This window comes from Pseudomonas sp. GW460-LB5 (assembly GCF_059423245.1).
On record NZ_JBWKXT010000003.1, the window covers coordinates 56,204 to 170,815 of the forward strand.

Genomic DNA, 114,612 nt, shown 5'->3' on the forward strand with positions numbered 1-114,612 from the left:
TCTGTGCCAATCGCTCGGTCTGCTCACGGCTGGCAGCGGTACTTAGCGGGGCAGTGGTAGCCGGGCGGCGGCCCAGTTGCAGCTCCAGGCTGTGCACGCTGGCCTCAAGGTCTGCCTGCTCGGCCTGCAATTGCTGTTGCAGCAGCACCAGGCCGGCGACCATGGCGCAGCCCAGGGCCAGCAGCGACCAGGCCAGCGGGCCGCTGCGCCGGGGCTGGAAGTCCAGTTCAAGGCGGCGCATGTCAGGCCACCGCCCGCCACATGGCGCACAGGGGGTCGGCTTCGCTGGCCGGCTGGCACAGCTGCACCGCCGCCAGTTGCGGCACGTCGCCCCGGCCCGGGGCATGCAGGTACACCCGCGGCAGGTGCTCGCCATACAGCTCGCAGGTGCGCTCGATCAGTGCTTGCAGGGCCTGGTCGCTGTCGGCGCAACCTTGCGTCAGCACTTGCTGCCAGGCGCCGCCGGCAGCCAGCAACAGCACGCTGCGGCGCGGCTCGGCCAGCACGAACAGGAAGTCGCCCTGCTGCAGCTGTGGCGAGCAGCGGTTGTAGGCGGCCATCAGGTACGGTTGCACCGAGCGCAGGCTCAGGCGGCTTTCCCGGCCCAGCGCCTGCAACCGTTGCAGCAGTGCGTCGGGCAGCGCTGTAGCGATGCGGGCGGCGCCGGCAGGCTCGGGCGACAGCACGATGCGCCAGTCGTCCAGCGGCTGGCCGTAGAGGTTTTCGAAGCAGGCCCGGGCGTAGGCGTCCAGCTCGCGCGGGTGGCCGATGGCATCACTCCATGGCACCAGGCAGAAGCGGCTGTAGCGGGCCGACAGCAGCACCCGCAACTGGGCGCCACGTACGGCGTGCTCGGCCAACAGACCGGCCAGCGCGTCGACGGCGGGTTCCCAGGCGGGCTGGGCGCCATCGCAACTGAACCCGCGGGTGCCCAGCCACTGGTGTTGGTGTTTGTGCCAGCAACCCAAGCCGACACCCTCGGCGCCCAAAACAGCGCAGAAACGATCAGATGAATGTGACACGGTTGATCTCCTCAAGGGTGGTGCGGCCGTCGCGGACCAGGTCCAGGGCCGAGGCCCGCAGCAGGCGCAGGCCGCGCTGGCAGGCGAGTGTCTTGATTTGCGACAGGGGGCGGCGCTCGACAATCATTTGCCGCAGGTCGTCATCCAGGTGCAGCAGCTCCGCGATCGCGCTGCGGCCGCGAAAGCCACTGCCACGGCACTGGCCGCAACCCTGCACGCGAACGAACCTCCAGCCGGCCACGCCCTCACGGCTCAGGCCCGAGCCATACAGGGTGTCGTCATCCACTTCGCAGGGGCTGGAGCAATGCGGGCAAGCCAGGCGGATCAGGCGCTGGGCCAACACTGCGTTCAATGCGGAGACGAAGCTGTAGGGGTCGACCTGCATCTGGCTGAAGCGGCCAATCACGTCGAACACGTTGTTGGCGTGGATGGTGGTGAACACCAGGTGGCCGGTCAGCGCCGACTGCACAGCAATTTGCGCGGTGTCCGGGTCGCGGATCTCACCGACCAGGATCTTGTCCGGGTCGTGACGCAAGATCGAGCGCAGGCCGCGGGCGAAGGTCAGGCCCTTCTTCTCGTTGACCGGGATCTGCAACACGCCGGGCAGCTGGTACTCGACCGGGTCTTCGATGGTGATGATCTTGTCTACGCCATGGTTGATCTCGCTGATCATGGCGTACAGGGTGGTGGTCTTGCCGCTGCCGGTGGGGCCGGTCACCAGGATCATGCCGTAAGGTTCAGCGGCCAGCCGGCGCAGGGCGCGCAGGGTTTCGTCGGCAAAGCCCAGGGCTTGCAACTGCACGCCACTGACCCGGTCGGACAAGTCCTGCTTGTCGAGCACCCGCAGTACGGCATCTTCACCAAAGATGCTAGGCATGATCGATACACGGAAGTCGATCTGCCGGTCGCCCACGGCAACCTTGAAGCGGCCGTCCTGGGGCACGCGTTTTTCGCCGATGTCCAGTTCGGCCATGACCTTGATGCGCGAGATGACCTGGTCGGCAAAGGCACTGCCACTGGCTTTGCCAGCGCCGTTTAGCACACCGTCGATGCGGTACTTGATGGTCAGGCCCTGGCCGGTCATGCCCAGGTGGATGTCGCTGGCGTGCAGCTTGAGGGCGTCGTACAGGGTGGCGTTGACCAGCTTGACCACGCGGCTCTGGTCTTCGCTGATGCTGGCCAGCGACAGGCGCTGCAGCGGGTCGCCTTCGCTGCTGGCCTCGGCGTCATGGTCAAGGGCGTCCACGGCGTGGAAGCTTTCTTCATGGCGGGCCAGGAACGTGGCCAGTTCGGCGGGGTGCGCCAAGTATAACGGCGCACCTTGCAGCACATCGTCGATCCAGGCCAGGCGGGCGGGGTCGAAGGGGTCGGCGAAAACGCCCAACAGCTGGCCGCCCTGCTCGATCAACACGAATTCGCGCTTCAGGCACGCGGCGAGGCTGACCTTGTCAAAGCGCGGGCTGCTGGCCAGCAAGGTGTGGCTGGCCAGTACCGGGTAGTGCAGGGTCAGGCCCAGGCGCTGGATGAAGGTGTCGGGGCTGTCGCAGGCAAGGCGCTCGAGGCAGCTGAGCAAGCGCTCGTCGCTGGCTTGCAGGCGGGCCTGGGCCAGCAGGTCGCGGGGGTAGGCTGAGACTGTTGCATCGAATGCTTCTGGCATGGCCTGCGACTCCGCTCAGGGGGCGCGTCGCAGGCTGGCTCAGCCAGGGATGCGGGCGCCGCTATTCCCCTGTGAGCAGTTGATCGTCGTCGGGCCTCGGGGGCTTGCCGCCATTACACCGGCGCTCAGCCAACACCCAGCTTCCATCGTACAACTGCAGGGGGAACGATTCGTTCCTGTTCTGGCGTCGTTCGACGAACCCGTCAGCCGGGTTGTCCGTGGCCCTGCGCCGGCGCTCGATGCCCATCAGGTCGAAGATCGCACGGGCCAGTTCCACCAGTGGAAACGGCTTGAACAGGACATGGCTCACACCCAGCTCGGCGGCTCGCTCACGCACCTCGACGGTGGGGTGGGCGGTAATCAGCATGAAGTGGCACTGCCTGTTCTTGCGTACAGCCTCCAGAACCTGAAAACCTTCCATGTCGGGCAAGCGGTAATCCAGCACGATGACTTGTGGGACCAGGCGTTCAGCCTGCTCGATACCACTGGCACCGTCGTGGGCAACATGAACTTCCAGGCCTTGCGCCTGCAGGTACGCTTGCAGGTTCTGCGCAAGAGTCTGTTCGTCATCGACTACCAATACTCTGTTCACCAAGGTCGACTCCCAAGAACTGCCCGGTTACCCGGTCTGCGAAGTGCGCCCTTGTAAAGGCTTGAGCAGGCTTCGTGCCAGGCGTGAAAAGTCATGTTGCGCCGTTGTAACTCATTGATTCGCTGAGGGTGCTGGCCAGCATCTGATACGCAGCAGGTAGCCGCACCCGCCCAGTTCCCCACAAGCGGGGAAAATGATGGCACATTGCCAAACCGTAAATCCCCAGCATTGGGGGAAACGCTATAAGGGGCCTCAGTCCGCGATCTCAACTGTAGCCGAAGCACGCAAACGTTGGCGCACAGACTGGCGCGCTTGCGCCTGCCGCTGATCGACAAGCGCAGCCCTGGCCAAGGCCAGGCCCTGTTCACGTATGACTGAAGGCTTATCACTTTGGTTCTGCGCTCCTTGCAGTCTTTCCTGGTTGGCATCATAGAACGCCTGCACTTCAGCCTGGCTCGGTGCTTCGACTGCGCTGAGCTGGGCATTCACCTGCTGGGCCGCCATGTCTCGCCGGGTGTATTCACTGTACTGTGCCCTATCGAAGCCCGCCTGCGCCAGACGCCGTTCGAAAATGGCCGGGCTGCCGAACGCGGCTTCTACCTCGCCGACATGCGCCCACACCTGCTCGTCGCTGATGACGATGCCTTGGCGCCGCGCCTCCTGCCACAGCAGCTCCTTGTCGATCAGTTCGTCCAGGGCCTGATCGCGCAGGCGCTTGTACAGGCCCGGGTTGCGGATGCTGGTCACCGCGCGGCCCTGGGCGTCCAGGTACTCACTGAAATAGCGTTCCAGGCGCGTCAACCCGATCTCCACGCCATTGACCCGAGCCGCCGGTACATCGGCCCAGCTCGGCCCGGCCATTACCAGCAACAGGCACAGCAGCACACTACGCATGGCAACCTCCGCTCAAGGGCTGTCCGGCACCGGCCGGTACGGGGTGACTGCGGTGAAGTGCGGCCCGGGCAGGGCCACCGCCACCACATGGGCACCGGCCATGCCCTGGCGGCGACCGGGGCCAAAGCCCAGCGCCGGGGTCAGGCCGGTAGCCACATCGTGCAGGCCTTCCAGTGCGCCAATCAGTTGCTCGCGGCTGGCATCACGGCCGATCTGCTTGAGCGCTTCGCTCAGCAGGCGCAACGCGCACAGGGTATTGACCTGCAACGACGCCTGGCGTGGGTCCAGACCTTGGCGCTGCTGTAGCCCGGCGAGGGTAGCCAGGCCTTGCTCGGTCCAGTCTTCGGGTACATAGGGATAGGCCAGAAACACCCGTTGCGACCATTGTTCGGGCAAGCGCGCCACGGCGCTGGCCACTTGGCTGGACGCGGCGAACAGGTACGGCTTGCGGCCTGCTGCCTGCAATGCCGTCGCCAGTTCGGCAAATGCCTGGGCGCGGCCCAGGAATACAATTCCCTGCCCCTCCACGGCCTTGCCATCGAAGGCCTCAATGGTGGGGGGCGCCCAGCCTTGCTGCAACAGCCGCTCGCGTACCTGCTCGGCCGCGGCTGCCTGCTCGTTGCCGGCGTACACCACGCGCAAATCGCCCGGTGCCAGGCCCAAGGCTGCTCGGGCGTGGCCAGCCAGGCTCAGCAGTTGCGTAGGCAGGCCAGGCAGTGGGTCGAATATCTGTGCGCTGCCACCACTGCGCGGGGTGCTGCCGATCAGGGGCACATTCTGCGGTGCCAGCAAGGAGGCCAAACGCAGGTCGAGCATCGGTGCCAAGGGCGAAATCAGGGCGAACACGCGCTCCTGCTCCAGCAACTGCTGCAAGGCTTGCTCGGCGCTGGCCGGGTCTTCACCCGGGTCCAGCACGACCAGTTGCAGACGCCGCCCGTGAATGCCGCCTTGCTGATTGAGTTGCGCCAGCCCGTCTTCCAGCACCGCGCGTACCACCAGCCCGACCTCGGCCAGCGGCCCGGAGGCAGGCAGCAAGGTGCCCAGGCGCAGTACGCCCTCCTCTATGCCGGGGTCGCGCTCCTCGGCCAGGCGCTTGAGGTAGGCGGTAAGGTTGCGCTGGTCGGCCATGGTCAGTTCGAAGCGTGGCATGGCCGGGTCCAGGCGGTTGCCAGCCGGGTCTACACCCTGCTGGATGGCCCTGGCCAGGCTGCGGTCGGTATAAGCCGGGTAGCTGCGGCCGTTGGCTTCGCGTGCGCCCTGGCCTTGTGCCAAGCGTTGCCAGTCCAGGTTGGGTGGGCGCACGCCGCCTTCGGCGCGGCCACGGCCGTCGTTGCCGTGGCAGCTGGCGCAGGGCAGCACGCTGGCGGGCACACTGATGTCGCTGGCGCCGACCCGGGCCTGCAATTGTGCATCGCTGCTGGAGACCCCTTCGCGGTAGAGGCGTTTGCCGGCTTGTTCGTTGGCAGTGAGATCAAAGGCCAGGGCTGAACTGCAGAGGCTGACACTGACGAGCAACACCATAAATTTTGCAGTGTTCATGCCGGCCTCTTCGCGGGGCAAGCCCGCTCCCACAGGATCAGCACAAGCCTGAGGGCTATGAAAAAACTGTGGGCGCTAACTTTTGCAGTGTTCATGCCGGCCTCTTCGCGGGGCAAGCCCGCTCCCACAGGATCAGTACACGCCTGAGGTCTATGAAAAAACTGTGGGAGCGGGCTTGCCCCGCGAAGAGGCCGGCACGGCGAGCCCAGGCGCGCATGGCAATCACCGCCCTGCCAGAGGCTGGGTCAGTAACTGCATGCGCTGGGCAATCGCTGCCGGTGGTGCATCCGGGCGGATCTTGCTCCAGCGTTTGCCCGCCACATCACCGGCAATCAGCTGCGTGGAATGCTGCTCTGGGCTGGGCAGGAACTGGCCGATGCGGCCGAGCACCAGGTCGACATTGGCTTTGTCGCCGGTCAGGAACAACCAGTTCGGCCCATCCACCCCCTGTTTCTCGGCAAACGCCTTGAGTGCTTGCGGGGTATCGTTGAGCGGGTCGCTGCTGATCGACACGAAGGTCACCTGGCTGGCCAGTTGCGGCCCCATGGCCTGGCGCACTTCGCGCAGCTTGCGGGTGATCAACGGGCAGGCGTCGGTGCAGTGGGTGAAGATCACGTTGAGCATCACCACCTTGTCTTTGAGCACATCACTGTAGAAACGCAGCTCGCGGCCGTTCTGGTCCTTCAGTACGGTATCGGTGAACCAGGTCTGGGCATCGCGGGTGCCGCCGCCACTGGTCATCGCCCGGGGGGCTGGTTGCGGCTCGGGGGCCTGCTCCACGTGGCCTTCGTGGGCGAACGCCACCGAAGCGAGAATCCACAGGCAGCCGCCCAGCACCAGCCAGTCGAAACCGCGCATGCCGCCGCGGGAGGTTACAGAGCTCATGGTTGCACCTCATGGTGGTCGGCAATGGCCGTGCTTTTGGCGTGCGCCCGACGGGCGCTGAGACGGTTTATTTCTTCGATCAGTACCGTTGGGTCGGTGAAGCCGTAGTAGCGCGTCCAGTGCCCGCTTCGCCCGTCACCCACCAGGATCAGCGGCGGGTGCTGGCTGAGGTCGGCGCTGAAGCTGCCCAGGCCCTTGAGGGTTTCGGTGATGGCGTAGGGGGTGCCGGTCAGCCAGCTCCAGCCCGGCCCCTTCTGGAAAGCCTTGGCGTAATCCTGCAGGCGCTTGGCATCGTCACGGTGCGGGTCGACGCTGATCGAGACCATGCTGATCTCCTCACCTACCCGGCCACCCAGCTGTTGCTGGACCTTGCCCATGATCGACGACACCACCGGGCACACCGTTGTGCAGCTGGTATAGATAAAGCCCATGACCACCACGTGGTCACTGACCAGGTCCTGCTCCAGGCGTACCGGCATGCCGTCCTGGTTCAGCAGGGAAACGTCGGCAAAGCGCACACTGGTCTTTTCCTGGCGAGCCGCCGGTGGCGGCTCGGCGTGGCCTTTGTGATCGTGCCCGGCGTGGGCCATGGCCAGGTTGCTGGCAAGGGCCAGGCTCAGGGCCAGCAGTTGGAAAGAATGCTTGGCGTTCATCGCACACTCCTCATGTCAGTCCGGGAAGCGTTGGTCGCTGCGGCCGGCAGGACGCGCAGGCTGGTGTAATTCTCTTCGGCAAACTTGCGTCCCAACGATGGCGACTGCACATGCAGGTACCAGGCGCCGGCTTCGGGCAGTGTCAGGGCCGCCTGATAGACACCCTGCCCCACCTCCAGCAACGGCAGGTTGCGTGGCATGGACGACGGCGCCAGGAAGTAGCGCAGGCTCAGGTCAGTGAGGCCCAGCCGCGGTTGGCCGTCATCACCGACGATGCGTACCCGAGCGGTAATGGCGCTGTGCTGCGGCAGCGGTTGGTCCAGGCCGATGAACTCTGCGTGCGCGCCCTTGCGCTTGCCGGCATTGGGCGCTTCGGCGACATCGGCGCTGAAGCAGTGGATGATCTGCGGCTGGTTGAGCAGAAAAGCCACGTCAAATTTGCCGGCAGCGGGCAGTTTTACCGTTGAGCCGTACACCCCGGGTGCCACCTCGCGCAGGCTGCGGTCGATGACGATGGCGGCGCGGGCCTGATGACCACGGTTGTTGTAACCGGACATCGGCGCATTCATGCCCTCGGCGTAAAAGTAGGTGGTGTTGTCCACCGGGTTGACCACGAACACCGAGTTGTCATCACGTGACACCGACAACCCCTGGGCCAATGGCAGGTCACCCGCCTGGCGCGGCGCTGCAGGGCCGGCCTCAAAGCCCTGAACGATGGGCGAGCGCCCTTCGCCCAGGCTGGACAGGTTGATCATGGTCACTTTCGGGGACGCCAGGCCGCGCACATAGGCATAGGCCTTGGTGAAGGTCAGTTGGTAGGGTTCGGCCGCCACCGGAATCTGGTGGATCAGCTTGTCGGTACTGGCATCGATCACCAGGGCCTGGTTCTCAAGCGTGTTGAGCACCACACCGTAACGGCCATCGCTGCTGAAACGCATCGGCCCCAGGCCCTGCTCGGCCTTGACCGTGTGGCGCAGCTGGTGGCTGCGCGCATCGAACACCCGCACGCTGCCTTCCTCGCCATCGACCACGTAAACGGCCTGGGACAGCGCCGAGTAGCTGACCGACAGCGGGTGCGGGCCAACCTTGATGGTTTTGGCAAGGCGCATTTGCGGGATATCGATGACGCTGAGGGTACCGCTGTCGCGGTTGCTGACGTAGGCAAAGCGCGAGTCGGCGCTGAAGGCAATTTCGTGATGCCCGGTGCCGGTGTTGAAGCTTTTAAGAGGCGTGCGCCCCGGCACGTCGATGACCGTCACCCCACCTTTGGCCGGGTCACTGCTGTTGTTGCCGACCCACAGCCGGTGCTGGTCGGGTTGCAAGGCCACGCGCAGCGGCTGCTCGCCGGCGTCCAGGTCGGCCACGCGGGTGAAGGTTTCGGTATCGATGACCGCCACCTTGCCGCGCTCGGGGATCGACACGAACACTTGCTTGTCGTCGGCAGTGGCCACCCAGTCCATTGGCCGCCCGGGCAGGTCGATGCGGGCCATGGTGCTGGTCACGCCGCCCACCGAAACGGTCGGATCGATCACCGTCAGGCTGGCGTCGTTGTTCAGCATCAACAGGAAGTAGCTGTTCAGGTCGAGCAGCGGTCGGGCGCCGATGCTGCTCTTGAGAAACAGCGCGACCCGCGCCTTGCAGCTTTGGCTGCGGTCGCCTGTCGGGGCCGACTGCGCCGGGTCGATCCACGCCCCCGGCGCCATGCCCGACAGCGGCTGGCCGCTGGTCTGGTCGCTGACCTTGAAGCGGATGTTGGCGAAGGCGCCTTCCTTCAACTCGCCCCCGGCCAGCGGCCGGGCCTCGAACTCCACGGTCACGCCGTCCCGGCTGAGCCGGTGCAGGGCCTGCGGGTCGGCAGGTTCCTGCAACAGCTCGCGCGGATCGCACCAGAGCTTTTCATACGCCACGCCCAGGCCGATCAGCGCCACTCCCAGCAATACCCCCAAGTAAGCAGGGCGAGTCTTTTTGTTCATGCTCGCGCTCCCCTTCTGTCACTGCGCCGGGGCCGTTGCCGGCGGCGCTTCGTTGGTCACCCGCAAAATCCCCCACAACCCGGACAGGTTGCCGTAGGCGGCGTAGTCGCGGAACAGGTAGTCACCCGCCACCGCGTTGGCACCGCCGGCACTGGGCAGCATGAAGCTGAAGTGCGCCGCCGGCAGTACGCTCTCCTGGGCGCCGATGTACATGGCCATCGGGTTGTAGCCGAAACGCACCGAACCAATGCCTGGCAGGCTCATCGGGTAGCCGTCCAGGTCACTTTTCTCGGCCTGGTAGTTGTGCAATGGCCACAGGTGCCCGTCCAGCTGGTAGACCATGCCGCGGCTGCCGCCACTGGGCATCACGATATGGTTGCGCACCGGTTGCCCAGGCTTGGCGTACAGCACCGGGGTCTGCGGGTCGCCACCCACCAGGGCGTTGGCGTAGGCCATATGGGCGTTGGGTACATCACCAAAACCCAGGCCATTGGCACGGCCGAACGGCGAGTCGGGCGCCATGCCGAAGCGCAGCCACAAGGGTTCGGTCTTGTAGTTGACCGCCATGTTGCCGTTGTCTTGCGGGTCACCGGCAGCACCGTTGCCTTCGGTATTGATGCCTTCTACCGGACGACCATCGGCCCAGCGCATGTTCAGTGCGCGCTGCCACACGGTGACGAAGTCGCGGTAGTCCGGCTGGCCGCTGACCTTCACCGTGGCCTGGGCACGTGAAGCGGCGTCCTCGGTCCAGGTGGCGGTTTGCGGCAGAATGCTCATGGCACCCACCAGGCCTTTCTGCGGCTGTTTGATGAAGTCTGACGGGGTCAGGTTGAGGCCGCCGAACTCGATGGCAGTCGTGTTGATGTTGTCCACTGTGCGGCCTAGCTGCGACACCGGTTTGCCTTCACGCTCCAGGTGGCCGGCGTAGTACTGGTACACCTTGGTCGGGTAGGCGCCACTGGTGCCAGCACGTGGCGGTACGGTCTGCACCGGGTTCAGGCCTATGTTGGCGCCGTCGGACTTGGTGATGTCGTAAGCCAGCAACTGCGCATGCAGGCCCACGTGGCTCGACGGCCGCATCAGGTTGTTGGCAAAGGCTGTGGCACCTTCGCTGTCGAAGCGGTCACGCTTGACCACGTTGTGCATCACTGCCGTGCTCGGCAGGTCTGGCATCACCAGCGGCAGGCGGTTCTCCAGGGTGATGCTGATGCAGTCGCCGGCGTTGGCGCGCAGCACCAGAGGCTCTACCGGCACACCCGCCTTGAGCTTGCCGGTGGTGGCGTCGAGGTCAGCCTTGCGCACGTACAGGATCGCGGTCGGGTCATGCAGCGGTGCACTGTGACCACCGATGGTGAAGGGCTCCCCATCCTCGGGGTCTATACCACTCACCAGCGGGATGGCGGTTCTACGGCTATTGAACACCAAGGTGCCGCCGTTGGCCTTGAGCGCGCCACCGACATGTTGGCCGATACCCTCCACGTCATTGATGCTGACGCCATTACGGTTTTCGAGAATGTCATTGGCCAGCGCCGCAACGATCTCGTAGTTGCGCTTGACCGTGGTGCGGGTGCCGATGCCGTTGGGGTTGGCCGTGGTTTTCGGGCAGATGCCGTCAAAGTTCACGGTGTTGCGCATGGCCACCGGTTGCGGGTTGTTGGGCAGCGGGAACAGGTCGGGACGCTGCGCGGTGTAGTTGCGCATGATGCCCCAGATACCGTTCCAGTAGCCTTCCAGGGCGGCGTCCAGCGAGTACAGATAGTCGCCGTTGGTGGCGGCGGAACTGGAGATCATCGACACCGGTGCCATAAAGCCCATCTGCTCGGAGATACCAATCATCTGCGACGACTTCCAGCCCGAGTTTGAGCTATTACCGAAACCTGTGCCGTTCTGCAGCCACTTCACGCCATGCAGGGTGACGTTGTGCTCCTCCTCATGGCCACCGGCGTGCATCCGCAGGCGCACGTTGTCACCGGAGTAGGTGCGCAGCAGCGGGGTGAAAGGGTCGCCCGGCTCGGCGCCAGCCTTGTTGATGTGCGGCGGGAACAGCGTGGTGCCGCCGGTAGGACCCACGGCCGAAGTTATCGCCGAGGGTGACAGGTTCATCGCCGGGATGGCGCGGTCGGTGCGGGTTTGCATGGCATAGCTGAGGTCGCCGGCCAGGCCGTCGGCCTGCATGCCACGCTTGCCGTCCGGGCCAACCTTGTTCGGGTCGAACACGCGCAGGGCCAGCGGCTCGTTGCGATAGTTGACGACGAACATGCCAGGGTCATCCACCGAGATCGCCTGCGGACATGGCCGGCTTGGGCAGCCAGGGTTGATACCGCCACGTTCCTCGACAATGGCCTCCAGCAGGTTCGATGCCTTGCCGCGCACTGGCGGGTTGATTGCGTAGCGGAAGCTGTCGGCGGTGGCCGGGTACGACTGGGCACTGGGCACGCCGTCCGGCCCTGCGCCTACGTAAACCCCGGCTTCATAGGCATGCTGGAAGTCGCTGTATTCCAGGAAGAACTCTCGGTAGCTGTCGTTCTTGCCATCGCCATCGTGGTCGCCAGTCTGGATTACCGCCTGCCATGACGTCGGGCCTCCGTCCTGGCGGGTGGCCGGGTTGTACAGCTGCTCGCCGGTTTCGGCGTGATACCAGGTGGACCCGGCCGGTTCGGCCAGCACGGTGGCATACAGGCCCAGTTGCTGGTGGGTCGATGGGCCAAGGTGGTCGTGGGTGAAGATGGTGCCCAGGCCACGGTCGATGTTATGCACGTTCACCAGCGGGTCTGCGAACCAGCGCTGCATGGCCGTGCGTGCGCCCAGCCAGTCAGCCCGGCCGAAGCGGCCGAAGTACGGATGCTGTCTGGCTTTCGGACAGGCAGCGGTATCGTCGCGGCTATCGCCCTCGGTGCAGCCGTTGTATGCACGAATAGCCTGCACCCGCTCGACCACGCTGCCGGGCGAAAGAATGCCGTCTTCATAGTTCCAGCCATTGGCCGAGCCGTCGGCAGCGGTCAGGTCCCACTTCGGCAAGTGGATGTGCTGGCCAATCACATCGGTCGGGGTGCGCACCTGGTAGTCGTCCATCTCGTAGATGTTCGGGATCAGGTTGGTGTGCTGGTACATGGTGCAGTCGAAGGTGTTCATGCGCATCACCAGTGGCTCTGGCGGGCGCTGCTTGGTGATCACTGGCCAGGCGTCTTCCCACAAGGCGATGATGCGAGCCTGCGGGAAGTGGTAGCCGACCTTGTTGTACACCGCATCGAACTGGATGTTGGCACCTTTGTAGATACGTGGACGGTCGGCGGTAAAGGCGGAAGCGCCACGGAAGTTGACGCCGGTCAGGCTCTCGCCGCTAACGAACTCACCCGCACCGGAGGATTGAGTGAGGCGCCTGCCGCGGTCATCCATGCACGGTTCGTAGAACGGCGCGCCGGCAGTCGGCAAGGCGCCATTGGTGCGAAACGCTTTGGGCACCGGCTGGCTACCAGGGATCAGGGCATAGCTGGGGTGCTCGGCCATGGCGTGGAATTGCATGGCCGCCTGTTCGACATCGGTGCCCTCTTCTGGCAGGTAGATGGCTTTGGCCTTGTGCACGACCTTGGTGAAGTCCAGCTTGGTGGTGGTGGTTTGTGCTTCGCCACCGGCGGATACACCGTCCAGTGCATGGCGGCCAAGGCCGCCGTTCCAGCCATCGACCTGGTTCGCATCCAGGTTGGCCCACAGGGCTTTGCCGCTGTCTTTCAACTGCCGGGCCAGGGCTGGGTCGAGCATGTCCAGCGGCGGGGTCGGCGGGCGGTTGCCGACGCTGCTTTCAATGCCGCCGATCCAGAACGGGTAGCCTGGGTTTTTCAGGGTGCCGTCGGCGTTGCGGTTGGCCTCGGTACGGTCGACCAGCGCCAGCGAGCCCACAGCCTTGCGTACAGCCCCCTGGCTGGCGTGGTCGTCATCGCTCTCTTCTTCGGCGTCGTCATCCTCGGTGGCGGCAACCAGCGCTTCAGAGAGCTTCGGCACGACCACGACCTTGCCGGGCATCGGCGCCATGGCCTTGCCGGGCAACGGTACGATGGCCGGAATCGGCGTGCCGGCGATGATCTCGCCGTCTGGCAGCGCACGGGCCCCCACGGCCGGCTTGCCGCTGCGCAGGGCGAACGGCGTGCTGTGGAAGCCGTTCTCGCCCTGCCCGCTCACCTCAAGGCGGGTGCCTTCTTCGAACACGTCGTGTACGCGCCACATGGCCCACATGCCTTGGGCGAAGTGCGGGTAGAAGTGGCAATGGTAGATGGCATCACCGGCCACCCGGTTGCGGTTCCCTGATCCGCCATTGGCGATTTCGTAGGTGTAGCCGACGCCAGCGCCGATACCCTGGGCATCGATATAGTCGGAATTGTCGTCATTGGGGTTGAATAGCCACTGGTGGCCATGCAAGTGGAAGATGTGCTGTTCGTGGCCGTTGTGGGTGTTGCGGAACTTGGTGAAGTCACCGATATAGCTATGGTGCACGTTGGCCGGCTCTGAGGGATAAAGGGCCATGCTGGCCTTGACCCCGACAGCGCTGGCCGGGGGGACTTCACCCGGGCGGATGTGCTCCAGGCCGACGTTGGCCGGCACATCCACCAGGGTGCCGATGTCACCGACGGTGTGAGCGCTCAGGAAGAACTCTTCGTAAGCGCACGACAGGCAGTCGTGCATCGGGCCTACCCCCAGGCGGTTGGCAACCACTTCGGCACCCATGCCACCGGAACCGTAGTTGATCATGAATGAATCGCGTGTCGGCTCCAGCACATGGCCCATTACCGGGTCAGCCCAGTAGCCGGGGAACGCCTGGGTACCGGCGACCTCGTCGGCGAACTGCGAGGCGAAATCACGGAACGCCTCCAGCCGGTTGGGCAACGCCGGGTTGCGCTTGCCGATGCTTTCCAGTGGGTAGGTCGACTTGGGGAAGCTGCCGTCAGGGTTGGGGCCCATGACGATGGCATCGGTTTCGCTGTTGATGATCTCGTTGCCATTAACCATGGCAATGATCGGTTTGCCAGCCTTGCCCTCGGTGATCCAAGGCTCTGCCTGGGGGTAGCGGGCTTCATAGTCGATCACTGGCTGGCCGGTGGCAGTGCGGCCGGTCGTGGCCAGGCGCATTTCTTCTTCGGTGAGGGTGTTGCGGTAGGTGCGGCCCAACTTGGGTACCACCACCACCTGACCGAACAGGCCATTGGCAACATTGCCTGCCGTGCCTTCGCCGCCGAACGTGGCGGCCTTGCTGGTAGCGGCAAATGCCCCTTCGCGCTCGGCATACAAGGTATAGCTGCGGGTGCTGCCGGGGCTGGCGAAGAAATTGCCGTTGCGCCCGGTATAGGCGGAGATGTCGGCGATACTGTTGACCGCCTGCATGCCGTTGACCTGGAAGCCGACCATGCGCTCGGCGACCTGTTCGTCGGCTACAACGCCTTCACCGCCTTGGTTTTCAACCTCCGGCCCCTCCTCCTCACCCTCGGGCTCTTCGGCCTCGATGCCGTGCTTGTTGGGGTTGGCCTGGTAAGCCAGCAGGTTGGTCAGGTTGACTGTGAGGCAGTCACCGGCTGCTACCCGCAGCACAATCGGCCGCGGGCGCTTGTCGGGGCGCAGGGTGACCTTGCCCGGCACTGCGGCGCCACCCTTGCTGAGGGGGACCTGTTTGTCGTCCACCACATCTTCGCGCAGGGCGAACATCATGCCGTTGGCGTTTTGTGCGCCAAGGCGGTTGAACATCAGTGGCTGGTCCAGTGCCACCACGTTGGCGACCAAGGTGCGCTGGCACTGCACGGCCGCCTCGCTGGTCGCTTCCCAGCCTAACAGGGCCAGAACGAGTGATGACAGAAGGGGGCCTTTGCGTGGCGTCGACATGCTACACCTCCGGGGCACGGGAACTCTGTGGAGGGGTGGAGCAAGGTGTATGCCAGAAGGATATTTTTATTATTTATCAGGGGCTTGCACGATCAATCGAAACAAATTGGGGAGGATCCCCCGGCGGTTTTCCCCGATTTGGGGGCAACGGGTTGCATGACTTGAAGGCGATGCAATCACTGTGGGAGCGGCCATGGCCACGAACACCGGCGAAGCCGGTGCCATGCACCGAGTCGCCTGCTTCGCGGGCACACCCGCTCCCACAGAAAGGAAGGGTACGACGTCAGCCGACCAGACCACGTACGCAGAAATACAGAATCGACGGCCCCATCAGGCACCCCAACCCGGTATGGAAGGTGGCGGTCAATGCGCCATACGGCACCAGCCGCCGGTCCGTCGCCGCCAGCCCGGCCGTCACCCCCGACACGGTTCCGGCCAACCCGCCGAACACCATCGCCGAGCGCGGGTTGTCGAGCGCCAGCAGGCGCGCCGACACCGGGGTGAACACCATCACCAGGATCGCCTTGATCAGCCCGGTGGCAATCGACAAAGCCATCACGTCCGAGCTGGCACCCAGCGCCGCCCCGGTCACCGGGCCGACGATATAGGTCACGGCACCTGCGCCGATGGTGGTCATGCTCACCGCATCGCGGTAGCCGAAGGCGTAGGCGACTGCCGCGCCAACTATGAATGGCAGCACCGTGCCCAGCAGCAGCGCCACCAAGCCAATCATCCCGGCTTTGCGCGCTTCGGTGGCCTGCACCTCGAAGGCAGTGGCTACAATGGCGAAGTCACGCAGCATGGCCCCGCCCATCAGGCCGATACCGGAGAACAGCGCCATGTCGGCCAGGCCTTTCTGCCCGCCCGTCACGGTGCCGCCTACCCAGGCCAGCACCAGGCCGATGACGATCGCGATAGCCGAGCCGTGCACCCGGCCGAAGGTGAGGTATTTCGACAGCACAACCGACAACCACATGATTGCGCCCACCGCAGCAAAGGCGGTGACCAGGCCGTTGTGTTCCAAGGCATTTTCAATAATCGGCCACATGTTCAACGACCTCCTGCAGGGGTAACCTGCGCGCGGGTTTCAGGGGCGGGTTCAAGCGCGGGCAAAGGCTCACCGCGGTGGCTGCGGCTGATCAGGGCAATAGTCGCGCCGCACACCAGCACCGCGCCCACTGCCGCCAGCAGCGCCACCGGCCCGCCGTGCAGGGCGGTGACCACATTCTGCTGGGCCGCCATGGCCACCACTACCGGGATGTACATGGCACCCCAGAAGCCGACACCGAACTCGCATTCCTTGCTCATGCCGCCATTGCGGTGCATGTACAGCCGCGCGCAGATCAGCAGGATCATGGCGATGCCCACCCCGCCCACATTGGATTTGACGCCCAGCAGCACGCCCAGGAAGTCGCCGACGATAACGCCAGCAAGCGTGCAGACCGCCAGCAGTGCCACACCATAGATGATCATTATTGTTGTCCTCAGGTAGTGTCGAAGTTGCTTGTTGTTGTTCTTCGTAAACACACACTTATGCGGCGTTCGCGGTCTTTGTGGTAGCGGCCTTGTGTGGCGACAGGGGTGCGCAGCGCCCCCAAGGATCTTCGCTTCACTTCAGAATTGCCGGGGCCGCTCTGCGGCCCAATCGCGACGCAAGGCCGCTCCCACAGGGATTGCGTTAGCCAGCCATCATCGCCGGTCAGCCACCTCCTGGCGCAGCAGCGCATTCAGGGTGTCCCAACGGGTGCCTTCCACGGCCACTACCCTGCCCTGTTCGAACACGGCCCGGGCCAGCCCGCTGAGCACGCTGCCGGGCGGTATTTCCAGGTGCAGTCGCACGCCACGCTCAAAGGCGTTGCGCAACGTGGCACGCCAGTCGACCACCCTTGCCATGTTGCCCGCCAGGTCGTCGCGCAGGCGCTGCGGGTCGAACACCGGGCGCGCGCTGCTGCCGCTGAGGTAGGTGATGCGTGGGCGGTGCAACTCGACCGAGGCGAAGGCACTGGCCAGTTCCGCTGCCGGGCCATCAAGCAGCGGGCAATGCGAAGGCACGCTGACCGCAAGGCGCCGGGCGACGCCTTGGCCAAGACGACGCGCACGGGCTGCGACCGCAGCCATCGCCGAATCGCTACCGGCGATGACAATCTGGTTTTCACTGTTGAGGTTTGCGACATGCACCTCACCGCCGGCATCCACCAGCAAACGCTCGACAGTGGCCAAGTCCATGCCATTGAGTGCAGTCATGCCGTAGCCTTGCGGATAGGCACACTGCATCAACCGGCCACGCAGGGCGACCAGGCGCACGGCATCGGCAAAACCCAGGGCGCCCGCCGTGACAGCTGCGGGATAAGCGCCAATCGACAAGCCCGCCACATAATCCGGCGCAGGGCTGCGCTGCATCAGCCAACGTGCCCAGGCCACGCCACTCAGCAGCAGGCACAGCTGAACCGCCCGGGTAGACTGCAGCGCTTGCGGGCTGTCCAGCGCCTGCGCAGCTTCGCCCAGGGTATCGCTGGCCTCCTCCAGCAGCTGCCCGGCGCCCTCTGGCAGATGCTGCAGCATCCCCACCTGCTGAGCCCCCTGGCCAGGGAAGGCGAACAGGCTGCTCATGCGGCACGCTCCATCACTGCCCAAGGCTCGCTGACCAAGCGCGGGCCATGCGGCGACTTGAGCAGCACGCGGCGGGCAAAACCGGCCCATTCGCGCAAGGCAATGGCGCCTGCCGGGGTTTCCAGTTGCACATCGATACGGCACGGCGCGCAGTCGAGGATATCCTGCAGCTCCCGCGCCTGAGCGCGGGCCAGTGGTTGCGGGGTACGCAGCAGCAGGTCCAGGTCACTGTCGGCGTGTACCACTTCAACGCCGGTCGCAATCTGATACCCCACCCCGCCCGTCGGCCCCCATTCCAGGCCGCTGGCCTGCAATACCGGGGCGACCGAGGCCAGTGCCTGTAGCGCAGGCCATGGGCTTTGTACGTTCACACGCAGCACTTCGGGGCCTTGCCGACGCTGGATATCGGCCAGGCGCATCAACACACCCAACCGCTGTGCCCGGCCCACACCACGCACCCCAACCGCCACCCAGCCATCCTCACAGGTGGCGCGGCGCACCACCACCGGCCGGCCGCTTGCCAGCACGTCCTGCGCCCACTGCGGCGCATCGGCGGGCAAGCCCGACACGGGCATCCCCCACAGCAGGTCGTGCGGCCTTGGCGCGCTCATCTCAAGCGCCCTGCCACTGGCGGCGCAGCTGTTCGCGTACCAGGCGCGAAGCGCTGCGGTTTTCCCCCGCCAGCCGTGACGACAGGTCGGTCGAGCTGCCAATATCGTGCACCGCCTCTGCCAGGCAGGCACGCACCTGGGCAATGTCGGCGCGGCTCGGTGCCTCGGCGTTGTCCACTGTCAGGCGGCGCCACAGCAGGCCCAGCGAGGCGTAGCTGGCCAGGTCGTAGGCCATGGGGGGCACTTCGGCGGCCAGAGCCTCAAGTTGCTCGACGCTTCGCAGGGTAATCCGCGCCGCAGCCGCCTTGCCCATGGCATGCACCATGACCCCGGCATCGTCCAGGGCGATCAGGCGCTGGGCTTGGTAACCGTGGGCAAGAAAGGCACCGGACATGGCCTTGCCGACCAGCAGACCGATTACCGGGTGCCCGGCCAACCGCGCCTGGGCGTAGGCCTGCACGGCCCCGGCCAGTGCCTGGTGAATGCCCAACGCCTCCTCGCGGCGGCCGTAGGCCTGGCTGGGCACGTCGACCACCGCGACAATGGCCCGCTTCTGGCCATTGCGGTCAGCTTCCACCGCCTCGCTCACCGCCTTGGCCAGGCCCCAACCTTCCAGCAGGCCGACCTCGCCCGAGCGGGCACGGGGGAATGGGTTGTCGGCATCGGGTACCACGGCGATGAAGCGCGCCAGGCGGTTGTCCAGTTCGCCGTCGATCACCCGCAGCGACGCAGGGTAGCCCGGCAAGGCTTGCCCGCCGGCCAGGCCCGGCAGCCAGTTCAAGGCACGGTTCATTAGGCTTCTCCTTGATAAAGGGCGCGCACGGCGGCGGCATCCAGTTGTGGGCAGTTTTCGCCCAGCCGGGCCAGCCGGTCGAGGAACCAGGCGTGCTGGCTGACGCGGTCTTTGGAGGGTGCGTCGAGCAGTTGCAACAAGCGATCGCGCAGTGCATCGATATCATCGGCCACATAGCCGTCCACCAACCCGCTGGCGTAGCGTTGCTCGCCACCCGTCAGGCTCCAGATGAAGGGGCGGTCCTTGGCATCGTATTCGCCGATGCCGGCTTCCTGCTCGATCACCTGCGGGCCGTTGAGGCCCAGACGCGCTTCGCGGGTCACCAGCAGGTGGCTGCACAGGCCTGCGGCGATGGACATGCCGCCAAAGCAACCTACCGAACCTGCGATCAGGCCGATCACCGGCTGCAAGGCCCGCAGCTCGACAATCGCCGCCTGGATCTCGGCAATCGCCGCCAGGCCCAGGTTGGCCTCTTGCAGGCGAACGCCACCGGTTTCCAGCAGCAACACAGCGCAGGTGGGAGTACCGTTGCGAGTGTCTTCGATGGCCAGCTCCAAGGCGCCGGCGATTTTTGCACCACCCACCTCGCCCATGCTGCCCCCCTGGAAGCCACCTTCAATGGCAGCGACTACGGCATGGCGCCCGTTCAGCCGGCCTTTGGCGATAACCACGCCATCATCGGCCTGAGGCACGATGCCCTGTCGCGGCAGCCACGGCGACATCAGCCGATCGAACGGGCCCAGCAGTTCACGGAAGCTGCCCGGGTCGAGCACGGCGCGGGCGCGCTGTCGGGCGCCCAGTTCGACAAAGCTGCGGCTGCGCAGCAAACGTTCGGTGTCAGTCATGGGCAATCTCCTCGAAGCCTTGCTCAAGGCGCAAGCGCACCACGCCTGGCGTGGCGCCGAAATCGTGGATGTCGATGTTCACGGCCGGCCAGGTACGGCCCTCGAACAGGCGCTGGAACAGTTGCGCCCAGCGGGCACCGCTGCCATTGACCGAGGTCATTACCTGGATGTGCAGGCTGCCGGCAGTGCCGGGCTCGATCAGCACCTCGAGGTCGCCGGAGCTGACGCAGCCCACCAGCGTGCGGCCACGGCCAGGCTCGGCGGCGGGGAATTGAAAATTCAGGGTTTCCATTTCACAGGCTCCCGGCTTTGTCGAGGAACAGGCAGGCGGCCAGCAAATCGGCGGCGCCGCCCGGTGAGGCGTTCAGGTGCAGCAGTTGCTGGTCCAGCCCGCGCAGGTGCCGGCGCCCGGCCAAGGTGGCGCTGCCGCCCTCGGCAAGTACGGCGCGGGCACCTTGCTGGACGGCAGCCAGCCCGGCCGGGCCGCTGCGCCAGAGCACACAGGTGTCGCTGAGCACGGCCATGATTGCCAGTAACGCATCAAGCCGGGCATGCGACTCGCTGGCCCCGGCAGCGCGGCTACGTTGCAGTTGTGGCAGGCCGTACCCGACCACGGCGGGGAAGCCTTGCTGTGCCTGTTCGCGGGCACCGCCGGTGCCGTAGCGGTGGCGTACCTGCGAGCCGTGGCTGTCCTGGCGCGGCATGGCCGGGTCGTCGAACAGCGCGATGCGCCCGGCACGGGCGGCCAGCGTGCAGGCGTCTGCCTGGGTATCGAGGGCCGTGGACGCCACCAGCAGGCCCAGTGCCCAGATGGCGCCGCGGTGGGTGTTTACCCCGTGGGTGGCGGCAAGCATCGCGGCCTCGCCTTCGCGGCCGAGCTGGCCCAGTGCGGCGCGCAGAGGTTGACCAACCTGGCCGATGGACTGGGCGGCTTCGGCCATGTTGCGCAGGCATGGCCACAAGGCCAGGGCCGAAGCGTGCATCAAGGTCAGGGTCATGTCTTTGTGGGCGCCGTTGCTGCGGCGGTCGACCAGCCCGGGTTTGGGGGACAGGTCGGCTTCGTCGATCAGGGCTTCAACGGCCAGGTCGGCGAGGTGGTCGGCCAGGGGAATTTCGGTTGCCTGGGCTGGCCTCTTCGCCGGTGAACCCGCTCCCACAGGAACCTGGGGGAGTGCGAGAATGAGTGCTTTCATCACCAGCTCCTGAACCGTGCAGGCGGGTTGTAGAGGCCGCCGGACCACTCGACCAGCTCGGCAATGCTGCGGGCGGCCAGCAGCTCGCGGCTGGCGTCGGTGCGGCGAATGCCCAAGTCTTCGGGCAAGGCGATCAGGCCTTGCTGGCGCATGCGCAGGGTGTCTTTCGGATCGTGGCGCAGGCCGATGGCGGTAACCCCTGCCACGGCGGCGATCATCTGCTGGCGTTCTTCCAGGCTGCGGGCCTTGTACAGGTAGGCAATGCCCTCCTCGGTCAGCAGGTGGGTGACGTCATCGCCGTAGATCATCACCGGCGCCAACGGCATGCCGGCCTTCTTGGCGACTTCCACGGCATCGAGGGTTTCCACGAAGGTGGGCTTGCCGCCTTCCTGGTAGGTTTCGACCATTTGCACCACCAGCTTGCGGCCGCGCTCCAGCAGGGTTTCCGGCACGGTCATGTCGAGCCAGGCCGGGGTCGCGTGGCGCCGGCCACGCGGGTCGTGGCCCATATTCGGCGCACCGCCAAAACCGGCCAGGCGGCCGCGGGTCACGGTCGAGGAATGGCCATCGCCATCCACTTGCAAAGTGGCGCCAATAAACAGGTCGACAGCGTATTGCCCCGCCAGCTGGCACATCATGCGGTTGGAGCGCAGCGAACCATCGCGGCCGGTGAAGAACACGTCCGGGCGCTGGGCTATGTAGTCCTCCATGCCCAGCTCGGTGCCGAAGCAGTGCACGCTTTGCACCCAGCCGGTCTCGATGGCCGGGATCAGGGTCGGGTGAGGGTTGAGCGTCCAGTTGCGGCAGATCTTGCCCTTCAGGCCCAGAGACTCGCCGTAGGTGGGCAAGATCAGCTCGATGGCGGCGGTATTGAAGCCGATGCCGTGGTTCAGCGACTGCACCTGGTGTTTTTCGTAGATGCCGCGTATGGCCATCATCGCCATGAGCACATGCACCGGCTTGATGTGGCGCGGGTCTCGGGTAAACAGCGGCTCGATGTAGAAAGGCTGGTCGGCCACCACCACAAAGTCGACCCAGGACGCCGGTATGTCGACCCGTGGCAGGTCATCGACGCGGTCCACCAGCTGGTTGACCTGAGCGATGACGATGCCGTCGCTGAAGGCAGCAGGCTCTACCAGTGCGGGGGTATCTTCGGTGCTGGGGCCAGTGTACAGGTTGCCGTCACGGTCGGCCATGAAACCGGCCACCAGGGTGACATTGGGGATCAGGTCGACCAGCAGCCGCGAGTACAGTTCGATATAGGTGTGGATGGCACCGACTTCGAGCAGGCCATCTTCCAGCAACTGGCCGATGCGCAGGCTCTGCGGGCCGGCGAAGGAAAAGTCGAGCTTGCGGGCAATGCCGCGTTCGAACAGGTCAAGGTGCTCGGCGCGGCTGACGCTGGGCATGATCATGTGCAGGTCGTGCAGGCGCCCGGGGTCGACTTTGGCCAGCGAGCGCGACAGGAAGTCGGCCTGCTTCTGGTTGTTGCCTTCCAGCACCACCCGGTCGCCGGGGGCCAGCAACAGTTCGAGGGCTTCGACGATACGTTCGGTGGGCAGCACCACGCCGTCGGCAAGGTGGCGGACCCGATCGAGGCGGCGCTGCTTTTCGGCGCGCCGCCGCGACCATTGCGGCGGTGGATTCTGAGTTATTGTCATGGTGACTCCACAGGTTCGCTGTCGTGGACATCACCTTAGGGCTGTGCTGCCCGGCGGATCAATCAAGCTGCCGGTGTGTTCATTACGGTAAGGTTAATGAACTGCCCTGCTAGAGGACTCACCCACGGCAAAAATGCACGATACCCCTGCATAATTGTCGATTGTGCAGGGCAAATTCGCATGACAGGATCCTGCGATCCTCCAGCGAACTCCAGACTTCACTTGGAAAATCAATAACAAAGCAGGGAGAACGCAATGACTGCGCACGCTCAAACCTTGGCAACCGAGCCTGTACTGGCCGAAGTCCGCAACCAGGTTGGCCACCTGACCCTGAACCGCCCCGCCGGCTTGAATGCCCTCACCCTGGACATGGTTCGTAGCCTGCGCCAGCACCTGGATCAGTGGGCCGAAGACCCGCACGTGCGCGCCGTGGTGCTGCGCGGCGAGGGGCCCAAAGGCTTCTGTGCCGGTGGTGACATCCGCTCGCTGCACGACAGTTTCAAAGCGGGCGACACGCTGCATGAAACCTTCTTTGTCGAGGAATACGCCCTCGACCTGCTCATCCACCGCTACCGCAAGCCCGTGTTGGTACTGATGGACGGCTTCACCCTCGGCGGCGGCATGGGCCTGGCCCAGGGCTGCGACCTGCGCGTGGTCACCGAGCGCAGCCGGCTGGGCATGCCCGAAGTGGGCATCGGCTACTTCCCCGATGTCGGCGGCAGCTACTTCCTGTCGCGCATCCCCGGCGAGCTGGGGATTTACCTGGGCGTCAGCGGCACCCAGATCCAGGCGGCCGACGCCCTTTACTGCGGCTTGGCCGACTGGTACCTGGCCAGTGACCAGCTTGCCGCCCTCGACCAGGGCCTGGAGCAACTGAGCTTTGGCGACAACCCGCTCAAGGACCTGCAGAACCTGCTGGCCAGGCTCGGCACCCAGGTTTTGAGTGATGCCCCCCTGGAAAAACTGCGTCCGGTCATCGATCACTTCTTCTCCCTGCCCACCCTGCAAGCCATCGTCGAGCAACTGCGTGCGGTCAGCATCGGCGACAGCCATGCCTGGGCCGTGGCCGCCGCCGACCAGCTGGAAAGCCGCTCACCGCTGGCCATGGCGGTTACTCTGGAGATGTTGCGCCGCGGTCGCCAGCTAGGGCTGGAAGACTGCTTTGCCATGGAGCTGCACCTGGACCGCCAGTGGTTCCAGCATGGCGACATCATCGAAGGCGTGCGCGCCCTGATCATCGACAAGGACAAACAGCCTCGCTGGAACCCGCCGACCCTGGCCGCGCTGCAGCAGCAGCGGGTGGACCAATTCTTCGAAGGCCTGTGAGCCCGGGAGTACACAGATGCAAGACCTTGAACTGAGCGAAGAACAGATCATGATCCGCGACATGGCCCGGGATTTTGCCCGCGGCGAGATCGCCCCACACGCCCAGGCCTGGGAAAAGGCCGGCTGGATCGATGACGGCGTGGTGCGCAAGATGGGCGACCTGGGCCTGCTGGGCATGGTGGTACCAGAGGACTTCGGCGGCAGCTACACCGACTACGTCGCCTACGCCCTGGCCGTGGAAGAAATCGCCGCAGGCTGCGGCGCCACCGGGGCGATGATGAGCATTCACAACTCGGTAGGCTGCGGCCCTCTGCTGGCCTACGGTACTGCCGAGCAACAACAGCAATGGCTGCCACGCCTGGCCAGCGGCGAGGTGATTGGCTGCTTCTGCCTGACAGAGCCCCAGGCCGGCTCCGAGGCGCACAACCTGCGCACCCGCGCCGAACGGGTCGATGGCGAGTGGGTAATCAATGGTGCCAAACAATTCGTCAGCAATGCACGCCGCGCCGGCTTGGCCATCGTCTTCGCGGTGACCGACCCGGAGCTGGGCAAGAAGGGCCTCTCGGCGTTCCTGGTGCCCACCGACAACCCGGGCTTCAAGGTCGACCGCAGCGAGCACAAGATGGGCATCCGCGCCTCCGACACCTGCGCGGTCACCTTCGACAATTGCCGCATCCCCGCAGCCAACATCCTTGGCGAGCGTGGCAAGGGCCTGGCCATCGCCCTGTCCAACCTTGAAGGCGGCCGTATCGGCATCGCCGCCCAGGCGTTAGGCATTGCCCGTGCAGCCTTCGAGGCGGCGCTGGTCTACTCGCGCGACCGGGTGCAATTTGGCAAACCGATCAACGAACACCAAAGCATCGCCAACCTGCTGGCCGACATGCAGGTACAGGTAAACGCCGCACGTTTGCTGATCCTGCATGCCGCCCGCCTGCGCAGCGCCGGCAAACCGTGCCTGTCGGAGGCATCACAGGCCAAGCTGTTCGCGTCGGAAATGGCCGAGCGGGTGTGTTCGATGGCGATCCAGGTGCATGGCGGGTATGGCTACCTGGAAGATTACCCGGTGGAACGCTATTACCGCGATGCGCGGATTACCCAGATCTATGAGGGGTCGAGCGAGATCCAGCGCATGCTGATTGCACGCGAGCTGAAGCACTACCCCCTGTAGTACGGCGGTCCCCATCTGTGGGAGCGGCCTTGCGGCCCAATCGCGGCACAAGGCCGCTCCCACAAGTAAGCGGATCTGCGTTTCAACGCCAGTACCGCGAATCATCCACCACCTGCGCATGCCCCTCGAACAACGCTGGCAACTGCTCCTTGAGGTAATCGATCCAGGTCCGCACCTTGGCATCCAGATAATGCCGTGACGGGTACATCGCATACAGCGCGCTCTCGCGCAGGCGGTACGGCGCCAGCAGCCTGCACAACCGCCCTTGCTCGATCGCCTGGCTGGCCGTATAGAACGGTAGCAGGCCAATGCCCATGCCCAATTCACTGGCCACCAGCATGGCATCGGCAACGTTGGTGGAGAAGTTGTCACTCGGTGTGATCACACACTGGTCCACACCCTGGGGGAATACCCAGTCACCTTCATACATGGGATACGCCATGCGCAGGCAGCGGTGCCCATGCAGGTCCTCGGGGCGCTCAGGCACCCCATGCCGCTCCAGATAGCTGGGTGCTGCGCAGGGAATACTGAAAATATTGCCGAGCGGGACGGCAATCAGCTGTGAGTCCGGCAGCGCGCCGTCCACGGTGATGACCACGTCATGCCCTTCGGCCAGCGGGTCAGGGTTGCGCTGCGACAGCGTCAGCTCGATCACCACCTCCGGGCACAGTGCGTTGTAGCCGGCCACCAGCGGCATCAGCAGCAGCCCCAGGCCGTGCGGGCAATGCAAACGCAAATGGCCGCGAGGCGTGAGGTGCGCACCGCGGGCCTCACCCACCGCCTCTTCGGTCAGCAGCATGATTTGCCGCGCGCGCTCCAGAAACCGCTCGCCCGCCTCGCTCATGCGCAGCCGCCGGGTGGTGCGGTGCAACAGGCGGGTCTGCAGCTGGTTTTCCAGCTCGGCGACGATACGCGAAACCTGCGCTGCTGAAATATCCAACGCATTGGCGGCTGCAGCGAAGCTGCCACATTCCACCACCCTGGCGAAGGTACGCATGGCATGCAGCATGTCCATGAAAGTGTGCTCCTTGTTCAGTCTTATTCTTGCGTTAAAGGCAGGAATCTATCACGGAACAGCCCATTTATTGTGAATGACCAATGAATACATCATTAGTCATACATTCAAGAAAAGAAACCTGTCATGAAACGTTCGATCGCTGTCCTTGCTGTTGCTGCTGCCTTCGCCTCGTTTGGTGCCCTTGCTGATGCAGGCAGTACAAAGGCAGCCAGCAGCACGTATGAGTACGGCATGCCGCTGGACGTGGCCAAGGTCATCTCCATCACCCCCGCCAGTAACGCCGCCGACTGCCAGGTCGGCACTGCGCACATGGTGTATGTCGACCACCAGGGCCAGAAGCGCGAAATCGACTACCGCGAAATGGGCAACTGCTCGCAGCAGTGAGTCAGGCCAGGACCTGGGTGATCCAGCCCACCTGCTGATTGAAGTCGTCGATTTTCGCCTGAGGCACCGCATCGCGAGCCCGCTGGAAATTGGCCAGGGTCTGCTGCTTTTGCCGCAGCATGCGCCGCCACTTGACCAGAAACGCCTCGCTTTTCTCCTGCATCAACACTGGGCCGAAGTACAGGTGCTCAGGGCTATATTCCACCCTGCCCGGCTCGGCGACGATGATCTCGTAATCGAAGCGGTTTTCCCGCAGCAGCTCTTCGTTGACGATGTGGTAACCGTTATCCGCCAGCCACTGGCGCAGCTCACGCTCACCGCCATTGGGCTGCAGTACCAGCCGCGTGATGCCACCAAGGCGCTGCTTGCCGGCCTCGAGGATCTCGCACATGGTGTCGCCGCCCATGCCGCAGATGCTGACCACCGAGATGCGGTCTTGCGGCTCGACCGCTGCCAGCCCATCCGCCAGGCGCACGGTGACCCGGTCTTGCAGGCCGTTTCTGCGCACGTTGCGTTGGGCCGAGGCGAACGGCGTCTGCGCCACCTCACCCGCTACAGCGGCCTCGAGTACGCCGCGCAGCATCAATGCCACCGGCAGGTAACCGTGGTCCGAGCCGATATCGGCCAGGCGCGCGCCCTGCGGCACATGTGCGGCCACGCGCTCCAGGCGCCTGGACAAAGTCTGTTCGTTCAAAGTGTGCCCCTGGCTTTGCAATGGGCGCGATTCTGACGGCGAACGTCGCGCATTTCAAACACCGGGGTGCCCTCGACCGGGTGCGCCTGCTCGCGTAGGCTTGCCGTTTTCCTTCCGTAGCAAGGCAAAACACACCATGGCACATGCAGACATCATCTACACCCCGGACCCGGACGCCGAGTCGATTTCGTCCGACGTCGCCGAATTCAACGGCGTACTGGTCACCACCCAGATCCCGACCCACGCCGACGGCAGCCTGGAGCTGGGCGGCATCGTCGAGCAAAGCGAATGCACCTTGCAGGCGTTGAAAGTGGCGCTGGAAAAGGCTGGCAGCGGCATGGACCGCGTGCTGCACCTGACCATCTACCTGACCGACATGGCCGACCGTGCCGCGTTCAACGAGGTGTACCAGCGCTTCTTCAGCAAGCCATGGCCGGTACGTGCGGCCGTGGGTGTGGCGTCGCTGGCATTTGACGGCATGCGCGTAGAAGTCACGGCGATGGCTGCCAAGCGCTGAGCTACCTGCAAGGGCCCTATCGCCGGCAAGCCAGCGCCCACCTCGACCGCATCGGCCTCAAGCCCTATGCAACTCCTGTGGGCGCTGGCTTGCCGGCGTTGGGGCCGGTAACAGCACTACACCTCCCGGCACCCCGATGATGCCGTCAGCCCGTTTCACCGCTACAATGCCCGCCTAAACCGTGGCAGCCCGAAAATATAACGATATGTCCCTTCCAAAGAATCACCTGGAACTGCTCAGCCCTGCCCGTGATGTGGCCATCGCCCGTGAAGCGATCCTGCACGGCGCTGACGCCATCTACATCGGCGGCCCAAGCTTTGGCGCGCGCCATAACGCCTGCAACGAGGTCAGCGAGATCGCCGAACTGGTCGAGTTCGCCCGTCGCTACCATGCGCGCGTGTTCACCACCATCAACACCATCCTCCACGACAACGAGCTGGAACCTGCGCGCAAGCTGATCCATCAGCTGTACGACGCCGGCGTCGACGCGCTGATCGTGCAGGACTTGGGTGTAATGGAGCTGGACATCCCGCCGATCGAGCTGCACGCCAGCACCCAGACCGACATCCGCACCCTGGAACGGGCCAAGTTCCTCGACCAGGCCGGTTTCTCCCAGCTGGTACTGGCCCGTGAGCTGAACCTGCAGCAAATCCGCGCCATCGCCGCCGAAACCGACGCTGCCATCGAGTTCTTCATCCACGGTGCGCTGTGCGTGGCATTCTCCGGCCAGTGCAACATCTCCCACGCGCAGACTGGCCGAAGCGCCAACCGTGGCGACTGTTCGCAAGCCTGCCGCCTCCCCTACACCCTGAAGGATGACCAGGGTCGCGTGGTTGCGTTCGAGAAGCACCTGCTGTCAATGAAGGACAACAACCAGACCGCCAACCTGGCCGACCTGGTAGATGCCGGCGTGCGCTCGTTCAAGATCGAGGGCCGCTACAAGGACATGGGCTATGTGAAGAACATCACCGCCCACTACCGCAAAGAGCTCGACGCCATTCTCGAAGGCCGCCCGGAATATGCCCGTGCGTCCAGCGGCCGGACCGAGCACTTCTTCGTGCCCGACCCGGACAAGACCTTCCACCGCGGCAGCACCGACTATTTCGTGACCGACCGCAAAGTCGATATCGGCGCCTTCGACTCGCCCACCTTCACCGGCCTGCCGGTGGGTGTGGTGGAAAAGGTCGGCAAGCGTGACATGCAAGTGGTCACCGAGGTGCCACTGACCAACGGCGACGGCCTGAACGTGCTGGTCAAACGTGAAGTGGTGGGTTTCCGCGCCAACATCGCCGAACCACGTGGCGAATTCGAGGAAGACGGCCAAAAGCGCTACCGCTACCGCGTTGAGCCAAACGAAATGCCCGAAGGCCTGCACAAGCTGCGGCCCAACCACCCGCTGTCGCGCAACCTTGACCACAACTGGCAGCAGGCCCTGCAACGCACCTCTTCCGAGCGCCGGGTTAGCGTGCAATGGCATGCTGTGCTGCGCGAGCAGCGCTTGATGCTCACCCTCAGCAGCGAGGAAGGCGTCAGCGTGCAGGTGGCCCTGGACGGGCCGTTCGGCACGGCCAACAAGCCGCAGCAGGCACTGGACCAGTTGCACGACCTGCTCGGCCAGCTGGGGACCACGATGTACCACGCCAGCAGCATCGAGCTGGACGCGCCGCAGGCCTACTTCATCCCCAACTCGCAGCTCAAGGCCCTGCGCCGTGAAGCCATCGAGGCGCTGACCGAAGCGCGTATCAAGGCGCACCCGCGTGGCGGGCGCAAGGCCGAGACCTCGCCGCCACCGGTGTACCCCGAGTCGCACCTGTCGTTCCTGGCCAACGTGTACAACCAGAAGGCGCGCGACTTCTACCACCGCCACGGCGTGCAGCTGATCGACGCTGCCTACGAGGCCCACGAAGAACACGGTGAAGTGCCGGTGATGATCACCAAGCACTGCCTGCGCTTCTCCTTCAACCTGTGCCCCAAGCAGGCCAAGGGCGTGACCGGTGTGCGCACCAAGGTAGCGCCGATGCAGCTGATTCAGGGTGACGAAGTGCTGACCCTGAAGTTCGACTGCAAACCGTGCGAAATGCATGTGGTCGGCAAGATGAAAAGCCACATCATCGACCTGCCAACCCCGGGCAGTGCGGTGGCTCAGGTAGTGGGGCACATCAGCCCGGAAGACCTGCTGAAGACCATCGTGCGCGCGCCACACTGATTTTCAGGCAGTGGTCAGTGTGGGAGCGGGCTTGTCCCGCGAAGCCAGCGACGCGGTTCATGGCACCGGCGTTGCCGGTGTTCGCGGGGCAAGTCCGCTCCCACGGCGGTGTGTCGCAGACCATTGTTTCGTGGCTCATTCAGCGTATCTGATGCTTGTGCAGCAGGCGGTAGAAGGTCGGCCGGGAGATCCCCAGCACCTTGGCCGCTACGCTCATGTTATCGCTGTGCCGGTTAAGCACATCGCACAAGGCCTGGCGCTCGGCGCGCTGCTTGTATTCCTCTAGCGTGCCCAGCGGCTGCTGCCCTTGGTCCAACGTCTGCAGGCCCAGGTCCTGCGCCTCGATCTGCCGGCCTTCGGCCAGGACCAGGCCGCGTCGCACCCGGTTGGCCAACTCGCGTACATTGCCCGGCCAGTCATGCCGGCCCATGGCCGCTAGGGCATGGTCGCTGAATGAACGCGGCCGGCGCCCGGTTTCCAGGCTGTAGAAATGGGCAAAATGGCTGGCTAGCATCGACAAGTCACCATGCCGGTCACGCAGCGGCGCCGTCACCACCTGCAGCACGTTCAAGCGGTAATACAGGTCTTCGCGAAAACGCCCCTGCTCGATGGCTCTTTCAAGGTCTACGTGGGTGGCGGCCAAGACCCGTGCATCCACCGGAATCGGCTGGCTGCCGCCCACCCGCTCGATGTGCTTTTCTTGCAGAAAACGCAGCAGATTGGCCTGCAACTCCAGCGGCAAGTCACCAATCTCATCCAGGAACAACGTGCCACCGTGGGCTGCTTCAATGCGCCCGGTCTTGCGCTGATGGGCACCCGTGAAAGCGCCCTTCTCATGACCGAACAATTCTGACTGGATGAGGTGCTCGGGGATTGCCCCGCAGTTGATGGCGACGAACGGTTGGTCGCTGCGCTGCGACTGCCGATGCAGGGTGCGCGCCACCAGTTCCTTGCCCGTGCCGCTTTCACCACGGATAAGCACGGGCGACTCGGTGGGCGCCAGCTTGCCCAACAGCTTGCGCAACTCGCGGATCGGCCGGCTTTCGCCGAGCAGTTCGTGGGTCGCCTCGTCCACCCTGGCAGCCCCTTTGCCACGTAGCCGCGCCATGCCGAATGCCCTGCCCAGGGTGACCTGAACCCGGGACTCATCGAATGGCAAGGTATGAAAGTCGAAAAACCATTCGCAAACAAAATCGCCGACGGCCGGCATGCGTAATTGTTCGGCACTGAGCACCGCGATCCACTCGGTGTTACTGCGCTTGATCATGTCCTTGACCGCGTCCGGGTGCCGCAGGTGCGAAGCCTGCAATCGCAATAACCCTACATCACAAGGATGGTCCAGCGCGGCAGCGAGCATGCAACTGTCCACATCCCAGCCTGCGTTACGCAGCCCAGGCAACAGCTGGTGGCAGTCGTCGCACGGGTCGACGATGAGCAAACGACGTTGAGCGGCAAGCTGTTGCATAACCGATCCTTGGCGCCAGTTTTTGGTTTTATGAAGTAAAACAGCAAGTTGTGGCGCTCGCTTAACAGTAGCAACGAAGTTGACAGTGCCCACTACCGTCTGTCTGTTGACGCATTTTTTTACAATGTCCCACGGGAATTTTCGCACTTTAACGACATCCCATGGCGGCGCAGGCAATAACGGATTCAAGCCTGACAAAAAATTTTACACCTAATGTGTGACTTGCCCCCAGAGGACGAGCATCAGTACACATAACCCCGCGCTGCAATTCGCAACCCTTGAGGCGACCTTGAAGCAACGCGGACTCACTTCGATGTTTGGGACCATAGAGAGACCGAACCATGAATGCCCCGCTCCGTGTCAACGAAGCACTGCTGATTGCCGACCACGCCTTCGAACCTTTCCAGTGCGTAGCCTGGGATGCACCCAATGGTACTGGTGAGCTGAGCCTGGCAGTAATCGACCGGACCAGCACCCGCATTGGCAGCAAGCAAGTGTCGTCGCGTATCTACTCCGACCCTGCCCAGTGGGCCAGCCTGATCGAAGAAGTGCGCGCCGAACTGTGCGAAAAAGGTTACGACCTGCAACCGTGGTCGATGCCAAAGTAACAGTGCCCGGCAAACCAAGTGCGTGCAGCGCCACGCACTTGGTCAAATACAAAGTTGCTGTTCTGGCAACTTTCACAGTTGCGACACAGTGTCGCAACCCTGCTGTTCAGTCCACGACTTTGAACTGTTGCAAGTGCTGATAATCGGCCTGCAGTTGTTCGGCCAGCTGTTGCGCACGCCCAACACGCACCGGCGCCAACTCCATGTCCACCACCAACGTTGTACAGGGCATGGGTTGTACGGCGTTCCAGTGCTGAAGGCGGCCATCGGTAAACACCAGGCAGCGTACTGCTTCATCCGGATGGGCGCGCTGGCGCGCCTGTAGCCAATGCCGGGCCTGTTCCAGCGCAGCGATCAGCGGCGTGCCGCCACCAGCGCCCAAAGCCTGCAGCCATGGCTGCAAGGCTGCCGAGGCCTTCAGGCCGTGGCGCTGCCACTGCGGTGTGCGCCCGCTGGCGGTCAGCAAGGCCAGGCGGGCGCGCTGGCGGTAGGCCTGGTCGAACAGTGCCGCCAGCAGCCCTTTGGTGTGTGCCAACGCCTGATGGCGGCGGGTCGAGGCCGACGCGTCGACGATCACCAGCCACAACTCTGCCGGTTTAGCCTGGCGTTGTTGCCAGCACAGGTCCTGGCGTAGCCGTGGCCGCCCTTTGAGCAAGGTCGGCAGCCAGGCCACCCGGCCGCTTGCTGCACTGCGCGCGCGGCCACGGCTGGCGCCGTTCTGCTTGCCTGCGCCCGCTTTGGCATCCGCCCCTTTTGCAGGTGACTGGGGGATGCTCAGGGCTTTTTTGCCCAGTTCGGCACCTCGCGACGTGCGCCGCTGGCCACAGGTTGCGCCGGCAATGCCCCCCAGTCGCCCTGCCCGCCCTGTTCACCCGCGTTGCCAGCGCTTTGCTGGCCTGGCTGCTGGTCAGGCGGCTGCGGCGCCGACGGCGGGTTGGCCTGGGGCGTAACGCGGCGGCGATGGCGCAAGGCGAACTCGGCCACCGCTTCGACATCCACTTCTTCGATGGCCGCACCGCCGCGCCAGGCGCAGTGGGCGCGTGCCGCACGCAACCACACCAGGTCGGCGCGCAACCCGTCTACGCCGGCGGCGTAGCAACGCTCGGTAATCCAGGCCAGCGCCTGGTCATCCAGGGCAATACCGGCCAGGGCATGGCGCGCCGCCTGGCAGCGCTCGCGTAACTGCGCCTGGGCCGCAGCCCATTGTGTGCAGAAAGCCTGCGGGTCACTGTCGAAGGCCAGGCGCCGGCGAATGATCTGCTGACGGGCCTCCGGCGCAGGCAGGCCCTCCAGTACCACGTTCAGGCCAAAACGGTCGAGCAGCTGCGGGCGTAGCTCGCCCTCTTCCGGGTTCATGGTACCGATCAGCACGAAGCGGGCGCTGTGCCGGTGCGAGATACCGTCACGCTCGATGCGGTTGGTGCCACTGGCAGCCACATCGAGCAACAGGTCAACCAGTGTGTCGGGGAGCAGGTTGACCTCATCGACATACAGCACGCCACCGTCGGCCTGAGCCAGCACGCCCGGGGAAAACTGCGCCCGGCCCTGCCCCAGCGCGGCATCCAGGTCGAGGGTCCCGACCAGACGTTCTTCACTGGCGCCCAGTGGCAGGGTGACAAACGGGCCCTCGCCGAGCAGGTCGGCCAGGCCACGGGCCAGCGTGCTCTTGGCCATGCCACGCGGCCCTTCGATCAGCACGCCGCCGATTTTCGGGTCGATGGCGGTCAGGCACAGCGCCAGCTTCAGGTCGTCGGCACCGACCACGGCGGCCAGCGGAAATTGCACGGGTTCACTCATTTCAAGCCTGTTCCTCGCCGTCGAGCAGTTGTTCCTCAAGGGCCTCGCGGTACTCGCCCGGCGCCTGCCACAGCCCGCGCTGCTGGGCCTCCAGCAGGCGCTCGGTAAGGTCGCGCAGGGCCTCGGGGTTGTGCTCGCGCATAAAATCACGGGTCGCCGGGTCGAGCACGTACGCATCGGCCAGCCCCTGGTAATGATGGTCGTCGATCAGGTGCGTTGTGGCATCGAAGGCGAACAGGTTGTCGACCGTCGCCGCCATCTCGAAGGCCCCCTTGTAGCCGTGGCGCTTGACCCCGTCGATCCACTTGGGGTTGAGCGCGCGGGCGCGTATTACCCGGTTCAGCTCTTCCTTCAGGGTACGGATGCGGGGACGGTCTGCCTGGCTGTGGTCGCCGTGGTAGCTGGCCACCGGCGCCCCGGACAAGGTTTCCGACGCTGCCAGCATGCCGCCCTGGAACTGGTAGTAGTCGTTTGAGTCGAGCAGGTCGTGCTCGTGGTTGTCCTGGTTCTGCAGCACCGCCTGCACCTTGGCCAGGCGCTGGGCGAACTGGGCGCGGGCCGGGGTGCCGTCGTCGCTGCCGCCGTAGGCGTAGCCGCCGTGGTTGAGGTAGACCTCCGCCAGGTCGTCGCGGCTGTGCCACAGGCGCCCGTCGATGGCGTTCTGCACCCCGGCGCCATACGCACCAGGTTTGGCGCCGAACACCCGCCAGCCCGCCTGCCGCGCGGCCTGCTCGGCGTCCAGCCCTTGCGCCAGCAGCGCGGCACGCTCGCTGCGTACCCGGGCGGCCAAGGGGTTGAGGTCGTCAGGCTCGTCCAGCGCGGCCACCGCCTGCACGGCGGCATCGAACAGGCGGATAAGGTTGCCGAAGGCGTCGCGGAAAAAGCCGGAAACGCGCAAGGTCACATCCACCCGCGGGCGGTCGAGCAGGCTCAGCGGCAGTATTTCAAAATCGTCAACGCGCTGGCTGCCTGTGGCCCATACCGGCCGCACGCCCATCAGCGCCATGGCCTGGGCGATGTCGTCGCCGCCAGTGCGCATGGTGGCCGTACCCCACACCGAGAGGCCAAGCTGGCGCAGGTGATCGCCGTGGTCCTGCAGGTGGCGTTCAAGGATCAGGCTGGCCGAGGCGAAACCCAGGCGCCAGGCCGTGGTGGTGGGCAGGTTGCGCACGTCCACGGTATAGAAGTTGCGGCCGGTGGGCAGCACGTCGAGGCGGCCACGGCTGGGCGCACCGCTGGGGCCGGCAGGCACGAATCGCCCGGCCAGCGCCGCCAGCAGGCCGTTTATTTCAGCGGCGCCGCAGGCATCCAGGCTGGGCGCCACCGCTTCGCGCAAGGCGTGCACCACGTCACGCACCGGCTGCCATTCGCTCGGTTCAGGCAACTGCAGGGTGCCGCCCAGCGCTTGCTCGATCACCTGCTGCGCCAAAAGCTCCAGGCGCTCGCGGGTATCGCCACAGGTGCGCCAGGGTTCACTGCTCATGGCCAGAAGCTGCTCAGGGCGTTCGCCCTGCCAGGGCAGCCCAAGCTCACAATCGAGCGGGTCAAAGCCTGGCACCAAGGCCTTGGCCAAGGCGCGCAGCAGGCTGGCATTACCACCACGACCGTCGCCGCGCTCAACCCGCAGCAGGGCCAGCAGCGTATCCAGCCGCAGCCGCCCCTCTGGTGACTGGCCAAACACATGCAGGCCATCGCGAATCTGCGATTCCTTCAGGTCGCACAGGTAAGTGTCCAGGCGCGGCAGCCAGACGGCGGCATCATCCAACTGCCCTTCCAACTGCAGCTCGCGGTCGATGTGGTTGACCTTGACCAGTTCGAGGATGTCGCGCTGCAACTCGCGGGCACGCCGCGGATCGAGTAGCTGCGCTTCGTAGAACTCGTCGGCCAGTTGCTCCAGGTGGCGCAACGGGCCGTAGGTTTCGGCACGGGTCAGCGGCGGCATCAAGTGGTCGATGATCACCGCCTGGGTACGGCGCTTGGCCTGGGCGCCCTCGCCCGGGTCGTTGACAATGAACGGGTAGATGTTCGGCAGCGGGCCAAGCAGCGCGTCCGGCCAGCACTGCGCCGACAAGCCGACGCCTTTGCCGGGCAGCCATTCGAGGTTGCCGTGCTTGCCGACATGGATCACCGCGTCGGCGGCGAACGCGTGGCGCAGCCAGAAGTGGAACGCCAGGTAGCCGTGCGGCGGCACCAGGTCGGGGTCGTGATACACCGCGCTGGGGTCTACCTGGTAGCCCCGGGCGGGCTGGATGCCGACGAAGGTCAGCCCAAAGCGCAAGCCGGCCACCATCAGCCGGCCGCTGCGGTACATCGGGTCCTGCTCGGGCGGCCCCCAGCGCTCCAGCACTGCCTGGCGATTGGCCTCGGGCAAGCGCTCGAAGGCGGCCTGGTAGTCGGCCAGGCTCAGGCTCTGGGCGCAAGGGCGCTGGTCCAGGTGGTCAAGGTCGTTGGTCACGCCGCCGAGCAGCTGGTGGATCAGTTGCGTGCCGCTGCCCGGCAAATCGGCCAGCGGATAGCCTTCGGCCTGCAGCGCTTTGAGAATGTTGAGTGCAGCAGCGGGCGTATCCAGGCCGACGCCATTACCGATGCGGCCATCCCGGGTCGGGTAGTTGGCCATCACCAGGGCCACGCGCTTCTCGGCATTGGGCAGGCGCGCCAGCTCGACCCAGCGCCGGGCCAGCTCGGCGACAAAGTCCATACGCTCGGGGTGGGCGCGGTAGCACACCACGTCGGACTGGCTGCGCTCGCTGCGCCAGGCCATGTCCTTGAAACTGACCGGGCGGGTAATGATGCGCCCGTCCAGTTCGGGCAAGGCGATGTGCATGGCCAGGTCGCGTGCACCCAGCCCCTGTTCGCTGGCTTCCCAGCCGGGCTGGTTGTCCTGCGCGCAGATGGCCTGCAGCACCGGAATGTCACGGCGGAACGGGCGCAGGTTGGGCCGTTCGGGGCTGGACAGGGCAAAACCGGTGGTATTGACCAGCACTTCGGCACCGACTTCGTCCAGCCAGGCTTCGACCTGGTCCAGGCAGGCGCTTTCCTTTAGGCTGGCCACGGCAATCGGCAACGGGTTCAAGCCAGCGGCTTGCAGGCGCTGGCAGAACACGTCGATGAACGCGGTGTTGGCCGCCTGCAAATGGGAGCGGTAGAACAGCAGCGGCGCCACCGGGCAATCCGGGTGCCAGTGCGGGTACCAGTCTTCCAGTGCCACACTGCCCTTGGCCGGGTGATACACAGCGGTGCGCGGCAAGGGCTGCGGCTCGTCCCAGGCATAATCGCGGCCCAGCCACTGGTTGGCCAGGCAGTTGTAAAGGTTGATGGCATTGGCCTTGCCACCCTGGCGCAAGTAGTGCCAGAGGCGCTCGGCCTGGTCGCCCGTGACGGTGCCCAAGCGGGTCAGCTCCGGGTCAGGGCGATCATCGCCTGGTACCAGAATCAGTTGCACGCCCCGGGCAGCCAGCTCGACCAGTTGCTCGACGCCATAGCGCCAGTAACCGACGCCGCCGTGCAGCGACACCAGGATGACCTTGGCGTGGCGCAGCACCTGGTCGACATACAGGTCGACCGAAGCGTGGTTCTGCACCTGCATCGGGTTGGCCAGGCGCAGGCTGGGGAAATCCTCAGGCAGTTGCTCGGCCGTATCGGCGAGCAACGCCAGGTGCGAATCGCCGCTGCAGAGAATCACCAGTTCGGCGGGTGTCTGGCCAAGGTCGGCAATACTGTCGTCCGGCACGAAGCCGCCGGGCTGGGTCCGCAGCAGGTGCACGGGTCAGGCGCCCAAGGCCTGGCGCAGGCGCGCTTCCAGCTGGGCAGCGTCGAGTTCCTGGCCGATCAACACCAGGCGGGTGATGCGCGGCTCGTCGGCACGCCAGGCGCGGTCGAAGTGTTTGTCGAAACGGGTCCCCACGCCTTGCACCAGCAGGCGCATCGGTTTGCCCGGGATGGCAGCGAAGCCTTTGGCGCGCAGGATGCCGAACTCCACCACCAGCTGGGTCAAGGCGTCGAGCAACAGGCTTTCGTCAGCCTCCGGCAGGTCGATGGAAATGGAGTCGAAGGCGTCGTGGTCGTGGTCGTCATGATCGTCGCCATCGTGGTGCGAATCGTGGTGGGTACGGCGGCCATCGATGTGCGCCTCGGACTCGGCGCCCACACCCAGCAGCACCTCCAGCGGCAGCTTGCCACTGCTGGCCTCTACCACCTTGACTGCCGGCGGCAGTTCTTCGGCCACTTCGGCGCGCACCTTGGCCAGGCCTTCGGCGTCGATCAGGTCGGCCTTGTTCAATACCACCAGGTCGGCGCTAGCCAGCTGATCGGCGAACAGTTCGTGCAGCGGCGATTCGTGGTCCAGGTTAGGGTCGAGCTTGCGCTGGGCATCGACCTGGTCCGGGTAGGCGGCGAAAGTGCCGGCAGCCACGGCCGGGCTATCGACCACGGTGATGACCGCGTCGACGGTGCAGGCGTTGCGGATTTCCGGCCACTGGAAGGCTTGCACCAGCGGTTTGGGCAGGGCCAGGCCACTGGTTTCGATCAGGATGTGGTCCAGGTCGCCACGGCGTGCCACCAGCTCGCGCATGACCGGGAAGAACTCTTCCTGCACGGTGCAGCACAGGCAGCCGTTGGCCAGTTCATAGACGCGGCCGCTGGCTTCTTCTTCGGTGCAGCCGATGCTGCACTGCTTGAGGATTTCGCCGTCGATACCCAGTTCGCCGAATTCGTTGACGATGACCGCAATGCGACGGCCCTGGGCGTTGTCGAGCATGTGGCGCAGCAAGGTGGTCTTGCCCGAGCCGAGGAAGCCGGTGACGATGGTAACGGGGAGCTTGGCCAGTGTTTTCATGTCGCATTGCCCTTGGCAGAATGGCGCGGGCATGCAGGACGACAGCCGCGGACCAGGCCGGCCGGGCTTGTTCGCCACCGGATCACCCCGCCCGGTTGAAAGTCGAAAACGTTGCGAGGCAGGTCTCCTGGCTTGCACCGTTCCAGCTCCCCGTTCAGTTGAACGGCGGGCTGGCGGGATGACGCCTTCCCGCGCATTGGCGCAGTGGCTGTGTCGATCCGTTGTCAGTGCTTACAGTTGCGGGGGCAGCCGCGGCTTGTACCGCGTTCCCGTCTTAGCTTCGGCCTGGCCGAAGAACCTCGAAGTGGCAAGGCTACGCAGTGGCTGGCGGGTGGTCAACCATTGCTGCGGGGCTTGCCGACAACTCTTGGCGGCACTGCGGTACAGTGGCGACTTTGCCCACTGTCAAGGACGCCCCATGCTCCTCGCCCCCGCCATCCCGGTACTGCGCATCTTCTCGGTCGACAAGGCCAGGGAGTTCTACATGGATTTCCTCGGTTTCAGCCTGGACTGGGAGCACCGCTTCAGCCCGAACCTGCCGTTGTACATGCAGATTCACCGCGATGGCCTGATCCTGCACCTTACCGAGCACCATGGCGATGCCTGCCCCGGCTCTACAGTGTTTGCCCGCCTCGACGACCTGCGGGCGCTGGAGCATGAACTGCAAGGCAAACAGTACGGTTACGCCCGGCCCGAAGCCGAGCGCCTGGACTGGGGCCTGCAGATGCAGGTGTGCGACCCGTTCGGCAACCGCCTGCGCTTCTGCCAGCAGATCGATGACGAGGCCAACCTGTGAAGGCGCTGGGCAAACGCGAAATGGCCCGCCTGGAGCGGGAGCTGGTAGCGTGCCTGACGGACGCCTGTGAAACCGCCAAGACAGAAATCGTCGGGTTCACCTGGCTCACCCATCGCCTGGACCCTGAGAACTTTCCGGCCAGCCTGCGTATTACTTGGGTGTTTGAACAAGAGGCCGAGAAAGTCGCTGCAGTGGCGGGTGAAGCAAAGGCACGCATGCTGGCGCTGACCCGTCAGGCGTTGGACCACGCCGGCATACAACTGGATCACCCGGCCTGGCATGTACGGTTTGACAGCGAAGAGGCCTGCAAACAGAGCCACGGAGGCGACTGGGCCAAGCGCTTGACGGGGCGCTGAGCCCAGGGCCAGACAAGATCGGGCGCCGCTCGCGCGGCGCATCGCCAGTGCAGGAAACCCATACACGGCGGGCGGTACTTTACCCGCCCCCAACGGGCCGTTAGGCTACGCACTCCCCCAGTACGAGGTATTCGTCCAATGCGCCATTAATGCCGCCGTCCATTCGACGGCCAGTCTTCAGCCTCCGGTTTGCTCCGGAGATGTCGCGGCATTTGTGGAGTTGTGCATGACGAACACGTCGATCCTGACGCTGGACAGCGTCTCTTTGGCCTTGCCTGATGGCCGGCTACTGTTTACCGATCTCAACGAAACCTTCGACCAACGGCGTACCGGCCTGGTCGGGCGCAATGGCGTGGGCAAGAGCCTGCTAGGGCAGGTTCTTGCCGGCCAGCGTGCACCGAGCAGCGGCCAGTGCCGGCGCCTTGGGCCTGTCCATCTGCTGAATCAGCAGGTAATCGAGCGCAGCACCACGCTTGCCGACCTGGCCCAGGTGGGGTCGGTGATAGCGGCGTTGGAGCGCATCGAGCAAGGCAGCATCAACCCCCAGGATTTCGACACCGTCGGCGAGCGCTGGGATATCCGCGAGCAACTGCAGATGCACCTGCAACGCAACGGCCTGAGTCACCTTGACTGGCGCCAGCCCGCACGCAGCCTGAGCGGCGGCCAGGCTATGCGCGTGGCGCTGGCAGGCGCATGGCTCAGCGGTGCCGACTACCTGATACTCGACGAACCGAGCAACCACCTGGACAGCGACGCCCGTGCCCAATTGCTGAGCATGATCGAGGCCTGGGACCGAGGTTTGCTGGTGATCAGCCACGACCGCAGCCTGCTGGCGCACATGGCGCGCATTGTCGAACTGTCGAGCCTGGGGTTACAGGCCTATGGCGGCAACTACGGCTTCTATGCAGCACAAAAAGCCAGCCAGGTGGCGCAGGCCCAGCAGCAACTTGCCCGGCTCAAGCAGCAGCAACAACGCCAAGCCCGTGAACTGCAGCGCCAGCGCGAAGACCTGGAACGCCATCAGGCCCGGGCCGGGCGTCAAGCCAGGCATGCCAACCAGGCCAAGATCCTGGTCGACCGCCAGCAGGAGCGCAGCCAGGCCACGGCGGGCAAGCAGCACCGCGACCATCGCGACGCGCGGCAAGCATTGCTGGGCAAAGTGCATGACGCCGCCCGCGAGGTCGAGCAAGCCACTGCGATTACCTTGCATGCTCCCACGCCCCAGCGTCATGCGGGCCGCGAAGTGTTGGCGTTGCAGGCACTTCGCTTGCCCCATGGCACCCGCAAACCGCTTGACCTGCGCTTGTGCCTGGGCCAGCGGATGGGCCTGGTCGGCGCCAACGGCAGTGGCAAGTCCACGCTGCTAAGGCTGCTGAACGGGCAATTACCGGCATCACCACACACTTTGCGCCGCCGTGGCGAAACCGCCCTGCTCGACCAGCACTGCAGTACCTTGGCAGGCCACAGCAGCGTGCTCGAACACCTGCGCAGGGCCAACCCGGTGCTGGCCCAGGGCGAGTTGCGCAGCCGCCTGGCACAACTGGGCCTGGATGCGGCCCGCGTCGAGTTGCCCAGCAGCCTGCTCAGCGGCGGCGAGCGGATGAAGGCAGCACTTGCTGCCGTGCTGTACCGCGAGCGGCCACTCGACCTGCTGTTGCTGGACGAGCCCGGCAACCACCTGGACTTGCCGTCACTGGCAGCCCTGGAGCGCATGCTCGGGCAGTTTCGCGGGGCGCTGATGGTGGCGTCCCATGATGCGGTTTTGCTGGAAAACCTGGCACTGGATGAGTACCTGCGGTTGTAGAAACCGAAAAAAAAGCATCGCAGGCTATCAATTCGTGACTGGCCGTTCCCGATCCGCGACGGATGTATTATGGTGACGTGGTGCGCATATAACAGCAGCCCGAGCGATCGGGCACTTGCAAGACAATGAGGGTGTCATGAGCAACGAAAGCATTAACTGGGACAAGCTGGGTTTCGACTACATCAAAACCGACAAACGCTACCTGTCCGTATGGCGCAATGGCGAGTGGGACAAAGGCACCCTGACCGACGACAACGTGCTGCACATCAGTGAAGGCTCCACGGCCCTGCACTACGGCCAGCAATGCTTCGAAGGCCTGAAGGCCTACCGTTGCAAGGACGGCTCGATCAACCTGTTCCGCCCGGACCAGAACGCCGCCCGCATGCAGCGCAGCTGCGCCCGCCTGCTGATGCCGCATGTGCCGACCGATGTGTTCATCGAAGCGTGCAAGCAAGTGGTCAAGGCCAACGAAAAGTTCGTACCACCGCACGGCAAAGGCGCCCTGTACCTGCGCCCGTTCGTGATCGGCACCGGTGACAACATTGGCGTGCGCACCGCCCCCGAGTTCATCTTCTCGGTCTTCGCCATTCCGGTTGGCTCGTACTTCAAGGGCGGCATGAAGCCGCACAACTTCCAGATTTCCAGCTTTGACCGCGCCGCCCCACAAGGCACCGGCGCCGCCAAGGTCGGCGGCAACTACGCTGCCAGCCTGCAGCCGGGCGCTGAGGCCAAGAAGGCCAACTTCGCCGACGCCATCTACCTCGATCCGTTGACCCATACCAAGATCGAGGAAGTGGGTTCGGCCAACTTCTTCGGCATTACCGCCAACAACGAGTTCGTTACCCCGAAATCGGCCTCGGTACTGCCAGGCATCACCCGCCTGTCGCTGATGGAACTGGCGCAATCGCGTCTGGGCCTGACCGTGATTGAAGGCGACGTCGAAATCAGCAAGCTGGACCGCTTCATCGAAGCCGGCGCTTGCGGTACCGCTGCGGTGATTACCCCGATCGGCGGTATCGAGTACAACGGCAAGCTGCACGTGTTCCACGACCTGGAAAAAGTCGGCCCGGTTACCCAGAAGCTCTACAACGAGCTGACCGGCATCCAGAGCGGCGATGTTGAAGCGCCGGCAGGCTGGATCGTCAAGGTCGCCTGAGCTGTATCAGCTGTATAAGAACGGGGCATGCCAGCAATGGCATGCCCCGTTTTTGTTGGATGACTCACGGTCCCTGTGGGAGAGGGTTTACCCGCGAAGCAGGCACCGCGGTGGTTGGCACCGGCTATGCCGGTGTTCGCGGCTAAAAGCCGCTCCTACAGGGTCTACAGGGAACGCGCGAGGCGGCGCTGCATCAGCAGGTGCCGGGCTTTATCGAACGCCCAGTTGTACAACACGGTGTAGGGCAGAATAATCACGAAAAAGCCCAGCTCTACCATGAACGCCTGCAGCAGCGAGATATCCAGCATCCATGCCGCCACCGGCAGGCACCACACTACCAGCCCAGCCTCGAAGCCCAGGCCGTGCACGAAGCGCCCACTGGCCTTCCAGTTGATGCGTTCGGTCTGCACCCAGCGGTCGATCAGCGCGTTGTAGACCATGTTCCAGAGCATGGCGATAACCGACAGGGTTACCGCCAAGGCACCCGCAGTCGCCAGCGACTTGCCCATCACCCAGGACAACAGTGGTGCACACAGCAGCACCGCGAATGCTTCATAGCCCACGGCGTGCACCAGGCGTTCGGTAAAGGAGACCGTTTTCATTGCAAATTCCATCCATTGCGTGATTCGTGGTTCCCATGTTCTTTGATATAACTGATACTCACGACATAGCTACCATCGGTTTTATCAATACCATGCGCTACTCGCCCGAAGCTCTGGTCGCCTTTGTCGAAGCCGCATCGCTGGGTTCGTTCTCTGCTGCAGCGCGCAAATTGCGCAAAAGCCAATCCACCGTCAGCATCGCCATCGCCAATTTCGAGGCTGACGTAGGCTGCCCCCTGTTCGACCGTGGCGGCCGCCACCCCACGCTGAACGAAGCGGGCCGGCAGGTGCTGAGCCATGTCGAAGCGATCCTGGACGCCAGCGCCCAGCTTGATGCCCTGGCGGTCAGGTTGGCGCAGAACGTCGAGGCGCTGGTCTCGGTGGTGATGTCGGACAGCTATAGCGTCACCTTCCAGGGTGCGGTGATGGCACGCTTCGCCCAGCACTACCCGTACACAGAACTGCGCTGCGGCCCGGCCGAAGACGCCGATGTGATCGAAATGATCCAGCAGGGCCTGGCCCAGGTCGGCATCCTTGCGACGCAGCCCAGCTACCCCGCCGACGTTGCCGTAGCGCGCTTGCCCGAGCAGGCGGAGTTCGGTGTGTATGTGGCCAGCGGCCACCCGCTGGCGGGCCTGGAAACGGTGCAAGCGCAACACCTTGAAAACGCACGGCAGCTGTACATCAAGACCTATGCCCCCAGCCTGCACCAAGGCCGCGGCCAGGCCTGGTCGGCACCGGATTACCTCACTCTGCTGGAGTTTGCCGTGCGCGGATTCGGCTGGGCCGAACTGCCCAGGGCGCTGGTGACACGGTTTGGCAACGAGCTGGTGGAGTTGCAGATAGCGGGTTACCCGCGCCGGGTGGACATGGATGTAGCCTGGTCGAGCCGGCGGGCGCTGGGGCCGGCAGGGCAATGGCTGGTACGCCAGATGCTGGGGCAATAGGCCTCTTCCACGTTCTGGATTCGGGGTCCTGGCCCAGGGTAGCGAGCAGCGGCGGGAAGGCGCCCAGCGCTTGCACGCTCGGGTCCCGGTTTTGGCACTGATGCTTGCGTCAATAATGACTATCGAACAAGGCGATTTCTACTGAGCGGCCCACCTCACTAACCTGGCTCCATCGATTCGAATCTGGCGAATCCCCTGCATCCCGGAGCTGCTCGATGACTACCAAGGCCCGCTTCTTCCTCGCTGTCCTGGCCACAACCTGCATGGCTGTACTGGCTGGCTGTGCCAACCACCCTGAGCTGCGCGCGTACAGCGCCGAAGAAACCCGCCAACTGCAACTGGAAGCGTTGCAGCGCCGCGGTCTGTCCCTGGACGATTACGAGCAGCAACGGCGGGTGGTCCAGCGTGCCGGCAACCTGCCAGTGGTGACCGAAGTTGCCGATGCAGACCGTTCGACCAAAGGCTGAGTCGGCCACGCTACGGTTCCCTCCTTGAACCTGCGCAGGTATGCTCTACCGCTCAACCGCAAGCCTTCCAGGACGGAGACCATGACCAGGCCCTTTCTGTTGCTGAGTGCTGCATTGCTATTCAGCCCAGTGCTGCTGGCCCAGCAGATAAAACGCGAACTGGGCGACTTCGACTTCACCCTCGGCACCACACCCTCGCGCAGCATGGCCCAAGGCCTTATTTCACCCAGTGCCGTCGGTGCATTCCACGGTGGGCTCGACTTCAACCATGCCAGTGGCTGGTACCTGGGCCAGTACGCCCCCAGCATGGGCGTTACCCCCAACTCGACCCTGCGCCTGGACAGCTACCTGGGCTACAAGCACCATTTCGACAGCAGCCTGGGTTATGAAGTGGGGTTGATCCATTACAGCCAGCCGACTATCGCAGGCCCCGACAGTTATGCCCTGTACGGCGGCATCTCGGTGCTGGGCAACCGCTTCGGCGGCGCGTTGCGCGACAACCCCGGCAACCGCACCGGGACCTTGTTCGCCGACTTTGGCCAACTGCCGCTGTTCGATGTCGACCTCACCGTCAAGCTCGCCCATCATCGCCTGGGCACGCCGTTCACCATTGGCGACGGCAGCCAGGTAAATGGCTTTTCTGACTGGTCGCTTGAGCTGTCGCGACCCTGGCTTGGTATCGACCTTAACCTGATCTACAGCAACTCCAGCCTCAGTGGCGGCAGTTGCGATGCGTATTCGGGCATCAATACCTATTGCGACAGCGTGGTCACGCTCAAGGCGCAGCGCAGTTTCTTCTAGCGCCTCAATGTCCTGACCACAGCCTCCGGCGCTAAAGCGCTGCCACAGCTTCGATTTCCACCAACATGCCATCCAGCGCCAGGCGCGGTACCGGGATCAGTGTGCAGGTCGGTTTCATGTGTGGGCCCCAGGCCCTGTCGGCTTCGGCCACCCATTGGCGCAAGCGCGCTTCGGAGTGCTCGACAATGAGCAGGGTCAGCTTGAATACCTGGGCCAGGCTGGCGCCTCTGGACGCCAGGGCCAGCTCAACGTTCGCCAGCGCCTGACGGGCCTGTTCGGCAAACAATGGCGATAACCGGCCGTTGCTGTCCTCCCCGCCCTGGCCGGCGATGAACAGCAGGCGGCTGCCAGCGCGCACTTCGGCGACATGGGAATAGGCATTGCCACTGGGGTCGTACAGGCCCTCAGGGTTGCCAAGCTGGAATGCGGTTGTTTGGGTCATGACAAGGCCTCACTCGGTTGAAAGAGCGGAGCAGTATCGGACCTTGAGTTAACTTGAGGTCAAGGGCGCAGAGCGCGCCCTGCGCCTGACGCTGGCGCGGTCATTTTTCCTGCAGCACTGCCCTGCCCTTCACCGCCCGCGGCCCACGCCAGGCCCAGAACAACAACCCAGGGAAGGGTGCGTAGACCACGAATACGACCCACAGCATCTTGCGCTCGGCGCGCCGATCACTGCCGATGATGTGCCAGATGGCCCAGATTTCCAGCAGGATGACCAAGGCTGCGATGATGATCCAGATCGTTCCTGTTTCCATAACCACTCTCCCGTTTGGCATGTAATGCGTTGGGTTGCTAGTCGCGCTGAGGGTTCAGATTGATTTGATCACGGGCTCTGTGGGCGCGAGCGCTTCCTGCGAAGCAGGCTGCACAGTGGATGGCACGGGCTTCGCCCGTTTTCGCGGTCCCACAATGACCACGATAGCCTATAGATTTACGAGGTGAATGCCCTCAATGCTGCGCAGCCTTCTCCAGCGCCGCCTTCAACGCTGCGGCATCGGCAAAAGACTGCTGGCTCACCAGCACGCCCTGCTGCAGTTGCAACCACTGCACCTGGCCATCCTGCCCGGAATAACGGCTGGCCACGCGCCCGTCCCGGTCGAGCAGCACCCGGTAGGTGTAATCGCGCATGGCGGGGATGGCGAACAGCTTGCTGATCAGCGCCGGCATGCGCTGGATATCGGCAACAAATACGGCATCGCGCGCCTCGAGGTAGCCCTTGGGCTGCTGGGCCAGCGCCGCCTTGACCAACTTGGCACCGTCCATGTCGCGGGCCACCAGCAGAATGTGCGTGCTGTTATCGAGGCTGTAGGCTTGATCATGCTGGTCGAGCAGCGTCCATGGGGCCAGCTTCTCGCCCGGCTCCAGGGCATTGGCCAGCAGTGGAAGCAGGCTGAACAACAGGGCAATGGCGTACTTCATCTAGGGCGTCCTCAGTGGCAGTGGGCAGCATGGCGGCAATGGGCCAAGGCAGACAGGTTGCCTGAACACGACCTGAAATACGACACGCCCACCCGGGACATTGTCTTTCCCCCGGCCACCGGCCACACTCTGGGACCAGCCAGGAAGCGGAGTCCAGAGTGCCCACGCCACGACAGTTCAGCAAGAAGACCAGCACCAGCAACATGCTGCGGCTCAAAACCAGCAGCGCCAATGCCCAGGCGCCTTACCGGGTCGACTTCGTCCTGCTCGAACACTTCTCGATGGCCAGCTTCACCGTTGCCATGGACGTGCTGGTCACGGCTAACCTGCTACGCGCCGACAGTTTTCAATTCACCCCACTGTCGATGGAGGGCGACCGGGTAACCAGCGACCTGGGGTTGGAGCTGGTCGCCACCGAGCTGTCCGCCGGGGCGCTGAAGGCGCTGGACCTGCTGGTGATCTGTGGCGGCTTGCGCACGCCTCTGAAGTACCCTGAACTCGACCGCCTGCTGGACGACTGCGCCGCCCACGGCATGGCCCTGGGCGGCCTGTGGAACGGTGCCTGGTTTCTTGGCCGCGCCGGGGTGCTGGACGACTATGGCTGCAGTATCCACCCCGAGCAGCGCGCCAGCCTGTCGGAGCGCAGCCCGCAAACACGCATCACGCCGGCCAGTTTCACCCTCGACCGCGACCGCCTCAGCGCCGCCAGCCCCAATGGCGCCATGGAGCTGATGCTGGGCTTGGTGCGCCGGCTGTATGGTGACGGGCTGGCCGAAGGCGTGGAGGAAATCCTGTCGTTCTCCGGGGCTCGCTACCGCCAGGTTGGCCCGGGGGCGAAGAAATCCATGAGCCTGCACCTGCGCACCATCGTCGAGCTGATGGAAAACAACCTGGAAGAAACCCTCAGCCTGGATCAGCTGGCCGCCTACAGCGGGCGCTCGCGCCGGCAGATCGACCGCCTGTTCCAGGCTCAGTTGGGCACCTCGCCACGGCGCTACTACATGGAGTTGCGCATCACCAAAAGCCGCCGGCTGCTGCAGTATTCGGACCTGTCGGTGATGGACGTTGCAGTGGCCTGCGGGTTTGTTTCCGTGTCGCACTTCAGCAAGTGCTATGCGGCATATTTCGGCTACCCGCCGTCGCGCGAGCAACGGCTGGGCGAGTAAACGGCGTTCAGGCGCGGATATAGCGCAATACTGCGTCACAAATCATGGCTTTGTGGCGCAGCTTGACCTGGTCATCAGACAGGTCAATCTGGAAGATCTCGCCAAAGGTGTGGCGGTTGGACACCCGGTAGAAACAGAACGAGCTCATCAGCATGTGCAGGTCGATAACCTCGATACCGGTGCGGAACACACCTTCCTGCACGCCACGGTGCAGTGTGTTGCCCAGGGCCTCGAGCACCAGGCTGCTCATTTCACGGATCGCCGGCGACTGCTTGACGTACTCGCCGTAATGGATGTTTTCGGTGCAGATGATCCGCACGAAATCGACGTTGCGGTCATGGTGATCGAAGGTGAACTCCACCAGCCGGCGGATCGCCTGCTCAGCCGGCAACGACTCCAGGTCCAGGCTCTGCTCGGTCTTGCGGATATCGCCGTACAGCTTCACCAGGCACTCGCAGTACAGCTGCTCCTTGCTGCCGAAGTAGTAGTAGATCATGCGCTTGGAGGTAGCGGTACGCTCGGCGATGGCGTCGACACGTGCGCCGGCCAGCCCTTGCTGGACAAACTCGTTGATGGCCGCCTGGAGGATGTCCTCGCGCGTTTTCTCGGGGTTGTTCTTGCGCGTTTTGCGCGCCCCCCCGGTTTCAGGCTGGCCAAGGCTCACTACGGAATCACTCATACCCACTCACAGGCTACTTATTGGAATAGCAGGGATTATCCGTGAGCGCGGCCATGCAGGGAAGCACGCTGTTGGTCGAGTAGCCATAATGCATCGCGGCTGGCCGGCCTTGATATTGCGCCCTGCAACCCGCTAGCCTGCCTGCCCCTGCCATGGATGGACCCTGCCTCATGCAACCACGCGATCTCGCCGCCTACCTGTTCCTGGCCATAGCCTGGGGCTTTTCGTTCCTGGTGTTGCTCAAGGTGGTGCATGCCTTTGGCTGGGTGGGCGCGGTCAGCCTGCGGGCACTGATTGCCAGCGGCACCCTGGCGCTCCTGGCAGCCCTGCTAGGCCGCCCAATGCGCCTGCGCCCGCTGCTGGTACCCTTGCTGGTGGTGGGGGCGACCACGGTGGCCGGGCAACTGATCGGCATGTCGTACGCCACCCCACGCATCGGCACCGCGATGGCAGCTATTTTTGTCGCCACCATTCCGCTGTTCTCGATGCTGATCGGGCGGATCTGGGGCCTGGAGAAAATCACCCTGCAAGGCCTGGCCGGGCTGCTGCTGGGCATTGCCGGCATCGCCATCCTGGTCGGTTTTCCGGCCCGGCCGATTGATGACGACTTCATCCACGGCTGCATAGCGTCGCTGCTGGGCGCCATCAGCGCCGCCTACGGCAGCAATTACGCCAGCCTGCACCTGCGCGGCCAGGACCCGTGGACGGTCACCGGCGGCGCGTTCCTGGCTGGCGGGTTGATGACCCTGCCGCTGTTGCTGGTAGTTCCCGTGCCCAGCGTGCCACAGGCAAGCGACTGGCTTTACCTGTTGATTAGCGGCGCAGTGATGAGCGCGACCACCTACGTACTGTACTTTGGCCTGGTGGCACGTATCGGTGCCACCCGCGCCATCAGCGTGGAGTTCGTGGTCACCCTGGTGGCAGTGCTGGTCGGCGCGGTGTTCCTCAATGAAGCCCTGAGCCTGTTGCAGGCAGCGGGAGGCCTGGTAATTCTGCTTGGTTGCATGCTGGTGCTGGGCCTGCTGCCAGGGCGCGTGCGGCGCCTGCCCAGCTAGCGCCGGCTCAGTCGCGCTGGGCGGTGTCGTGCGTCGGTGGCGGCGTCAGGTGCAGCACGCGGTTACGCCCGCCTTCGGCCAACAGGTAGCCGCCCTTGCCGTCCGCCACGATCGACTGCGGCGCCTTGAGGAAGGTCAGCATGGTGTGCTGGACGCCGTCAGCGTCGATGAGCAACAAGCGTGCGCGGTGGGTGTTGTCTTCGCTGACCCACAGGCCACGCGGGTCACAGAACAGGAAGGTAGGGTTGCGCAACCCCTCGGCCACAACCGGGTCCTGGCCATCGTCGGACAGGGCGCGAACCTTGCCATTGGCTTTTTCGGTGTACAGCAAGCGGCCGTCGTTACAGCGGGCAAGGCCTTCGGTTTCGGTCAGGCCGGAACGCAGCACTTCAAGCTGGCCGCTGGCCCAGTCATAACGCATCAAGCGGCCATTGCCCTTGCGGTCTTCGATGGCATACAGGTGGTCGCCGTCGTTCCACAGCCCCTGCACGCTTTCACCGTCGAACAGGTGGGTAACCTGACCATGGCGGGCCAGGCTCACCGGCGCCTGACCGCCTTCCTGGCTGAACACCCAACCGCCTTGTGCCGCGACCATGCCGTCGGGCTTCGACAGGCTGTCGATAACCACTACGCGGTCGCCTGTCGCGGTGATCTTGAGGATGCTGCCTCGGCCATCATCCAGTTCGCGGCTGACCAGCAGGCTGCCATCCGCTTGCGGCAACAACGATGCGGCCTTGGCCACATCACGATGCAGCACCTGGACATCCCAACCAGCGGCAGCCTGGACCGGGTAGAAACTCTGCCAGGCGAAAAAACCCAAGGTGGCGGCGAGCAAACCGGTAGTGGCAGTCAGGGTGATGCGGGCGCTGCGTTGGCGCAGGAATTGCGGCATGTAGGGCTCCTCGGAATGCCGGGGATGCTAGCAAGCGAATGTGAAAAAAATGTCGAAAGCATGCAAATCGTTACAAAACAAAAGGATATAAAAATAACAAAACAATCTAACGAAACGGAATATAAAAATTGAAAGCCAAACGCCATCTCCTTAGGCTGGGCCCATCGTTTACCACCCGGTCTGAAGGAGCATCCCCATGCCAATCCGTGCCTTTTCCCCCCTGCGCCGCCTGTTGATTGGCGGCCTGCTGGCCAGTGTCGCCAGTGCCCTGCTGCCGTGGTCCGAAGCCCTGGCCGACGACGCCAAGACCCTTCGCATCGGTTACCAAAAGTTCAACAGCATCAACATTCTCAAAGGCAGCGGCGCCCTGGAAAAGGCCCTGGCCCCGCAAGGCGTGAAGGTGAGCTGGCACGAGTTTGCCGCCGGCCCACAGCTGCTCGAGGCCCTGAGCACGGGCGCCATCGACCTCGGCCACGCCGCCGACGCACCGTCGGTGTTCGCCCAGGCCGCCGGCAAACCGGTGGTGTACCTGGCCGCCGAACAGCCCTACCCACGCGGCATCGGCCTGGTGGTACGCGAGCAGGACCACCTGACTGGCGTGCAGGACCTGAAAGGCAAACGCGTGGCCACCGGCCGTGGCTGGAATGCCCAGTACCTGCTGGCTGTCGCCCTGCAACAGGCTGGCCTGAGTTACCAGGACATCACCCCCGCCTACGTCAACAATGCCGCCGATGCCGTGGCCGCCTTGCAGTCGGGAAGCGTGCAGGCCGTGACCCTGTGGGACCCGTTCCTCGCCGCTGCAGAAAGCCAGCCAGGCCTGAAAAACCTGCGTGACGGCAGCGGCCTGTCCAACAACCGCACCTTCTACCTGTCCACCGCCAGCTACGCCGACCAGCACCGTGCGCTGCTGAAAACCTTCTTTACCGAACTGGGCAAAGTCAGCCAGTGGGCCAACGCCAAACCCGCAGAGGTTGCTGCACTGCTGGCCCCGCAGCTGGGCATCAACGCCAATGTGCTTGAAGTGGCCAGCGAGCGCCGTAACTACAACGCCGTGGCCATCACCCCGCAGATCGTCGCCGAGCAACAGAAACTCGCTGACACCTTCCAGGGCCTGGGCCTGATTCCACACAAGCTGCAGGTGGCCGACGCGGTCTACCCGGCTTCCGTATTGCCTTGAGTGGAGCGCAACTGACATGCCCCGCCCGATCCGCTTCAATGCGTTCAGCATGAACGCCGCCAGCCACCAGTCCCCCGGCCTGTGGCGCCACCCACGCAACACCAGCGTCGCCTTCAACCGCCTGAGCTACTGGACCGACCTGGCCCGCCTGCTGGAGCGCGGCCTGTTCGACGCCCTGTTCATTGCCGATGTGCTGGGTATTTACGACGTGTACCAAGGCGGCCCTGGGGCCGCCCTGCGCGGTGGCGTGCAAGTGCCGGTCAACGACCCGCTGCTGCTGGTGCCGGCCATGGCCGGGGTCACCGAGCACCTGGGGTTTGGCGTGACCTTCTCGCTCACCTACGAGCACCCCTACCCGTTCGCCCGGCGCATGTCCACACTTGACCACCTGAGTAACGGCCGGGTCGGCTGGAACATCGTCACCGGCTACCTCGACAGCGCTGCACGCAACCTCGGCCTGGCGCGCCAGCTGGGCCACGATCAGCGCTACGACCTGGCCGAGGAGTACCTGCAGGTGCTCTACAAGCTGTGGGAAAAGAGCTGGGACGATGACGCGGTGCTGCTGGAGCGCGACAGCGGGCGCTACATCGAGCCAACCCGGGTACACCCGATCAACCACGTGGGCGAGCACTTCCAGGTGCCCGGCATGCACCTGTGTCAGCCGTCACCGCAACGCACGCCGGTACTGTTCCAGGCCGGCGCTTCGGCACGCGGCCAGCAGTTTGCCGCGCGCCACGCCGAATGCGTGTTCATCAGCGGCCCAACCCCTACAGTGTTGCGCCGCTACGCCGATGGCATTCGCCAGGCCAGCGAAGCCGCCGGGCGAGGTCGTGATGAAGTGCTGATCTATGCCCAGGCATTGCTGATTGTCGCCCCTACCCGGGAAGAAGCCGAGGCGCGGTTCGCCGAATACCGTCGCTATGTCGACCTGGACGCGGCCTTGGCGCTGCTGTCGGGCTGGACCGGCATCGACTTTGCCGGCCTCGACCCTGATGCGCCGATCGAATACGTCGAAAATGACGCCGGCCGAGCTGCCCTGGCCGCGTTTACCGCCGCTGACCCGAACCGCCGCTGGACCGTGCGCGAGGCTGCCGAGTTCGTTGGCCTGGGTGGTCGCGGCCCGGTACTGGCAGGTTCTGCCAGCGAGGTGGCCGACCAGCTGGAAAGCTGGCTGGACCAGACCGGCATCGACGGTTTCAACCTGACCTACGCCGTGCAGCCGGATGACCTGGCCAACGTGGTCGAGTTGCTGGTGCCCGAGCTGCAACGCCGCGGCCGCTACCCTTCGAGTTACACCGAAGGGACCTTGCGCCAAAAATTGTTCGGTCAAGGCGATCGACTGCCGGAAGCCCACGCCGGGCGCCAGGTCGACATTCAGTGATCAAATACCGGGTATTCCAACATTTAATTTGTGGATGGCACGCGCTCGACCCTATTCTGTGGCCACATCCCCTGCGCCGCACCGGCCGGTGCGGTTCACGGCATGGGGAGAGAACAACAAGTCGAGATTGTCCATGTCGAACCATTCGTACTTCGCCCCCCACGGTGGGCACCCGGCTCAAACCGAGCTGCTGACTGACCGTGCCATGTTCACCGAAGCCTATGCCGTCATCCCCAAGGGCGTGATGCGTGACATCGTCACCAGCCACCTGCCGTTCTGGGACAAGATGCGCATGTGGGTCATCGCCCGCCCGCTGACCGGTTTTGCCGAAACCTTCTCGCAGTACATCGTCGAGCTGGCCCCGGAAGGCGGCAGCGAGCGCCCCGAGCTGGACGCTAACGCCGAAGCCGTGGTGTTCATCGGCGAAGGCGAACTGGACATCACCGTGGAAGGCAAGCACCACACCCTGGTACCCGGCGGCTATGCCTTCCTGGCGCCAGGCGCCGAGTGGAGCCTGCGCAACAACAGCAAGTCCAACGTCACCTTCCACTGGCTGCGCAAGCATTATCAGAAAGTCGAGGGCCTGGACGTACCGGAATCGTTCGTCACCCACCGCGACAACGCCACCGTCATCGAGATGCCGGGCACCGAAGGCCGCTGGAAAACCACCCGTTTTGTCGACATGGCCGACATGCGCCACGACATGCACGTGAACATCGTCACCTTCCAGCCGGGCGGCGTTATTCCGTTCGCTGAAACCCACGTGATGGAACATGGCCTGTACGTGCTGGAAGGCAAGGCGGTGTACCGCCTGAACCAGGACTGGGTTGAAGTGGAAGCCGGCGACTTCATGTGGCTGCGCGCCTTCTGCCCGCAAGCCTGCTACGCCGGCGGCCCTGGCAACTTCAGCTACCTGCTGTACAAGGATGTTAACCGTCACGTGCACCTGACGCTGAACCCTAAGCGCTAAGCCCAGGCTGATGCCCGCAAGCCCGCCAACCTGGCGGGCTTTCTGTTTGCCGCGCATACTCAAACACCCATCCCCCGCGCGGTACCGGCCATGAACCGCTGCCTGCTGCTCACTGCCCTGCTGCTGTGTACCCCTGCCCCGGCCGCCGATGAGTGGAACCTGGCCTATGACCGCGAAGGCATTCGCGTGTACCTGAGCAGCGCGCATGACACGCCCTACCAGCAATTTCGTGGTGTAAGTACCATGAAAGCCAGCGTGCGCACCCTCACCGACCTGCAAGAGAACCTGCGGGTAGCCTGCAAATGGCTATACGCCTGTGACCAGATGCGTTTGCTGGAAGTGGATGGCGCCAATACCTGGGTGTACCTGACCACCAACCTGCCGTGGCCGACGATGCCGCGGGACATTGTGCTGAAAGTCACCAGCGAACGCCTGGATGACGGCACCCTGCTGCGGCGCCTGAGCGCCGAGCCTGACAGGATTCCCAAGGTTGACGGCCTGATCCGGGTGCAGCATCTGCGCGGTGAGTGGCGCATGAAACCCCTGGGCGAGCGCGAGACGGAGGTGACCTACCAGTTGCAGGCCGACCCTGCCGGCGATGTGCCCGGCTGGCTGGCCAACCGGTTTGTGGTGGATGCGCCGGTGGTAACGTTGCGTACGTTGCGGGCGGTTGCTGAACGCCAGCCCTGAAGAATGCTGGAACTACCTGTCCTGGCCGCTGTAGCAGATCGCCAGCCCTTTTGGACTGCTGTGGGAGCGGGCTTGTCCCGCGAAGGCAACCCTGCGGTGCCTGGCACCGGCTTTGCCGGTGTTCGCGGGGCCAGCCCGCTCCCACAGAGCACCCGCTAAATCAACGAATCAGCAGTAGCGCTCTGCGGTTGGGCAGAGGCCTTGGTCCTGCGCCGATAGGCCAGCAACAGGCCCGCATACCACAGCGGCATCACGTACAACGCCGTGCGGGTGTCCGGTTCCAGCACCAGCAGGCACAGCACGAAAATCAGGAATAGCTGCGCCAGCGCGGCGGTGACCTTGCCGCCCGGCAGCTTGAACCTGGACTGCTCATGGGCCTGCGGGTTCTGTCGGCGGTAAGCAAAGTAGGACAGCAGGATCAGCGACCAGGTAACGATGATCATTACCGCAGAAATGGTCGACACCAGGGTGAACACGGTCATCACCTCCGGGATCACGAACAGCAGCGTCAACGCAATCGCCATGCACACCCCGGAGAATACCAGCGCCCGCACTGGCGTACCCGACCCGGACAGGCGCCCGAACGCCTTCGGGGCCTGTTGTTGATGCGACAGGCCATAGAGCATGCGCGAGCCCGAGTAAACGCCACTGTTGGCCGACGATGCCGCGGAGGTCAGCACTACGAAGTTGATGATGCCAGCAGCAGCGGGCAACCCGCCAAGCAGGAACAATTCAACGAAGGGGCTGCGGTTGGCTGGCACATTGGCCCAGGACACCACACTGATGATGCACACCAGCGAACAGATGTAGAAAAGCAGGATACGCACGGGGATGGTGTTGATCGCCTTGGGCAGGGTCTTTTCGGGGTCTTTGGCCTCTGCCGCTGCGGTGCCGATCAGCTCGGTGCCGACGAAGGAGAAAATGGCGATCTGGAACCCGGCGAGGAAGCCAAGGATGCCATGCGGCATGACCACGCCGGGGGCCACCAGGTGGCTGAACGATGCCGTCACCCCGCCCGGCGAGGTATAGGAGGTGGCGACCATCACCAGGCCGGTTACCACCAGCAGCACGATGGCGACGATCTTGATCAGGCCGAACCAGAACTCCACTTCACCAAAGGCCTTCACCGCCAGCATGTTCAGGCCCAGCAACAGGAACATGGTGCCGAAAGCCGGTAGCCAGGTAGGCACATCGGGGTACCAGTACTGCACGAACCCTGCGACCACCACCACGTCGCCCACCGCCGCCACCACCCAGCTGAGCCAGTACGACCAGCTGAGAATGTAACCGGCCCGCGGCCCCAGGTAGTTGTGCACCAGGTCAGCGAACGATTCCATCTGCAGGTTGGCCAGCAGCATCTCGCCCATGGCGCGCATGATGCAGAACACAAAAAAACCGATGATGGCGTAGACGAGGATGATCGAAGTGCCAGACAGCGCAATGATCTTGCCCGAGCCCATAAACAACCCGGTACCAATGGCACCACTGATCGAAATAAGCTGTATGTGTCGGTTTTCCAGCCGTCGCTTGAGCACTCGGCCCTCTTGCGGAGCAGCGCTTTGCGCATTGCACGTTTGATGCATAGTCGACCTCTTATTCTTTTTTGGTAAAACTTCAGCGCCCCGCGCCGCACCATGTAAGTGGCACTAAGGTGCAGGTTCCCTGTCATTGAAAATGATAAAAGCGCAGGTAATAACGAAAACGGACACTCACGCCCGGTGCAACTTAGCTGCGGGCTTTTTTATTGTTTGAAACGCACCCTGGTTGGTGCGCCTTGTACCGTTGCACGAAAACAGTTTCATTCTGCCAGTGGCCCGGGCCAAGCGGAACGCTACAGAATGCGCACAGCCAAAGGGATTTTTTGCACTGTGGAAAGCCTGGGTGACAGTTTGCGCAATGCGCCTTTCAAAAGGCCTGACCCCGCGGTCACATCTTGTAGGTGGAGAGCAGGATGCTGGTCTCGGTATTCTCGATGTGCGGAATGGAGCGAATGGTATTCAGCGCCCGGTCGAACGCTTCAAGGGTGTCTGCGCGCAGCTCTGCCATCAGGTCCCAACGGCCATTGGTGGTGTGGATGGCGACCACGTTGGGGTGCCCACGCAGCGCGTGCTTGACCTCTGCAGCGTGGTGGCCGCTGATGCCTATGCTGGTAATTGCCCGCACGCCCTGGTCCAGCGCATCGGAGCGCAAACGTACCGTGTAGCCAATGATCACGCCCTGCTCTTCGAGCCGGGTGATGCGGTTTTGCACCGTTGCCCTGGCCACCTTGAGTTTTTTTGCCAAGGTCAGCACGGGAGTGCGTGCATTGTCCCGCAACAGCGCAATCAGTTCCCGATCGATAGTGTCCATATGCCTGCCAAATAATCAGATTGCTACTTTGGGGTGGCAGATTGTCTAGAAAGTTGGCGAAACTGGCAACCTGCATTCTTCCTGTTGACGCCACCTTTCATCAAAATGTTCGAGCCGGCGACACTTCGATAATCCTAAGCGCTCACCCTGCAATATCCAGGGCGCAGCGCACAATAACAAGGTGCAAGAGCATGACGTATTTCATTGATGTTCCAACCATGTCGGACTTGGTGCACGACATCGGCGTAGCGCCGTTCATAGGTGAACTGGCTGCGGCCATGCGTGAAGACTTCAAACGCTGGCAGGAGTTTGATAAATCCGCACGGGTTGCCAGCCACTCGGAAGTGGGTGTGATCGAACTGATGCCGGTCGCCGACAACAGCCGCTACGCCTTCAAATACGTCAACGGCCACCCGGCCAACACCGCACGTGACCTGCATACGGTGATGGCCTTCGGCGTACTGGCCGATGTCGACACCGGCTACCCGGTGCTGCTGTCCGAACTGACCATTGCCACCGCCCTGCGCACTGCGGCCACCTCGCTGATGGCAGCCCAGGCACTGGCCCGACCGAACTCGCGCAAGATGGCGCTGATCGGCAACGGCGCGCAAAGCGAATTCCAGGCGCTGGCGTTCCACAAGCACTTGGGCATCGAAGAAATCGTCGCCTATGACACCGACCCGCTGGCCACCGCCAAGCTGATTGCCAACCTCAAGGAATACAGCGGCCTCACCATTCGCCGGGCCGGCTCGGTGGCCGAAGCGGTAAAAGGCGTGGACATCATCACCACGGTCACTGCCGACAAGGCCTACGCCACCATCATCACCCCGGACATGCTCGAACCTGGCATGCACCTGAATGCCGTGGGGGGCGACTGCCCGGGCAAGACCGAACTGCACGCCGATGTGCTGCGCAACGCCCGGGTGTTCGTCGAGTACGAGCCGCAAACCCGTATCGAAGGTGACATTCAGCAGCTGCCCGCTGACTTCCCGGTGGTTGACCTGTGGCGTGTGCTGCGCGGCGAAACCGAGGGGCGCCAGAGCGACCGCCAGGTCACCGTATTCGACTCGGTGGGCTTCGCCCTGGAGGATTACACCGTACTACGTTACGTACTACAGCAGGCCGAAAAGCGCGGCATGGGCACGAAGATCGACCTGGTGCCATGGGTGGAAGACGACCCGAAAGACCTGTTCAGCCACACCCGCGGCCGTGCTGCCAAAAGCCGTATCCGACGCGTTGCTTAACCCTGCTCTCAACCCGGTATTTCTCATGGCATTTCCAACGCGTTCGATTCAAGCACCTGCAGCAGTGGTCATGGTCAGGCCACATGCGTTCACCCCCAACCCGGAAACCGCAGCCGACAACTCGTTCCAGCGCAGCAGCCCCGGCCTCGCCGCACAGGCGCTCGCCGAGGTTGCCCGCGATGAAGTCACGCAGGCCGCCGGTCGCCTTGAGGCCGAAGGCGTGCGGGTACACCTGTTCGATGATTTCGGCGAACACAACACCCCGGACTCGGTGTTCCCCAATAACTGGTTCTCTACCCACCCCGGTGGACACATCGCAATCTACTCGATGTATTCGCGCAACCGCCGCCGCGAGCGGCGCGCGGATGTGATCGAGATGCTCAAACATGAGTACCGCGTGCAAGATGTCATCGATTATTCAGGGCTGGAGCAAGACGAACTGTTTCTTGAAGGGACCGGCGCCATGGTCTTCGACCACCTGTCGCGGGTGGCTTACACCGCACGTTCCAACCGCGCCGACCCGATCGCCCTCGAGCGCTTCAGCACGCACTTCAACTTCGAGCCGATGGTGTTCGACACGGCCGACGAGCAAGGCACGCCGATCTACCACACCAACGTACTGATGTGCGTGGCGACCGAATTTGCACTGGTGGGTTTTGGCACGTTCACCAACAAGGCGCGGGCCGAGGAAGTGCGCATGCGGCTGATCGAATCGGGCCGCGACGTGATTGACCTGAGTAACCAGCAGATCAGCCAGTTTGCCGGCAATGCCATCGAGCTGTCCGGGCGTGACGGGCGAATCCTGGCACTGTCACGCAAGGCCTTCGACAGCCTGACCGGTGAGCAACGCCAGCGCATCGAGCGCTCGGCGCGGCTGGTGCCGCTGGACGTGCCGACCATTGAGATGGCCGGCGGCTCAGTGCGCTGCATGATCGCCGGCATTCATCTGTCGCCACGCCTCGCTGCGGCTTGCGCCTGACCCATCAACCGTCGGCCGACTCGATCTTCTGTGGGAGCGGCCCTGCCGGGGCGCCCCACAAAGACCGCGTCAGTTCGTCAGGCCGGCTCAGATCCCACCGCCCGCCAGCAGTTGTGTCATGACCTCGGCCAACGCCTTGACCATCACATCCGCCGTCGGCCGGTGGACGATGACGATTTCATAGCTGTCGACCTCCGGTAGCCCCTGCCCTGCCCCCAGCACCCGGTGCTCCCCCGTAGCCGCCCTTGGTGGCAGCAGGCTGATGCCCATGCCATCGGCAACTGCCGCCTGGATACCGCTGAGGCTGGAACTGGTGAAACTGATGCGCCAGCGCCGGCCCATGCTTTCGATCGCGTTGATCATGTCTTCGCGGTACAGGCCGCGCGGCGGGAAGGTCACCAGCGGGATCGGGTCCAGCTCAAAGGCGGGGGTGCGCGCACTGTCGATCCATTGCAGGCGCTCGGGCCAGCAAGCCACGCCCTCCCGGGTGTTGCGCCGCTGCTTGAGCAGCACCAGGTCCAGTTCACCGTTGTCGTAGGCCTGGCTGAGGTCGCGGCACAGGCCGCTGGTCACTTCCAGTTTCACTTGCGGGTGCAGCCGGCTGAACGCCGACAGCGCATTGGTGGTGCGCCCGCCAACGAAGTCCTCGGGCACGCCCAGGCGTACGGTGGTGCCCACCATCGCCCCGGCCAGGGCTTCGAGCATCTGGTCATTCAGCGCCAGCATGTGCCGGGCGTAGCCGAGCAAGGTCTGCCCGGCGTCGGTCGGTAGCACATCGCGGTTACCCCGCACCAACAGGCGATGGCCGACCATGTCCTCCAGGCGGCGCACCTTTTGGCTGATGGTCGACTGGGTCGAGTGCAGGCGCGCCGCCGCCGTGGTGAAGCTGCCGCAATCGGCCACCACCACGATGGCGCGTAGCAGGTCGAGGTCGAACAGGGCTCTATTCGATTTCACGCTGATAGACATGTTGGTATTCAACTGCTGAATGGCAAGACTGCGTTCTATCACGGCTAGTCGCCAAGGGCCACACCTTCACGCCGAGGGTCGGCGCCACCGGACCAGCCATCGCCGCTGCGCTGGATGATCTGCATGCCACTGGTCATGGTCATCGGCGTGACCTCATGGCCCCAGGCTGCCAATTGGCGGATCAGCGATGGGCTGGCGAGCCCCGCTTCCACTTCGGTGCCGGCATTGCGGCTGCCGAAGTTGGGCAAGCCGGCCGCCTGCTGCGGGTCGAGCTGCCAATCCAGCAAGCCGATCAGCGCCTTGTTCACGTAGCCAATGATCTGCGAGCCCCCTGGCGAACCAAGGCTGGCCACAAGCTCGCCAGAGGCCCGCGAAAACACCAGCGTGGGCGCCATCGCCGACAGTGGCCGCTTGCCCGGCTGCACCCGGTTGGCCACAGGCTTGCCGTGCTCCTGAGGGATGAACGAGAAGTCCGTCAGGTGGTTGTTGAGCAGGAAGCCCTTGACCATCAGGTGCGAACCGAACGCGGCCTCCACCGAGGTGGTCATGGCCAGTGCCTGGCCGCTGTCATCCACTGCGCTGAGGTGCGAAGTGGAAATGCGCAAAGGCGAGCGATCGGGCGCCAGGGCCAGGTCGGCGCCTGGCGGTTGGCCCGGGCGAGCGCGCTTCATGCTGTATGCCCCAATCTGTGATGCCCGGCGGGCCAGGTAGGTGGCGTCGGTCAGGGCCTTGACCGGGACCGGCACATAATCGCTGTCGGCCAGGTACTGAGCGCGGTCGGCATAGGCCAGGCGCTCGGCTTCGGCGATCAGGTGCACGGCCAGCGGCGATGCCTCCAGGCCTGCCGGGGACGCGTTCGCCAGCGGCCGCAACGCCGCCAGATCGCGTTGTGGCGTGGTGCGCTGCACGGCTTCAAGCATGCCCAGCGTCTGCAACACCGTCACCCCGCCCGACGACGGCGGCGGCATGCCGCAGATGCGCCAGGCCTTGTAAGGGCCACACACCGGCTCGCGCTCCTTGGCACCGTACCGCTCGAGGTCTTGCAACGACAAATAACCGGCATTGGCATGGCTGCGCACCTTGGCCACGATGGCCGCGGCGATTTCACCGGTGTAGAACGCCTGGGGACCGTGCGCGGCAATTTGCTCGAGCGTTTGCGCAAGTTCGGGGTTGCGCAACGTTGTACCCACTGGCAGCGGCTTGCCTTTTTTATCCAGGAAGTAGCGAGCCATGGCCGGTGAACGGGCAATATACGGGTCACCGGCCACCAGGGTGTGAAGGCGCTCGGATACCGGGAAACCGCTACGTGCCAACGCAATGGCCGGGGCAAAGAGTTGCTGCCAAGGCAGCTTGCCGTGCTGCTCGTGAGCCAGCTTCAGCGCGCGCAAAACCCCGGGCACCCCCACTGAACGCCCGCCGATCTGTGCCGACCTGAAGGGCATCGGTGAACCATCGGCTTGCAAGAACAGCTTTTCCGTTACCTGCGACGGGGCTGCCTCGCGGCCGTCGAAAGCCTGCACGCGCTTCCCGTCCCAGTAGAGGATAAAGGCCCCACCCCCAATGCCACTGGATTGCGGCTCGACCAAGGTCAGCACCATCTGCATGGCGATGGCGGCGTCAATGGCACTGCCACCGGCACGCAACATCGCCCGCCCCGCTTCACTGGCCAGCGGGTTGGCGGCGGCGGCCATATGCCGGTTGGCGTGCACCGGCTGCAGGCCAGTGCGGTAGCCGGAGGCCCGTTCGGGTGGCGCGGGCAACACGTGATCGGCACAGGCCCACCCACTGGCGATCGCCAGGCACAGCGCGCTCATCACCGGTGCGGAGAACTTCATCGTTTTGCTTCCTGCCTTGTCTATTCAGCAGACCACTGTCGGTCATGCGCAAACTTAACTTCAAGACTTGGTGCGATTTTTCTAGGATGCAGGCAGGCCAATCCGGAGCACACCCCATGCGTAGACCCGTCGCAGCCATGCTGTTTGCCCTGTTCACCAGCCTTGCCGCCCACGCCGAGAACACCACCATGGACTACCGCCTGCACACCGCCGCCCGCCACAACGACGTGCACACCCTGCAACAGTTGCTGGCGCAAGGTGCCCAACTGGAAAGCCGTGATGAGCAAGGGCGCACTGCCCTGCTGGTGGCCACCCACGCCAACCAGGTGGCGGCGGCGCAAGCGCTGATCCAGGCCGGTGCCGATGTGAACGCCCAGGACAATATTGCTGACAGCCCTTACCTGTATGCTGGCGCCCGGGGCCTGAACGATATACTGCGGCTAATCCTGAGCCACGGTGCCGACCTCAAGAGCACCAACCGATACGGGGGAACTGCGTTGATACCGGCGGCCGAGCGTGGGCATGTAGAAACAGTGCAGATGCTGATCGATGCCGGGGTGGACGTGAACCACTTGAACCGGCTGCACTGGACCGCGCTCATGGAGGCAGTGATTCTGGGGGATGGCGGACCGCGACATGTGGAGATTGTGCGCCGGCTGCTGGCGGCAGGTGCGGACCGGCAGATTGCCGACCAGGAGGGGGTCACCGCGCTGGAGCATGCGCGCCAGCGAGGGTATCGGGAGATGGAGGCGCTGCTGGCCCAGTAGGCAAGGTTTGCAGGGCACGGGCTTCGCCCGTGATCGCCGGCAAGCCAGCACCCACATTGGCCGCATCGTATTCAAGTCATGTGCAGTACCTGTGGGAGCTGGCTTGCCGGCGATGGGGCCAGGACAGGCAGCACAGAAACTCAGACGACTTCTTCGTACGGCAGCCCCACATAGTTCTCGGCAATGTTCAGCAAGCCCGCCGCGGAGTTCAGGAAGTACTCGCGGTCAGCCTCCTGCATCTTCTGGTCCCAGGCATCCTTTTGGCTGCCGAAGTCATGCAGCAGCTGGGTCATGAACCAGCTGAAACGCTCGCCCTTCCACACCCGGCGCAAGGCCAGCGGCGAATACTGTTGAAGCAGGTCGATACGCCCTTCGCGGTACACCTTGACCAGAATGCGGTAGAGGTAGTTGACGTCCGAAGCTGCCAGGTTCAGGCCTTTGGCACCGGTGGGTGGGACGATGTGCGCAGCGTCTCCCACCAGGAACAGGTGGCCGTACTGCATGGGTTCGACCACCAGGCTGCGCAGCGGCGCAATACTTTTTTCCAGGGCTGGGCCGGTCACCAGATCCGCCGCTACGTCAGCGGGCAGGCGGGCTTTCAGTTCGTCCCAGAAACGCTCGTCAGACCACGCCTCGACACGGTCCTGCAAAGGTACCTGCAGGTAGTAGCGGCTGCGTGTTTGCGAGCGTTGGCTGCACAACGCGAAGCCACGCGCATGGTGGGCATAGATCAACTCGTGATTGACCGGCGGTGTGTCCGACAGCAGGCCCAACCAGCCAAACGGGTAAACGCGTTCGTATTGCTTCAGCACGCCCTCGGGGATGCTTTGCCGGGAGACACCATGGAAGCCGTCACAGCCGGCGATATAGTCGCAGTCCACCCGGTGCACGCGGCCATCTTTTTCGTAGGTCAGATACGGCTTCTCGCCCTTCAACTCATGCGGCTGGACATTGCTGGCAGCATAGATGATCGGCGCGCCGCTGGCTTCGCGGGCCTGCATCAGGTCACGGGTGACTTCGGTCTGGCCATACACCATCACCGTCTTGCCACCGGTCAAGGCCTTGAGGTCCAGGCGTTGACGGCGCCCGCCAACCAATAGCTCGACCCCTTCGTGCACCAGGCCTTCACGGTCCATGCGTTCGGCCACACCGGCTTCGCGCAGCAGGTCGACAGTGCCTTGCTCCAGCACACCGGCGCGGATGCGGCCAAGGACGTACTCGGGCGTCTGGCGTTCGACGATGACGTTATCGATACCGGCCTTGTGCAGCAGTTGGCCCAGCAGCAGGCCAGACGGACCTGCACCAATAATTGCAACCTGAGTTTTCATTGTTGTTGTCTCTTTTCGGACGATGCCGGCCCTGGACTGGCAGTGGGGCGGCATCTGCTGTTAGGGTTTGCCTTTGCATTTTTACTGGCAAAAACTGCCAACTAACTGTGCTATTCCATGAATAACCTGCACTTTTACAAAAATCGTTCGATTAACGGACAGGCCAGCCTGCATGAAATCCACCCTCCCCGGCGTCCCCTTGTTCAAGCTCTATGGCGAAAACCAGGCCTGGCCCGGCACCGACTTGCTGCACTGCGAGTCGATCCCGGCGCGTAGCCGCCTGCACCACTGGGAGATCAAGCCGCACCAGCATGCCGAGCTGTTCCAGCTGCTGTACGTACAGCGCGGTCAGGCCCTGGTGGAGATCGAAGGCGTGCGCAGCGCCATCGGTGAGCCAGCGATCCAGGTGGTGCCGCCAATGACCGTGCATGGCTTTCGCTTCAGTGCCGATATCCAGGGGTATGTGCTGACCTTTGGCACCGCACTGGTGGCAAACCTGGAACAACGCCTGGGCATGCCGCTGACGGTGCTGGCAAAACCTGGGTGTTACCCGCTCGGCCAGGACCGCGTGCACCTGCGCAGCCTGATCGGCACCTTGCAGCAGGAGTACCAGGGCAATGCCCCGGCACGGGCAGCCTTGCTGGAGGCGCTGGTAACCACGTTGATGGTGTGGATCAGCCGCCGCCCGCAACCTGGGCAGGCGCCCCGCAATCGGGATGAGCGTGACCGCCAGTTGCTGGGGCAGTACTTGCGACTGGTGGAGGCGCATTACCGCGAGCACCTGTCGATGGAGGACTTCGCCGCGCGACTGAATATTCCGAGCCTGCAACTGAACCAGTTGTGCCGGGCGCTGAGTGGGCAGACTGCGCTGCAGGTGCTGCACCAGCGTTTGTTGCTGGAGGCGCGTCGCAACCTGATTTACACGCGGATGAGTATCGGGCAGCTGTCGGACAGCCTGGGGTTCACCGACCCGACATACTTTGCCCGCTGGTTCAAGCGCTTGAGTGGGCAGACGCCCAATGGATATCGTCGGTCGGTGCAGCCGGAATGAAATGGGGTTACCTGCATCGGCCTCTTCGCGGGCTTGCCCGCTCCCACAGAAGTGCGCCGCTTGCGAGCCTGACGCAATCCCTGTGGGAGCGGGCAAGCCCGCGAAGCGGCCGGTGCAGGCCACACACATTTTCAGCCCTTGCTTGACGTATACGTAAACCTGCAGTCAGGATAAACGCATACCCCACGCCGAGCCCCAGCATGAGCACCCAGACCTACAGCATCTCCGACCTGTCCCGCGAGCTGGACATCACCACCCGCGCCATCCGCTTCTACGAGGAGCAGGGCCTGCTGAGCCCCGAGCGCCGAGGCCTGGAACGTATCTACACGGCCCGCGACAAGGTCAGCCTGAAGCTCATCCTGCGCGGCAAGCGCATCGGCTTTTCGCTGGCCGAGTGCCGCGAGCTGATCGAACTGTACGACCCCACCAGCGGCAACCTCAAGCAGCTCAACAGCATGCTGGCGAAAATCGCCGAACGGCGCGCACAGCTGGAACAGCAGATGCTCGACATTCACCAGATGCAACTGGAGCTGGACACCGCCCAGGAGCGCTGTGAGCAAGCCCTGGCCGCCACCCTGAACAACAAAGACAACCGCTGAACACCACAGGAAACCCGCCATGCCCTTGCCCAAAGAAGTCCGTCTGGTCGAAGTAGGCCCCCGCGACGGTTTGCAGAACGAAGCCCAGCCCATCAGCGTTGCCGACAAGGTGCGCCTGGTGGACGACCTCACCGAGGCGGGCCTGGCCTATATCGAGGTGGGCAGTTTCGTCTCGCCCAAGTGGGTGCCACAGATGGCCGGCTCTGCCGAGGTGTTCGCCGGTATTCAGCAACGCCCCGGCGTTACCTATGCGGCACTGGCGCCAAACCTGCGCGGCTTCGAGGACGCCCTGGCGGCCGGGGTGAAGGAAGTGGCGGTGTTCGCAGCCGCCTCCGAGGCGTTCTCGCAGCGCAACATCAATTGCTCGATCGGCGACAGCCTCAAGCGCTTCGAACCGATCATGGAGGCCGCGCACAACCACGGTGTGCGCGTGCGCGGCTATGTGTCGTGCGTACTCGGTTGCCCCTATGAGGGCAAGGTCAGCGCCGAACAGGTGGCCCCGGTAGCCCGCGCCCTGCATGACATGGGCTGTTACGAGGTCTCGCTGGGCGACACCATTGGCACCGGTACCGCCGGCGATACCCGCCGCCTGTTCGAGGTGGTATCCGCCCAGGTGCCGCGCGAGCAACTTGCCGGGCACTTTCATGATACCTATGGCCAGGCGTTGGCCAACGTCTATGCCAGCCTGCTCGAAGGTATCAGCGTGTTCGACAGCTCGGTGGCCGGGCTGGGTGGGTGCCCGTACGCCAAAGGCGCTACCGGCAACATCGCCACGGAAGATGTGGTGTACCTGCTCCAGGGGTTGGGCATTGCCACCGGTATCGACCTGGACCGGTTGATCGCCGCCGGTCAGCGCATCAGCAGTGTGCTTGGCCGTGGCAATGGGTCGCGGGTAGCGCGGGCGCGCAGCGCGCATTGAGTCACACGGGTGTCACATACGTGTGGGTGAAGTGTTACCGCCCCCACGTTTCACAGCAAAAAATCGGGTAACAGGGAAACAAATCGACAAAATTTCAGGCAGACTGATTTTGCCAAAAATAGCCAACCGCTTGATTTTAAAGGATTTAAAAAAGTTGGCACGCACCCTGCTATATCTTTCGTACAAGAACAAAAAAAATGTGACACCCAATAAAAACAACAGGTAACGGCTCTGACATAACAAGAACAACACGGCAGAGGCGTAGCAAGCAGATCTTTTTGGAGTCGACACGCTTTTCAGGGGTACGCCCCGCGGTCTGGCACAGAACAATAAAACTACCTCAAAGTAGCTACAGCCAGGTTCGGATCAGCCATGATGAAAGCAGGTCAGCGCTCAAAAAAATACGTTTGCTCTTGACCCCGCATGGGGGTCGCACGCAACACCAAGGCAGGCTTACAAAAACAACAAAAAGCCAGCCTCAATAATAAAAAGAGCAAGCAGCAACGCTTTGGGGGGAGCTTCGGCTCCCCTTAGTGCTTCCCACCCTACTCCTCCTCCTTTTGCTTTTCCTCCCCCTGTCCTTCTACCTTTTCTACCAGCATGGGCATCGTGCCCAATACCAGCAGGGCCAGTACCGTGCTGATCAGCGCCGTGGCTTCGCGCCCCATGCCGGCAGCGGTACCAATGGCTGCAGTCATCCATAGCCCTGCGGCAGTAGTCAGGCCTTTCACATGGCTGGTGTCCTGGCCGTTTCCTTTGAGAATGGTACCCGCACCCAGAAAACCGATACCGGCGACGATACCCTGGATCACCCTGCTCAGCGCCTGCTCATCAGCCCCGGCCATACTGGGCGCCAGCACGAACAGGGCCGCACCCAGCGAAACCAGCATGTGGGTGCGCACGCCGGCAGACTTGCCTTTGTGTTCACGTTCAAATCCCAGCACAGCGCCAAGCACTGCCGCCATAAGCAGCCGCACGAGGATTCGCGTCACTTCGCGCTCATCGGTGACATCGGCGAACTCGGCCTGGATTGCTTGCCAGATGACGTCCATCACAGTTGTCCCCATGCTGACCATTGTATGGCCAGGTCCGGCCTTTTCGCGGGGGTGCCCGCGAAAAGCCCGGCCTGCCGTATGCAAGGGTTGACCTCAGCACACAGGGCAAAGTGCCGCTCAGCCTGTTGATGCAGCAACCAGCACCTCATTGCGGTCCACCCTGTACAACCCGAGGAGGACTGCACCATGCCCGTTGAAATCGATGAACCCACTCGCCGCTGCACGCTGATCGGCGACAACGTGCGTATCGAGGGTGATGGCCCTGATGTCGAAATCGTCACCGACGAAAATCTGCGCATGTCAGTGGCACTGCTCGCAGGCCAACGCGTGCCCATCACCGAATCCGAAGCCGATGCACTGACCGTGGCAGGTGCGGTGGATAGCCGCAGGCACCTGAAGACCAGTGTGCCAGGTTCGGTGATCTAGGGCCTGGCGGGGCCAACCGGCACATCTGATACGGTTTTTATCGCAAAATCTGAGCCTGTGCTGATAACAGCCTCAGGGCCATAGTGCTCATGCCTGATCGAGGCCTGATGAGCACCGAGCCATGAACACTAGAATCCCTTTCACAGAGATCGCCGACGCCCCAGCCAGCTCACGACAGCGAAGCGCCGACAAGGGTATCCACACCCGCAGCTTCACCGGGCTTTACCGCACCCTGCGTATCGGCTTTGCCGGCGCACTGTTCGTGCTGTTTTTCGGCACGGCCTGGCTGAACTGGAATGGCCGCCAAGCCGTCCTGTGGGATTTGGCCGAGAGCAAATTCCACATTTTTGGCGCCACATTCTGGCCACAGGACTTCATCCTGTTGTCAGCGCTGCTGATTATCTGCGCCTTCGGCCTGTTCGCCATCACGGTGTATGCCGGCCGCGTGTGGTGCGGCTACAGCTGCCCGCAGAGCACCTGGACCTGGCTGTTCATGTGGTGCGAAAAGGTTACTGAGGGCGACCGCAACCAGCGCATAAAGCTTGCCGCCGCGCCCTGGAGCCTGAACAAACTGGCGCGCCGCACGCTGAAGCACAGCCTGTGGCTGGCTATCGGTGTAGCCACCGGGCTGACCTTCGTCGGCTACTTCACGCCAATCCGCCCATTGGCCGCAGAACTGTTCACTTTGCAACTGGGCGGCGTGGCACTGTTCTGGGTGCTGTTCTTTACCGCAGCGACCTACATCAACGCAGGCCTGCTGCGCGAAGCGGTGTGCCTGCACATGTGCCCATATGCGCGCTTCCAGGCCGTGATGTTCGACAAGGACACCCTGGCGGTCGCCTACGACCCGCGCCGTGGTGAAGCCCGTGGGCCGCGCAAGAAAGGCAGTGACGTAGGCGCCCAAGGCCTGGGTGACTGCGTCGACTGCACGCTGTGCGTGCAAGTGTGCCCCACCGGCATCGATATTCGCGATGGCTTGCAAATGGCCTGCATCGGATGCGCAGCGTGCATAGACGCCTGCGACGGTGTGATGGACAAGATGGGTTACGCCCGCGGCTTGATCGGTTACAAGTCCGAACACAGTCTGCAAGGCGGCACCACCCACTGGCTGCGCCCGCGCCTGCTGGGCTACGTCGCAGCGCTCGCGGTGATGATCGCAGCGCTGGTGGTGGCCTTGCAGATGCGCCCGATGGTTTCGCTGGACGTCATCAAGGACCGTGGCCTGTTCCGTGAAAATGCCCAGGGCCAGATCGAGAACATCTACCTGCTCAAGGTCATCAACAAGACCGAGCGCACCCAGCACTATGCGCTGCGCCTGCTGGACGCTGACGGTTTCACCTTGCAGGGCAATACCACATTGGTGATCCCGGCTGGCGAAATGAGCGAGCTGCCGGTATCCGTGGCGATGCTGGCCGAGCGCCCGGCCAGCAGCTCGCAAACATTGAGCTTCGAAATCAGCGAGCGCGACGACCCCGCCATCCGCAGTGTGGCGCAAAGCCGCTTCGTCGCACCGATGAACCGCTGATCCCTTACACTGACGCCACCTTGCCTGCCAGGCTTCGACAGAAGGCCAGAATGAAACGCTACGAACGCTTTGCCGACGACATTGCCGAACTGATCCGCTCCGGGGTACTGGGCCCGGGCCAACGCGTGCCTTCGGTACGCTACGCCAGCCAGACCCACGGGGTCAGCCCGTCCACGGTGTTCCAGGCTTATTACCTGCTGGAGCGGCGCGGGCTGATCCGTGCCCGGCCGCGCTCAGGCTATTTCGTCAACGCCCACGCACCGCGCCAGTTCAGCGAGCCGCAAGCGCTGCAGCCGGTCAGCGAGTCCACTGACGTTGACGTCAGCGCACTGGTGTTCTCGATACTCGACTCGATCAAGGACCCCAACACCATACCGTTCGGCTCAGCCTTCCCCAGCCCCGAACTGTTCCCGCTGCAGCGCCTGTCGCGCTCACTGGCCAGCGCCAGCCGCAGCATGGACCCGCGCATGGTGGTGACCGACCTGTCGCCCGGCAACCCGCAGCTGCGCCGGCAAATTGCCCTGCGCTACATGGTCGGTGGGCTGATGCTGCCAATGGAAGAGCTGCTGATCACCAACGGTGCACTGGAAGCCTTGAACCTGTGCCTGCAGGCCGTTACCCAGCCGGGCGACCTGGTAGCCATCGAGGCCCCCGCCTTCTATGCCTGCCTGCAAGTGCTGGAGCGGCTCAAACTCAAGGCTGTGGAAATCCCCGTGCACCCGCGCGAAGGCATGGACCTGGGGGCACTGGCGCAGACGCTGGAAAAGCACCCGGTAAAAGCCGTCTGGTGCATGACCAACTTCCAGAACCCGGTAGGCGCGAGCATGCCGGAGGCAAAGAAGCAGGCGCTGGTGGAACTGCTGGCGCGGCACCAGGTGCCGTTGATCGAAGACGACGTGTACGCCGAGCTGTACTACTCGCAGCAGGCGCCCAAGCCGGCCAAGGCCTTCGACACCCAGGGCCTGGTGATGCATTGCGGCTCGTTCGCCAAAAGCCTGGCCCCCGGTTACCGCATCGGCTGGGTGGCGGCCGGTCGCTTCGCGCAGAAGATCGAACGGCTGAAACTGATGACCTCGCTGTGCGCCTCGATGCCGGCCCAGGCAGCGATAGCCGACTACCTGCAGCACGGCGGCTACGACCGCCACCTGCGCAAACTGCGCTACGCCCTGGAAGGCCAGCAGGCCAACATGCTGGCGGCCATCTCCCGCCACTTCCCGGCGCAGACGCGGGTCAGCCAGCCCTCAGGAGGCTACTTCCTGTGGCTGGAACTGCCCGAGCAGATGGACGCCCTCAAGCTGTTCCACATGGCCCTGGCACAAGGCATCAGCATCGCCCCGGGGCCGATCTTTTCGCCCACCCGCCGCTTCGGCAACTGCATCCGTCTTAACTATGGCAGCCCCTGGCATGACGGTGCCGAACGGGCCATGGAAACGCTCGGGCGGATCATTCGCTCGTTCTGAAGGAAAGCTATCGAAGGCCAGCTATAGTTGTCGGACTCGCAGGCAGGATAGCCAGCATGCCCCAAGACAACACCCCAGCTTGCATAGAGCAACTACAACAAAAACTACTCGAACTGGAGACGCAGAATGCCGAGCTGCGCCTCAAGGCGGCCTGTTATGAGGTCATGACTGGCCACATGCATCAAGGTTTCTGCGTGCTCGAAATGCTCGAGAACAGTGACGGAGAGCTGTACGACTACCGTTACATCCTTGCCAACGACGCCTCTATGCAGCACACCGCCCACCCCAAGCAGTTGGGCCAGACGGCACGTGAAACGATCCCGGACGAAATTGGAACCTGGCTTCCGCGGTTTGCCGAAGTGGCGCGCTCAGGGCAGCCCCTGCAGTTCGAAGCGCGGCTGGCGGTGACCGACCGCTGGCTAAAGCTGTCGGTGTATCCCCTGGAGCCCGCCAGCCAGAAACGAGTAGCGGTAGTCTTTACCGGGGTGCCGGCCGAACAGGTAACCCTCGATAACCTGCAAGCACTTAACCAGGAACTGTCGAACAGGGTCGACAAGGAGCAAGCCAACAGCAAGCTGCTTGGCGAGCTGGTCGACCACAGCCTGGCCAATGTGTTTGCTGCGGACCGCAGCTTCAGGCTGCTGGCGATCAACCGCACCGCACAGGAAACGTTCAAGCGCCTGCGCGGTTTCGTACCCAAGGTCGGCGACTACATTCCGCAATTCCTGTCAGGCCAGCAGGACATCAAGCGTCAGCTTGACCCCTTATGGCCACGCGTACTGGCGGGCGAGGCATTCGTCCAGACAATCGCCCTTGGGAACTCACAAGCATTGCGCCACTACGAAATCCGCTACAACCCCTTGCGTGATGCTCAGCAGCAAATCCAGGGGGGTTACCTGTTTGCATACGACATCACAGAACGCGTCGCAGAGCACGAGCGGCTGCGAGAGATCGAAAACGCTTTGCGCCAATCCCAGAAGATGGAAGCCATCGGCCAGCTGACCGGGGGGATAGCGCATGATTTCAACAATCTGCTGGGTAGCATCCTCGCCGCCCTGGAAGTGGCCACCGAACGCCAGGCACAACAGCGCTACCCGGAAGCTACACGGCTACTTGCCATCGCCCGACAGGACTCCAAGCGTGCTGCCTCTATGGTTCAACGCCTGCTGGCATTCGCACGCCAGCAAATCCTGATTCCGCAAACTACAGATGTGCATCAACTGGTGGCCGGTATGCACGATCTGATCAAGCGCTCGCTGCATGAAGACATCCACTTCGTTGACCAGACACTGGCCGGCCAATGGCTGATAGCGATCGACCCTCCGCAACTGGAAAGTGCTTTGCTCAACCTGTGCATCAACGCCCGCGATGCCATGCCGCTGGGTGGCGAATTAGCTATCTGTTGCGCGAACACCCCATTGAATCAGGCACAGGCCCGGGTACTGGACCTCCCTGCGGGTGACTACTTGCAGATTCGTATCAGCGATAATGGCATTGGCATGACCGCCGACACGGCTCAACGCGCGCTGGAGCCATTCTTCACTACCAAACCATTGGGTCAGGGCTCAGGCCTTGGGTTGTCGATCGTCTACGGCTTCATCCGCCAGTCCGGCGGGCAGTTGCAGATCAATAGTGCGCCTGGGCATGGCACGCGTATTGACCTTTATCTCCCCAGGAAAAGCGCGGCAATAGTAACTCCGCCTGAGCGCCATCAACCCACGCCTGCCAAAACGGAATGCACACCTCGCCTGATCATGCTCATGGAGGACCAGGTAAACCTGCGCCTGGTGATCGAAGAAGTGCTGCAAGAACTCGGGCACGATGTGCGCACGTTCGTCGATGGACGCAGCGCACTGGCTGCCTGCCAAGAGGGCTTGCGGCCTGACCTGCTGGTGACCGATATCGAGCTGCCAGGCGACATCGACGGCCGGCAATTGGCCGCAGCGCTTCCCGAGGAGGTGCCAGTGCTCTACATCACCGGCTACAGCGAAGACCAGGCAGATGTCAAACCATCAAAGCACTCTAGCGTGCTGTGCAAGCCATTCAGCCTGGCGCTGCTCAGCGAGCAAATCGAAAACCTGCTGGCAAACCTGCATCCGCCGCGATGAACAGCTGTACGTTCAAGGGCCAGCCACAGTACAGTCTGTCTGATACTTTTCTGGAATGTCGCCATGCACCACCGCGACCTGTCCGGCCTGCGCCGGGAAATCGAGGCCTTGCGTCAGCATAACGCGCAGCTGGAAGCACAGCTTCGGCAACAGCAGGATCAAGACCACAGCGTCTACCGCTTTCTGTTCGACACGATGGACGAGGGGTTCTGCATCATCGAATTCTTCGATGGCCCGCATGGGCCTCTGAGTGACTATATACACGTCATGGCCAACGCGGCCTACGCCAAGCACGCCGGCATCCCCGACGTGGTCGGGCAGAAACTGCGCGAGATGGTGCCCGATGAGGCCGATGACTGGGTGGCCCGCTATGGCGCTGTACTTCGCACGGGCGAACCGCTGCACTTCGAGCAGGAACTGGTCGCCACCGGCCATGTGCTGTCAGTGACTACTTTCCGCGTAGAGCCTGCTGAGAAACGCCAGGTAGCGGTGTTGTTCAAGGATGTCACCGAACGCCGGCGTGCAGAGCAGGCCCTGCAGCGCCTTAACGAACAGCTGGAACAGCGGGTGAATGCCGCACTGGCCGAACGACGCTTGTTTGCCGAATTGGTCGATCACAGCGTGGTCAATGTGCATGTGATAGACAAGAATCTGCGCTGGCTGGCTGTCAACCGCCAGGCCAGGCATGACTTCCACCTGCTGTACGGGAGAACACCGGAAATCGGCGACTACCTGCCCGGGTTGTTCGAAGATGGAAGCGCTGGCCAGACGCCTATCCTGCCAATGTGGCAGCGCGCCCTGGCAGGCGAGCAGTTCATCGAGATTGGCATCTTCGGCAAGCCCCCCATGCTGCGCCACTACGAATTGCGCTTCAACGCGTTGCACGACCAAAAAGGCGAGATTCTAGGCGCGTTTCTGTTCGCTTATGACATCAGTGACCGGGTACAAGAGCAGGAACGCCTGGCCAAGGCCGAAGAAGCACTGCGCCAGGCACAGAAGATGGAAGCCGTAGGCCAGCTCAGTGGCGGCATCGCCCATGACTTCAACAATTTGCTGGGCAGCATCCTTGGCGCCCAGGAGCTGATGCGCCAACGCCTGGACCAGTCACGCTTCGACGCCCTGGAGCCCTTGCTGAAGCTGTCCAGCGGCTCGGCGCAGCGGGCCTCTTCACTGGTGCACCGGCTGCTGGCATTCTCTCGCCAGCAGACTCTGCAACCCTGCTCCACGCAGGTGACCACGTTGGTGGCCGGTATGGAAGAGCTTCTGCGCCGCACGATTGGCCCGGCCATTACCCTGAGCAGCCGCTTCGCCAGCCCGCTGTGGCCTACCTTCATTGATCCGCCCCAACTGGAAAGCGCCCTGCTCAACATCTGCATCAACGCTCGCGATGCCATGCCCGCAGGTGGGGTGATCGACATCATTGGCGACAACCTGCTGCTTGACGACGAGCAGGCCCTGGCTTTGCAACTGCCAGCCGGCGAGTATGTGCGGCTGAGCATCGTCGACAACGGTAAAGGCATGTCGGCTGAAGTGGCGGAGCGCGCAGTCGACCCGTTCTTCACCACCAAGCCGATGGGCCAGGGCAGCGGCCTGGGTCTGTCCATGACCTACGGCTTCGTGCGTCAGTCGGGTGGGCAATTACGCGTGCTGTCGGTGCTTGGCGAGGGCACCCGCATCGAGCTGCTGCTACCCCGACACCCCGAGCAGCCCCAGGCGCCAGCCGAAAAACTGCAGCACCCGCCTTTGCAAGCAAGCAGCGCGGCTGCACGGCGCATTCTGTTGATTGAAGACCAGACCGCCTTGCGCTTGGTGGTCGGCGAAGTGCTGGAAGAGCTGGGCTATCTGGTGGACGCCTTCGAGAATGGTCCGACCGCCCTCGCCCACCTGCAAAGCGGCGAACGGCCAGACCTGCTGCTGAGCGATATCGGACTGCCGGGTGGCCTGAATGGCCGCCAGGTGGCCGAACGCTGCCGTGAGCGCTACCCAGACCTCAAGGTGCTGTTCATCACCGGCTACGATGAGAGCGCCGCGCTCAGCGACGGCCAGCTGTTGCACGGTACGTTGGTGCTGACCAAGCCGTTCGAGCTCGAAGTACTCGCCGAGCGGGTACGCGAGCTGCTGGAGGATTGACGGGCGCGTTCAGCGCCCGCCGCTCAGGTCGATGAAACTGCCGGTGGAGTAGGAGGCTTTGTCCGAGAGCAGCCAGAGGATGGCTTCGGCCACTTCCTCGGGGCGTCCGCCGCGCCCCATGGGCAAACCCGGCTCAAGCTTGCTGACCCGGTCGGGGTCGCCGGACAAGGCATGGAACCCTGTGTGGATGTAACCTGGGCGTACGCCATTGACCCGCACGCCCTCGCCTGCCACTTCTTTGGCCAGGCCGATGGTGAAGGTGTCGAGCGCGCCCTTGGAGGCGGCATAGTCGACATATTCGTTGGGCGAGCCCAGGCGCGCAGCCATCGATGACACGTTGACAATGGCCCCGCCCTGCCCGCCATGCCGGTGTGCCATGCGCAGCAAAGCGTGCTTGGCGCAGAGCATGGGGCCGACGACGTTGGTTTTCATGATCTTCAGCAGGCGGAACTCAGACATGGCCTCAACGCGGCTCTGCTGGCCGATGGTGCCGGCGTTGTTGACCAGTGCGGTGACCGGGCCGAGCTCTTCGTCGACGCGCTGAAACAGGTGGATGATCTCATCCTCGACGCTGACGTCGGCCCGCACGGCGATAGCCTCGGCGCCCAGGGCGCGGACCTGGCCGAGGAGGGTTTCGGCGGCCTGGTCGTCGGCGTGGTAGTTGATGCAGATGCGGTAGCCCTGGCGGGCCGCCAACAGCGCCGTGGCGGCACCGATACCGCGGCTGCCGCCGGTGATGACGATGACGTTCTCCATGATTTTGCCAATCGCTTGGGGAAGGGACCGTCGACAATAGGCGAAACGGAGCAGTATGTGAATAGAGGGGCCACCCAGTGCCTGACTTGAGAGATTGGGCGTGGCGGATATCCAGCGCCGCCCGCGCGGCGCATCGCGAGCTCCGCTCGCTCCTACGTTTGCTTCGGGCCAATTATTCCTGTGGGATTTGTACGCGAACGCCTTGGCGCATAGCTCGATATCGTGCCGTACAAACAAGGCGGTCGCGCGCGACGGGTACAGGCATTACTGGCCCGAAACAAACGTAGGAGCGAGCGCAGCTCGCGATGCGCCGCGCGGGCGGCGCTCGATATCCGCCCCACCCTACATCCCGAGCCATTCACCTCGTCGCCTTAATGCCCCGCCGATGCCGGCCCGGCCTTGGCAGTGAAGGGTGGTTTGGCGAACCACACCAGCAGGATCAACCCGGCAAACACCCAGGTCATCAAGGTGAAGTAGTCCACCGTCGACATCATGTAAGCCTGCCCATTCAGTATCTGCTCCAGCTGCGCATAACTCTGCGGGCTGGCCCCACCCAACTGCTCAAGCGTATGCCGCGTCGCCGGGTCGAACTGGCTGATGTTTTCGCTGAGATAAGCATGATGCTGGTCCGCCCGGCGAATCCAGATCCAGGTCGTCAACGACGCGGCAAAGCTCCCGCCCAAGGTCCGCAGGAAGGTCGCCAGCCCCGAGCCATCGGCAATCTGGTGCGGCGGCAGGTCGGACAGCAGAATGCTCAAGGTCGGCATGAAGAACAACGCCACACCAATGCCCATGAACAGCTGCACCAAGGCCACATGCTGGAAGTCCACCTCGCTGGTGAACCCGGCACGCATGTAGCAACTGGTGCCGATCGCCAGGAACGCCAGCCCTGCCAGTACACGCAGGTCGAAGCGGTGCGCATATTTGCCCACGAACGGCGACATGATCACCGGCAGCAAGCCGATCGGTGCCACCGCCAGGCCCGCCCACGTCGCGGTATAACCCATTTGCGTCTGCAACCATTGCGGCAGGATCAGGTTGATACCGAAGAACCCTGCATAGCCCCCGACCAGCACGATGGTGCCGACACGGAAGTTGCGGTGCACGAACAGGCGCAGGTTGACTACCGGGTGGCGGTCGGTCAGTTCCCAAATCACGAAGACTGCGAGGAACACCACCGAAATCAAGCTGCCGATAATGATGAACGACGATTCGAACCAGTCCAGGTCGTTGCCTTTGTCGAGTACCACCTGCAAAGCCCCGACACCGATAATCAGCGTCAGCAAGCCGATGTAGTCCATCGGCTGGCGGCTGGTGACCACCGGCCGGGTGCGCATCTGCTGGCGCACGACGGCGGCGGCGAACAGGCCGATGGGCACGTTGATGAAAAAGATCCACGGCCAGCTGTAACTGTCGGTGATCCAGCCCCCCAGGATCGGCCCGGCAATCGGCGCCACCACCGTGACCATCGCCAGCAGTGCCAGGGCCATGCCCCGTTTTGCAGGGGGGTAGACGGCAATCAGCAAGGTCTGGGTCATCGGGTACAGCGGCCCGGCGACCACGCCCTGCAATATCCGGAAACCGACCAGCTCCGGCATCGACTGGGCGATACCGCACAGGAACGAGGCCAGCACAAACAACAGCGTGGCCCAGATGAACAGTTTCACCTCGCCAAACCGTCGGCTGAGCCAGCCCGTCAATGGCAAGGCGATGGCGTTGCTCACCGCGAACGAGGTAATCACCCAGGTGCCCTGCTCGTAACTCACCCCCAGGTTGCCGGATATGGTCGGCAGCGCCACGTTGGCAATGGTGGTGTCGAGCACCTGCATGAACGTCGCCAGCGACAACCCGATGGTGGTCAACAGCAGGCTGGGCGGCGTGAACTGGGCAGCGGCGTTGTTGCTCATCGCTGGGCCGTCTTGCCGGGTGCGCTGTTTTCGTGGATCAACCGGGCGATCAGGTTGTCAGCCTCGACCAGCTGACGGTCATACACCTGGGTGGTGTAGCTGGCCTGCTGTGGGGGCTGCTGGGCCAGGGCCGGCCCGCTCTGGTCATGCAAGTCGACTTCCACCACGGTGGACAGGCCAATACGCAGTGGGTGGTCCTTGAGCTGATCGGGGCTCAGGTGAATACGCACGGGCACGCGCTGGACGATCTTGATCCAGTTGCCAGTGGCGTTCTGTGCCGGCAGCAGCGCGAAGGCACTGCCGGTACCGGCGCCAAGGCTATCGACCGTGCCGCTGTACTTGACCTCGCTGCCGTACAGGTCGGCGGTGATCTGCACCGGCTGGCCAATACGCATGTCACGCAGCTGGGTTTCCTTGAAATTGGCGTCGATCCACACCTGGTCCAGCGGGATTACCGCCATGGTCGCAGTGCCAGGCTGCAGGCGCTGGCCCAGCTGCACGGTACGTTTGGCGACGTAGCCAGTGACAGGTGCTACCAAGGTGGTACGGGCGTGGTCGAGGTAGGCTTGGCGCAGATCGGCGGCGGCTGCCATGACCTCCGGGTGCGAGGACACCACCGTGTCGTCGACCAGCGCGCTGCTGGTGCTGAGCTGCTGACGTGCGCTGTTTACAGCGGCCAGGGCCACACTCAGGTCATCGCGAGCGTGGGACAGTTCTTCCGCAGCAATTGCACCGCTGTCAGCCAGCACCTTGCGCCGGTTGAAGTCCTGCTGGGCTTTGCGCAGTTCGGCCTGGCGGGTTTCCAGCTGGGCCTTGAGCGAGTCGACATTGCTGTACAGCCCGCGCACCTGGCGCACGCTGCGTGCCAACTTGGCTTCGGCAGACTGCAGGGCCACCTCGCTGTCGGCGGGGTCGAATTGCAGCAATACCTGGCCGGCATGAACCAGGTCGCCGTCATCGGCACCAATGCTGGTGACGGTGCCGGTGACCAGCGGGGTGATCTCCACCACGTTGCCGTTGACGTAGGCATCGTCGGTGCTTTCGTGCCAGCGCCCGACCAGGCTGTACCAGGCCCAGGTGCCGGCACCGGCAAGCATCAGCAAGAGCAGCAGGCCCAGCAGCCAGGCTTTGCGCTTGCGCGACTGCTCGGGCGCTGCGGGGGGAGTCGGGGTGTCTGCGGGAGTGGCCATGACAGTACCTTGGAGAATTCGTTACAGGGTTCAACGTTCGCCGAAACGGCGGATCGTCAATGGGTCGCCAGCAGCGAGCAGGACCTTGGCCAGCAGGCCTTCCAGGTTCTTCAGCTCTTCTGGGGCCAGCGCGCCGCACAATTCGTTCATGGCGGCAGCGCCGATTTCTGGCAAGCGGTCGGCCAGGCGCTGGCCATCAGTGGTGAGCGCCAGGCGCACCAGCCGGCGGTCCTCGGCGCAGCGGTTGCGCACAATCAGCTCCTTCTGCTCGAGCCGGTCGAGCATGCGGGTCATCGAACCGCTGTCCAGGCCCAGGTAGCGGCACAGCTCGGCCGGGGTATCCACCTGGTACTGGGTGACGATGATCAGCACCTTGAACTGCGCGGCAGTGACGCCCTCTGACTCGAGGTGCCAGTCGAGAATGCGGTCCTTCAGGATTGCCGCGCGGCCCAGCAGCATGCCGATGGCGCAGGTCTGGAAATTTTCGGGGGAGAAATGGGCCATCGAGGCTGCTCTGACAATTGTGTAGAAATATTACTGCCTAGGCAGTGAATGTCAAAGCTTTGATTAGCCAGCTATGTAAAATTTCATATTTTCGGGCTGTCACACTGCCCCCTGTAGGAGCGGCCTTGTGCCGCGATTGGCCGCAAAGCGGCCCCAAAAATCTCTGCCCTGGCACAAAACTGGGGGCCGCTTCGCGCCCCATCGCGGCACAAGGCCGCTCCCACAAGTGCTTAACGCGCCCGCAGGCCCAGCGCCTCCACGGCCCCGCAGGCAACCGCCATGCCGACCAGCTCCGCCAGGCTGGCCGCCTGCAAGCGCTTCATCACCCGCCCGCGGTACAGGTCTACGGTCTTCACGCTAACCCCCAGCCGCTGGGCAATTTCACGGTTGCTCAAGCCCTGGGCCAACGGCACGAACACGTCACGCTCACGTGGCGTCAGGCCGTCGATCCGCGCCTGCACCATGGCCAGCGCCTGGTCGCCCTGCCGCGCCCGCCCGGCGTGCTCCAGCGCAGCTTGCACGCTGTCGAGCAGCAGCTGGTCGTTATAGGGCTTTTCGATGAAATCACAGGCGCCGGCCTTGAATGCCCGCACCACAATCGGCACATCGGCATGGCCGCTGACGAAGATCACCGGCAGCGCCAGGCCGCGCTCGCGCATCGCCTGCTGCACCGCCAACCCGCCCAGCCCCGGCATACGCACATCCAGCAGCACACAGGCGGGCCCATCGTCGACACAGGCATCGAGAAACGCTTGCCCACTGGCGAACGGCAGGGCTTGCAGGCCCACCGACTGCAACAGCCAGACGGTCGAGTCGCGCATCCCCTGGTCGTCATCGACCACATACACTTTCGCTTGCACCACGCCTCCCCTTATCCCCTGCTGACTGCCAGCCGGCAGCACAGTACCAGACCGCCATTGTCACCCGCCCGCGCCCACAGGCTGCCGCCAAAGCCTTCGATCAGGCTGCGGCTCATGCTCAAACCCAGGCCCAAACCGTCAGCCTTGCTGGTAGTGAACGGCGTGAAGATGTCATCCAGGCACTCGGGCGCCACACCTGCGCCCTGGTCCGACACTTCGACCAGCACACCGTCGCCGTCGCGCACTGCGCCGAGCAGGATACGTGACGGCTGTTCGCCGTGCAGTTCGCGGTTGGCATCGATGGCATTGCGGAACAGGTTGAGCAGCACTTGCTCCAGCAACACCTGGTCGGCATACACCGAGGGCAGTTGCGCGCTCATGCGCAGTTCCACCAGCACCTGGTCACGCGCGGCTTCCCACGCACACAGCCGCATGGCTTCCCCAGCCACTTCTGCCACGTCCACCGCCTGCAGCCGCCGTGGTCCTTTGCGCAGGAAGGCGCGCAGGCGGCGAATCACTTCGGCGGCATGGGTGGCCTGCTCGCGGATGCGCTGCAGGCCCTGCCCTACCCGCTCGCGGGCCTGTGGATCACGCTCCAGGCCTTGCAGGTAACGTTGACTGGCGTTGGCATAGTTGACCACCGCAGCCAGTGGCTGATTGATCTCGTGGGCAATGCCTGAAGCCAGCTCGCCGAGGGTGGCCAACCGTGCACTGTGCGCCAGGCTTTCCTGGGCTTCAATGCGCAAGGTGATGTCGCGGGACACACTGACCACCTCCACCACCGAGCCGGTGTAGGTTTCGCGGATGGCCCGGCTGGCAATTTCAAACCAGCGATAGCCGCCAGAGGCCTGGCGCACCCGGCAGGTCATGGTGTGATAGCCATCCTGGTCCAGGGCAGCGGCCGCCTGGCGCAGCACCTGGCGGCGCTCACGCGGGTGCAACAGGGTATGCACGGCGATGCCACGCAATTGCTCGGGCCACAGGCCGAGCAGGCGAAACGCTGCCGGCGAGGCATCCAGAAAACGGCCATCCGGGCTGTGCCGGGAGATCAGGTCGGTGGTGTTTTCAATGATCAGCCGGTACAAGCGCCGGGCGCGGCTGGCTTCCCGTGCGCCTTGGCGCTCTTCGCTGGCGTCGCGACAGCGCCCGAGCACCTGCTGGCCCTGGTCATCCGGAATGAATGACCACAGCACGGTGCGCGCCCCCACTTGCACCTCGACGTCGGCAATCGCCCGATGCTGGCGCAGGCACGCACGCACCAGGGCGGCACAGTTGGCCGGCAGCCAACTGGCCAGCGCCGGGCCTTCGTCAACCCACGCTTGCAGCGCCGCATTGAGTGCCAGTGGCTTGGCGTCGGCTGCCAGCAAAAGGCTGGGTTGTGGGTCCTTGGCAAGCAAGGGGTAAGCAGTCTGGTCCATGGTAGGCGGTTCGTTGTTATAGTAGTTTTACTATATTGCTATAGTCGATATTCCTATTACCATAGCGACTCGCGTAAAACTGCGACAGAAGGAGCGGCCCACCGTCCGCCTCCCTGCACCCTGAACAGAGCTAACAATCAGCCATCGGGGGGCCAAGCGCACAAGCAGCGCCTGCCTCCCTTACAGGATTACCGCATGTCGATCTATGCCCAGGGCCTGATGCCCGCTGCCGTCAACCATGTCGCCCTCACCCCGCTCAGTTTCATCGAACGCACCGCTGCCGTGTACGGCAATTACCCCGCGGTGATCCACGGTGCCATCCGCCGCAACTGGCAAGAAACCTACCAACGCTGCAGGCGCCTGGCCAGCGCCCTTGCGGGCCGTGGCATAGGCCGTGGCGACACGGTGGCGGTGATGCTGCCCAACACCCCGGCGATGCTCGAAGCGCACTTCGGTGTGCCCATGACCGGCGCCGTGCTCAACACCCTGAACGTGCGCCTGGACGCCGAGGCCATCGCCTTCATGCTGCAGCATGGTGAAGCCAAGGTGCTGATTACCGACCGCGAGTTCCATGCGGTGATCGAAGCCGCCCTGGCGTTGCTCGAACACCCGCCCCTGGTGGTGGATGTGGATGACCCGGAGTACGGCGAAGGCCGTGCGGTCAGCGCGCTGGACTATGAAGCCCTGCTCGCCGAAGGCGACCCGCAATTCGCCTGGGAATGGCCGGATGACGAGTGGCAGGCCATTTCACTCAACTACACCTCCGGCACCACCGGCAACCCCAAGGGCGTGGTCTACCACCACCGCGGCGCCTACCTGAACGCGCTGGGCAACCAGATGACCTGGGCCATGGGCCACCGCCCGGTGTACCTGTGGACCTTGCCCATGTTCCACTGCAACGGCTGGTGCTACCCCTGGACCATCACCGCCCTGGCCGGCACCCACGTGTTCCTGCGCCGGGTCGATCCGCAGAAGATCCTGAACCTGATCCGCGAACACCGGGTCACCCACCTGTGCGGCGCCCCGATTGTGCTCAACGCCCTGGTCAACATGCCCGAGGCCGCCAAAGCCGCCATCGAGCACCCGGTACAGGCCATGGTCGCCGGCGCCGCGCCACCGGCCAAGGTCATTGGCGCCGTGGAAGAGATGGGCATCCACGTCACCCACACCTACGGCCTGACCGAAGTCTACGGCCCGGTGACCGTGTGTGCCTGGCATGACGAGTGGAACGAACTGGCGCTGGAAGAGCGTGCGCGGATCAAGTCACGTCAGGGCGTGCGCTACCCGACCCTGGACGGGTTGATGGTGGCCGACCCGCAGACACTCGAGCCGGTGGCACGCGATGGCAATACGCTTGGCGAGATCTTCATGCGCGGCAACACCGTGATGAAGGGTTACCTGAAAAACCCCGAAGCCACCGCCGAAGCGTTCCGTGGTGGCTGGTTCCACACCGGTGACCTGGCCGTGTGGCATGCCGACGGCTATGTCGAGATCAAGGACCGCCTCAAGGACATCATCATTTCCGGTGGCGAGAACATCTCCACCATTGAAGTCGAGGACGCCCTGTACAAACACCCGGCGGTGCTTGAAGCCGCCGTGGTGGCGCGCCCGGATGAAAAGTGGGGAGAAACCCCGTGCGCGTTCATTGCCCTGAAGCCAGGCCGGGAGGACACCCGCGAAGCCGACATCACCGGCTGGTGCCGCGAGCACCTGGCCGGTTTCAAGGTGCCGAAGACCGTGGTCTTTGGCGAGTTGCCCAAGACCTCGACCGGCAAGATCCAGAAGTACGTACTGCGCGACCGGGCCAAAGCCCTCTGAAGCCGTAACGGCCTCGACGTTTCCCTGCAGGAGCAGCCTTGTGCTGCGAAGAGGCCCTCACCGGCGAAGACTACCTTCAGCCATGCCGGCCCTTTCGCAGCACAAGGCTGCTCCTGCACGGGTACGGCGCAATTTTCACAGATATCGTCTTCACTTCAAGAGCCCCTGATGACTACTTACTCCGCCCCGCTGCGCGACATGCGCTTCGTCCTGCATGACGTGTTCAACGCCCCGGCCCTGTGGGCCCGCCTGCCCGCCCTGGCCGAGCGAATCGATGCCGACACCGCCGATGCGATCCTGGAAGAAGCCGCCAAAGTCACTGGCCAGCTGATCGCCCCGCTCAGCCGTAACGGCGACGAGCAAGGTGTGCGCTTCGCCGCCGGCCAGGTCACCACGCCAGACGGTTTTCGCCAAGCCTGGCAAACCTACCGCGAAGGCGGCTGGGTCGGCCTGGGCGGCAACCCGGCATTTGGCGGCATGGGCATGCCGAAAATGCTAGGGGTGCTGTTCGAAGAAATGCTCTATGCCGCCGACTGCAGCTTCAGCCTGTATTCGGCGTTGAGCGCTGGTAGCTGCCTGGCCATCGATGCCCACGCCAGCGAGACGCTCAAGGCCATTTACCTGCCGCCACTTTACGAAGGCCGCTGGGCCGGCACCATGTGCCTGACCGAGCCCCACGCGGGCACCGACCTGGGGCTGATCCGCAGCCGGGCCGAACCCCAGGCCGACGGCAGCTATCGCATCAGCGGCAACAAGATTTTCATCACCGGTGGCGAGCAGGACCTGACCGAGAACATCATCCACCTGGTACTGGCCAAGTTGCCGGATGCGCCCGCCGGCGCCAAAGGCATCTCGCTGTTCCTTGTACCGAAATACCTGATCGAGGCCGATGGCGGCCTGGGCGCGCGCAACGCCGCACACTGCGGTTCGATCGAGCACAAGATGGGCATCAAGGCTTCATCCACCTGCGTGATGAACTTCGACGATGCCAAGGGTTACCTGGTGGGCGAACCGCACAAAGGCCTGGCGGCGATGTTCACCATGATGAACTACGAGCGCCTGTCCATCGGCATCCAGGGCCTCGGTTGCGCCGAAGCGTCTTACCAGAGCGCCGCCCGTTATGCCAACGAACGCCTGCAAAGCCGTGCCGCCACCGGCCCTAAAGCGCAGGACAAGGCTGCCGACCCGATCATCCACCATGGCGATGTACGGCGCATGCTGCTGACCATGCGCACCCTCACCGAAGGTGGCCGGGCGTTTGCCGCCTACGTCGGCCAGCAACTGGACCTGGCGCGTTACGCCGAAGACGCCGGTGAACGTGAGCACGCCCAGCGCCTGGTGGCGCTGTTGACGCCAGTGGCCAAGGCCTTCTTCACCGACAACGGCCTGGAAAGCTGCGTGCTCGGCCAGCAGGTATACGGTGGCCATGGCTACATCCGCGAATGGGGGCAGGAGCAACGGGTGCGTGATGTGCGCATTGCGCAAATCTATGAAGGCACCAACGGTATCCAGGCACTCGACCTGCTGGGGCGCAAGGTGCTGGGCGACGGTGGCCAGGCGCTGGCCAGCTTTGCCGCCGAAGTACGTGCGTTCAGTGTTGATGCACCGCTGCACCGCGAGGCTTTGCAAGCGAGCCTGGCGCGACTGGAGGCCACCAGCGCCTGGCTGCAGGCGCGAGCAGGCGATGATGCCAACCTGGTCAGCGCGGTAGCGGTTGAATACCTGCAACTGTTCGGGCTGACGGCGTATGCCTATATGTGGGCGCGGATGGCGGCGGTGGCCTTGGCCAAACGTGACGAGGATGACGCGTTTCATGGTGCCAAGCTTGCGTGTGCGGCGTTCTTCTTCCAGCGCGTGCTGCCGCGTGGTCTGGGGCTGGAAGCCAGTATCAGGGCGGGCAGCAGCAGCCTTTATGGGCTGGAGCCGGCGCAGTTCTGAAGCCTGCGCATTACCCGTGGGAGCGGGCATGCCCGCGAAGCAGGCCACGCGGTGCATGGCACGGGCTTCGCCCGTGTTCGCGGGGCAAGCCCGCTCCCACAGTGATCGCGCAAGCTTTGTGATTTCGTACAACACAGTTGCCCCACAAGAGGTGCGCGATTACTTGTGGGAGCGGCCTTTTGTCGCGATGGGCTGCAAGGCAGCCCCATGGATTTCCGCCTCCCTGGCGGCACGCGAAGGGTTCTCAAACGCTGAAAAACCGTTGCAAATCCGATGAAAAACCGTCACAACTGATAGTCATTCGCCATTACGTTGGTTCTCGGGAGCCCTCTAGCAAGGGTAGAATATGCAAAATCCGGAGCCGCAATGAACCACGACCGCCTCAACACCAGCCCTGACGATGCCATCACCGACGCCGCCGCGCACTGGTGCATGCGCCTGCACGCTGAAGACTGCACGGCGGGCGAGCGCGAGGCGTTTGCCCGCTGGCTGGCGGCGGACCCGCGGCATGCCGAGGAATACCAGGCAATGCTGGAAATCTGGCAAACCGCCGACCTGTTGCCACGCAACGCCACCGTCGTCGACTTCAACCCGGCCACCCGTCTACCCGCACGCCCGCGCAATTGGCGTCCGCTGGCATCTGCTGCCGCCATCGCCCTGGCCGTGCTGCCGCTGGCCGGCTGGGTGGGCTGGGAACAAGGCTGGCTGCCCAACCACTACCAGCACTTCGAAGCCGGCGACCGCATGCAGACCATCGAGTTGAGCGACGGCAGCACGGTACAGCTCAACCTCCACACCGAGCTTACCTACCTCAACTACAAGGACCAGCGCCAGGTCACGCTCAAGCGCGGCGAGGCGTTCTTCAAGGTGCAGCACGACAGCAACCACCCGTTCATCGTGCATGCCGGCAATGGCCAGACCCGCGTCACTGGCACCCAGTTCAACGTGTGGAAGTACCAGGACCAGGTCAAGGTCACCCTGGTGGAAGGCTCGGTACTGGTATCCAGCGACGGCAACGCCGGTGGCTACCGCCTGGGCCCGGGGATGCAGGCCAGCTACCACAAGGGCGATTTCGAGCCGCAGCTGGAGCAGAGCAATGACTACAGCAACAGCCTTGCCTGGCGCAGTGGCAAGCTGGTGCTCGACAACCTGAGCCTGGAGCAAGCGCTGCCAGTGATCAACCGCTACCTCGACGCGCCGCTGCAGCTGGCCGATGCCAGCACCGGCCGCATCCGCATCAGCGGTATCTACAACACCCGCGAGGTCGCCCGCCTGGTCAACAACCTGCCCAAGGTGCTGCCGATTTACCTGACCCGCAGCAAGGACGGCAGCACCGTGCTCAACCGCATCTCACCGCCGCCCAACAAGGGCTGACACCCTCCCCTTACAGCGTCATCGCTGCCAACCACCCAAACGCCAGCAATGGCAGGTTGTAGTGGATGAAGGTCGGTACCACGGTGTCCCAGATATGGTGGTGCTGACCATCTACGTTCAGGCCCGAGGTCGGCCCCAAAGTCGAGTCAGAGGCCGGCGAGCCTGCGTCCCCCAAGGCACCGGCAGTACCGACGATGCACACGGTGGCCAGCGGGTCGAAGCCCAGTTGCACGCACAGCGGCACAAAGATCGCGGCCAGGATTGGCACCGTGGAGAACGACGAGCCGATGCCCATGGTCACCAGCAGCCCGACCAGCAACATCATCAGGGCACCGATGCCCTTGCTGTGGTCGATCCACCGGGCGGAGGTTTCCACCAGGCTCTGCACCTCACCGGTGGCCTTCATGACGTCAGCAAAACCCGAGGCGGCAATCATGATGAAGCCGATCATGGCCATCATCTTCATGCCTTCGGTAAACAGGCCGTCAGTGTCCTTCCATTTGACGATGCCTGACAGCGAGAAAATCAGAAAACCGACCATGGCGCCGATGATCATCGAGTCCAGCAGCAACTGGACGATGAACGCGGCGGCGATTGCCAGCCCGGCCACCAGCAGTGTCAGCGGGTTGTACTGCACGCTCACCTGCTCCACCTGCTCAATGCGCGCCAGGTCGTAGTCACGCTTCTTGCGGTAGCTGATAAACACCGCCAGGAGCAGGCCGACCAGCATGCCAGCAGCGGGGATGGCCATGGCGTGGGTGACGTTGACACCGCTCACGTCGACACCGGCGCGCGCGACGTTGGCCAGCAGGATTTCATTGAGGAATATGTTGCCGAAGCCCACTGGCAAGAACATGTACGGGGTAATCAGGCCGAAGGTGATCACGCAGGCGATCAGCCGGCGGTCGATGCGCAGGCGGGTCAGTACATACAACAACGGCGGCACCAGCAGCGGAATGAACGCAATGTGGATGGGCAGGATGTTCTGCGACGACACCGCCACCACCAGCATCAGGCCGATCATCAGCCATTTGACCTTGCCGCCATTGGTGTGCCCCTGGCGATCGATCATGGCCAGTGCACGGTCAGCCAAGGCATGGGCCAGGCCCGACTTGGCAATGGCCACGGCAAAAGCGCCCAGCAGAGCGTAGGACAAGGCAACCGTGGCACCACCGCCCAAGCCACCGTTGAACGCCTTTAACGTGCCCTCGATGCCCAGGCCGCCCACCAGCCCACCGACCAGGGCACCGATGATCAGGGCGATGACCACGTGCACGCGGGACAGGCTGAGTATCAGCATGATGCCGACCGCGGCGATCACTGCATTCATGGTTGGCTTACCTCATTACGACAGAAAAAAGCGCGCACTCTGAAGCAGTAGGCTGCAGATGTCAAAAGCGCCATGTTGCGGCACATTACGCAGCGGGGCTGGATTTAAATTGAATGTTTGAATAAAGAAAAAACGCGGTGGGCCGATAACGTGTTGCGCTGGGGGTGCCTGACCCAGCCTGAAAGCCAAAACCCTTAGAGCCCGGAAAAGGGATCCGCCCCATGCCTTTGCGCCAACTTTCCATCCAGTGGAAGATCACCCTGCTCGCCGGCCTCTGCCTGGCCGGCATCGTCACCTTGCTCGTCGGCCTGTCGTTATATCGCATGGACCACAGCTCGGACCTGGTCAAGGCCAGCAGCATGCAGATGCTGACCGAAGCGGCGCAATCGCGCATCGAGTCACAGGGTGAGGTGCAGGCGCTGAACATCCGTCGTCAGTTCATGGACGCCTACCAGTATGGCGCCGGCTTCGCCCGCCAGGTGCTGTTCCTGCGCGAACAGGCAGAAAAGCGCTACCTTGACGCCTTTGACCTGCGCGAAGACATGACACGCCAAGTGCGCACCGCCCTGCAGGCCAACCCCGACCTGCTCGGCCTGTCGCTGGTGTTCGAGCCCAACGCGCTGGACAACAAAGACAGCCTGTTCGCCGGCAAGGCGGAGCTTGGCAGCAACGAAACCGGGCGCTTTGCCCTGTACTGGTCGCAGCCGCGCCCCGGCCAGCTGACCGCCATGGCGCTGCCTGAACAGGACATGGCCAACACCGAGATCGGCCCCAGCGGCCAGCCCGCCAACACCTGGTGGGTCTGCCCGCGTACCACTGGCAAGGTGTGCGTGGTAGAGCCCTACTTCTATGACATCAATGGCCAGCAAGTGCTGATGACCAGCATCGTCTTCCCGCTGGTGGTCAACGGCAAGACCCTTGCCACGCTGTCCATCGACATCAACCTCAACAGCCTGCAGGCCCTGAGCCAGGAGGCCAGCCGCAGCCTGTACGAGGGCCGCACCACGGTCGGTATCCTCAGCCCGGTCGGCCTGCTGGCAGGCTATAGCGCCGATGCCAGCAAGCTGGCCCAGCGCTTCGACCAGGTAGACAAGGCCAAGGGCGCCGAGCTGGTACGCAAGCTGGCCGATGGCAAGATGACCATCCTGCACGACCAGCAGCGCCTGAAGGTGATGGCCGCGTTCCGGCCGATCCCCGACGCGCAACCCTGGGGCGTGCTGCTGGATGTGCCGGAAAACGCACTGACCGGGCCTGCCGAAAAACTGAAGCAGGAACTGGACGCGCTCAACACCAGCGGTACCCTGCTGGAGCTGGGCCTGGGGCTGGCGGCAGCCATTGCCGGCCTGCTGATGGTGTGGTTGATGGCCCGCGGCGTTACCCGGCCGATCCTCGGCGTAGCCGCAATGCTCAAGGACATTGCCAGCGGCGAAGGCGACCTGACCCGCCGCCTGACTTATCAGAAGCAGGACGAACTGGGCGAACTGGCCGGCTGGTTCAACCGGTTCCTCGACAAGCTGCAGCCAACCATCGCCGAGGTCAAACGCTCGGTGCAGGCTGCCCGTGGCACCGCCGACCAGTCTTCGGCAATTGCCACCCAAACCAGCGCCGGCATGGAGCAGCAATACCGCCAGGTTGACCAGGTGGCCACGGCCTCGCACGAAATGAGCGCTACCGCCCAGGACGTGGCACGCAGCGCTTCCCAGGCCGCCCAGGCCGCCCGCGATGCCGACCAGGCCACCCGCGAAGGCCTGGCAGTCATCGACCGCACCACCCAACGCATCGATGCCCTGGCCGCCGACATGAGCAACGCCATGGCCGAAGTCGAAGGCCTGGCGCAGAACAGCGAGAAGATCGGTTCGGTGCTGGAAGTGATCCGCTCGATTGCCGAACAGACCAACCTGCTGGCGCTGAACGCCGCCATCGAGGCCGCCCGCGCGGGTGAAGCCGGCCGTGGCTTTGCCGTGGTTGCCGATGAAGTACGCAACCTGGCCCGACGCACCCAGGAGTCGGTAGAAGAAACCCGCCAGGTGATCGAGGCCTTGCAGGACGGCACCCGCGAAGTGGTCGGTGCCATGGACAACAGCCACCGTCAGGCCCAGGGCGGGGTCGAACAGGTTGGCCAGGCCGTGACTGCGTTGCAGCGTATCGGCCAGGCGGTGACGGTCATTACCGACATGAACCTGCAAATAGCCTCGGCCGCCGAGGAGCAAAGCGCGGTGGCCGAAGAGATCAACAGCAACGTGGCAACGATCCGCGATGTCACCGAATCGCTGTCGGGGCAGGCCAACGAGTCGGCGCGTGTCAGCCAGTCCTTGAACAGCCTCGCCAACCAGCAGCAGGCGCTGATGGACCAGTTCCGCGTTTGAGGTAAACGGGGCCGCCCCAAGCAGCCCTGCCCTGCGCCAACACCTCGTCGTCTACACTTGCCCCCACCCCCAAGGCGCGGTAAACGACGAGGTCTGGATGAACCAGTTTTCAACGCTGCTGGCCGGCATGCTGCTGGCCGTAGGCCTGGCCAGCACCGACAGTGCTGTATCGGCAGAGCAACCCTCCCCCATCCACTTTGGTGCCATAAGCTGGGAAAGCGGCGCCCTCACCACCGAAATTCTGCGGCTGATTGCGGAGCGCGGCTATGGCTACGCCACCGACACCCTGCCCGGCAGCACCGTCAGCATGGAAGTGGCCTTGGCCCGCAACGACCTCCAGGTGATCGCCGAAGAGTGGGCCGGGCGCAGCCCTGCGTGGGTCAAGGCGGAACAGGAAGGCCAGGTTTTCGCACTGGGCAATACGGTCAAAAATGCAGAAGAAGGCTGGTGGGTACCCGCGTACGTGATCGAGGGCGACGCTGTTCGCAAGCTGAAGCCTTTGGCGCCCGAACTGCGCAGCGTCGATGACCTCAAGCGCTACCCACAGGTATTTCGTGACCCCGAGTCACCCGACAAGGGCCGTTTTTTGAACAGCCCCAGCGGCTGGACATCGGAAACGGTCAACAGCCAGAAACTCAAGGCGTATGGCCTGGATGAGCTGTACACGAACTTTCGCAGTGGCTCCGGTGCGGCGATGGACGCCGAAATCGCCTCCGCCATCCGCCGTGGCCAGCCGGTGCTGTTCTACTACTGGAACCCGACCCCGCTGATGGGGCGATACAAACTCATCCGCTTGCAAGAACCACCGTTCGATGCCCAGGCCTGGGCCACCCTGACAGATGCCGGCAACCCTAACCCAAAGGGCAGCCGCTCACTGCCGGCGAAACTGTCCATCGGCGTATCCAAGGCCTTCCGTGATGGCTACCCGGACCTGGTGACGGTGTTCGAGCAGGTCGACCTGCCGATCGATCGGCTCAACAAGGCGCTGGCCGTCATGAGTGAAAAGCGCACGCCACCGCGCGAGGCCGCACTCGCCTTCCTGCGTGACAATCGCGATGTGTGGAAAGCCTGGCTGCCCGCAGACGTCGCCGACAAGGTCGAGGGCAGCCTGTGAGCACCGGCTTTCCCCAAGCGCTGCAGTTTTCTTTCGCTGAAAGCGTAAACAGGCTGGTCGACTGGCTGGTACTCAATTACGGCGATCAGTTGCGCGCGGTTTCAGACCAGCTGCTGCAACTGCTGGTCGGCCTGGAGAACCTGCTGCGCCTGCTGCCCTGGTGGCTGTTGTTGCTGCTGGTTGGCCTGCTTGCCTGGCACGCCAGCCGCAGCCTGCTGCGCAGCGCGGTACTGGTGACGCTGCTGGCGCTGATTGGCATGCTCGGGCTGTGGGACAAGCTGCTGCAAACCTTGGCCTTGGTACTGGTGAGCACCGGTTTGTGCGTGCTGGTGGGCGTGCCGCTGGGCATACTGCTCGCGTCCCGGCCACTGGCCAGGCGGCTACTGTTACCCGTGCTGGATGTGATGCAGACGCTGCCGGCCTTCGTTTACCTGATCCCGGTGCTGATGCTGTTCGGCCTGGGCAAGGTCCCTGCCGTGTTCGCCACGCTGATCTACGCCCTGCCGCCACTGGTGCGGCTGACCGAACTGGGCCTGAGCCAGATCGACCCTTCGCTGCTGCAGGCCGCACACGGCCTGGGGGCCAGCCGCTGGCAGCGGTTACGGCGCATTGCGCTGCCACTGGCGCTGCCAAGCATCATGGCTGGGCTCAACCAGTCGGTAATGATGGCCTTGTCGATGGTGGTGGTGGCATCGATGATCGGTGCCCGCGGTTTGGGTGAGGATGTGCTGGCGGGAATCCAGACCCTGAACGTCGGCCAGGGTGTGGAGGCCGGCCTGGCGATCGTCGCCTTGGCCATGGTGATCGACCGGATCAGCCAAGCGTATGGGCGTATTGCGCGCTGAACAAGGTTGCCTGTCGCGGCCCTGGCTTGCCGGCGACAGGGCCGGGCCTGACAATACTGCCCTGTCAGCTTGTAACCGGACCGCTTCCGCATGTCTCTCAAAGCCCTGCGCACCCTGGTAACCATCGCCCGCCACGGCACCTTTGCCCGCGCAGCCGACTTGCTCAGCCTTACCCCTTCGGCGGTGAGCCTGCACATCAAAACCCTTGAAGACGAGTTAAAGGTCCCCCTGTTCGACCGCAGCCGCAGGCAGGTGGTGCTGACCGAAGCAGGTCAACTGGCAGTCGCCCGCGCCGAGAGCATTCTGGCTGCCTACGACGAACTGGCCGACGCCCTGGCCAGCGGCCCGAGCCTGCGCGGCCGCCTGCGCCTGGGCGCGATCCACACCGTACTGGCGCGGCGCCTGCCCAAGGCGCTGGTGTGGATCAAGGCCCACTACCCGCAGCTGCATATCAGCGTGGCCTCGGGCATGTCGGCGGAGCTGGCACGTCGGGTGGAGGACGGTGAACTGGACGCGGCCATCACCACTGAGCCAGTCAGCCCGTACCCACAGAGCCTGGATTTCACACCACTGTTCGAGGACCGCTTCTGGGCCATTGCCAGCCCCGAATTGGCCGGGTACAGCGTACCGGAGCTGCTCGCCAGTCAACCGTTCCTGCGCTTCGACAAGCGTGCCTGGGCCGGGCGGCAGATCGAGCAGGAACTGCGTCGCCAGCATTTGCAAGTGAGCGAGCAGATGGAACTGGACAGCCAGGAAGCGCTGGCAAGCATGGCCGTCATGGGCCTGGGCGTGGCGATCATCCCCATGGCAGACGACGACCTGAAACGCCTGCCGCCGGCCACATGCCTGCCATTTGGCGAACCGCAACTGACCCGGCGGGTGGTGTTGCTGGAGCATGAGAAAAGCCAACGGCGGCATTTGAGTGCGGTGTTGAAGACTGCGCTTGAAGCTTGAGAATGCAGGGGCTGCTTTGCAGCCCAATCGCGACGCAAGGCCGCTCCCACAGGGTCCGTGCTGCACTCAACCCTGTGGGAGCGGCCTTGCGTCGCGATTGGGGCGCAAAGCGCCCCCCTGCGAAACATGCATTTATTCTCAACAGTCAGTGCAGAAAACAACGTTTTTACAAACCATTTCGCACCCGTAGTCTGTGCACGTACCCGACCACGGAATGTCGACCATGCTCCACTTGCTGCTGACCACCCTGCTACCCATCATCCTGCTGATTACCCTGGGTACCTTCCTGCGCCTGCGCGGCTTTCTGGCCGAAAGCTTCTGGCCCGGTGCCGAGCGCCTGAGCTACTACGTACTGCTACCTTCGCTGTTCCTGCACGGCCTGGCCACCGCCAACCTCGACGGCGTACCGGTGATGGGCATGGTCGGTGTGCTGATGCTCTCGACCTTGGCCGGCGCCGTGCTGCTGGTGATGTACCAAGGCGCGATCAACCACGATGGCGCTGACTTTACCTCGGTCTTCCAGGGCGGTATCCGCTTCAACAACTACATCGGTGCCACCCTGGCCGCCGGCCTCTACGGCAGCGCCGGCATCGCCCTTGCAGCGGTGGCCAATGCCGCCATCGTGCCCTTGGTCAACCTGCTCTGCGTGCTGGTGTTCGCCCGTTTCAGCGCCCGCCACAGTTCACCGACCACGGTGCTACGGGCAATCTTCGCCAACCCGTTGATCGTCGGCTGTGCCGGCGGCCTGCTGCTGCGGGTGACGGGCCTGGGCTTGCCGCCAGGCATCGAACCCACCGTCAAGGCGCTGGGCCAGGCGGCGCTACCGATGGGGCTGTTGTGTGTGGGCGCAGCGCTGGGTGGGGCCAGCCTGGGCCAGCAGGTGCGCCCGCTGATGGCAGCGTCGGCGTTCAAATTCCTGGTCATGCCCTTGACCACCTGGGGGCTGTGCCGCGTGCTGGGCCTGAGTGGCCAGGCCGCGGTGGTGGCGGTGCTGTTCCAGGCCCTACCCACTGCCTCGTCCTCCTATGTAATGGCCAGGCAGATGGGTGGCAACGCCCCCCTGATGGCCACCATCATTGCCCTGCAGACCGTAGCTGCCGCGGCCACCCTGCCTTTGGTATTAATGCTTACGCTTGGCTAGACTGGCAATCAGCCCCCCTTTCGGAAGCACTGTCATGCGCGCTACCTGGATAGTGATTGGCTTGACCTTGGCCCTGATCGCAGGCCCCTTGCATGCGGCCGACACGGCAAAGGCCGCAGTGGCCGAAGGCAAGGCCGAAGTGCTGGAAGAAAAGGTGGCCAACGATGCACCACCTCCGAAAAAAACGGAAAAACTGACCTCAAGCGAAGCCCAGGCAGTCGACCCGGCCGGCCAGGCGCCGCTGGACGACAGCCTCACCTGCCTGGCACGCACCATCTACTGGGAAGCCAAGGGCGCCGATGCGCAAGACATGTCAGCCGTGGCCAGTGTTGTGATCAATCGCCTGGGCCATGATGGCTTCCCCGATACCATCTGCGGCGTGGTCAAGCAGGGCGTGGAAACCAAGGCCTGCCAGTTTTCCTGGTGGTGCGACGGGCGCCCTGACCAGGTCGAGGAAGCGCAACGCTACGCTGTGGCAAAAGAAATTGCACGCAAGGCGCTCAACCAGCAATTGAAAGACCCTACCGGCGGTGCGCTGTACTTCCACGACCGCACGGTGCACCCCGACTGGGCCAAGGCTTACCGCAAGACTGCGCAGACCACGCACTTCCTGTTCTACAGGCCGAACCAGGCGTTGGCCCGGTGATGCGTACACAGCCGAACGCGCTAGCTCGATACGAATGATTAGCAACTCATCGCACTTTTCCGGCGACCATTGGTCTACTCCCTCTTATGCCGCCAGCAGCGATTGCCGGCGCCGTCATTGCTTTACACCCGCTAGGGCCAAAAGCCCCAGGCTTGTGTAGGATGAGCAGCGCATACCACGACGCTGCCAGTCATAGGGAGATCCACATGCGCGTCCTGTCATCCGTTGCCGCCTTGTCGCTGGGCTTGGTCATGTCGACCGGGGCACTGGCTGTCACCGGCGAAGAGGCGCAACTGATCGAGTCGATCAATGTCTACCGCAGCAAGGCCCAGCCCTGCGGTGGTGAGGCGTCGCTGGAGCTGCCCCCGCTCAACAGCGACACCCGCCTGGCGTTGTCGCCAGAGGGCACCCGCGACCTGCAGCAGGCCATGACCCGCGCCGCCTACCCCATGGTCAATGTCCAGGCCATCAGCCTGTCGGGGCCACGCGATGCACGTGCGGCCATGCGTGCCATCGAAGAAAGCTTCTGCCAAGTGGTACTCGACCCGCAGTTCGTCGATATCGGCGTCAGCCAGGAGGGCCGCGACTGGCGCATCGTGCTGGCCCGGCCGCTGCTCAGTGGCCGCCTGGGCGACTGGCAGGCCGAGGGGCAGAAGGTATTGCAAGAAATCAACGCGGCGCGCAAGGTACCGCGCCAATGCGGCGGCCAGCCGTTCGCCGCAGCCCCCGCGTTGAGCTGGAGCACAGTGCTGGCCGGGGTGGCTGCCAACCACACGCGGGCCATGGCCAACCAGAACTTCTTCGACCACATCGACAAGGATGGCCGCACGCCCGGTGACCGGGCCGAGCTGGCAGGCTACCTTTACCAGCAAGTCGGGGAAAATATCGCAGCCGGGCGTGACACCGCGCACAAGGTGGTTGATGGCTGGCTGGAGAGCCCGGGGCATTGCGCCACGCTGATGAACCCGGAATTCCGTGAGCTGGGTGCCGCCTATGCCGTGGACCCGAAAAGCGATGCCGGGATCTACTGGACCGGCTTGTTCGGCACACCGCAGTGAATGCTGCGCCGGGTTTCAGCCTGGATGATTGGCTGCCCGCAACGCCACGGCCGTGCAGCCAAACCGCCGCCGGACGCATTTACCCAGGTAACTGGCATCGCCCAGCCCCACCTCATCGGCAATCTGCGCCAGGCTGTGGCTGGAGTTGAGCAAGCGCCAGCGCGCCTGCTGCAGGCGCATTTCCAGCCACCAGGCCTTGGCGCTCATGCCGTGGCTGGCCTGGAACTGCCGGTCCAGCTGGCGCCGGCTGATACCCAGTTCAGCGGCCAGTTGCTCCACCGCCAGTGGGTTGCCCAAATGGTGGCGCATCAGGGCTTGTGCCCGCTGTACCTGGCGCCCCTGGCCCACGCCCGGCTCCAGCGAGCGCAAGGCATGGCGGCTGTCGCGGGTTTCGTCCACCAGCATGTCGGCCAGCCCTTTGAGCGCACGGGTTCGCCCACAGGACAGTGACAACAGTGCCACTGCCAGGTCAATGGCCGCCGTGCCACCAGCGCAGGTGATACGGCCTGCATCTATGCAATACAGTTGATCGCGCAGCACCTGCACCTGTGGGAACGCTGCTCGGAACTCGGCTTCGTGACGCCAGTGCACGACCACCTTGTGCCCCCTGAGCAAACCGCACGCAGCCAACAGGAAGGCGCCATTGTCGACCCCCACCAACTTGACCCCGGCTTTGCCGGCTTGCCTTAGCAAGGCTTGGTAGTGCGGCGCCAATGCAGCCGTTGCCATGGCGTTGCGCCCGCCGAACACCACCAGATAGTCGAAACTGGCCAGATCGAGCTGGTCGGCCCTCGCCTCGACCTGCACCACCGCACCGCTGCTCGACGGCACCGGGTCGAGGGTGAGCCCTGCCACGCTCCAGCTGCAATAGCGCTGCTGGCTATAGTCTTCGTCGTCGGCGCTGAAACGCAATTTGTCGAGAAAACCACCGAATGGCAGCAGGGCAAAATCCGGTAACGGCAGGATTAGCAGGCGGATATCAGGCAGCATGGCATTGCGTCCAGAAACGACTATTCAATGTCCAGATCATACCCTTGCTGATGGGGCTGTGCGCCTTAGACTGCCAGCCTCCCAGTCACCAAGGTTACAAGCATCATGGCACTCGACACCTGGCTCATCTACCTGCTGGCCAGCATCGGCCTGTCACTGACACCCGGCCCGAACAGCCTGCTGGCCCTGACCCATGGCGCCCTGTATGGTGCCCGCCGCACGTTGTTTACCATTGTTGGCGGCGTGTTCGGTTTCAGCGCGCTGATCGCCTTGGCCATGTTTGGCCTGAGCGCCTTGCTGCAGACGTCGGCCGCCGTGTTGAGCGTGCTCAAATGGGTGGGCGGCGCCTACCTGGTCTGGCTGGGTATCCAGCTGTGGCGTAGCCCTGGTTTGCACCTGGAGTTGACCGACCGCAGTGCACGCCTTGGCAATGCAGGTTTGTTCCGCCAAGGCTTGTTGTCGGCCATGGCCAACCCCAAGGTGCTGCTGTTCTATGGCGCCTTCCTGCCGCAGTTCATCGACCCGCAGCGCGGGCTGATGCTGCAGTTCGTGGTGATGGCGGCGACCTTTGCCAGCGTCGAGTTTCTGGTCGAGTACCTGCTGGCGCGCCTGGCGTTTCGCATCCGGCCGTGGCTGGCCAAGGGGGGTAAAGGTTTCAACCGCTGCTGCGGCAGCCTGTTTGCCGTGATTGGCGTGGCGCTGCCGCTTGCTCGATAGCCCCTGAAAATGGCGGCTGCCCTTTCATAGAGCAGAACATGACTCATTGATTTTGCAGGCGCGCTGTGGGAGCGAGCTTGCCCCGCGAACACCGGCAAAGCCGGTGCCATGCACCGCAGGGCCCCCTTCGCGGGACAAGCCCGCTCCCACAAAGTGGACTGCCCCCCACAAGGACCGCACACCGTTCATGCCCGGGGCGCCTTGGCCAGAAAGGTGATCAATGCCACACCCGGCAATCCCGCCCCCACCAGCGCGATGCCCTGCCAACCAAACTGGGAAAACAGCGCACTGGCCATTGCCGACCCCAGCGCCCCGCCCACGAAGATGCTGGTCATGTACACCGCATTCAGCCGCCCGCGGCTCGCCGGGTCCAGTGCATACACTTCGCGCTGGCCGATGACCATGTTCATCTGCACCGCAAAGTCCAGCAGCACGCCAGTCAGGCCCAGGCCGATCACGCTGTAGCCCGGCACCGTCAACCCGAGCAACAACGCCGCCGGCGCCAGCAGCAGCGCAAGCAGCGAGCCGGCCCGCGCATGCCCGGCGTCTGCCAGGCGGCCAGCCAAGGGGGCGGCAACGGCACCCACCGCGCCCACGAGGGCGAACACGGCAATCTGGGTCTGCGACAGGCCATGCTCACCCGCCAGCGCCATTGGCACCGCGGTCCAGTAAAGGCTGAATGCCGCGAACATCAGTGCCTGGTACAACGAGCGCTGACGCAGCAGCGGATAGCGGCGCAACAATGTGAGCAACGACAGCATCAATCCGGCATAGCTGGCTTTGTGCTCGGGTCGCCGCTGCGGCAGGGTCAGGGCCAGCAGCAAAATGATCGCCAGCATCACCCCGGCTGCGCCAATGAACACCGCGCGCCAGCCGAAATGGTCGGCCACCAGGCTGGACAACGGCCGCGCCAGCAGGATACCCAGCAACAACCCGCCCATGATGTTACCGACTACCCGACCACGCTGCTGCTCCGGCGCCAGGTGCGCCGCCAGCGGAATGAGCATTTGCACCGCCACCGAACTGAAGCCGATCAACAAGGCATAGCCCAGAAACAGCAGGCCCTGGCCGCTGCTGCTGGTCCCCGCCAGCAGCAGGCTGACACAGGCCAGCACAGCAGTGGCGACCATCAGGCGGCGGTTTTCCAGCAGGTCAGCCAGCGGGACCAGCAACAGCAGGCCCAAGGCATAACCCAGCTGGGTCAGTGAAACGATCAGGCTGGCATGCTCGGTGGACAGCCCCAGGTCCGGAGCGATCAGACCGACGATGGGCTGGGCGTAGTAGATGTTGGCGACGATCGCGCCGCAGCAGAACGCCAGCAGCACTACCAGCGCACGGCTGAGGCCGGTGGTTGCGGGCTGCCCGGCGGCAAGGGAGGGATTCATGCGAGGTTCCTGGACAAGGGATGGAATATGCCGGCTACCTTAACCAGCCATGCCAGTACCGAGAATCCGGTTGTAGCGCAACGCGCTTTTGCGCACCGCGCAACGCTAGTTATGCTGACCTGACAAACTTTCGCAAAAATCAATAAATGCTTTCACCCGCCGCGAACCACGGTGGTTGGGCAAGTAAAGGGCATTGATGTTGTCATTGGCCGTGCCAGGGCTGGCTCGCCAGTCAGGGAACAGCCGCAGCAGGCGCCCGGCCAGCACATCCTCGCGCACCAGCCAGTCGGCCAGCAGCGCGATGCCACTGCCCGCCAGTGCGGTTTCGCGCAACATGTCGGCGTTGGCGCTGCGCAACGGCCCGGTAACGTCCAGTTCCAGGCTGTCCTGACCTCTCACCAGGCGCCAGGGCCGCGCTTTTTGCCCGTAACGAAAGCGCAGGCAGGCATGCTCAAGCAGCTGCCGGGGGTGCTGCAGGGTGTCGCGCCCGGCCAGGTAAGCCGGGCTGGCCACCAACCAACGCTCGAAGCGCCCGAGCTGGCGACAGACCAGTTCGTCGTTGGGCGAGGGGTCGCCCAGGCGAATCGACAAGTCGTAACGCCCGTCCAGCAGGTCATCCAGGCGGTCGCTGAGATCGATGTCCAGCTCAAGCGCAGGGTGTCGCGCCAGAAACGCCCCCAGGTGCGGCGCGATCACCCGCCTGCCGAACTCCACCGGCAGGCACAGGCGCAATACGCCGACAGGCTGCTCGCCACGGTCGGCAACACTGGCATCGGCCTCGTCCAAGGCTTCGAAAATACCCCGCGCACGCTCATAGTAGCGGGCGCCAGCTTCGGTCAGGCTGACCTGGCGAGTCGAGCGGTTGAGCAACGTGGCGCCCAGCGCCGTTTCCAGGGCGTCGACCAGCCGCGTTACCGACGAAGTGGCCAGCCCAAGCCTGCGCGCAGCGGCAGAAAAGCCCTGTGCATCAACGGTGGCCACGAACATCTTCATCGCCAGGAATTTGTCCATTTGCTGCCTGTTTTCCAAATCTCAGCAAGTTCTTACAAACAGCCGAGCGGGTCAAGACGCATGATGGCTGGCCACTTTTGTACTCGACCAAAGTATGAATGAAGATTGCATAGCCAGCTTTATCCACCCGTTTAATGCTTTTTTCGACACCTGATCTAAACTTTTAACGACATCATCGCACGTTCAGCCCTGAGACAATCAGCCTCATTAAATTATGTACCAACTTGTTAATTAGCAAGCTAAGGGCTTAGACTGCGCGCATTCCACCTGCTGAGATCCCTGGCATGAACGAAACTCCGCGCGCTTCTGGCGCCACAAACATTCTCCTGATCGGCCTGGGCGTGATCATCGCCCTGCTCGGTCTCCTCCTGGCTGCTGGCGGCATCAAGCTGGCCGGCCTGGGCGGTTCGTTGTACTTCCTGATCGGCGGACTGGCCATGGCCATCGCCGGTGTCCTTATCGCCTGCCGCAAGAAGACCGGCGCCTGGCTGTACGCGGCGTTCCTGATCGGTACCGCGATCTGGGCGCTGATCGACACTGGCCTGGTGTTCTGGCCACTGTTCTCGCGCCTGTTCATGTTTGCCGCGATCGGCATGGTGGTGGCACTGGTCTACCCGCTGCTGGCCCGTGCCAACGGCGCCAGTGCCGGCCGTGGTGCCTACGGCATTGCCGGGGTGATGGCCGTGGCACTGGTGATTGCCGCTGGCAACATGTTTGTTGCCCACCCAAGCGTCGCCCCAACCGGCAAAGGGCCGGGCATGACCCCGGTCGAAGCTGGCAAAGAGCAGAAGGACTGGGCCCACTACGGCAACACCGAAGGTGGCAGCCGCTTCGCCGCGCTGGATCAGATCAACCGCGACAACGTGAACAAGCTGAAGGTGGCCTGGACCTACCACACCGGTGACGTGGCCATCAGCGATGGCAACGGTGCCGAAGACCAGCTGACCCCGTTGCAGATCGGCAACAAGGTGTTCATCTGCACCCCGCACAACAACTTGATCGCCCTTGATGCCGACACCGGCGAAGAGCTGTGGAAGAACGAAATCAACGCCCAGTCCAAGGTCTGGCAGCGTTGCCGTGGCATGGCCTACTTCGACGCCACTGCCGCCATCGCCCAGCCGACCCAGCCGAACAGCTCGCCGGTCGCCGGCGGGAGCGTGCCGGCCGGTGCCAACTGCCAGCGTCGCCTGCTGACCAACACCATCGATGGCCGCCTGATTGCCGTCGACGCCGACAACGGCGAGTTCTGCCAGGGCTTCGGCAACAACGGCCAGGTCAATCTGATGACCGGCCTGGGCAATGTGCCGGATTCCTATTACCAACTGTCCTCCGCACCGCTGATGGCCGGTACCACCGTGGTGGTCGGCGGCCGTGTTGCCGACAACGTCCAGACCGACATGCCAGGCGGCGTGATCCGTGGTTTCGACGTGATCACCGGTGAAATGCGCTGGGCCTTCGACCCGGGCAACCCGGAAGACCGCCAGGCACCGCAGGGCGACAGCACCTACGTGCGCAGCACCCCGAACAGCTGGGCACCGATGTCCTACGACCCGGCGATGAACACCGTGTTCCTGCCAATGGGTTCGTCGTCCACCGACATCTACGGTGTAGAGCGCAGCAAGCTGGACCACACCTACGGCGCTTCGGTGCTGGCCCTGGACGCCACCACCGGCAACCAGAAATGGGTGTTCCAGACCGTGCACAACGACCTGTGGGACTTTGACCTGCCGATGCAGCCAAGCCTGATCGACTTCACCAAGGACGACGGCCAGTCGGTACCTGCGGTGGTGATCGGCACCAAGGCCGGGCAGATCTACGTGCTTGATCGCGCCACCGGCAAGCCGCTGACCCAGGTCGACGAAGTACCGGTCAAGCCAAGCAACATCCCGAACGAACCTTACTCCCCAACCCAGCCGAAGTCTGTGGGCATGCCGCAGATCGGCGCGCAAACCCTGACCGAGTCGGACATGTGGGGCGCCACCCCGTATGACCAGCTGCTGTGCCGCATCGACTTCAAGAAAATGCGCTACGACGGCCTGTACACCGCACCGGGCACCGACCTGTCGCTGAGCTTCCCGGGTTCGCTGGGTGGCATGAACTGGGGCAGCATTTCTACCGACCCGGTACACGGCTTCATCTTCGTCAACGACATGCGCCTGGGCCTGTGGATCCAGATGATTCCGTCGCAGAACAAAGGCGGTGCGGCGTCCGGTGGCGAAGCGCTGAACACCGGCATGGGCGCAGTACCGCTCAAGGGCACCCCGTATGCGGTGAACAAGAACCGCTTCCTGTCGGTAGCCGGCATTCCGTGCCAGGCACCACCGTTCGGCACCCTGACCGCCATCGACATGAAGACCCGCCAGGTGGCCTGGCAAGTACCGGTTGGCACCGTTGAAGACACCGGCCCGCTCGGTATCCGCATGCACCTGCCGATCAAGATCGGCCTGCCAACCCTGGGCGGTACCTTGTCGACCCAAGGCGGCCTGGTGTTCATCGCCGGCACCCAGGACTTCTACCTGCGCGCCTACGACAGCAGCAACGGTAACGAAATCTGGAAGGCTCGCCTGCCAGTGGGCAGCCAGGGCGGCCCGATGACCTACGTTTCGCCGAAAACCGGCAAGCAGTATGTGGTAATCACTGCTGGCGGTGCGCGCCAGTCGACTGACCGCGGCGACTACGTGATTTCTTACGCCTTGCCGTAAGCCCGCGTCGCTCCCTTCGCGGTGAACCCGCTCCCACGAGGTCAGCACTGGCCACGCGGGAGCGGGTTCATCTGTGAATGGCCCCTGAATAACAACCGAGACACAGCAATGCCATCCGCAATTCGCATGACCCCTACCCTGCTGCTGGCCTTGGCGAGCACCACTGCCCTGGCCGACGGCGACCTGATGACCCGCAGCACCCTGACCGGTGACTGGGGTGGCCTGCGTCACCAGCTTGAAGACGACGGCGTCAAGTTCACCGGCGACTACAGTGGCGAAACCGCCTACAACGCCCACGGCGGCCTGCACCGCTCGGCGCGCTATTCGCAGAACCTGAAGCTGGGCGTGCAGTTCGACCTGTCGAAACTGTACGGCCTGGACAACGGTGGCAAGGTCCAGCTGACCATCAACGACCGCCGCGGTAACAGTGCCTCGGAAGACCTGGTAGGCAACCGCCTGCCGATCCAGGAAAACTTCGGTGGCCTGTACACCCGCCTGACCGAGCTGAGCTACGAGCGCACCCTGTTCACCCCGGCGCTCAACGTCAAGCTGGGCTACATGGCCATGGGTAACGACCTGGGCGGCCTGGACAGCGGCATCCTGTGCAACTTCATGAACGCCGGCTTCTGCGGCCACCCGCTGAACATGTCCGGCGGCAGTGGCTGGACCAACTACCCCAACGCACACCTGGGCGTGCGGGTGAAATACGACCTGTCGCCGGCCTGGCAACTGCGCGTGGCGGCGTTCAACGTCGACCCTGAGAGCAACGGCAACTCGAGCCGGGCCTGGCATCTGGGCCCCAAGCACACCACCGGCACCGTAGTACCGGTGGAGCTGGTGTACAAGCTGCAGGGTGAACTGCCCGGCGAATACAAGCTGGGCTACTACTACGACAGCTCCGATGTGAAACGCATCGGCAGCGATGACGAAGTAGCCGGCCGTGGCGGCCACTACCTGTTGATCGACCAGGCGGTGTGGAACGACCAACGCTCGCCAGGCCGCAGCCTGCACGCCTTCGGCCAGTACTCGGCATCCAGCAAGGCCGCCTCGCCGTTCACCAAGTGGTATGGCGCCGGCGTGGTGCTGTACAAGCCGTTCGAAGGCCGCCCGAAGGATACCGTGGCGCTGGGTTACGGCCGTGCCGTGCCCAACCCGCGTAGCCGCGATGTGCTGGAAGATGCCGCCTTTGACGCGGGCCAGCAGTTCCCCGACATCGACAGCGCCGAGCAGTTGATCGAACTGAGCTATGGCTACCAGGCAACGCCGTGGCTGAACTTGCGCCCGGATGTGCAGTACATCATCGAGCCGGGGGCGTTCTCGGGGAAGAAGATCGACAACGCGTTGGTGGTTGGCCTGCAGGTCAAGGCCAGCTTCTAACCTGAAGCAGGCACCGATCCCTGCAGGAGCGGCCTTGCGTCGCGATGGGCCGCTCCTGCATACGTTCTTACCCTGTCAGACGGCAGCCTGCCGAAGGTAATCCACCAACCTCAGCAACATGGCATCACACCCGCGCAACTGCTCGACACTGACGAATTCGTCCGGTTTGTGACCTTGGTCCATGCTGCCTGGGCCACACACGACGGTGGGGATACCCGCCTGGTCGAACAACCCGCCCTCGGTGCCAAACGCCACGGTACCGAAATCTTCCGAGCCACTGAGCAACGCCACCAACCGTGCCGCTTCGCTATCAGCCGAGGTCGCCAGCCCGGGATACGCGCTCAACGCTTGCAGGCGAATGTCACTGGCCGCATTGACCTTGCGCATGCGCGGCAGCAGCTCGGCCTCTGCATAGGTCTGCAACTGGTCAGCCACTGCCTGCGCCTCGAACCCCGGTAACGCGCGCACTTCGAAATCGAACTCACACTCTGCCGGCACGATATTCAGCGCCCTGCCCCCTTTGATCACCCCGGTCTGCACCGTGGAGAACGGTGGGTCGAAGCGCGCGTCGTGATGCGCGGGCAATGCCAGCGCCTCACCGATGTCACCCAACTTGCCGATCAGCTTCGCCGCAAACTCGATGGCATTCACCCCATACGGGGCATACGCCGAGTGGCAGGCCGCACCTTGCACCTGGCAGCGCATCGCCAGTTTGCCTTTGTGCCCCAGCACCGGCTTCAGCTCGGTAGGCTCGCCAATCAGGCACAGGCGTGGCTTGTGCGGGCGCTGCTCAAGCGCGGCCAGCATCGAGCGCACCCCCAGGCAACCCACCTCCTCGTCATAGGAAAATGCCAGGTGTACCGGCAGGTGCAACGGCTGGGCAAGAAACGCGGGCACGGCTGCCAGCACCGAGGCGATGAAGCCTTTCATGTCGGCTGTACCGCGGCCATACAGGCGCCCGCCACGTTCGCTCAGGGCAAACGGCTCGACGGTCCAGGCCTGGCCGTCAACCGGCACCACATCGGTGTGCCCTGACAGCACCACGCCGCCAGCATTCAGGGGGCCGATGGTGGCAAACAGGTTGGCTTTGGTGCCCTCGGGGTTATGGAACAGTTCGCTTTCCACCCCCAGCTCGGCCAGGTAATCACGGATAAAGCCGATCAGCTCAAGGTTGGAGTCGCGGCTGACCGTGGCAAAGCCGACCAGCCGGGCCAACAGCGCGCGGCTGGCAAAATCACTCATCGCCGGGCACCCCATAGGAGGGTGCGGCTGTCGGGTTCAACGCACGGGTAACGTAATCCTGCATCTGCGGGCGGTACGCTTGCCACAGGCCATCGAGCACACCGATCGGGTCGGTATCGGCCCAGTCCACGCGCAGGTCCACCAATGGCCAGGTGAGCTCGCCAGCCACCTTCAACGCCGCCGAGTGCACCGGGCCGGCTTCGCCACCAGCGGCCATCGCCGCATGCATGGCAGCCAGCAAGCGGTCGGCCAGGTGCCCGCCGGCCTGCTCGAAGGCCACTACCATCGCTTCAATCACCTGGGTCGAGGACAACAGGTTACCCGCCGCCGCGCATTGCTCACCGGCCACGGCATGGTGCGTGCCCAAAGCCTCACGCCCGGTGAACAGCGCCACCTGACCATGGCTGTCGATCACCGTGACCTGGCGGTATTCGCTCCAGCCATTGGCGCTCAGTACCCGGTCCAGCGCAGCGCCGGGCGGCAACTGGCCCTGCTCCAGGGCATCGAGAATCTGCGGGCCCAGCGCCGGCAAGGTGATGTTCTGGGTGGAAACAGCGCCAACACCCGCACGTACCCAGGGGCAACGGGCGCCCACAGCGATGCTCGACGAACTGATGGCGATGCCGACCTGGCCGGTTTCCTGGCAGCGGCCGATGATGGAGAAGGTCATGGTATAGCTCCTGTTGTCCTGTGCGATGCAGGGCATTCTGGGCGCAACCTTCTAGACCACGAAACCAACATTTTCCGAGGGGTTAGGCAGGAAAAAACTGTGCTGTGGCTGAGGTCGCGCGGCGCTCGATTCCTGCCCCCCCCATAAACCAGGACATGCACTGGGCCAACACACACTACACGCCACAAAATCCAAGGCCTTCGCCGTTTTATCGGCAAGCACCAGCTAAATACTATTTTCGCCATTCGTGCAGCATCCCTAGTCTGGCTCCAGGCAACGGCGGTCCTCCAAACCGACCTTACAAAAACCGCCTGAACAAGGGCTCGGACATGACACTGAACAACCTCGAAATCGATACGCTCGTCGTCGGCGCCGGTCAGGCCGGCGTGGCCATGAGCGAACACCTGAACAAGCTTGGCGTGCCGCACCTGGTGCTGGAGCGCAACCGCATCGCCGAGGCCTGGCGTACAGGCCGCTGGGACTCGCTGGTGGCCAACGGCCCGGTCTGGCACGACCGCTTCCCGGGCCTGGAATTCAACCTCGACGCCGACGCTTTCGCAGGCAAGGACCAGGTGGCCGACTACTTCGAGCAGTACGTACGCAAGTACAACCTGCCAGTGCGCACCGGCATCGAAGTGAAGCGCGTGGTGCGCAACAGCGACCGCCCAGGCTTCACCATCGAAACCAATGAAGGGGTGATTCGCGCCAACCGTGTGGTCGCTGCCACGGGTCCGTTCCAGAAACCGGTGATCCCGGCCATCGCACCGAAAGACAGCAACCTGCACCAGATCCACTCCGCCGCCTACTTCAACCCCGAGCAGTTGCCTGAGGGCGCTGTGCTGGTGGTCGGTGCAGGCTCCTCCGGCGTGCAGATTGCCGAAGAACTGATGCGCGCAGGCCGCCAGGTGTACCTGTCGGTCGGTGCCCACGACCGCCCGCCACGGGCCTACCGCAACCGCGATTTCTGCTGGTGGCTGGGTGTGCTGGGTGAGTGGGACGCAGAAATCGCCAAGCCCGGTCGCGAGCACGTGACCATCGCCGTCAGCGGCGCCCGCGGCGGCCACACCGTGGACTTCCGCGCCCTCGCCCATCAAGGCATGACCCTGGTCGGCCTTACCCAGTCGTTCGAAAACGGCGTGGCGCGCTTCCAGGACAACCTGGTCGAGAACATCAACCGCGGCGATGAAAACTACCTGGCCCTGCTGGATGCCGCCGATGCCTACATCGAAAGCAACGGCCTGGACCTGCCTGAAGAACCCGAAGCCCGCACACGCCTGGCCGACCCAGCCTGCATGAGCAACCCGCTGCGCGAACTGGACCTGGCCAACGCCGGCGTTACCAGCATCATCTGGGCCACTGGTTACGGCGTGGACTTCAGCTGGCTGCAGGTGGACACCTTCGATGCCAACGGCAAGCCCCAGCATCAGCGCGGCGTGGGCCGCGAACCTGGTGTGTACTTCCTGGGCCTGCCGTGGTTGTCGCGCCGTGGCTCTTCGTTCATCTGGGGCGTGTGGCACGACGCCAAGCACGTCGCCGGCCACATTGCCACGCAACGCACCTACCTGGCCTACCGCGACCGCGAACAGCGCGAGGCGGATGAGCAGCAAGCCAACACGATCAGCAACGTCAGCACCTTCGGAGCCCACTGATGCCTACCCATACTCGCATCCGCATGTTCAACACCAAGGAAACTTACCCCAACCAGACCCTGGACAACGACCTGTGCCAGGCCGTGCGGGCCGGCAATACCATCTACGTGCGCGGTCAGGTCGGTACCGACTTCGAAGGCAAACTGGTGGGCCTGGGTAACCCTCAGGCACAGACCGAGCAAGCCATGAAGAACGTCAAGCAATTGCTTGAAGAAGCAGGCTCCGACCTGTCACACATCGTCAAGACCACCACCTATATCACCGACCCACGTTTCCGCGAGCCGGTGTACAAGGAAGTGGGCAAGTGGCTGAAGGGCGTATTCCCGATCTCCACCGGGCTGGTGGTTGCCGGGTTGGCCCAGGCCGAGTGGCTGATGGAGATCGACGTGATTGCCGTGGTACCGGATCAGGAGTGACCGGCAACCTGCACAGCGGGTGACAGTTGTCGCCTGCCGTGCAGCCAGGCATGGGTTACCTGTGCTGCCGCTTGCAGCCGATGCTCGGGGGGCAAGCCGGCGCACGGTACCTCCACACTGATGTCCACGTCCCCCGGCAACGCCGCCAGCAACGCTGCCAGCGGCAGTTGCCCTTGGCCCGGCAGCAAACGGCCTTCGCGCGCCTCGGGGATGATCAGCGCTTCTGCGGGCGCCAGCATCGGTGCATCGCACAGTTGCACCGCACGCAGCAAACGCGGGTCGACTGCGGCGATGTCGGCCACCTGGCCACCGGAGCGGAACAGGTGCAACGCATCCACCAGCACGCCACTGTTGGCCTGCCCCGCCCCCGTCACCACCGCACACGCCTGCTGCACAGTCGCCACCGGGCGCCAGCGCATGAACTCAAGGTCCACACGCAGGCCATGGTCCCGCGCCATTTCACACAGCGCTGCAAAGTTCCCGGTCAGCCGCGCAACATCCTCGTCGTCGCCGGACACTGTCAGGCTCAACGCGCCCAGTTCGGCACCGGCGGCCAACAGCGCCTGGTAATCGGCAACCCGGGTTTGCGCCGTCAACGACACGAACTCGATGTCCCTCACACGTACGCCTTCCCCTGCCAGCACCGCCCGCAGCTCACGCATTGCCTGGCTACCGGCGGCAACCGGGTAGGCCAACGCACCCGCCATCACCGGGTGCAGGCGCAGCCCCACCGCACTGAATCCGGCGTGGCGCGCCTCGCGTACCAGCCGCGCCGGCGCCAGCTCCAGCGCCGTCAGGTGCGCCACGCCCAGGCCAGTCAATAGGTCGCCCTCCCACCACTGAGGTCGAATACAAAACCGGTGGTAAAGCTGCACTCGGGCCCGGCAATCCAGCTGACCATGTTGGCGATCTCCTCGGCCTTGAGGAAGCGCCCCATGGGGATCTTGGCCTTGCTCGCGGCGATGTGTTCCGCCGTCATCTCGGCCATCAGCGGCGTCTCGACCATGGCCGGTGCCACGCAGTTGAGCAGTACACCGTCCTGGGCCAGTTCCTTGGCCGCTGCCTTGGTGAAGGCGATGACACCGGCTTTGGCGGCCGAATAGGCCGAGATGTACTGCACGCCATCCTTGCCGGCCATGGAGGCGATGTTGACGATGCGCCCGTAGCCGCGCTCACGCATGTGCGGGATGGCGGTGCGGCAGCAATAGAACACACCGTTCAGGTCGATGGCGATGACCTTGTCCCAGGCCTCTGGCGGGTACTCCCACGACGCTACCACCGGGCCGTTGATGCCGGCATTGTTGACCAGGATCTGCACTTGCCCCAAGCGTGCCAGCGTCTCGGCGAAAGCCGCCTCCACCGAGGCCAGCGACGACACATCGACCGGCTGGCGCAGCACCGGCTCAAAGCCGTTTTCGACGCTGTCCCAGCCATCGACCGCGAGGTCCCATATCACCACCTGCGCGCCGGCGGCATGCAGGCGCTGGGCGATCGCCAGGCCGATGCCACGCATGCCACCGGTCACGATTGCGGTCTGGCCTTGCAGGTACTGGCTCATTGTTTAGCTCCATTTTCTTCAGAAGGAATTTCCGGCAAGCGACGCAGGTCGCTGACCATGAACAGGTAGCACAGCGCCCCCAGCACGGTGATCGACGACACGAACGCCAGGGCCCACACGAACGAGCCGGTCAGCGAAACGATGATGCCGATGGTCAGGGGTGTCACAATGCCCGCCGCGTTGGCAAACAGGTTGAACAGCCCACCACTGAGGCCCAGCAAACCTTTGGGGGCGATATCGGACACGATCATCCAGGCCAGCGCCGACATGCCCTGGGCGAAATAGGCGATGCACAGGATGGTGATGACCAGCGCGTCGGACTCGACGTAGTTGGCCAGCACGATCACCGAGGCGGTAAGCAACCCGGCGATGACTGGCAGCTTGCGCGCTACGTTCAGCGAGTAGCCACGGCGTAGCAAGGCGTCCGACAGCCATCCGCCGACCAATGTGCCCAGCGAAGCGGCAATGAACGGCAGCACCGCCACCCAGCCGACCTTGAGCCAGGGCATGTGCCGCTCGGTCACCAGATAGGTGGGGAACCAGGTCAGGAAGAACACGTTGGTGGAGTTGCAGGCGAACTGCCCCAGGCAGATGCCCAGCATGTTGCGGTGCTTGAGCAGCGCCGGGATCTGCGACCAGCGGAACGAGGTGGCTTTCTGCCCGCCATCGACCACCCCGCCACCGGCGGCGATGTAGTCAAGTTCGGCCTGGTTGGCGGTGGTCGACTCGTGTGGTTCATGGTACTTGCGCCACCACACCAGGCCATAGAGGATGCCCACCAGGCCCACGGCCAGCAGCAGAAAGCGCCAGCCATAGGCGTGCAGCACCCAGAACAGCAGCGGCGTCAGGAACGCCAGCCCGGTGTATTCGGCAAAGGTGTAGATACCCGTCGCCCGGGCCCGCTCACTCTGCGGGAACCAGGTAGCCACCACCCGGCTGTTGGTAGGGAAGCACGGTGCTTCGGTCATGCCCACCAGAAAGCGCATGCCCAGCAACGACATAAAGCCCTGCGCCAGCCCTTGCAGGCCGGTGAACAGCGACCACAGCGTCAGCGCCAGCCAATAGGTGAGCTTGGTGCCCAGCCGGTCGATGAGGATGCCACCCGGGATCTGCGCGGCGGCGTAGGTCCACGAGAAGGCAGAAAAGATCACCCCCATCATTGCCGCGTTCAGGCCCAGGTCGGCACTGATGCTGGGCGCGGCAATGCCCATCACGCTGCGGTCGAGGTAGTTGATCATGGTGCCGCCCGAAATCAGCGCCAGAATCATGAAGCGGGTGCGGGTGCGTTGCTGCGCGCGTGCCGGGGTGTCAAACACCCCAAGGCTGGCGTTCTGTTCAGTGTTCATGACGGTTGCTCTCTTGTTATTGGAATGGCAAAAACCAGGTTCTAGGCGAACCCGAACAAGCGTCGGGGGGTGTCCCACATCACCGTGCGGCGCAGCCGGGCATCCGGCATCAGGCGCTCGGCCAGTTTCAGCAGCGGGCCGTAGTCCACCCGCGAGCGTTGGCGGATGAACGGCCAGTCCGAGCCCCATACGCAGGCATCCGCACCAAAGGCTTCGAGCAGGGCGTGCACGTAGGCGCTGCTTTGCTCCAGCAACGCCTCACTTGCAGCGAACTTCTGCATGCCTGACAGCTTGACACTGGCGCGGCCACTGTCAGCCAGTTGCAACAACGCCTGAAAGCCCGGTTGCTGCACGCCGGCCGCCACGTCCGGCCGACCGCAGTGGTCGATCAGCAAGCGTGCACGTGAGCCCTCGAGCAGGCGGCGCAGTTCAAGCAGCTGGTCATCGCATACCTGCACCTGGGCGAACAGACCGAGCTCGGCAAGCTTGCCGAACAGCCCGTCAACGTCCTTGAGGCTGGCTACCCCGTAAAGCGCAGGGTTGAAGGCGATGCCGACCACGCCCTGCGCCTGCAGCGCAGCCAGGGCATCGAGGTGGATACCCGCCTCGACCACGGCCACGCCTTTGAACCGCCCCTGCCCGGTGGCCAAGGCATGCAACAGGCAGCGGTTGTCGGTGTGGTAGCCACTGTTGGGGCCTACCAGCAAGGCATGTTGCACGCCGTAGGCATCCATCACCTGGGTGAACTGTTCCTGGGTGGCGACTTCCTGCCCGGAGGGCGCATAGGGTGCGTCGGGGTGGTAAGGGAAACGGGCGGGATCAAACAAATGGTTATGGCAATCGATCTTCGGTTCGTCAAAGATGTTCACGCAACACTCCCGGCAAGCGCCACTGCACTGGCCTTCAGATCTTGTTATTGTGCGCCGCAAGGCGATTTGGCTGGGCTCAAGATACTGCGTGGCCGGGTTTGACGCTCATACCCAGATGGCCAATACCATAACCGAAGGTAATACACATGCTGCTTGGCAACGAAGGCGCAGACACGAGCCCCATGCTGTTCAAACTGCGGCACATGGAAGTGTTCCGTGCGGTGATGCTGACCGGCTCGATCAGCGCGGCAGCCAAGCTGCTGTACGTATCGCAGCCCGCTGTCAGCAAGCTGATCCAGTACATAGAGGGGCGTTTGACCTACCGCCTGTTCGAGCGCATCAACAACCGCCTGGTGCCCACGGCCGAGGCGCAGGTGCTGTTCCGCGAAGTCGAGCGGGTGTACCAGGCGGCGCTGGAGGTTAACGAATGCGCCCTGTCACTGGGCGCAGGCGGCCACCGCAAGCTGCGCATCTCGTGCAGCGCTTCGCTGTCCACAGTGGTGATCCCGATTGCCCTGGCCCAACTCAAACGGGAGGCACCTTCGCTGAACATCGAGTGGCAAACCTCGCTGATGGGCGAGATGCCCAACCAGATCCTGTCGAAAAAGGTCGACCTGTCGATTGCCGCCCTGCCCGTGGTACACGATCACCTGCATTCGCAGGCCTTCATGCGCGGGCGTATGGTGGTGGTGATGCCACCCGATCACGCTTTGGCCAGGCATACCTCGCTGACCTTGCAGCAACTGGAAGGCCATGCGCTGCTGCTGTTCAGGCCCGACATGCCCTTTGGCAAACTGCTGGCCGGGCACATCGAGCGGCACGGCGTGCAGTTGCCGTCGCTGTTGTCGTTTACCAATGCCAACGAGGCGGTGGCGCTGGTCAAGCAAGGCATGGGCATCAGCGTGATCGACGAATTCGTGGCGCAGGACAGCGGCCTGGCGGTGGTGCCGCTGGCGGACGAAATTCACTTCGACATCAGCTTTGTCTATTCGCGCTTCGAGCCGCCGTCGCATGCGGCGATGCACCTGATGCGCGTGTTGCAGGGCCAGGCGCAAAAGCTTGGGCGGGCGATGTAGGCTGATCAGTCCATTGGGGCTGCTGTGCAGCCCCGGCTGTTTGAGCTAGAAACCTACGGTTGCCGATAGCAGGTAGGTCCGCGGCGTGGAAAGGGTCAGCCCCGGTTCACTGTCATCCGAGGCCCCGGCCGAGCTCCAGTAGCGATCATCCAGCACGTTCTCGACACTGGCCCGCAAGGTAACCTCGGTAGCGTCCACGTTGAAGGCATAGCGCGCCCCCAGGTCGTAACGCTCCCAGCCATCGATCTGCTTGCTGTTGTTCTGGTCCAGGTATTGCGAGCTGGAGTGAATGCCCCGCGCCGTCAGGGTCAGGCCGTGCACCCCCGGCACATCCCATTCGGCGCCGAGGTTGACGTTGTACTCGGGGGTGGCCGGCGCGCGGTTGCCATCAACGGCGCCACCCACGGTATCGGTCAGCTCGCTGTCGATGTACATCACCCCGCCCAGCACCCGCACCCCTTGCATGGGTTCAC

General features: G+C 63.9%; 100 protein-coding genes, 2 pseudogenes and 1 riboswitch (2 of these 103 only partly in view). Of the genes and pseudogenes, 47 read left to right on the forward strand and 55 right to left on the reverse strand.

The features are described from left to right. From AC07XM_RS03930 to mdcA, 19 genes are all read right to left on the reverse strand, one after another. A protein-coding gene (locus AC07XM_RS03930) for a PilN domain-containing protein (protein WP_060517948.1) crosses the window boundary here: on the reverse strand, positions 1 to 241 show its 5' end (the start). The gene continues 302 nt to the left of window position 1, outside the view; the window shows 241 of its 543 coding nt (coding positions 1–241); it begins with the start codon at positions 239 to 241; its stop codon lies off the left edge, out of view. A 1-nt stretch (position 242) separates the two neighbouring features. Further along, positions 243 to 1,022 (reverse strand): hypothetical protein, encoded by a 780-nt coding sequence (locus AC07XM_RS03935; RefSeq protein ID WP_070086652.1) that lies wholly within the window; start codon positions 1,020 to 1,022, stop codon positions 243 to 245. Next, positions 1,006 to 2,679: a GspE/PulE family protein gene (locus AC07XM_RS03940; RefSeq protein ID WP_060517950.1), complete on the reverse strand. Its 1,674-nt coding sequence runs from the start codon at positions 2,677 to 2,679 to the stop codon at positions 1,006 to 1,008. Before AC07XM_RS03940 ends, AC07XM_RS03935 begins: the two co-directional genes overlap by 17 nt. Before the next feature lie 61 nt (positions 2,680 to 2,740). Beyond that, complete coding sequence (locus tag AC07XM_RS03945; protein ID WP_016487349.1) at positions 2,741 to 3,274, reverse strand: response regulator; 534 nt, start codon at positions 3,272 to 3,274, stop codon at positions 2,741 to 2,743. A gap of 249 nt (positions 3,275 to 3,523) precedes the next feature. After that, a complete protein-coding gene (locus AC07XM_RS03950; RefSeq protein WP_102688800.1) occupies positions 3,524 to 4,165 on the reverse strand; it encodes a SurA N-terminal domain-containing protein in 642 nt (213 codons plus the stop codon). 12 nt (positions 4,166 to 4,177) lie between these two features. Next, positions 4,178 to 5,704, reverse strand: coding sequence for an ABC transporter substrate-binding protein (locus tag AC07XM_RS03955; protein WP_102688799.1), 1,527 nt, complete (start codon positions 5,702 to 5,704; stop codon positions 4,178 to 4,180). 222 nt (positions 5,705 to 5,926) lie between these two features. After that, positions 5,927 to 6,589, reverse strand: a complete 663-nt coding sequence (locus tag AC07XM_RS03960; protein ID WP_102688798.1) for an SCO family protein — start codon at positions 6,587 to 6,589, stop codon at positions 5,927 to 5,929. Further along, entirely contained in the window at positions 6,586 to 7,242 is a 657-nt protein-coding gene (locus AC07XM_RS03965) for an SCO family protein (RefSeq protein ID WP_102688797.1), read from the reverse strand. The genes AC07XM_RS03960 and AC07XM_RS03965 overlap by 4 nt, the downstream gene beginning before the upstream one ends. Continuing rightward, positions 7,239 to 9,215, reverse strand: coding sequence for a cytochrome D1 domain-containing protein (locus AC07XM_RS03970; protein WP_016487354.1), 1,977 nt, complete (start codon positions 9,213 to 9,215; stop codon positions 7,239 to 7,241). Before AC07XM_RS03970 ends, AC07XM_RS03965 begins: the two co-directional genes overlap by 4 nt. A gap of 18 nt (positions 9,216 to 9,233) precedes the next feature. Next, positions 9,234 to 15,080 (reverse strand): manganese-oxidizing multicopper oxidase MnxG, encoded by a 5,847-nt coding sequence (mnxG, locus tag AC07XM_RS03975; protein WP_102688796.1) that lies wholly within the window; start codon positions 15,078 to 15,080, stop codon positions 9,234 to 9,236. A 283-nt stretch (positions 15,081 to 15,363) separates the two neighbouring features. Beyond that, the gene (gene madM / locus AC07XM_RS03980; RefSeq protein WP_016487356.1) at positions 15,364 to 16,128 is read right to left on the reverse strand and encodes a malonate transporter subunit MadM; all 765 of its coding nucleotides are present in this window, start codon (positions 16,126 to 16,128) and stop codon (positions 15,364 to 15,366) included. Between the two features lie 2 nt (positions 16,129 to 16,130). Then, positions 16,131 to 16,553, reverse strand: coding sequence for a malonate transporter subunit MadL (gene madL / locus AC07XM_RS03985; RefSeq protein WP_016487357.1), 423 nt, complete (start codon positions 16,551 to 16,553; stop codon positions 16,131 to 16,133). 216 nt (positions 16,554 to 16,769) lie between these two features. Further along, positions 16,770 to 17,690, reverse strand: coding sequence for a malonate decarboxylase subunit epsilon (gene mdcH / locus AC07XM_RS03990; protein ID WP_102688794.1), 921 nt, complete (start codon positions 17,688 to 17,690; stop codon positions 16,770 to 16,772). Next, positions 17,687 to 18,301 (reverse strand): malonate decarboxylase holo-ACP synthase, encoded by a 615-nt coding sequence (locus AC07XM_RS03995; protein ID WP_024717553.1) that lies wholly within the window; start codon positions 18,299 to 18,301, stop codon positions 17,687 to 17,689. Before AC07XM_RS03995 ends, mdcH begins: the two co-directional genes overlap by 4 nt. A 1-nt stretch (position 18,302) precedes the next feature. Beyond that, a complete protein-coding gene (gene mdcE, locus AC07XM_RS04000) occupies positions 18,303 to 19,094 on the reverse strand; it encodes a biotin-independent malonate decarboxylase subunit gamma (protein WP_016487360.1) in 792 nt (263 codons plus the stop codon). Further along, entirely contained in the window at positions 19,094 to 19,939 is an 846-nt protein-coding gene (locus tag AC07XM_RS04005) for a biotin-independent malonate decarboxylase subunit beta (protein ID WP_016487361.1), read from the reverse strand. The genes mdcE and AC07XM_RS04005 overlap by 1 nt, the downstream gene beginning before the upstream one ends. Beyond that, positions 19,932 to 20,231, reverse strand: coding sequence for a malonate decarboxylase subunit delta (locus tag AC07XM_RS04010; RefSeq protein WP_102688793.1), 300 nt, complete (start codon positions 20,229 to 20,231; stop codon positions 19,932 to 19,934). Before AC07XM_RS04010 ends, AC07XM_RS04005 begins: the two co-directional genes overlap by 8 nt. Position 20,232: 1 nt before the next feature. Then, on the reverse strand, positions 20,233 to 21,132 hold the full coding sequence (locus AC07XM_RS04015) for a triphosphoribosyl-dephospho-CoA synthase (RefSeq protein ID WP_060518145.1): 900 nt from the start codon (positions 21,130 to 21,132) through the stop codon (positions 20,233 to 20,235). Continuing rightward, on the reverse strand, positions 21,132 to 22,793 hold the full coding sequence (gene mdcA / locus AC07XM_RS04020; RefSeq protein ID WP_016487364.1) for a malonate decarboxylase subunit alpha: 1,662 nt from the start codon (positions 22,791 to 22,793) through the stop codon (positions 21,132 to 21,134). The genes AC07XM_RS04015 and mdcA overlap by 1 nt, the downstream gene beginning before the upstream one ends. 255 nt (positions 22,794 to 23,048) lie before the next feature. On the opposite strand from mdcA, the gene AC07XM_RS04025 reads away from it, so the two are divergent. Beyond that, positions 23,049 to 24,119, forward strand: a complete 1,071-nt coding sequence (locus AC07XM_RS04025; protein ID WP_102688792.1) for an enoyl-CoA hydratase/isomerase family protein — start codon at positions 23,049 to 23,051, stop codon at positions 24,117 to 24,119. Positions 24,120 to 24,135: 16 nt separating this feature from the next. Continuing rightward, positions 24,136 to 25,287, forward strand: a complete 1,152-nt coding sequence (locus AC07XM_RS04030; protein ID WP_016487366.1) for an acyl-CoA dehydrogenase family protein — start codon at positions 24,136 to 24,138, stop codon at positions 25,285 to 25,287. A gap of 82 nt (positions 25,288 to 25,369) precedes the next feature. On the opposite strand, the gene AC07XM_RS04035 is transcribed toward AC07XM_RS04030, so the two are convergent. Next, complete coding sequence (locus tag AC07XM_RS04035; RefSeq protein WP_023048678.1) at positions 25,370 to 26,302, reverse strand: LysR family transcriptional regulator; 933 nt, start codon at positions 26,300 to 26,302, stop codon at positions 25,370 to 25,372. A 126-nt stretch (positions 26,303 to 26,428) separates the two neighbouring features. Here AC07XM_RS04035 and AC07XM_RS04040 point away from each other — a divergent pair, with 126 nt between their 5' ends. Then, the gene (locus tag AC07XM_RS04040) at positions 26,429 to 26,689 is read left to right on the forward strand and encodes a DUF2790 domain-containing protein (protein ID WP_016487368.1); all 261 of its coding nucleotides are present in this window, start codon (positions 26,429 to 26,431) and stop codon (positions 26,687 to 26,689) included. A 1-nt stretch (position 26,690) separates the two neighbouring features. Here the strand turns inward: AC07XM_RS04040 and AC07XM_RS04045 are convergent, their stop codons facing one another. Further along, positions 26,691 to 27,383 (reverse strand): tRNA (adenine(22)-N(1))-methyltransferase, encoded by a 693-nt coding sequence (locus tag AC07XM_RS04045; RefSeq protein ID WP_102688791.1) that lies wholly within the window; start codon positions 27,381 to 27,383, stop codon positions 26,691 to 26,693. Positions 27,384 to 27,519: 136 nt separating this feature from the next. Here AC07XM_RS04045 and AC07XM_RS04050 point away from each other — a divergent pair, with 136 nt between their 5' ends. Together AC07XM_RS04050 and AC07XM_RS04055 are read left to right on the forward strand one after the other, a co-directional pair. Then, complete coding sequence (locus tag AC07XM_RS04050; RefSeq protein ID WP_016487370.1) at positions 27,520 to 27,900, forward strand: RidA family protein; 381 nt, start codon at positions 27,520 to 27,522, stop codon at positions 27,898 to 27,900. Positions 27,901 to 28,105: 205 nt separating this feature from the next. Continuing rightward, complete coding sequence (locus tag AC07XM_RS04055; protein ID WP_060518152.1) at positions 28,106 to 30,106, forward strand: peptidase U32 family protein; 2,001 nt, start codon at positions 28,106 to 28,108, stop codon at positions 30,104 to 30,106. A gap of 139 nt (positions 30,107 to 30,245) precedes the next feature. Here AC07XM_RS04055 and AC07XM_RS04060 read toward each other — a convergent pair whose 3' ends face one another. Next, the gene (locus tag AC07XM_RS04060; RefSeq protein ID WP_016487372.1) at positions 30,246 to 31,571 is read right to left on the reverse strand and encodes a sigma-54 dependent transcriptional regulator; all 1,326 of its coding nucleotides are present in this window, start codon (positions 31,569 to 31,571) and stop codon (positions 30,246 to 30,248) included. 341 nt (positions 31,572 to 31,912) lie between these two features. Here AC07XM_RS04060 and AC07XM_RS04065 point away from each other — a divergent pair, with 341 nt between their 5' ends. Then, positions 31,913 to 32,179 (forward strand): hypothetical protein, encoded by a 267-nt coding sequence (locus AC07XM_RS04065; protein WP_013972506.1) that lies wholly within the window; start codon positions 31,913 to 31,915, stop codon positions 32,177 to 32,179. Positions 32,180 to 32,285: 106 nt separating this feature from the next. Here AC07XM_RS04065 and AC07XM_RS04070 read toward each other — a convergent pair whose 3' ends face one another. From AC07XM_RS04070 to cobW, 4 genes are all read right to left on the reverse strand, one after another. Then, a complete protein-coding gene (locus AC07XM_RS04070) occupies positions 32,286 to 32,852 on the reverse strand; it encodes a vWA domain-containing protein (RefSeq protein ID WP_016487373.1) in 567 nt (188 codons plus the stop codon). A 101-nt stretch (positions 32,853 to 32,953) separates the two neighbouring features. Then, positions 32,954 to 33,976: a magnesium chelatase ATPase subunit I gene (locus AC07XM_RS04075; protein ID WP_060518154.1), complete on the reverse strand. Its 1,023-nt coding sequence runs from the start codon at positions 33,974 to 33,976 to the stop codon at positions 32,954 to 32,956. Position 33,977: 1 nt separating this feature from the next. Continuing rightward, a complete protein-coding gene (cobN, locus tag AC07XM_RS04080; protein WP_102688790.1) occupies positions 33,978 to 37,739 on the reverse strand; it encodes a cobaltochelatase subunit CobN in 3,762 nt (1,253 codons plus the stop codon). Positions 37,740 to 37,742: 3 nt separating this feature from the next. Further along, entirely contained in the window at positions 37,743 to 38,810 is a 1,068-nt protein-coding gene (gene cobW, locus AC07XM_RS04085; RefSeq protein WP_016487376.1) for a cobalamin biosynthesis protein CobW, read from the reverse strand. A gap of 100 nt (positions 38,811 to 38,910) precedes the next feature. Then, a riboswitch (cobalamin riboswitch) is annotated at positions 38,911 to 39,127 on the reverse strand. A 101-nt stretch (positions 39,128 to 39,228) separates the two neighbouring features. Between cobW and AC07XM_RS04090 the strand changes: the two genes are divergently transcribed. The 4 genes from AC07XM_RS04090 (at position 39,229) to AC07XM_RS04105 (ending at position 42,922) form a co-directional block, all read left to right on the forward strand. Next, on the forward strand, positions 39,229 to 39,606 hold the full coding sequence (locus AC07XM_RS04090; protein WP_016487377.1) for a glyoxalase superfamily protein: 378 nt from the start codon (positions 39,229 to 39,231) through the stop codon (positions 39,604 to 39,606). Beyond that, a complete protein-coding gene (locus AC07XM_RS04095) occupies positions 39,603 to 39,962 on the forward strand; it encodes a hypothetical protein (protein ID WP_096426148.1) in 360 nt (119 codons plus the stop codon). Before AC07XM_RS04090 ends, AC07XM_RS04095 begins: the two co-directional genes overlap by 4 nt. Before the next feature lie 226 nt (positions 39,963 to 40,188). Beyond that, a complete protein-coding gene (locus AC07XM_RS04100) occupies positions 40,189 to 41,766 on the forward strand; it encodes an ATP-binding cassette domain-containing protein (RefSeq protein WP_102688789.1) in 1,578 nt (525 codons plus the stop codon). Between the two features lie 136 nt (positions 41,767 to 41,902). Next, positions 41,903 to 42,922, forward strand: coding sequence for a branched-chain amino acid aminotransferase (locus AC07XM_RS04105; protein ID WP_016487380.1), 1,020 nt, complete (start codon positions 41,903 to 41,905; stop codon positions 42,920 to 42,922). A gap of 164 nt (positions 42,923 to 43,086) precedes the next feature. Here AC07XM_RS04105 and AC07XM_RS04110 read toward each other — a convergent pair whose 3' ends face one another. After that, the gene (locus tag AC07XM_RS04110; RefSeq protein WP_023048341.1) at positions 43,087 to 43,524 is read right to left on the reverse strand and encodes a multidrug/biocide efflux PACE transporter; all 438 of its coding nucleotides are present in this window, start codon (positions 43,522 to 43,524) and stop codon (positions 43,087 to 43,089) included. 92 nt (positions 43,525 to 43,616) lie between these two features. On the opposite strand from AC07XM_RS04110, the gene AC07XM_RS04115 reads away from it, so the two are divergent. From AC07XM_RS04115 to AC07XM_RS04125, 3 genes are all read left to right on the forward strand, one after another. Then, positions 43,617 to 44,471 (forward strand): LysR family transcriptional regulator, encoded by an 855-nt coding sequence (locus AC07XM_RS04115; RefSeq protein WP_024717555.1) that lies wholly within the window; start codon positions 43,617 to 43,619, stop codon positions 44,469 to 44,471. Between the two features lie 215 nt (positions 44,472 to 44,686). Next, positions 44,687 to 44,938, forward strand: coding sequence for a hypothetical protein (locus tag AC07XM_RS04120; RefSeq protein WP_016487383.1), 252 nt, complete (start codon positions 44,687 to 44,689; stop codon positions 44,936 to 44,938). Positions 44,939 to 45,019: 81 nt separating this feature from the next. Then, positions 45,020 to 45,739 carry a TorF family putative porin gene (locus AC07XM_RS04125; RefSeq protein WP_016487384.1) on the forward strand — a complete coding sequence of 240 codons (720 nt, stop codon included), beginning with the start codon at positions 45,020 to 45,022 and terminating at the stop codon, positions 45,737 to 45,739. A 31-nt stretch (positions 45,740 to 45,770) separates the two neighbouring features. Here AC07XM_RS04125 and AC07XM_RS04130 read toward each other — a convergent pair whose 3' ends face one another. The 3 genes from AC07XM_RS04130 to AC07XM_RS04140 form a co-directional block, all read right to left on the reverse strand. Further along, positions 45,771 to 46,181 carry a RidA family protein gene (locus AC07XM_RS04130; protein WP_023048343.1) on the reverse strand — a complete coding sequence of 137 codons (411 nt, stop codon included), beginning with the start codon at positions 46,179 to 46,181 and terminating at the stop codon, positions 45,771 to 45,773. 100 nt (positions 46,182 to 46,281) lie between these two features. Then, positions 46,282 to 46,494: a PLDc N-terminal domain-containing protein gene (locus AC07XM_RS04135; protein ID WP_016487386.1), complete on the reverse strand. Its 213-nt coding sequence runs from the start codon at positions 46,492 to 46,494 to the stop codon at positions 46,282 to 46,284. 193 nt (positions 46,495 to 46,687) lie between these two features. Beyond that, a complete protein-coding gene (locus AC07XM_RS04140) occupies positions 46,688 to 47,158 on the reverse strand; it encodes a hypothetical protein (RefSeq protein ID WP_016487387.1) in 471 nt (156 codons plus the stop codon). A 158-nt stretch (positions 47,159 to 47,316) separates the two neighbouring features. On the opposite strand from AC07XM_RS04140, the gene AC07XM_RS04145 reads away from it, so the two are divergent. After that, positions 47,317 to 48,324 (forward strand): GlxA family transcriptional regulator, encoded by a 1,008-nt coding sequence (locus tag AC07XM_RS04145; protein WP_016487388.1) that lies wholly within the window; start codon positions 47,317 to 47,319, stop codon positions 48,322 to 48,324. Between the two features lie 7 nt (positions 48,325 to 48,331). Here the strand turns inward: AC07XM_RS04145 and AC07XM_RS04150 are convergent, their stop codons facing one another. Continuing rightward, entirely contained in the window at positions 48,332 to 49,003 is a 672-nt protein-coding gene (locus tag AC07XM_RS04150) for a TetR/AcrR family transcriptional regulator (RefSeq protein ID WP_016487389.1), read from the reverse strand. Positions 49,004 to 49,173: 170 nt separating this feature from the next. On the opposite strand from AC07XM_RS04150, the gene AC07XM_RS04155 reads away from it, so the two are divergent. Then, a complete protein-coding gene (locus tag AC07XM_RS04155) occupies positions 49,174 to 50,058 on the forward strand; it encodes a DMT family transporter (protein WP_016487390.1) in 885 nt (294 codons plus the stop codon). A 7-nt stretch (positions 50,059 to 50,065) separates the two neighbouring features. On the opposite strand, the gene AC07XM_RS04160 is transcribed toward AC07XM_RS04155, so the two are convergent. Next, a complete protein-coding gene (locus AC07XM_RS04160; protein ID WP_102688788.1) occupies positions 50,066 to 50,950 on the reverse strand; it encodes an NHL repeat-containing protein in 885 nt (294 codons plus the stop codon). A 196-nt stretch (positions 50,951 to 51,146) separates the two neighbouring features. Between AC07XM_RS04160 and AC07XM_RS04165 the strand changes: the two genes are divergently transcribed. The 4 genes from AC07XM_RS04165 (at position 51,147) to AC07XM_RS04180 (ending at position 55,168) form a co-directional block, all read left to right on the forward strand. Then, positions 51,147 to 52,127 (forward strand): aliphatic sulfonate ABC transporter substrate-binding protein, encoded by a 981-nt coding sequence (locus AC07XM_RS04165; protein WP_016487392.1) that lies wholly within the window; start codon positions 51,147 to 51,149, stop codon positions 52,125 to 52,127. Between the two features lie 16 nt (positions 52,128 to 52,143). Continuing rightward, complete coding sequence (locus tag AC07XM_RS04170) at positions 52,144 to 53,508, forward strand: LLM class flavin-dependent oxidoreductase (RefSeq protein ID WP_102688787.1); 1,365 nt, start codon at positions 52,144 to 52,146, stop codon at positions 53,506 to 53,508. Between the two features lie 133 nt (positions 53,509 to 53,641). Next, positions 53,642 to 54,478, forward strand: a complete 837-nt coding sequence (locus AC07XM_RS04175) for a bifunctional allantoicase/(S)-ureidoglycine aminohydrolase (RefSeq protein WP_102688786.1) — start codon at positions 53,642 to 53,644, stop codon at positions 54,476 to 54,478. Positions 54,479 to 54,568: 90 nt separating this feature from the next. Beyond that, entirely contained in the window at positions 54,569 to 55,168 is a 600-nt protein-coding gene (locus AC07XM_RS04180) for an START domain-containing protein (RefSeq protein ID WP_016487395.1), read from the forward strand. Positions 55,169 to 55,323: 155 nt separating this feature from the next. Here AC07XM_RS04180 and AC07XM_RS04185 read toward each other — a convergent pair whose 3' ends face one another. Both AC07XM_RS04185 and AC07XM_RS04190 read right to left on the reverse strand, forming a co-directional pair. Further along, positions 55,324 to 56,751 (reverse strand): amino acid permease, encoded by a 1,428-nt coding sequence (locus AC07XM_RS04185; RefSeq protein WP_024717557.1) that lies wholly within the window; start codon positions 56,749 to 56,751, stop codon positions 55,324 to 55,326. A 343-nt stretch (positions 56,752 to 57,094) separates the two neighbouring features. Then, on the reverse strand, positions 57,095 to 57,517 hold the full coding sequence (locus tag AC07XM_RS04190) for an Lrp/AsnC family transcriptional regulator (RefSeq protein WP_016499380.1): 423 nt from the start codon (positions 57,515 to 57,517) through the stop codon (positions 57,095 to 57,097). Between the two features lie 191 nt (positions 57,518 to 57,708). Between AC07XM_RS04190 and ocd the strand changes: the two genes are divergently transcribed. Both ocd and ctlX read left to right on the forward strand, forming a co-directional pair. Further along, positions 57,709 to 58,761, forward strand: coding sequence for an ornithine cyclodeaminase (gene ocd, locus AC07XM_RS04195; protein WP_016487397.1), 1,053 nt, complete (start codon positions 57,709 to 57,711; stop codon positions 58,759 to 58,761). Positions 58,762 to 58,786: 25 nt separating this feature from the next. Next, entirely contained in the window at positions 58,787 to 59,740 is a 954-nt protein-coding gene (ctlX, locus tag AC07XM_RS04200; protein ID WP_049870359.1) for a citrulline utilization hydrolase CtlX, read from the forward strand. Between the two features lie 87 nt (positions 59,741 to 59,827). Here ctlX and AC07XM_RS04205 read toward each other — a convergent pair whose 3' ends face one another. After that, positions 59,828 to 60,709: a LysR substrate-binding domain-containing protein gene (locus AC07XM_RS04205; RefSeq protein ID WP_016487399.1), complete on the reverse strand. Its 882-nt coding sequence runs from the start codon at positions 60,707 to 60,709 to the stop codon at positions 59,828 to 59,830. Between the two features lie 44 nt (positions 60,710 to 60,753). After that, positions 60,754 to 62,544: a gamma-glutamyltransferase gene (gene ggt, locus AC07XM_RS04210; protein WP_102688785.1), complete on the reverse strand. Its 1,791-nt coding sequence runs from the start codon at positions 62,542 to 62,544 to the stop codon at positions 60,754 to 60,756. A 116-nt stretch (positions 62,545 to 62,660) separates the two neighbouring features. On the opposite strand from ggt, the gene AC07XM_RS04215 reads away from it, so the two are divergent. Then, complete coding sequence (locus AC07XM_RS04215; protein WP_102688784.1) at positions 62,661 to 63,311, forward strand: ankyrin repeat domain-containing protein; 651 nt, start codon at positions 62,661 to 62,663, stop codon at positions 63,309 to 63,311. 140 nt (positions 63,312 to 63,451) lie between these two features. On the opposite strand, the gene pobA is transcribed toward AC07XM_RS04215, so the two are convergent. Then, positions 63,452 to 64,639: a 4-hydroxybenzoate 3-monooxygenase gene (gene pobA, locus AC07XM_RS04220; RefSeq protein WP_016487402.1), complete on the reverse strand. Its 1,188-nt coding sequence runs from the start codon at positions 64,637 to 64,639 to the stop codon at positions 63,452 to 63,454. 172 nt (positions 64,640 to 64,811) lie between these two features. On the opposite strand from pobA, the gene AC07XM_RS04225 reads away from it, so the two are divergent. The 3 genes from AC07XM_RS04225 (at position 64,812) to AC07XM_RS04235 (ending at position 67,208) form a co-directional block, all read left to right on the forward strand. After that, positions 64,812 to 65,690: a helix-turn-helix domain-containing protein gene (locus AC07XM_RS04225; protein WP_016487403.1), complete on the forward strand. Its 879-nt coding sequence runs from the start codon at positions 64,812 to 64,814 to the stop codon at positions 65,688 to 65,690. A gap of 200 nt (positions 65,691 to 65,890) precedes the next feature. Continuing rightward, positions 65,891 to 66,289 (forward strand): MerR family transcriptional regulator, encoded by a 399-nt coding sequence (locus tag AC07XM_RS04230; protein WP_016487404.1) that lies wholly within the window; start codon positions 65,891 to 65,893, stop codon positions 66,287 to 66,289. A 19-nt stretch (positions 66,290 to 66,308) separates the two neighbouring features. Next, positions 66,309 to 67,208, forward strand: coding sequence for a hydroxymethylglutaryl-CoA lyase (locus AC07XM_RS04235; protein WP_016487405.1), 900 nt, complete (start codon positions 66,309 to 66,311; stop codon positions 67,206 to 67,208). Between the two features lie 545 nt (positions 67,209 to 67,753). Here AC07XM_RS04235 and AC07XM_RS04240 read toward each other — a convergent pair. Further along, complete coding sequence (locus AC07XM_RS04240) at positions 67,754 to 68,260, reverse strand: MgtC/SapB family protein (protein WP_016487406.1); 507 nt, start codon at positions 68,258 to 68,260, stop codon at positions 67,754 to 67,756. A gap of 189 nt (positions 68,261 to 68,449) precedes the next feature. Between AC07XM_RS04240 and AC07XM_RS04245 the strand changes: the two genes are divergently transcribed. The 5 genes from AC07XM_RS04245 to AC07XM_RS04265 all read left to right on the forward strand — a co-directional run bounded on the left by AC07XM_RS04245 (position 68,450) and on the right by AC07XM_RS04265 (position 75,912). Then, positions 68,450 to 68,689 (forward strand): DUF3203 family protein, encoded by a 240-nt coding sequence (locus AC07XM_RS04245; protein ID WP_102688783.1) that lies wholly within the window; start codon positions 68,450 to 68,452, stop codon positions 68,687 to 68,689. A gap of 121 nt (positions 68,690 to 68,810) precedes the next feature. Next, positions 68,811 to 70,214 carry a cytochrome c oxidase accessory protein CcoG gene (gene ccoG / locus AC07XM_RS04250; protein WP_102688782.1) on the forward strand — a complete coding sequence of 468 codons (1,404 nt, stop codon included), beginning with the start codon at positions 68,811 to 68,813 and terminating at the stop codon, positions 70,212 to 70,214. A gap of 50 nt (positions 70,215 to 70,264) precedes the next feature. Continuing rightward, positions 70,265 to 71,674 (forward strand): GntR family transcriptional regulator MpaR, encoded by a 1,410-nt coding sequence (gene mapR, locus AC07XM_RS04255; protein WP_016487409.1) that lies wholly within the window; start codon positions 70,265 to 70,267, stop codon positions 71,672 to 71,674. Between the two features lie 56 nt (positions 71,675 to 71,730). Continuing rightward, entirely contained in the window at positions 71,731 to 73,782 is a 2,052-nt protein-coding gene (locus AC07XM_RS04260; RefSeq protein WP_102688781.1) for a PAS domain-containing sensor histidine kinase, read from the forward strand. Positions 73,783 to 73,845: 63 nt separating this feature from the next. Then, complete coding sequence (locus AC07XM_RS04265; protein ID WP_095115173.1) at positions 73,846 to 75,912, forward strand: hybrid sensor histidine kinase/response regulator; 2,067 nt, start codon at positions 73,846 to 73,848, stop codon at positions 75,910 to 75,912. Positions 75,913 to 75,921: 9 nt separating this feature from the next. On the opposite strand, the gene AC07XM_RS04270 is transcribed toward AC07XM_RS04265, so the two are convergent. The 6 genes from AC07XM_RS04270 to AC07XM_RS04295 form a co-directional block, all read right to left on the reverse strand. Further along, positions 75,922 to 76,668 carry an SDR family oxidoreductase gene (locus AC07XM_RS04270; RefSeq protein ID WP_016487412.1) on the reverse strand — a complete coding sequence of 249 codons (747 nt, stop codon included), beginning with the start codon at positions 76,666 to 76,668 and terminating at the stop codon, positions 75,922 to 75,924. A gap of 371 nt (positions 76,669 to 77,039) precedes the next feature. After that, complete coding sequence (locus AC07XM_RS04275; RefSeq protein ID WP_016487413.1) at positions 77,040 to 78,575, reverse strand: DHA2 family efflux MFS transporter permease subunit; 1,536 nt, start codon at positions 78,573 to 78,575, stop codon at positions 77,040 to 77,042. Continuing rightward, entirely contained in the window at positions 78,572 to 79,765 is a 1,194-nt protein-coding gene (locus AC07XM_RS04280; RefSeq protein ID WP_096426163.1) for an HlyD family secretion protein, read from the reverse strand. The genes AC07XM_RS04275 and AC07XM_RS04280 overlap by 4 nt, the downstream gene beginning before the upstream one ends. A gap of 30 nt (positions 79,766 to 79,795) precedes the next feature. Next, entirely contained in the window at positions 79,796 to 80,269 is a 474-nt protein-coding gene (locus AC07XM_RS04285) for a MarR family winged helix-turn-helix transcriptional regulator (protein ID WP_016487415.1), read from the reverse strand. A gap of 230 nt (positions 80,270 to 80,499) precedes the next feature. Continuing rightward, positions 80,500 to 81,132, reverse strand: coding sequence for a response regulator transcription factor (locus AC07XM_RS04290; protein ID WP_096426164.1), 633 nt, complete (start codon positions 81,130 to 81,132; stop codon positions 80,500 to 80,502). An 8-nt stretch (positions 81,133 to 81,140) separates the two neighbouring features. After that, positions 81,141 to 82,547 carry a sensor histidine kinase gene (locus AC07XM_RS04295; protein ID WP_102688780.1) on the reverse strand — a complete coding sequence of 469 codons (1,407 nt, stop codon included), beginning with the start codon at positions 82,545 to 82,547 and terminating at the stop codon, positions 81,141 to 81,143. 195 nt (positions 82,548 to 82,742) lie between these two features. Between AC07XM_RS04295 and AC07XM_RS04300 the strand changes: the two genes are divergently transcribed. The 3 genes from AC07XM_RS04300 to AC07XM_RS04310 all read left to right on the forward strand — a co-directional run bounded on the left by AC07XM_RS04300 (position 82,743) and on the right by AC07XM_RS04310 (position 87,677). Continuing rightward, positions 82,743 to 84,365: an acyl-CoA synthetase gene (locus AC07XM_RS04300; RefSeq protein WP_060518243.1), complete on the forward strand. Its 1,623-nt coding sequence runs from the start codon at positions 82,743 to 82,745 to the stop codon at positions 84,363 to 84,365. 168 nt (positions 84,366 to 84,533) lie between these two features. Next, positions 84,534 to 86,303 carry an acyl-CoA dehydrogenase C-terminal domain-containing protein gene (locus tag AC07XM_RS04305; protein ID WP_102688779.1) on the forward strand — a complete coding sequence of 590 codons (1,770 nt, stop codon included), beginning with the start codon at positions 84,534 to 84,536 and terminating at the stop codon, positions 86,301 to 86,303. Between the two features lie 366 nt (positions 86,304 to 86,669). Next, positions 86,670 to 87,677 carry a FecR family protein gene (locus AC07XM_RS04310; RefSeq protein WP_016487420.1) on the forward strand — a complete coding sequence of 336 codons (1,008 nt, stop codon included), beginning with the start codon at positions 86,670 to 86,672 and terminating at the stop codon, positions 87,675 to 87,677. Between the two features lie 10 nt (positions 87,678 to 87,687). Here the strand turns inward: AC07XM_RS04310 and AC07XM_RS04315 are convergent, their stop codons facing one another. After that, positions 87,688 to 89,007: a Na+/H+ antiporter family protein gene (locus AC07XM_RS04315; RefSeq protein WP_016487421.1), complete on the reverse strand. Its 1,320-nt coding sequence runs from the start codon at positions 89,005 to 89,007 to the stop codon at positions 87,688 to 87,690. A 542-nt stretch (positions 89,008 to 89,549) separates the two neighbouring features. Between AC07XM_RS04315 and AC07XM_RS04320 the strand changes: the two are divergent. The 8 genes and pseudogenes from AC07XM_RS04320 to AC07XM_RS04355 all read left to right on the forward strand — a co-directional run. Then, positions 89,550 to 90,515: pseudogene (locus AC07XM_RS04320) on the forward strand (methyl-accepting chemotaxis protein); the annotation flags it as partial. A gap of 345 nt (positions 90,516 to 90,860) precedes the next feature. Then, positions 90,861 to 91,373 (forward strand): annotated as a pseudogene (locus AC07XM_RS04325) (methyl-accepting chemotaxis protein); the annotation flags it as partial. 97 nt (positions 91,374 to 91,470) lie between these two features. Further along, complete coding sequence (locus AC07XM_RS04330; protein ID WP_102688778.1) at positions 91,471 to 92,487, forward strand: ABC transporter substrate-binding protein; 1,017 nt, start codon at positions 91,471 to 91,473, stop codon at positions 92,485 to 92,487. Continuing rightward, a complete protein-coding gene (locus AC07XM_RS04335; RefSeq protein WP_102688777.1) occupies positions 92,484 to 93,332 on the forward strand; it encodes an ABC transporter permease in 849 nt (282 codons plus the stop codon). Before AC07XM_RS04330 ends, AC07XM_RS04335 begins: the two co-directional genes overlap by 4 nt. Before the next feature lie 90 nt (positions 93,333 to 93,422). After that, the gene (locus tag AC07XM_RS04340) at positions 93,423 to 94,286 is read left to right on the forward strand and encodes a LysR family transcriptional regulator (RefSeq protein WP_016487425.1); all 864 of its coding nucleotides are present in this window, start codon (positions 93,423 to 93,425) and stop codon (positions 94,284 to 94,286) included. Between the two features lie 223 nt (positions 94,287 to 94,509). After that, positions 94,510 to 95,427 (forward strand): AEC family transporter, encoded by a 918-nt coding sequence (locus AC07XM_RS04345; RefSeq protein WP_096426167.1) that lies wholly within the window; start codon positions 94,510 to 94,512, stop codon positions 95,425 to 95,427. Positions 95,428 to 95,461: 34 nt separating this feature from the next. Beyond that, complete coding sequence (locus AC07XM_RS04350) at positions 95,462 to 96,073, forward strand: cell wall hydrolase (protein ID WP_016487427.1); 612 nt, start codon at positions 95,462 to 95,464, stop codon at positions 96,071 to 96,073. 206 nt (positions 96,074 to 96,279) lie between these two features. Further along, a complete protein-coding gene (locus tag AC07XM_RS04355; protein ID WP_060518254.1) occupies positions 96,280 to 97,131 on the forward strand; it encodes a CAP domain-containing protein in 852 nt (283 codons plus the stop codon). A gap of 15 nt (positions 97,132 to 97,146) precedes the next feature. Here AC07XM_RS04355 and AC07XM_RS04360 read toward each other — a convergent pair whose 3' ends face one another. After that, positions 97,147 to 98,121, reverse strand: coding sequence for a GlxA family transcriptional regulator (locus tag AC07XM_RS04360; protein WP_096426168.1), 975 nt, complete (start codon positions 98,119 to 98,121; stop codon positions 97,147 to 97,149). Positions 98,122 to 98,226: 105 nt separating this feature from the next. Here AC07XM_RS04360 and AC07XM_RS04365 point away from each other — a divergent pair, with 105 nt between their 5' ends. Beyond that, on the forward strand, positions 98,227 to 98,838 hold the full coding sequence (locus AC07XM_RS04365; RefSeq protein ID WP_023048309.1) for a LysE family translocator: 612 nt from the start codon (positions 98,227 to 98,229) through the stop codon (positions 98,836 to 98,838). A 185-nt stretch (positions 98,839 to 99,023) separates the two neighbouring features. Here AC07XM_RS04365 and AC07XM_RS04370 read toward each other — a convergent pair whose 3' ends face one another. Both AC07XM_RS04370 and AC07XM_RS04375 read right to left on the reverse strand, forming a co-directional pair. Continuing rightward, entirely contained in the window at positions 99,024 to 100,223 is a 1,200-nt protein-coding gene (locus AC07XM_RS04370; RefSeq protein ID WP_102688776.1) for an MFS transporter, read from the reverse strand. Between the two features lie 105 nt (positions 100,224 to 100,328). Beyond that, positions 100,329 to 101,234 carry a LysR family transcriptional regulator gene (locus AC07XM_RS04375; protein WP_016487432.1) on the reverse strand — a complete coding sequence of 302 codons (906 nt, stop codon included), beginning with the start codon at positions 101,232 to 101,234 and terminating at the stop codon, positions 100,329 to 100,331. A 284-nt stretch (positions 101,235 to 101,518) separates the two neighbouring features. Here AC07XM_RS04375 and AC07XM_RS04380 point away from each other — a divergent pair, with 284 nt between their 5' ends. Together AC07XM_RS04380 and AC07XM_RS04385 are read left to right on the forward strand one after the other, a co-directional pair. After that, entirely contained in the window at positions 101,519 to 103,936 is a 2,418-nt protein-coding gene (locus AC07XM_RS04380) for a glucose/quinate/shikimate family membrane-bound PQQ-dependent dehydrogenase (protein WP_102688775.1), read from the forward strand. 108 nt (positions 103,937 to 104,044) lie between these two features. Beyond that, complete coding sequence (locus AC07XM_RS04385; RefSeq protein ID WP_060518258.1) at positions 104,045 to 105,313, forward strand: carbohydrate porin; 1,269 nt, start codon at positions 104,045 to 104,047, stop codon at positions 105,311 to 105,313. Between the two features lie 75 nt (positions 105,314 to 105,388). Here the strand turns inward: AC07XM_RS04385 and argE are convergent, their stop codons facing one another. Together argE and AC07XM_RS04395 are read right to left on the reverse strand one after the other, a co-directional pair. Continuing rightward, the gene (gene argE / locus AC07XM_RS04390; protein WP_102688774.1) at positions 105,389 to 106,555 is read right to left on the reverse strand and encodes an acetylornithine deacetylase; all 1,167 of its coding nucleotides are present in this window, start codon (positions 106,553 to 106,555) and stop codon (positions 105,389 to 105,391) included. Beyond that, entirely contained in the window at positions 106,548 to 107,225 is a 678-nt protein-coding gene (locus AC07XM_RS04395) for a DUF1028 domain-containing protein (protein ID WP_016487436.1), read from the reverse strand. Before AC07XM_RS04395 ends, argE begins: the two co-directional genes overlap by 8 nt. A gap of 329 nt (positions 107,226 to 107,554) precedes the next feature. On the opposite strand from AC07XM_RS04395, the gene AC07XM_RS04400 reads away from it, so the two are divergent. After that, on the forward strand, positions 107,555 to 108,874 hold the full coding sequence (locus tag AC07XM_RS04400) for a flavin-containing monooxygenase (RefSeq protein ID WP_016487437.1): 1,320 nt from the start codon (positions 107,555 to 107,557) through the stop codon (positions 108,872 to 108,874). Beyond that, on the forward strand, positions 108,874 to 109,290 hold the full coding sequence (locus tag AC07XM_RS04405; protein WP_012271993.1) for a RidA family protein: 417 nt from the start codon (positions 108,874 to 108,876) through the stop codon (positions 109,288 to 109,290). The genes AC07XM_RS04400 and AC07XM_RS04405 overlap by 1 nt, the downstream gene beginning before the upstream one ends. On the opposite strand, the gene AC07XM_RS04410 is transcribed toward AC07XM_RS04405, so the two are convergent. Genes AC07XM_RS04410 through AC07XM_RS04425 form a run of 4 tightly spaced genes read right to left on the reverse strand, consistent with a single transcriptional unit; the run spans position 109,281 to position 113,063 of the window. Beyond that, positions 109,281 to 110,111, reverse strand: a complete 831-nt coding sequence (locus AC07XM_RS04410; protein ID WP_016487438.1) for a sugar phosphate isomerase/epimerase family protein — start codon at positions 110,109 to 110,111, stop codon at positions 109,281 to 109,283. The genes AC07XM_RS04405 and AC07XM_RS04410 overlap by 10 nt on opposite strands. Continuing rightward, positions 110,108 to 110,848 carry an SDR family NAD(P)-dependent oxidoreductase gene (locus tag AC07XM_RS04415; RefSeq protein ID WP_016487439.1) on the reverse strand — a complete coding sequence of 247 codons (741 nt, stop codon included), beginning with the start codon at positions 110,846 to 110,848 and terminating at the stop codon, positions 110,108 to 110,110. Before AC07XM_RS04415 ends, AC07XM_RS04410 begins: the two co-directional genes overlap by 4 nt. Then, positions 110,845 to 112,194, reverse strand: a complete 1,350-nt coding sequence (locus AC07XM_RS04420) for an MFS transporter (RefSeq protein WP_016487440.1) — start codon at positions 112,192 to 112,194, stop codon at positions 110,845 to 110,847. Before AC07XM_RS04420 ends, AC07XM_RS04415 begins: the two co-directional genes overlap by 4 nt. A gap of 41 nt (positions 112,195 to 112,235) precedes the next feature. Continuing rightward, a complete protein-coding gene (locus tag AC07XM_RS04425; RefSeq protein WP_023049345.1) occupies positions 112,236 to 113,063 on the reverse strand; it encodes an amidohydrolase family protein in 828 nt (275 codons plus the stop codon). A 146-nt stretch (positions 113,064 to 113,209) separates the two neighbouring features. On the opposite strand from AC07XM_RS04425, the gene AC07XM_RS04430 reads away from it, so the two are divergent. Next, positions 113,210 to 114,139, forward strand: a complete 930-nt coding sequence (locus AC07XM_RS04430; RefSeq protein WP_102688773.1) for a LysR family transcriptional regulator — start codon at positions 113,210 to 113,212, stop codon at positions 114,137 to 114,139. 45 nt (positions 114,140 to 114,184) lie between these two features. Here the strand turns inward: AC07XM_RS04430 and AC07XM_RS04435 are convergent, their stop codons facing one another. Beyond that, positions 114,185 to 114,612: the end of a TonB-dependent receptor gene (locus AC07XM_RS04435; RefSeq protein WP_102688772.1), read on the reverse strand. 1,978 nt of this gene lie beyond the right edge of the window; the window shows 428 of its 2,406 coding nt (coding positions 1,979–2,406); its start codon lies beyond the right edge, outside the window; its stop codon occupies positions 114,185 to 114,187.

Bases quoted from the DNA above. Each gene is read 5' to 3' on its own strand.
- AC07XM_RS04275 (WP_016487413.1), bottom strand. From the start codon at position 78,575: ATGAGCAACAACGCCGCTGCCCAGTTCACGCCGCCCAGCCTGCTGTTG.
- AC07XM_RS04185 (WP_024717557.1), bottom strand. From the start codon at position 56,751: ATGCATCAAACGTGCAATGCGCAAAGCGCTGCTCCGCAAGAGGGCCGA.
- AC07XM_RS04050 (WP_016487370.1), top strand. From the start codon at position 27,520: ATGGCACATGCAGACATCATCTACACCCCGGACCCGGACGCCGAGTCG.
- AC07XM_RS04400 (WP_016487437.1), top strand. From the start codon at position 107,555: ATGACACTGAACAACCTCGAAATCGATACGCTCGTCGTCGGCGCCGGT.
- AC07XM_RS04350 (WP_016487427.1), top strand. From the start codon at position 95,462: ATGCGCGCTACCTGGATAGTGATTGGCTTGACCTTGGCCCTGATCGCA.
- argE (WP_102688774.1), bottom strand. From the start codon at position 106,555: ATGAGTGATTTTGCCAGCCGCGCGCTGTTGGCCCGGCTGGTCGGCTTT.
- AC07XM_RS04060 (WP_016487372.1), bottom strand. From the start codon at position 31,571: ATGCAACAGCTTGCCGCTCAACGTCGTTTGCTCATCGTCGACCCGTGC.
- AC07XM_RS04295 (WP_102688780.1), bottom strand. From the start codon at position 82,547: ATGGACCAGACTGCTTACCCCTTGCTTGCCAAGGACCCACAACCCAGC.
- AC07XM_RS04040 (WP_016487368.1), top strand. From the start codon at position 26,429: ATGAAACGTTCGATCGCTGTCCTTGCTGTTGCTGCTGCCTTCGCCTCG.
- AC07XM_RS04035 (WP_023048678.1), bottom strand. From the start codon at position 26,302: ATGGACATGCTGCATGCCATGCGTACCTTCGCCAGGGTGGTGGAATGT.
- AC07XM_RS04015 (WP_060518145.1), bottom strand. From the start codon at position 21,132: ATGAAAGCACTCATTCTCGCACTCCCCCAGGTTCCTGTGGGAGCGGGT.
- madM (WP_016487356.1), bottom strand. From the start codon at position 16,128: ATGTGGCCGATTATTGAAAATGCCTTGGAACACAACGGCCTGGTCACC.
- mdcH (WP_102688794.1), bottom strand. From the start codon at position 17,690: ATGAGCAGCCTGTTCGCCTTCCCTGGCCAGGGGGCTCAGCAGGTGGGG.
- AC07XM_RS04330 (WP_102688778.1), top strand. From the start codon at position 91,471: ATGAACCAGTTTTCAACGCTGCTGGCCGGCATGCTGCTGGCCGTAGGC.
- AC07XM_RS04230 (WP_016487404.1), top strand. From the start codon at position 65,891: ATGAGCACCCAGACCTACAGCATCTCCGACCTGTCCCGCGAGCTGGAC.
- ctlX (WP_049870359.1), top strand. From the start codon at position 58,787: ATGGCATTTCCAACGCGTTCGATTCAAGCACCTGCAGCAGTGGTCATG.
- ccoG (WP_102688782.1), top strand. From the start codon at position 68,811: ATGAACACTAGAATCCCTTTCACAGAGATCGCCGACGCCCCAGCCAGC.
- AC07XM_RS04235 (WP_016487405.1), top strand. From the start codon at position 66,309: ATGCCCTTGCCCAAAGAAGTCCGTCTGGTCGAAGTAGGCCCCCGCGAC.
- AC07XM_RS04395 (WP_016487436.1), bottom strand. From the start codon at position 107,225: ATGACCTTCTCCATCATCGGCCGCTGCCAGGAAACCGGCCAGGTCGGC.
- AC07XM_RS03995 (WP_024717553.1), bottom strand. From the start codon at position 18,301: ATGAGCGCGCCAAGGCCGCACGACCTGCTGTGGGGGATGCCCGTGTCG.
- AC07XM_RS04170 (WP_102688787.1), top strand. From the start codon at position 52,144: ATGCCCCGCCCGATCCGCTTCAATGCGTTCAGCATGAACGCCGCCAGC.
- AC07XM_RS04360 (WP_096426168.1), bottom strand. From the start codon at position 98,121: ATGCTGCCTGATATCCGCCTGCTAATCCTGCCGTTACCGGATTTTGCC.
- AC07XM_RS04110 (WP_023048341.1), bottom strand. From the start codon at position 43,524: ATGAAAACGGTCTCCTTTACCGAACGCCTGGTGCACGCCGTGGGCTAT.
- AC07XM_RS04245 (WP_102688783.1), top strand. From the start codon at position 68,450: ATGCCCGTTGAAATCGATGAACCCACTCGCCGCTGCACGCTGATCGGC.
- AC07XM_RS04420 (WP_016487440.1), bottom strand. From the start codon at position 112,194: ATGAACACTGAACAGAACGCCAGCCTTGGGGTGTTTGACACCCCGGCA.
- AC07XM_RS04065 (WP_013972506.1), top strand. From the start codon at position 31,913: ATGAATGCCCCGCTCCGTGTCAACGAAGCACTGCTGATTGCCGACCAC.
- AC07XM_RS04135 (WP_016487386.1), bottom strand. From the start codon at position 46,494: ATGGAAACAGGAACGATCTGGATCATCATCGCAGCCTTGGTCATCCTG.
- AC07XM_RS04150 (WP_016487389.1), bottom strand. From the start codon at position 49,003: ATGAGTGATTCCGTAGTGAGCCTTGGCCAGCCTGAAACCGGGGGGGCG.
- AC07XM_RS04310 (WP_016487420.1), top strand. From the start codon at position 86,670: ATGAACCACGACCGCCTCAACACCAGCCCTGACGATGCCATCACCGAC.
- AC07XM_RS04305 (WP_102688779.1), top strand. From the start codon at position 84,534: ATGACTACTTACTCCGCCCCGCTGCGCGACATGCGCTTCGTCCTGCAT.
- AC07XM_RS04285 (WP_016487415.1), bottom strand. From the start codon at position 80,269: ATGGCCCATTTCTCCCCCGAAAATTTCCAGACCTGCGCCATCGGCATG.
- AC07XM_RS04300 (WP_060518243.1), top strand. From the start codon at position 82,743: ATGTCGATCTATGCCCAGGGCCTGATGCCCGCTGCCGTCAACCATGTC.
- AC07XM_RS04315 (WP_016487421.1), bottom strand. From the start codon at position 89,007: ATGAATGCAGTGATCGCCGCGGTCGGCATCATGCTGATACTCAGCCTG.
- AC07XM_RS04240 (WP_016487406.1), bottom strand. From the start codon at position 68,260: ATGGACGTCATCTGGCAAGCAATCCAGGCCGAGTTCGCCGATGTCACC.
- AC07XM_RS03965 (WP_102688797.1), bottom strand. From the start codon at position 7,242: ATGAACGCCAAGCATTCTTTCCAACTGCTGGCCCTGAGCCTGGCCCTT.
- mapR (WP_016487409.1), top strand. From the start codon at position 70,265: ATGAAACGCTACGAACGCTTTGCCGACGACATTGCCGAACTGATCCGC.
- AC07XM_RS04345 (WP_096426167.1), top strand. From the start codon at position 94,510: ATGCTCCACTTGCTGCTGACCACCCTGCTACCCATCATCCTGCTGATT.
- AC07XM_RS04380 (WP_102688775.1), top strand. From the start codon at position 101,519: ATGAACGAAACTCCGCGCGCTTCTGGCGCCACAAACATTCTCCTGATC.
- AC07XM_RS04025 (WP_102688792.1), top strand. From the start codon at position 23,049: ATGACTGCGCACGCTCAAACCTTGGCAACCGAGCCTGTACTGGCCGAA.
- AC07XM_RS04120 (WP_016487383.1), top strand. From the start codon at position 44,687: ATGACTACCAAGGCCCGCTTCTTCCTCGCTGTCCTGGCCACAACCTGC.
- AC07XM_RS04365 (WP_023048309.1), top strand. From the start codon at position 98,227: ATGGCACTCGACACCTGGCTCATCTACCTGCTGGCCAGCATCGGCCTG.
- AC07XM_RS04005 (WP_016487361.1), bottom strand. From the start codon at position 19,939: ATGACTGACACCGAACGTTTGCTGCGCAGCCGCAGCTTTGTCGAACTG.
- AC07XM_RS03970 (WP_016487354.1), bottom strand. From the start codon at position 9,215: ATGAACAAAAAGACTCGCCCTGCTTACTTGGGGGTATTGCTGGGAGTG.
- AC07XM_RS04225 (WP_016487403.1), top strand. From the start codon at position 64,812: ATGAAATCCACCCTCCCCGGCGTCCCCTTGTTCAAGCTCTATGGCGAA.
- AC07XM_RS04340 (WP_016487425.1), top strand. From the start codon at position 93,423: ATGTCTCTCAAAGCCCTGCGCACCCTGGTAACCATCGCCCGCCACGGC.
- AC07XM_RS04140 (WP_016487387.1), bottom strand. From the start codon at position 47,158: ATGAAGTACGCCATTGCCCTGTTGTTCAGCCTGCTTCCACTGCTGGCC.
- AC07XM_RS04055 (WP_060518152.1), top strand. From the start codon at position 28,106: ATGTCCCTTCCAAAGAATCACCTGGAACTGCTCAGCCCTGCCCGTGAT.
- AC07XM_RS04115 (WP_024717555.1), top strand. From the start codon at position 43,617: ATGCGCTACTCGCCCGAAGCTCTGGTCGCCTTTGTCGAAGCCGCATCG.
- AC07XM_RS04165 (WP_016487392.1), top strand. From the start codon at position 51,147: ATGCCAATCCGTGCCTTTTCCCCCCTGCGCCGCCTGTTGATTGGCGGC.
- AC07XM_RS04160 (WP_102688788.1), bottom strand. From the start codon at position 50,950: ATGCCGCAATTCCTGCGCCAACGCAGCGCCCGCATCACCCTGACTGCC.
- mnxG (WP_102688796.1), bottom strand. From the start codon at position 15,080: ATGTCGACGCCACGCAAAGGCCCCCTTCTGTCATCACTCGTTCTGGCC.
- mdcA (WP_016487364.1), bottom strand. From the start codon at position 22,793: ATGACAATAACTCAGAATCCACCGCCGCAATGGTCGCGGCGGCGCGCC.
- AC07XM_RS03940 (WP_060517950.1), bottom strand. From the start codon at position 2,679: ATGCCAGAAGCATTCGATGCAACAGTCTCAGCCTACCCCCGCGACCTG.
- AC07XM_RS04030 (WP_016487366.1), top strand. From the start codon at position 24,136: ATGCAAGACCTTGAACTGAGCGAAGAACAGATCATGATCCGCGACATG.
- cobW (WP_016487376.1), bottom strand. From the start codon at position 38,810: ATGAAAACACTGGCCAAGCTCCCCGTTACCATCGTCACCGGCTTCCTC.
- AC07XM_RS04270 (WP_016487412.1), bottom strand. From the start codon at position 76,668: ATGGAGAACGTCATCGTCATCACCGGCGGCAGCCGCGGTATCGGTGCC.
- AC07XM_RS04010 (WP_102688793.1), bottom strand. From the start codon at position 20,231: ATGGAAACCCTGAATTTTCAATTCCCCGCCGCCGAGCCTGGCCGTGGC.
- AC07XM_RS04265 (WP_095115173.1), top strand. From the start codon at position 73,846: ATGCACCACCGCGACCTGTCCGGCCTGCGCCGGGAAATCGAGGCCTTG.
- AC07XM_RS04215 (WP_102688784.1), top strand. From the start codon at position 62,661: ATGCGTAGACCCGTCGCAGCCATGCTGTTTGCCCTGTTCACCAGCCTT.
- AC07XM_RS04190 (WP_016499380.1), bottom strand. From the start codon at position 57,517: ATGGACACTATCGATCGGGAACTGATTGCGCTGTTGCGGGACAATGCA.
- AC07XM_RS04125 (WP_016487384.1), top strand. From the start codon at position 45,020: ATGACCAGGCCCTTTCTGTTGCTGAGTGCTGCATTGCTATTCAGCCCA.
- pobA (WP_016487402.1), bottom strand. From the start codon at position 64,639: ATGAAAACTCAGGTTGCAATTATTGGTGCAGGTCCGTCTGGCCTGCTG.
- AC07XM_RS04205 (WP_016487399.1), bottom strand. From the start codon at position 60,709: ATGTCTATCAGCGTGAAATCGAATAGAGCCCTGTTCGACCTCGACCTG.
- AC07XM_RS04375 (WP_016487432.1), bottom strand. From the start codon at position 101,234: ATGGACAAATTCCTGGCGATGAAGATGTTCGTGGCCACCGTTGATGCA.
- AC07XM_RS04405 (WP_012271993.1), top strand. From the start codon at position 108,874: ATGCCTACCCATACTCGCATCCGCATGTTCAACACCAAGGAAACTTAC.
- AC07XM_RS03960 (WP_102688798.1), bottom strand. From the start codon at position 6,589: ATGAGCTCTGTAACCTCCCGCGGCGGCATGCGCGGTTTCGACTGGCTG.
- AC07XM_RS03955 (WP_102688799.1), bottom strand. From the start codon at position 5,704: ATGAACACTGCAAAATTTATGGTGTTGCTCGTCAGTGTCAGCCTCTGC.
- AC07XM_RS04090 (WP_016487377.1), top strand. From the start codon at position 39,229: ATGCTCCTCGCCCCCGCCATCCCGGTACTGCGCATCTTCTCGGTCGAC.
- AC07XM_RS04385 (WP_060518258.1), top strand. From the start codon at position 104,045: ATGCCATCCGCAATTCGCATGACCCCTACCCTGCTGCTGGCCTTGGCG.
- mdcE (WP_016487360.1), bottom strand. From the start codon at position 19,094: ATGAACCGTGCCTTGAACTGGCTGCCGGGCCTGGCCGGCGGGCAAGCC.
- AC07XM_RS04280 (WP_096426163.1), bottom strand. From the start codon at position 79,765: ATGGCCACTCCCGCAGACACCCCGACTCCCCCCGCAGCGCCCGAGCAG.
- AC07XM_RS04130 (WP_023048343.1), bottom strand. From the start codon at position 46,181: ATGACCCAAACAACCGCATTCCAGCTTGGCAACCCTGAGGGCCTGTAC.
- AC07XM_RS04370 (WP_102688776.1), bottom strand. From the start codon at position 100,223: ATGAATCCCTCCCTTGCCGCCGGGCAGCCCGCAACCACCGGCCTCAGC.
- AC07XM_RS04100 (WP_102688789.1), top strand. From the start codon at position 40,189: ATGACGAACACGTCGATCCTGACGCTGGACAGCGTCTCTTTGGCCTTG.
- AC07XM_RS04355 (WP_060518254.1), top strand. From the start codon at position 96,280: ATGCGCGTCCTGTCATCCGTTGCCGCCTTGTCGCTGGGCTTGGTCATG.
- ggt (WP_102688785.1), bottom strand. From the start codon at position 62,544: ATGAAGTTCTCCGCACCGGTGATGAGCGCGCTGTGCCTGGCGATCGCC.
- AC07XM_RS03950 (WP_102688800.1), bottom strand. From the start codon at position 4,165: ATGCGTAGTGTGCTGCTGTGCCTGTTGCTGGTAATGGCCGGGCCGAGC.
- madL (WP_016487357.1), bottom strand. From the start codon at position 16,553: ATGATCATCTATGGTGTGGCACTGCTGGCGGTCTGCACGCTTGCTGGC.
- AC07XM_RS04415 (WP_016487439.1), bottom strand. From the start codon at position 110,848: ATGAGCCAGTACCTGCAAGGCCAGACCGCAATCGTGACCGGTGGCATG.
- ocd (WP_016487397.1), top strand. From the start codon at position 57,709: ATGACGTATTTCATTGATGTTCCAACCATGTCGGACTTGGTGCACGAC.
- AC07XM_RS04430 (WP_102688773.1), top strand. From the start codon at position 113,210: ATGCTGCTTGGCAACGAAGGCGCAGACACGAGCCCCATGCTGTTCAAA.
- AC07XM_RS04075 (WP_060518154.1), bottom strand. From the start codon at position 33,976: ATGAGTGAACCCGTGCAATTTCCGCTGGCCGCCGTGGTCGGTGCCGAC.
- AC07XM_RS04260 (WP_102688781.1), top strand. From the start codon at position 71,731: ATGCCCCAAGACAACACCCCAGCTTGCATAGAGCAACTACAACAAAAA.
- AC07XM_RS04175 (WP_102688786.1), top strand. From the start codon at position 53,642: ATGTCGAACCATTCGTACTTCGCCCCCCACGGTGGGCACCCGGCTCAA.
- AC07XM_RS04155 (WP_016487390.1), top strand. From the start codon at position 49,174: ATGCAACCACGCGATCTCGCCGCCTACCTGTTCCTGGCCATAGCCTGG.
- AC07XM_RS04180 (WP_016487395.1), top strand. From the start codon at position 54,569: ATGAACCGCTGCCTGCTGCTCACTGCCCTGCTGCTGTGTACCCCTGCC.
- AC07XM_RS04105 (WP_016487380.1), top strand. From the start codon at position 41,903: ATGAGCAACGAAAGCATTAACTGGGACAAGCTGGGTTTCGACTACATC.